Source organism: Leifsonia sp. Leaf336 (assembly GCF_001423695.1).
GTDB lineage: Bacteria > Actinomycetota > Actinomycetes > Actinomycetales > Microbacteriaceae > Leifsonia.
In genome coordinates this window covers 1462505-1576651 of sequence record NZ_LMOZ01000001.1, presented here as the reverse complement: position 1 = coordinate 1576651, position 114147 = coordinate 1462505, and the positions used below count along the sequence as shown (strand labels likewise).

107 protein-coding genes and 1 tRNA gene (2 of these 108 only partly in view) are annotated in these 114147 nt (G+C 69.8%); 33 read left to right on the top strand and 75 right to left on the bottom strand.

The window, feature by feature from the left end; all coding sequences use genetic code 11:
* Positions 1 to 1353, bottom strand: partial view of a gamma-aminobutyraldehyde dehydrogenase gene (locus tag ASF88_RS07610; protein ID WP_055916050.1) — the 5' portion only. The gene continues 105 nt to the left of window position 1, outside the view; the window shows 1353 of its 1458 coding nt (coding positions 1-1353); it begins with the start codon at positions 1351 to 1353; the stop codon falls past the left edge of the window.
* 89 nt (positions 1354 to 1442) lie between these two features.
* Between ASF88_RS07610 and ASF88_RS07605 the strand changes: the two genes are divergently transcribed.
* The 3 genes from ASF88_RS07605 to ASF88_RS07595 all read left to right on the top strand — a co-directional run bounded on the left by ASF88_RS07605 (position 1443) and on the right by ASF88_RS07595 (position 4847).
* Positions 1443 to 1925 carry an Lrp/AsnC family transcriptional regulator gene (locus tag ASF88_RS07605; RefSeq protein ID WP_055916049.1) on the top strand — a complete coding sequence of 161 codons (483 nt, stop codon included), beginning with the start codon at positions 1443 to 1445 and terminating at the stop codon, positions 1923 to 1925.
* 2 nt (positions 1926 to 1927) lie between these two features.
* Positions 1928 to 3343, top strand: a complete 1416-nt coding sequence (locus ASF88_RS07600) for an aspartate aminotransferase family protein (RefSeq protein ID WP_055916047.1) — start codon at positions 1928 to 1930, stop codon at positions 3341 to 3343.
* A gap of 115 nt (positions 3344 to 3458) precedes the next feature.
* The gene (locus tag ASF88_RS07595) at positions 3459 to 4847 is read left to right on the top strand and encodes an NAD(P)/FAD-dependent oxidoreductase (RefSeq protein ID WP_055916045.1); all 1389 of its coding nucleotides are present in this window, start codon (positions 3459 to 3461) and stop codon (positions 4845 to 4847) included.
* A gap of 24 nt (positions 4848 to 4871) precedes the next feature.
* Here the strand turns inward: ASF88_RS07595 and ASF88_RS07590 are convergent, their stop codons facing one another.
* The 3 genes from ASF88_RS07590 to ASF88_RS07580 all read right to left on the bottom strand — a co-directional run bounded on the left by ASF88_RS07590 (position 4872) and on the right by ASF88_RS07580 (position 8231).
* The gene (locus tag ASF88_RS07590; RefSeq protein WP_055916043.1) at positions 4872 to 5651 is read right to left on the bottom strand and encodes an AMP nucleosidase; all 780 of its coding nucleotides are present in this window, start codon (positions 5649 to 5651) and stop codon (positions 4872 to 4874) included.
* Positions 5652 to 5695: 44 nt separating this feature from the next.
* Positions 5696 to 6418: a VIT1/CCC1 transporter family protein gene (locus ASF88_RS07585; RefSeq protein ID WP_055916041.1), complete on the bottom strand. Its 723-nt coding sequence runs from the start codon at positions 6416 to 6418 to the stop codon at positions 5696 to 5698.
* A 67-nt stretch (positions 6419 to 6485) separates the two neighbouring features.
* Entirely contained in the window at positions 6486 to 8231 is a 1746-nt protein-coding gene (locus ASF88_RS07580) for a DEAD/DEAH box helicase (protein ID WP_055916872.1), read from the bottom strand.
* A gap of 194 nt (positions 8232 to 8425) precedes the next feature.
* Between ASF88_RS07580 and ASF88_RS07575 the strand changes: the two genes are divergently transcribed.
* Entirely contained in the window at positions 8426 to 9220 is a 795-nt protein-coding gene (locus ASF88_RS07575) for an SGNH/GDSL hydrolase family protein (RefSeq protein WP_055916039.1), read from the top strand.
* A gap of 9 nt (positions 9221 to 9229) precedes the next feature.
* Here ASF88_RS07575 and ASF88_RS07570 read toward each other — a convergent pair whose 3' ends face one another.
* Positions 9230 to 11350: an acyltransferase family protein gene (locus tag ASF88_RS07570; RefSeq protein ID WP_055916037.1), complete on the bottom strand. Its 2121-nt coding sequence runs from the start codon at positions 11348 to 11350 to the stop codon at positions 9230 to 9232.
* A 288-nt stretch (positions 11351 to 11638) separates the two neighbouring features.
* Positions 11639 to 12898 carry a D-alanyl-D-alanine carboxypeptidase family protein gene (locus ASF88_RS07565; protein ID WP_235493327.1) on the bottom strand — a complete coding sequence of 420 codons (1260 nt, stop codon included), beginning with the start codon at positions 12896 to 12898 and terminating at the stop codon, positions 11639 to 11641.
* 189 nt (positions 12899 to 13087) lie between these two features.
* Here ASF88_RS07565 and ASF88_RS20320 point away from each other — a divergent pair, with 189 nt between their 5' ends.
* Positions 13088 to 13483 carry a hypothetical protein gene (locus ASF88_RS20320; RefSeq protein ID WP_157498252.1) on the top strand — a complete coding sequence of 132 codons (396 nt, stop codon included), beginning with the start codon at positions 13088 to 13090 and terminating at the stop codon, positions 13481 to 13483.
* A 99-nt stretch (positions 13484 to 13582) separates the two neighbouring features.
* On the opposite strand, the gene ASF88_RS07560 is transcribed toward ASF88_RS20320, so the two are convergent.
* Positions 13583 to 14386 (bottom strand): TrmH family RNA methyltransferase, encoded by an 804-nt coding sequence (locus ASF88_RS07560; RefSeq protein ID WP_055916035.1) that lies wholly within the window; start codon positions 14384 to 14386, stop codon positions 13583 to 13585.
* A 108-nt stretch (positions 14387 to 14494) separates the two neighbouring features.
* Here ASF88_RS07560 and ASF88_RS07555 point away from each other — a divergent pair, with 108 nt between their 5' ends.
* Both ASF88_RS07555 and ASF88_RS07550 read left to right on the top strand, forming a co-directional pair.
* Positions 14495 to 15331: a Sir2 family NAD-dependent protein deacetylase gene (locus ASF88_RS07555; protein WP_055916865.1), complete on the top strand. Its 837-nt coding sequence runs from the start codon at positions 14495 to 14497 to the stop codon at positions 15329 to 15331.
* A 32-nt stretch (positions 15332 to 15363) separates the two neighbouring features.
* A complete protein-coding gene (locus tag ASF88_RS07550; RefSeq protein ID WP_055916034.1) occupies positions 15364 to 15963 on the top strand; it encodes a histidine phosphatase family protein in 600 nt (199 codons plus the stop codon).
* A gap of 47 nt (positions 15964 to 16010) precedes the next feature.
* Here the strand turns inward: ASF88_RS07550 and ASF88_RS07545 are convergent, their stop codons facing one another.
* Together ASF88_RS07545 and ASF88_RS07540 are read right to left on the bottom strand one after the other, a co-directional pair.
* The gene (locus tag ASF88_RS07545) at positions 16011 to 17105 is read right to left on the bottom strand and encodes a glycosyltransferase family 4 protein (RefSeq protein ID WP_055916032.1); all 1095 of its coding nucleotides are present in this window, start codon (positions 17103 to 17105) and stop codon (positions 16011 to 16013) included.
* Positions 17102 to 18055: an alpha/beta fold hydrolase gene (locus ASF88_RS07540; RefSeq protein ID WP_055916029.1), complete on the bottom strand. Its 954-nt coding sequence runs from the start codon at positions 18053 to 18055 to the stop codon at positions 17102 to 17104. The genes ASF88_RS07545 and ASF88_RS07540 overlap by 4 nt, the downstream gene beginning before the upstream one ends.
* Before the next feature lie 154 nt (positions 18056 to 18209).
* On the opposite strand from ASF88_RS07540, the gene treS reads away from it, so the two are divergent.
* The 3 genes from treS to ASF88_RS07525 all read left to right on the top strand — a co-directional run bounded on the left by treS (position 18210) and on the right by ASF88_RS07525 (position 21052).
* Positions 18210 to 19919 (top strand): maltose alpha-D-glucosyltransferase, encoded by a 1710-nt coding sequence (treS, locus tag ASF88_RS07535; protein WP_055916027.1) that lies wholly within the window; start codon positions 18210 to 18212, stop codon positions 19917 to 19919.
* A 64-nt stretch (positions 19920 to 19983) separates the two neighbouring features.
* Positions 19984 to 20670 carry a 3'-5' exonuclease gene (locus ASF88_RS07530; RefSeq protein WP_055916026.1) on the top strand — a complete coding sequence of 229 codons (687 nt, stop codon included), beginning with the start codon at positions 19984 to 19986 and terminating at the stop codon, positions 20668 to 20670.
* Positions 20671 to 20725: 55 nt separating this feature from the next.
* Entirely contained in the window at positions 20726 to 21052 is a 327-nt protein-coding gene (locus tag ASF88_RS07525; RefSeq protein WP_055916024.1) for a DUF4190 domain-containing protein, read from the top strand.
* A gap of 118 nt (positions 21053 to 21170) precedes the next feature.
* Here ASF88_RS07525 and ASF88_RS07520 read toward each other — a convergent pair whose 3' ends face one another.
* From ASF88_RS07520 to glgA, 3 genes are all read right to left on the bottom strand, one after another.
* Positions 21171 to 21422, bottom strand: coding sequence for a type B 50S ribosomal protein L31 (locus ASF88_RS07520; RefSeq protein ID WP_055916022.1), 252 nt, complete (start codon positions 21420 to 21422; stop codon positions 21171 to 21173).
* Between the two features lie 136 nt (positions 21423 to 21558).
* Positions 21559 to 22359 (bottom strand): ABC transporter ATP-binding protein, encoded by an 801-nt coding sequence (locus ASF88_RS07515; protein ID WP_055916021.1) that lies wholly within the window; start codon positions 22357 to 22359, stop codon positions 21559 to 21561.
* 19 nt (positions 22360 to 22378) lie between these two features.
* Entirely contained in the window at positions 22379 to 23566 is a 1188-nt protein-coding gene (glgA, locus tag ASF88_RS07510) for a glycogen synthase (RefSeq protein ID WP_055916019.1), read from the bottom strand.
* A gap of 47 nt (positions 23567 to 23613) precedes the next feature.
* On the opposite strand from glgA, the gene ASF88_RS07505 reads away from it, so the two are divergent.
* The gene (locus ASF88_RS07505) at positions 23614 to 24858 is read left to right on the top strand and encodes a glucose-1-phosphate adenylyltransferase (RefSeq protein WP_055916017.1); all 1245 of its coding nucleotides are present in this window, start codon (positions 23614 to 23616) and stop codon (positions 24856 to 24858) included.
* Complete coding sequence (gene serB, locus ASF88_RS07500; protein WP_055916015.1) at positions 24855 to 25538, top strand: phosphoserine phosphatase SerB; 684 nt, start codon at positions 24855 to 24857, stop codon at positions 25536 to 25538. Before ASF88_RS07505 ends, serB begins: the two co-directional genes overlap by 4 nt.
* Positions 25539 to 25552: 14 nt before the next feature.
* On the opposite strand, the gene fabG is transcribed toward serB, so the two are convergent.
* Positions 25553 to 26263, bottom strand: a complete 711-nt coding sequence (fabG, locus tag ASF88_RS07495) for a 3-oxoacyl-ACP reductase FabG (RefSeq protein WP_055916013.1) — start codon at positions 26261 to 26263, stop codon at positions 25553 to 25555.
* 76 nt (positions 26264 to 26339) lie between these two features.
* On the opposite strand from fabG, the gene ASF88_RS07490 reads away from it, so the two are divergent.
* The 3 genes from ASF88_RS07490 to ASF88_RS07480 are packed head-to-tail and all read left to right on the top strand — an operon-like array spanning position 26340 to position 27798.
* Complete coding sequence (locus tag ASF88_RS07490; RefSeq protein WP_082518793.1) at positions 26340 to 26645, top strand: DUF3099 domain-containing protein; 306 nt, start codon at positions 26340 to 26342, stop codon at positions 26643 to 26645.
* Positions 26642 to 26875 carry a hypothetical protein gene (locus ASF88_RS07485; protein ID WP_055916012.1) on the top strand — a complete coding sequence of 78 codons (234 nt, stop codon included), beginning with the start codon at positions 26642 to 26644 and terminating at the stop codon, positions 26873 to 26875. Before ASF88_RS07490 ends, ASF88_RS07485 begins: the two co-directional genes overlap by 4 nt.
* Entirely contained in the window at positions 26872 to 27798 is a 927-nt protein-coding gene (locus tag ASF88_RS07480; RefSeq protein ID WP_082518792.1) for an SURF1 family cytochrome oxidase biogenesis protein, read from the top strand. The genes ASF88_RS07485 and ASF88_RS07480 overlap by 4 nt, the downstream gene beginning before the upstream one ends.
* 14 nt (positions 27799 to 27812) lie before the next feature.
* On the opposite strand, the gene ASF88_RS07475 is transcribed toward ASF88_RS07480, so the two are convergent.
* The 6 genes from ASF88_RS07475 to sufB form a co-directional block, all read right to left on the bottom strand.
* Positions 27813 to 29411, bottom strand: coding sequence for an ABC-F family ATP-binding cassette domain-containing protein (locus tag ASF88_RS07475; RefSeq protein WP_055916010.1), 1599 nt, complete (start codon positions 29409 to 29411; stop codon positions 27813 to 27815).
* A 98-nt stretch (positions 29412 to 29509) separates the two neighbouring features.
* Positions 29510 to 29839, bottom strand: a complete 330-nt coding sequence (locus tag ASF88_RS07470; protein WP_055916008.1) for a metal-sulfur cluster assembly factor — start codon at positions 29837 to 29839, stop codon at positions 29510 to 29512.
* Between the two features lie 9 nt (positions 29840 to 29848).
* On the bottom strand, positions 29849 to 30643 hold the full coding sequence (gene sufC, locus ASF88_RS07465) for a Fe-S cluster assembly ATPase SufC (protein ID WP_055916007.1): 795 nt from the start codon (positions 30641 to 30643) through the stop codon (positions 29849 to 29851).
* A gap of 4 nt (positions 30644 to 30647) precedes the next feature.
* Positions 30648 to 30977 (bottom strand): non-heme iron oxygenase ferredoxin subunit, encoded by a 330-nt coding sequence (locus tag ASF88_RS07460; RefSeq protein ID WP_055916006.1) that lies wholly within the window; start codon positions 30975 to 30977, stop codon positions 30648 to 30650.
* The gene (gene sufD, locus ASF88_RS07455; protein WP_055916004.1) at positions 30977 to 32173 is read right to left on the bottom strand and encodes a Fe-S cluster assembly protein SufD; all 1197 of its coding nucleotides are present in this window, start codon (positions 32171 to 32173) and stop codon (positions 30977 to 30979) included. The genes ASF88_RS07460 and sufD overlap by 1 nt, the downstream gene beginning before the upstream one ends.
* Before the next feature lies 1 nt (position 32174).
* On the bottom strand, positions 32175 to 33593 hold the full coding sequence (sufB, locus tag ASF88_RS07450) for a Fe-S cluster assembly protein SufB (protein WP_055916002.1): 1419 nt from the start codon (positions 33591 to 33593) through the stop codon (positions 32175 to 32177).
* 277 nt (positions 33594 to 33870) lie between these two features.
* Here sufB and ASF88_RS07445 point away from each other — a divergent pair, with 277 nt between their 5' ends.
* Positions 33871 to 34812: a COX15/CtaA family protein gene (locus ASF88_RS07445; protein WP_055916000.1), complete on the top strand. Its 942-nt coding sequence runs from the start codon at positions 33871 to 33873 to the stop codon at positions 34810 to 34812.
* On the opposite strand, the gene ASF88_RS07440 is transcribed toward ASF88_RS07445, so the two are convergent.
* Both ASF88_RS07440 and ASF88_RS07435 read right to left on the bottom strand, forming a co-directional pair.
* Entirely contained in the window at positions 34786 to 35328 is a 543-nt protein-coding gene (locus ASF88_RS07440; protein ID WP_235493326.1) for a GNAT family N-acetyltransferase, read from the bottom strand. The two genes, ASF88_RS07445 and ASF88_RS07440, sit on opposite strands and share 27 nt — an antisense overlap.
* 2 nt (positions 35329 to 35330) lie before the next feature.
* Positions 35331 to 36254, bottom strand: coding sequence for a heme o synthase (locus ASF88_RS07435; protein WP_055915998.1), 924 nt, complete (start codon positions 36252 to 36254; stop codon positions 35331 to 35333).
* A gap of 367 nt (positions 36255 to 36621) precedes the next feature.
* Here ASF88_RS07435 and tkt point away from each other — a divergent pair, with 367 nt between their 5' ends.
* Genes tkt through pgl form a run of 6 tightly spaced genes read left to right on the top strand, consistent with a single transcriptional unit; the run spans position 36622 to position 44760 of the window.
* Complete coding sequence (tkt, locus tag ASF88_RS07430) at positions 36622 to 38715, top strand: transketolase (protein ID WP_055915996.1); 2094 nt, start codon at positions 36622 to 36624, stop codon at positions 38713 to 38715.
* A gap of 34 nt (positions 38716 to 38749) precedes the next feature.
* Positions 38750 to 39877: a transaldolase gene (tal, locus tag ASF88_RS07425; protein WP_055915994.1), complete on the top strand. Its 1128-nt coding sequence runs from the start codon at positions 38750 to 38752 to the stop codon at positions 39875 to 39877.
* Complete coding sequence (locus ASF88_RS07420) at positions 39874 to 41484, top strand: glucose-6-phosphate isomerase (RefSeq protein WP_055915992.1); 1611 nt, start codon at positions 39874 to 39876, stop codon at positions 41482 to 41484. The genes tal and ASF88_RS07420 overlap by 4 nt, the downstream gene beginning before the upstream one ends.
* Before the next feature lie 8 nt (positions 41485 to 41492).
* Positions 41493 to 43034, top strand: a complete 1542-nt coding sequence (gene zwf / locus ASF88_RS07415) for a glucose-6-phosphate dehydrogenase (RefSeq protein ID WP_055915990.1) — start codon at positions 41493 to 41495, stop codon at positions 43032 to 43034.
* Positions 43031 to 43993 carry a glucose-6-phosphate dehydrogenase assembly protein OpcA gene (locus ASF88_RS07410; RefSeq protein WP_055915988.1) on the top strand — a complete coding sequence of 321 codons (963 nt, stop codon included), beginning with the start codon at positions 43031 to 43033 and terminating at the stop codon, positions 43991 to 43993. The genes zwf and ASF88_RS07410 overlap by 4 nt, the downstream gene beginning before the upstream one ends.
* Entirely contained in the window at positions 43990 to 44760 is a 771-nt protein-coding gene (gene pgl, locus ASF88_RS07405) for a 6-phosphogluconolactonase (RefSeq protein ID WP_055915986.1), read from the top strand. The genes ASF88_RS07410 and pgl overlap by 4 nt, the downstream gene beginning before the upstream one ends.
* A 69-nt stretch (positions 44761 to 44829) precedes the next feature.
* Here the strand turns inward: pgl and ASF88_RS07400 are convergent, their stop codons facing one another.
* From ASF88_RS07400 to polA, 27 genes are all read right to left on the bottom strand, one after another.
* Complete coding sequence (locus ASF88_RS07400) at positions 44830 to 45195, bottom strand: RNA polymerase-binding protein RbpA (RefSeq protein ID WP_055915984.1); 366 nt, start codon at positions 45193 to 45195, stop codon at positions 44830 to 44832.
* A 24-nt stretch (positions 45196 to 45219) separates the two neighbouring features.
* Positions 45220 to 45465: a preprotein translocase subunit SecG gene (gene secG / locus ASF88_RS07395; protein ID WP_055915982.1), complete on the bottom strand. Its 246-nt coding sequence runs from the start codon at positions 45463 to 45465 to the stop codon at positions 45220 to 45222.
* A gap of 92 nt (positions 45466 to 45557) precedes the next feature.
* Complete coding sequence (tpiA, locus tag ASF88_RS07390) at positions 45558 to 46361, bottom strand: triose-phosphate isomerase (protein ID WP_055915979.1); 804 nt, start codon at positions 46359 to 46361, stop codon at positions 45558 to 45560.
* On the bottom strand, positions 46349 to 47566 hold the full coding sequence (locus ASF88_RS07385; protein ID WP_055915977.1) for a phosphoglycerate kinase: 1218 nt from the start codon (positions 47564 to 47566) through the stop codon (positions 46349 to 46351). Before ASF88_RS07385 ends, tpiA begins: the two co-directional genes overlap by 13 nt.
* 15 nt (positions 47567 to 47581) lie before the next feature.
* Positions 47582 to 48586: a type I glyceraldehyde-3-phosphate dehydrogenase gene (gap, locus tag ASF88_RS07380; protein WP_055915975.1), complete on the bottom strand. Its 1005-nt coding sequence runs from the start codon at positions 48584 to 48586 to the stop codon at positions 47582 to 47584.
* A gap of 103 nt (positions 48587 to 48689) precedes the next feature.
* Complete coding sequence (locus ASF88_RS07375) at positions 48690 to 49316, bottom strand: superoxide dismutase (RefSeq protein WP_055915973.1); 627 nt, start codon at positions 49314 to 49316, stop codon at positions 48690 to 48692.
* A 115-nt stretch (positions 49317 to 49431) separates the two neighbouring features.
* Positions 49432 to 50412, bottom strand: coding sequence for a DNA-binding protein WhiA (gene whiA, locus ASF88_RS07370; RefSeq protein ID WP_055915971.1), 981 nt, complete (start codon positions 50410 to 50412; stop codon positions 49432 to 49434).
* 57 nt (positions 50413 to 50469) lie between these two features.
* Entirely contained in the window at positions 50470 to 51357 is an 888-nt protein-coding gene (gene rapZ, locus ASF88_RS07365) for an RNase adapter RapZ (protein ID WP_055915970.1), read from the bottom strand.
* A gap of 33 nt (positions 51358 to 51390) precedes the next feature.
* Positions 51391 to 52695, bottom strand: a complete 1305-nt coding sequence (locus ASF88_RS07360) for an acyltransferase family protein (protein ID WP_082518790.1) — start codon at positions 52693 to 52695, stop codon at positions 51391 to 51393.
* Between the two features lie 124 nt (positions 52696 to 52819).
* A complete protein-coding gene (locus ASF88_RS07355) occupies positions 52820 to 53491 on the bottom strand; it encodes a response regulator (protein WP_055915968.1) in 672 nt (223 codons plus the stop codon).
* Between the two features lie 4 nt (positions 53492 to 53495).
* On the bottom strand, positions 53496 to 54704 hold the full coding sequence (locus tag ASF88_RS07350; RefSeq protein WP_055915967.1) for a sensor histidine kinase: 1209 nt from the start codon (positions 54702 to 54704) through the stop codon (positions 53496 to 53498).
* Positions 54701 to 55387 (bottom strand): DedA family protein, encoded by a 687-nt coding sequence (locus tag ASF88_RS07345; protein WP_055915965.1) that lies wholly within the window; start codon positions 55385 to 55387, stop codon positions 54701 to 54703. Before ASF88_RS07345 ends, ASF88_RS07350 begins: the two co-directional genes overlap by 4 nt.
* Positions 55388 to 55477: 90 nt before the next feature.
* The gene (uvrC, locus tag ASF88_RS07340; protein ID WP_055916851.1) at positions 55478 to 57520 is read right to left on the bottom strand and encodes an excinuclease ABC subunit UvrC; all 2043 of its coding nucleotides are present in this window, start codon (positions 57518 to 57520) and stop codon (positions 55478 to 55480) included.
* A 1-nt stretch (position 57521) separates the two neighbouring features.
* Positions 57522 to 60488, bottom strand: coding sequence for an excinuclease ABC subunit UvrA (uvrA, locus tag ASF88_RS07335; RefSeq protein ID WP_442915021.1), 2967 nt, complete (start codon positions 60486 to 60488; stop codon positions 57522 to 57524).
* 204 nt (positions 60489 to 60692) lie between these two features.
* On the bottom strand, positions 60693 to 61232 hold the full coding sequence (locus tag ASF88_RS07330; RefSeq protein ID WP_055915963.1) for a hypothetical protein: 540 nt from the start codon (positions 61230 to 61232) through the stop codon (positions 60693 to 60695).
* Complete coding sequence (locus tag ASF88_RS07325; RefSeq protein ID WP_055916844.1) at positions 61229 to 62533, bottom strand: DUF58 domain-containing protein; 1305 nt, start codon at positions 62531 to 62533, stop codon at positions 61229 to 61231. The genes ASF88_RS07330 and ASF88_RS07325 overlap by 4 nt, the downstream gene beginning before the upstream one ends.
* A gap of 23 nt (positions 62534 to 62556) precedes the next feature.
* Positions 62557 to 63594 carry an AAA family ATPase gene (locus ASF88_RS07320; protein ID WP_055915961.1) on the bottom strand — a complete coding sequence of 346 codons (1038 nt, stop codon included), beginning with the start codon at positions 63592 to 63594 and terminating at the stop codon, positions 62557 to 62559.
* Positions 63591 to 64124, bottom strand: coding sequence for a hypothetical protein (locus ASF88_RS07315; protein WP_055915959.1), 534 nt, complete (start codon positions 64122 to 64124; stop codon positions 63591 to 63593). Before ASF88_RS07315 ends, ASF88_RS07320 begins: the two co-directional genes overlap by 4 nt.
* Positions 64121 to 64885: a DUF4129 domain-containing protein gene (locus ASF88_RS07310; RefSeq protein WP_235493322.1), complete on the bottom strand. Its 765-nt coding sequence runs from the start codon at positions 64883 to 64885 to the stop codon at positions 64121 to 64123. The genes ASF88_RS07315 and ASF88_RS07310 overlap by 4 nt, the downstream gene beginning before the upstream one ends.
* 71 nt (positions 64886 to 64956) lie before the next feature.
* Positions 64957 to 67023 (bottom strand): excinuclease ABC subunit UvrB, encoded by a 2067-nt coding sequence (gene uvrB, locus ASF88_RS07305; protein ID WP_055915957.1) that lies wholly within the window; start codon positions 67021 to 67023, stop codon positions 64957 to 64959.
* A 71-nt stretch (positions 67024 to 67094) separates the two neighbouring features.
* Positions 67095 to 67691, bottom strand: a complete 597-nt coding sequence (gene coaE / locus ASF88_RS07300) for a dephospho-CoA kinase (RefSeq protein ID WP_055915955.1) — start codon at positions 67689 to 67691, stop codon at positions 67095 to 67097.
* Between the two features lie 115 nt (positions 67692 to 67806).
* Positions 67807 to 69249, bottom strand: coding sequence for a 30S ribosomal protein S1 (gene rpsA, locus ASF88_RS07295; RefSeq protein ID WP_055915954.1), 1443 nt, complete (start codon positions 69247 to 69249; stop codon positions 67807 to 67809).
* 119 nt (positions 69250 to 69368) lie between these two features.
* Positions 69369 to 70337, bottom strand: a complete 969-nt coding sequence (locus ASF88_RS07290) for an epimerase (protein ID WP_055915952.1) — start codon at positions 70335 to 70337, stop codon at positions 69369 to 69371.
* Entirely contained in the window at positions 70334 to 70954 is a 621-nt protein-coding gene (locus tag ASF88_RS07285) for a DUF4166 domain-containing protein (RefSeq protein ID WP_055915950.1), read from the bottom strand. Before ASF88_RS07285 ends, ASF88_RS07290 begins: the two co-directional genes overlap by 4 nt.
* Positions 70955 to 70986: 32 nt before the next feature.
* The gene (locus tag ASF88_RS07280) at positions 70987 to 72660 is read right to left on the bottom strand and encodes a DUF885 domain-containing protein (protein WP_055915949.1); all 1674 of its coding nucleotides are present in this window, start codon (positions 72658 to 72660) and stop codon (positions 70987 to 70989) included.
* Between the two features lie 99 nt (positions 72661 to 72759).
* Positions 72760 to 73152 (bottom strand): hypothetical protein, encoded by a 393-nt coding sequence (locus ASF88_RS07275; protein ID WP_055915947.1) that lies wholly within the window; start codon positions 73150 to 73152, stop codon positions 72760 to 72762.
* A 32-nt stretch (positions 73153 to 73184) separates the two neighbouring features.
* Positions 73185 to 75857, bottom strand: a complete 2673-nt coding sequence (gene polA, locus ASF88_RS07270; RefSeq protein WP_055915944.1) for a DNA polymerase I — start codon at positions 75855 to 75857, stop codon at positions 73185 to 73187.
* Positions 75858 to 75935: 78 nt separating this feature from the next.
* Between polA and ASF88_RS07265 the strand changes: the two genes are divergently transcribed.
* A complete protein-coding gene (locus tag ASF88_RS07265) occupies positions 75936 to 76340 on the top strand; it encodes a PaaI family thioesterase (protein WP_055915941.1) in 405 nt (134 codons plus the stop codon).
* Positions 76341 to 76358: 18 nt separating this feature from the next.
* Here ASF88_RS07265 and ASF88_RS07260 read toward each other — a convergent pair whose 3' ends face one another.
* Positions 76359 to 76964: an ANTAR domain-containing response regulator gene (locus ASF88_RS07260; protein WP_055915939.1), complete on the bottom strand. Its 606-nt coding sequence runs from the start codon at positions 76962 to 76964 to the stop codon at positions 76359 to 76361.
* Between the two features lie 38 nt (positions 76965 to 77002).
* Between ASF88_RS07260 and ASF88_RS07255 the strand changes: the two genes are divergently transcribed.
* A tRNA-Leu gene (locus ASF88_RS07255) sits at positions 77003 to 77085 on the top strand.
* Between the two features lie 62 nt (positions 77086 to 77147).
* Here ASF88_RS07255 and ASF88_RS07250 read toward each other — a convergent pair.
* Positions 77148 to 77648: an FBP domain-containing protein gene (locus tag ASF88_RS07250; protein WP_055915938.1), complete on the bottom strand. Its 501-nt coding sequence runs from the start codon at positions 77646 to 77648 to the stop codon at positions 77148 to 77150.
* 85 nt (positions 77649 to 77733) lie between these two features.
* Here ASF88_RS07250 and ASF88_RS07245 point away from each other — a divergent pair, with 85 nt between their 5' ends.
* Positions 77734 to 78060 (top strand): thioredoxin family protein, encoded by a 327-nt coding sequence (locus tag ASF88_RS07245; protein WP_055915936.1) that lies wholly within the window; start codon positions 77734 to 77736, stop codon positions 78058 to 78060.
* A 6-nt stretch (positions 78061 to 78066) separates the two neighbouring features.
* Here ASF88_RS07245 and ASF88_RS07240 read toward each other — a convergent pair whose 3' ends face one another.
* Positions 78067 to 78891 carry a hydrolase gene (locus ASF88_RS07240; RefSeq protein WP_235493320.1) on the bottom strand — a complete coding sequence of 275 codons (825 nt, stop codon included), beginning with the start codon at positions 78889 to 78891 and terminating at the stop codon, positions 78067 to 78069.
* Positions 78892 to 78968: 77 nt separating this feature from the next.
* Between ASF88_RS07240 and ASF88_RS07235 the strand changes: the two genes are divergently transcribed.
* The 3 genes from ASF88_RS07235 (at position 78969) to ASF88_RS07225 (ending at position 81922) form a co-directional block, all read left to right on the top strand.
* Entirely contained in the window at positions 78969 to 79769 is an 801-nt protein-coding gene (locus ASF88_RS07235; RefSeq protein WP_055915934.1) for an alpha/beta hydrolase, read from the top strand.
* Positions 79770 to 79824: 55 nt separating this feature from the next.
* The gene (locus ASF88_RS07230) at positions 79825 to 80850 is read left to right on the top strand and encodes an LLM class flavin-dependent oxidoreductase (RefSeq protein ID WP_055915932.1); all 1026 of its coding nucleotides are present in this window, start codon (positions 79825 to 79827) and stop codon (positions 80848 to 80850) included.
* 154 nt (positions 80851 to 81004) lie between these two features.
* Complete coding sequence (locus ASF88_RS07225) at positions 81005 to 81922, top strand: hypothetical protein (protein WP_235493318.1); 918 nt, start codon at positions 81005 to 81007, stop codon at positions 81920 to 81922.
* A 34-nt stretch (positions 81923 to 81956) separates the two neighbouring features.
* On the opposite strand, the gene ASF88_RS07220 is transcribed toward ASF88_RS07225, so the two are convergent.
* A complete protein-coding gene (locus ASF88_RS07220) occupies positions 81957 to 82421 on the bottom strand; it encodes a VOC family protein (protein WP_055915929.1) in 465 nt (154 codons plus the stop codon).
* A gap of 36 nt (positions 82422 to 82457) precedes the next feature.
* Here ASF88_RS07220 and ASF88_RS07215 point away from each other — a divergent pair, with 36 nt between their 5' ends.
* A complete protein-coding gene (locus ASF88_RS07215) occupies positions 82458 to 83237 on the top strand; it encodes an SGNH/GDSL hydrolase family protein (protein ID WP_055915927.1) in 780 nt (259 codons plus the stop codon).
* Positions 83238 to 83252: 15 nt separating this feature from the next.
* Here ASF88_RS07215 and ASF88_RS07210 read toward each other — a convergent pair whose 3' ends face one another.
* Positions 83253 to 85694: a phosphoketolase family protein gene (locus tag ASF88_RS07210; RefSeq protein ID WP_055915925.1), complete on the bottom strand. Its 2442-nt coding sequence runs from the start codon at positions 85692 to 85694 to the stop codon at positions 83253 to 83255.
* Positions 85695 to 85732: 38 nt separating this feature from the next.
* Between ASF88_RS07210 and ASF88_RS07205 the strand changes: the two genes are divergently transcribed.
* Genes ASF88_RS07205 through ASF88_RS07195 form a run of 3 tightly spaced genes read left to right on the top strand, consistent with a single transcriptional unit; the run spans position 85733 to position 88109 of the window.
* Positions 85733 to 86578 carry an alpha/beta fold hydrolase gene (locus ASF88_RS07205; protein WP_055915923.1) on the top strand — a complete coding sequence of 282 codons (846 nt, stop codon included), beginning with the start codon at positions 85733 to 85735 and terminating at the stop codon, positions 86576 to 86578.
* A 10-nt stretch (positions 86579 to 86588) separates the two neighbouring features.
* The gene (locus ASF88_RS07200) at positions 86589 to 87161 is read left to right on the top strand and encodes a GNAT family N-acetyltransferase (protein ID WP_055915921.1); all 573 of its coding nucleotides are present in this window, start codon (positions 86589 to 86591) and stop codon (positions 87159 to 87161) included.
* 60 nt (positions 87162 to 87221) lie between these two features.
* The gene (locus ASF88_RS07195; protein ID WP_055915919.1) at positions 87222 to 88109 is read left to right on the top strand and encodes an EamA family transporter; all 888 of its coding nucleotides are present in this window, start codon (positions 87222 to 87224) and stop codon (positions 88107 to 88109) included.
* Between the two features lie 4 nt (positions 88110 to 88113).
* On the opposite strand, the gene ASF88_RS07190 is transcribed toward ASF88_RS07195, so the two are convergent.
* From ASF88_RS07190 to ASF88_RS07110, 17 genes are all read right to left on the bottom strand, one after another.
* On the bottom strand, positions 88114 to 89007 hold the full coding sequence (locus tag ASF88_RS07190) for an ABC transporter permease (RefSeq protein WP_082518789.1): 894 nt from the start codon (positions 89005 to 89007) through the stop codon (positions 88114 to 88116).
* Positions 88994 to 89929 (bottom strand): ABC transporter ATP-binding protein, encoded by a 936-nt coding sequence (locus ASF88_RS07185; RefSeq protein ID WP_055915917.1) that lies wholly within the window; start codon positions 89927 to 89929, stop codon positions 88994 to 88996. Before ASF88_RS07185 ends, ASF88_RS07190 begins: the two co-directional genes overlap by 14 nt.
* A gap of 10 nt (positions 89930 to 89939) precedes the next feature.
* Positions 89940 to 90992: a LolA family protein gene (locus ASF88_RS07180; protein ID WP_055915915.1), complete on the bottom strand. Its 1053-nt coding sequence runs from the start codon at positions 90990 to 90992 to the stop codon at positions 89940 to 89942.
* A gap of 147 nt (positions 90993 to 91139) precedes the next feature.
* Complete coding sequence (gene pyk / locus ASF88_RS07175) at positions 91140 to 92555, bottom strand: pyruvate kinase (protein ID WP_055915913.1); 1416 nt, start codon at positions 92553 to 92555, stop codon at positions 91140 to 91142.
* A gap of 61 nt (positions 92556 to 92616) precedes the next feature.
* Complete coding sequence (locus tag ASF88_RS07170; RefSeq protein ID WP_055915911.1) at positions 92617 to 94074, bottom strand: glutamate synthase subunit beta; 1458 nt, start codon at positions 94072 to 94074, stop codon at positions 92617 to 92619.
* Positions 94067 to 98662 carry a glutamate synthase large subunit gene (gltB, locus tag ASF88_RS07165; protein WP_055915910.1) on the bottom strand — a complete coding sequence of 1532 codons (4596 nt, stop codon included), beginning with the start codon at positions 98660 to 98662 and terminating at the stop codon, positions 94067 to 94069. The genes ASF88_RS07170 and gltB overlap by 8 nt, the downstream gene beginning before the upstream one ends.
* A gap of 194 nt (positions 98663 to 98856) precedes the next feature.
* Positions 98857 to 99846: a prolipoprotein diacylglyceryl transferase gene (lgt, locus tag ASF88_RS07160; RefSeq protein WP_055916832.1), complete on the bottom strand. Its 990-nt coding sequence runs from the start codon at positions 99844 to 99846 to the stop codon at positions 98857 to 98859.
* A 121-nt stretch (positions 99847 to 99967) separates the two neighbouring features.
* Positions 99968 to 100765, bottom strand: coding sequence for a tryptophan synthase subunit alpha (trpA, locus tag ASF88_RS07155; RefSeq protein ID WP_055915908.1), 798 nt, complete (start codon positions 100763 to 100765; stop codon positions 99968 to 99970).
* The gene (gene trpB / locus ASF88_RS07150; protein ID WP_055915906.1) at positions 100762 to 101973 is read right to left on the bottom strand and encodes a tryptophan synthase subunit beta; all 1212 of its coding nucleotides are present in this window, start codon (positions 101971 to 101973) and stop codon (positions 100762 to 100764) included. The genes trpA and trpB overlap by 4 nt, the downstream gene beginning before the upstream one ends.
* Positions 101973 to 102743 (bottom strand): indole-3-glycerol phosphate synthase TrpC, encoded by a 771-nt coding sequence (gene trpC / locus ASF88_RS07145; protein ID WP_055915904.1) that lies wholly within the window; start codon positions 102741 to 102743, stop codon positions 101973 to 101975. Before trpC ends, trpB begins: the two co-directional genes overlap by 1 nt.
* A 3-nt stretch (positions 102744 to 102746) precedes the next feature.
* Positions 102747 to 102977 carry a DUF6704 family protein gene (locus ASF88_RS07140; protein ID WP_055915902.1) on the bottom strand — a complete coding sequence of 77 codons (231 nt, stop codon included), beginning with the start codon at positions 102975 to 102977 and terminating at the stop codon, positions 102747 to 102749.
* 86 nt (positions 102978 to 103063) lie between these two features.
* Positions 103064 to 103786 carry a Trp biosynthesis-associated membrane protein gene (locus tag ASF88_RS07135; protein WP_055915900.1) on the bottom strand — a complete coding sequence of 241 codons (723 nt, stop codon included), beginning with the start codon at positions 103784 to 103786 and terminating at the stop codon, positions 103064 to 103066.
* Positions 103776 to 105317 carry an anthranilate synthase component I gene (locus ASF88_RS07130; protein WP_055915899.1) on the bottom strand — a complete coding sequence of 514 codons (1542 nt, stop codon included), beginning with the start codon at positions 105315 to 105317 and terminating at the stop codon, positions 103776 to 103778. Before ASF88_RS07130 ends, ASF88_RS07135 begins: the two co-directional genes overlap by 11 nt.
* Entirely contained in the window at positions 105314 to 105706 is a 393-nt protein-coding gene (gene hisI, locus ASF88_RS07125) for a phosphoribosyl-AMP cyclohydrolase (protein WP_055915896.1), read from the bottom strand. The genes ASF88_RS07130 and hisI overlap by 4 nt, the downstream gene beginning before the upstream one ends.
* On the bottom strand, positions 105703 to 106467 hold the full coding sequence (gene hisF, locus ASF88_RS07120; protein ID WP_055915894.1) for an imidazole glycerol phosphate synthase subunit HisF: 765 nt from the start codon (positions 106465 to 106467) through the stop codon (positions 105703 to 105705). Before hisF ends, hisI begins: the two co-directional genes overlap by 4 nt.
* On the bottom strand, positions 106467 to 107306 hold the full coding sequence (gene hisG / locus ASF88_RS07115) for an ATP phosphoribosyltransferase (protein ID WP_055915892.1): 840 nt from the start codon (positions 107304 to 107306) through the stop codon (positions 106467 to 106469). Before hisG ends, hisF begins: the two co-directional genes overlap by 1 nt.
* A 61-nt stretch (positions 107307 to 107367) precedes the next feature.
* Entirely contained in the window at positions 107368 to 107631 is a 264-nt protein-coding gene (locus ASF88_RS07110; RefSeq protein WP_055915890.1) for a phosphoribosyl-ATP diphosphatase, read from the bottom strand.
* 129 nt (positions 107632 to 107760) lie between these two features.
* Between ASF88_RS07110 and ASF88_RS07105 the strand changes: the two genes are divergently transcribed.
* On the top strand, positions 107761 to 108966 hold the full coding sequence (locus ASF88_RS07105; protein WP_055915889.1) for an MFS transporter: 1206 nt from the start codon (positions 107761 to 107763) through the stop codon (positions 108964 to 108966).
* Positions 108967 to 108974: 8 nt separating this feature from the next.
* Here the strand turns inward: ASF88_RS07105 and rpe are convergent, their stop codons facing one another.
* The 5 genes from rpe to metK all read right to left on the bottom strand — a co-directional run.
* Positions 108975 to 109634 (bottom strand): ribulose-phosphate 3-epimerase, encoded by a 660-nt coding sequence (rpe, locus tag ASF88_RS07100; RefSeq protein ID WP_055915888.1) that lies wholly within the window; start codon positions 109632 to 109634, stop codon positions 108975 to 108977.
* Between the two features lie 52 nt (positions 109635 to 109686).
* Positions 109687 to 111063, bottom strand: coding sequence for an RsmB/NOP family class I SAM-dependent RNA methyltransferase (locus ASF88_RS07095; RefSeq protein WP_055916829.1), 1377 nt, complete (start codon positions 111061 to 111063; stop codon positions 109687 to 109689).
* On the bottom strand, positions 111060 to 111968 hold the full coding sequence (gene fmt / locus ASF88_RS07090; protein ID WP_055915887.1) for a methionyl-tRNA formyltransferase: 909 nt from the start codon (positions 111966 to 111968) through the stop codon (positions 111060 to 111062). Before fmt ends, ASF88_RS07095 begins: the two co-directional genes overlap by 4 nt.
* A gap of 79 nt (positions 111969 to 112047) precedes the next feature.
* A complete protein-coding gene (locus ASF88_RS07085; RefSeq protein WP_055915886.1) occupies positions 112048 to 114051 on the bottom strand; it encodes a hypothetical protein in 2004 nt (667 codons plus the stop codon).
* 1 nt (position 114052) lies between these two features.
* Positions 114053 to 114147, bottom strand: the 3' end of a protein-coding gene (gene metK, locus ASF88_RS07080; protein WP_055915884.1) for a methionine adenosyltransferase. The gene runs 1099 nt beyond the window's last position; 95 of the gene's 1194 nt are visible here — the last part of the coding sequence; its start codon lies beyond the right edge, outside the window; the stop codon is at positions 114053 to 114055.

Here is a 114147-nt window from a genome sequence, read left to right as displayed (position 1 = left end):
CATCTCCGCCACGATCGGGATGTGCGTGTTGATCCACACGCAGCCGAAGTCGAGACCCTTCGCGAAACGCATCGCGCGACCGTGGTCCTTCGTCCAGACGGACGACGCGAGGCCGTACTGCACGCCGTTCGCCCAGCGCAGCGCCTCCGCCTCGTCGCTGAACTTCTGGACGGTCTGCACCGGGCCGAAGATCTCGTTCTGCACCGCTTCGTCGTCTTGCCGGAGGCCCGAGACGATCGTCGCCTCCCAGAAATAACCGCGGTCGCCCTGGCGGCGGCCGCCCAGCTCGACGTTCGCGTGATCGGGCAGCCGGTCGACGAAACCGCTCACCTGAGCCAGCTGGTTCGCGTTGTTGAGCGCGCCGTAGAGGATGCCCTCCTCGCGCGGTGCGCCCGTGCGGGCGTTCTCGCGGGCGTACTGCGCGAGTGCCGCGACGAACTCGTCGTGCACGCCCTCCTGCACCAGGAGGCGGGTGGCGGCGGTGCAGTCCTGGCCGGCGTTGAAGTAGCCGGCGGCCACGATGCCCTCGACCGCCTTCTGGATGTCGGCGTCGTCGAAGACGATCACGGGTGCCTTGCCGCCGAGCTCGAGGTGCACGCGCTTGAGGTCGAAGGAGGCCGCGCGGGCGACCTCCATGCCCGCCCGCACCGACCCCGTGATCGACACGAGCTGCGGGGTGGGATGGTCTATAATCGCCGCACCGGTCGTCCGGTCGCCGAGCACGACGTTCAGCACGCCGGCCGGAAGGAACTCGCTCGCGACCTCCGCCAGCAGGAGCGTCGAGAGCGGGGTGGTGTCCGACGGCTTCAGCACGGTCGTGTTGCCGGCGGCCAGCGCAGGGGCGAACTTCCACACCGCCATGTTCAGCGGGTAGTTCCACGGAGTCACCTGGCCGACCACGCCGATCGGCTCGCGGCGGATGAACGAGGTGTGATCGGGCATGTACTCCCCGGCCGACCGACCCTCCAGGTTGCGGGCCGCGCCGGCGAAGAAGCGGATCTGGTCGACCGACAACAGGATCTCGTCCTCCACGAGCGTGCCTCGCGGTTTGCCGGTGTCCTGCGACTCGGCGTCCGCGAACTCCTCCGCGCGCTCCTCCATCGCATCGGCGATGCGGAACAGCGCCAGCTGCCGTTCGGCCGGCGTGGTGCGGCCCCAGACCTCGAACGCGTCCTGCGCCGCCCGGTACGCGTCCGCGACGTCCTCGGCGGTGGACACCGGCGCCGTGGCGTAGACGTCCTCCGTCGCCGGGTCTATCAGGGCGATGCTCTCGCTTCCGCGGGCGTCGGTGCGCGCGCCGTTCACGAAATTGGTCAGTTCGGGGGTCGTCGGTGTGTTCGGCTGTGAACTCATGCCCGGCAGTCTACTGATTTCGTCAGTTTATCGGGCAGGAATGTGCGGATTCGCTTGCTAGACAGCCCCTCCACTGACAGAATCGCTCCATGAGTACCCCTCGGGCAACGAACGGCACGAAGGCCTCGGTCATCGACGACGTCTCCAAAGCGATCATCGAGCAACTGCAGGTCGACGGTCGCAAGTCGTACGCGGAGATCGGCAAAGCCGTCGGTCTCAGCGAGGCGGCGGTGCGTCAGCGCGTCCAGAAGCTGACCGAGTCGGGTGTGATGCAGATCGTGGCCGTGACCGACCCGATGCAGCTGGGCTTCTACCGTCAGGCGATGATCGGCGTGCGGGTCACCGGCGACACCCTGGTGATCGCCGACAAGCTGGCGGCCATGCCCGCGGTGGACTACGTCGTCCTCACGGCGGGGACGTACGACATCCTCGCCGAGGTGGTGTGCGAGAACGACCTCGACCTCATCACGATGCTCAACTCCGAGATCCGGACGCTCGAGGGAGTGCTCTCCACCGAGACGTTCGTGTACCTCAAACTCCACAAACAGTTCTACAACTGGGGAACGCGATAACCATGACGACAACCGTTGAAACGTTCGGCGAGCCCATCACACCCGATGAGGCAGACCTGCAGGCGAAGGCACGCGACCACCTCTGGATGCACTTCGCACGCCAGTCGGTGATGGAGGAGGGCCACGGCGTCCCCATCATCACGCGGGGCGAGGGCCACCACATCTGGGACGATCACGGCAAGCGCTACATCGACGGCCTCTCCGGGCTGTTCGTGGTGAACGCCGGCCACGGCCGCAAGCGCCTCGCGGAGGCCGCGGCGAAGCAGGCGGAGCAGCTCGCCTTCTTCCCGATCTGGTCGTACGCCCACCCGAACGCGATCGAGCTCGCCGACCGTCTCGCGCACTACGCCCCGGGCGACCTCAACCGCGTCTTCTTCTCCACCGGTGGCGGCGAGGCGGTCGAGACCGCGTTCAAGCTCGCCAAGTACTACTGGAAGCTGCAGGGCCGCCCGACCAAGCACAAGGTGCTCTCGCGCTCTGTCGCTTACCACGGCACCCCGCAGGGCGCGCTCGCGATCACGGGCATCCCGGCCATGAAGGAGATGTTCGAGCCGCTGACGCCGGGAGGCTTCCGCGTGCCGAACACGAACTTCTACCGCGCGGCCGAGATGGGCGCTCCCGCCGACGACATCGAGGCCTTCGGCGTCTGGGCGGCCAACCGCATCGAGGAGATGATCCAGTTCGAGGGTCCCGAGACCGTCGCCGCGATCTTCCTCGAGCCGGTGCAGAACTCCGGCGGCTGCTTCCCGCCACCTCCCGGGTACTTCCAGCGTGTGCGCGAGATCTGCGACAAGTACGACGTGCTGATGGTCAGCGACGAGGTCATCTGCGCCTTCGGACGCATCGGCCACATGTTCGCCTGCGACCAGTACGGCTACGTGCCCGACATGATCACCTGCGCCAAGGCGATGACCTCCGGGTACTCCCCCATCGGCGCGACGATCATCAGCGACAAGATCTACGAGCCCTTCAAGCACGGCAACACGTCGTTCTACCACGGCTACACCTTCGGCGGTCACCCGGTGTCGGCGGCCGTGGCCATGGAGAACCTCGACATCTTCGAGGAGGAGGGCCTCAACGAGCGCGTCCGCGAGAACTCGCCGCTCTTCCGCGCCGAGCTCGAGAAGCTGCTCGACCTCCCGATCGTCGGCGACGTCCGCGGCGACGGCTACTTCTTCGGCATCGAGCTGGTGAAGGACAAGTCGACCAAGGAGACCTTCGACGACGACGAGTCGGAGCGCCTGCTGCGCGGCTTCCTCTCCAAGGCGCTCTTCGACGCCGGCCTCTACTGCCGCGCCGACGACCGCGGCGACCCCGTCGTCCAGCTCGCGCCGCCGCTCACGATCGGCCCGGACGAGTTCGTCGAGATCCGGCAGATCCTGGAGTCGGTCCTCACCGAGGCGAGCAACCACCTGTAAGCACCATCCGGCTCGACCCGAAGGAGTCCGCGCACCGCACCACCGAGCGGAGCGCGGACTCTTTCGTTCTCCGGCCGGACAGCCCGGGCCGCACAATCTGACTCGAAGGAGCGTCGTGGACTACCGCAGTGTCGGCTTCTGGTTCGACTCGATCGCAGAGGCGGAGGACGGCTTCCGGCCCCGGCCGGCCCTGGCGGACGACGCGACGGTCGACGTCGCGATCGTCGGCGCCGGATTGACCGGGCTCTGGACCGCCTACTACCTGCAGGAGGCCGATCCCGGACTGCGCATCCTGCTGCTCGAGCGGGAGGTCGCCGGCTTCGGTGCCTCGGGTCGCAACGGCGGCTGGTGCTCCGCACTCTTCCCGTGGTCGGCCTCCGCGCTGGCCGCCCGCTACGGACGCGACGCCGCGGTGGCACAGCGCCAGGCGATGGTCGGCACCGTCGACGAGGTCGGCCGGGTGGCCTCCGCCGAGGGCATCGACTGCGACTACCTGCGCGGCGGCACCGTGACCTTCGCCCGCGACCGCGTCCAGCTCGCGGCGGCGCGCGCGGAATACGCGGAGTCCGAGGAGTTCGGCGTCGATCGGGTGACCTTGGCCGGGACGGAGACGGTTCGCGCGCGGTACGGCGTGCCCGACGCCGTGGCCGCTACGATCACGCCGGCCTGCGCGCGCGTGCACCCGGGCAAGCTGGTGCGTGGCATGGCCCGTGCGGTCGAGCGCCGTGGCGCGGTGATCGCCGAGCAGACGGAGGTCCTCGGCTGGCGCGACGGCGTCGTCCGTGTGCGCGCGGGCGGCGTCGAGCGCACGGTCACGGCGGGCACGGTGGTCAACGCCACCGAGGGGTACGGATCGCAGCTGAACCAGGTGGGCCGACAGATCCTCCCGCTCTACTCGCTGATGATCGCGACCGAGCCGCTCTCCGACGCGGTGTGGGAGCGGATCGGCATCGAGCACGGCCAGACCTTCGCCGACTTCCGCCACCTGATCGTCTACGGCCAGCGCACGGCCGACAACCGCATCGCCTTCGGCGGTCGCGGAGCGCGCTACCACCTCGGTAGCGCCATCCACACCTCCTACGACCGCTCGCCGCGCGTGCGCGACCACCTGGTCCGCACCCTGGGCGAGCTGTTCCCCGCGGTCGCCGGCGCGCGCATCACCCACCACTGGGGCGGTCCGCTCGGCGTGCCGCGCGACTGGCATGCCGCCGTCGGCCTCGACCACGACGCACGGGAGGCCTGGGCCGGCGGCTACGTCGGCGACGGGCTCAGCACCACGAACCTCGCGGGACGCACCCTCGCCGACCTCATCGCCGGGCGCCGAACGGAGCTCACCGCGCTGCCCTGGGTCGGCCACCGCTCGCCGCGCTGGGAGCCGGAGCCGCTGCGCTTCCTCGGCGCCAACGCGGGCCTGGTCGCGATGGAGGGCGCCGACCTCGAGGAGCAAGCCACCGGCCGCTCCTCACTCATCGCCCGCGCGATGGCCCCGCTCACCGGCCACTGACGGGCACGCCGCGCCCCTCGTGCGTCAGTCGTCCTCGAAGCGGAGGTGTCGGACGCTGCGCCCGTTGCGTCGGACGAGCCTCAGGGACTCGACGCCGATCCGGATGTGGCGTTCGACGAACTGGTTTGTCACCCCGCGGTCGCTCTCGGCCGTCTTCACGCCCTCCGGGATCATCGGCTGATCCGACACCAGCAGCAGGGCCCCGCTCGGGATGTGGTTGGCGAAGCCTGCCGCGAAGACGGTCGCCGTCTCCATGTCCACCGCCATGCACCGCGTCTGCCGCAGGTACGTCTTGAACGTGTCGTCGTGCTCCCAGACCCGGCGGTTGGTCGTGTAGACGGTCCCGGTCCAGTAGTCGTGGCCGAAGTCGCGGATCGTGGTCGAGACACCGCGCTGGAGCTGGAACGCGGGCAGGGCCGGCACCTCGGGCGGCAGATAGTCGTTCGACGTGCCCTCCCCGCGGATGGCGGCGATCGGCAGCACCAGATCGCCGAGCTGGTTCTTCTTCTTGACCCCGCCGCACTTGCCGAGGAAGAGCGCGGCCTGAGGACTCACGGCGCTGAGCAGGTCCATGACCGTGGCCGCGTTCGGGCTGCCCATGCCGAAGTTGATCATGGTGATGCCGTCGGCCGTCGCGTTCGGCATCGAACGATCGATGCCGCGGACCTCCGCGCCGTACCACTCGGCGAACCGGTAGACGTAGTCGCCGAAGTTCGTGAGCAGGATGTGCTCGCCGAACTCCTCCAGGGGCGTTCCCGTATAGCGGGGCAGCCAGTTGCGGACGATCTCGATCTTTTCCTTCATGGCTACCCTTCGTCCCCGTTGCTGCTCAGCGTAGAGGTCTGCGCTCAGCCCACCGTGGTGCCGAGCAGCGCGCCGATCGCGAACGTCGCCGCGAGCGCTAGCGCACCGCCGATCACGACTCGCAGCATGGCCCGCCCGCGCGATGCCCCGCCGATCCAGGCGGCCACGTAGCCGGTGATGGCGAGGGCGATCAGCACGATCACGAAGGTCAGCGGAATGCGGATACCTGGCGGGGTCAGGATGGTGAGCATCGGCAGGATGCCGCCGATCGTGAAGGCGATGGCCGAGGCGAACGCGGCGTGCCAGGGGCTCACGACGTCGTCCTGGTCGATGCCGAGCTCGGCCGAGAGGTGCGCGGCGAGGGCGTCATGCTCGGTGAGCTCGATCGCCACCTGCCGGGCCGTCTCCGGCTTCAGCCCCTTCGCCTCGTAGAGCCCGGTCAGCTCGGCGAGCTCCTGCTCCGGCATCTCCTCGAGCTCACGCCGTTCCTTGGCGATGAGGGCGTGCTCGCTGTCGCGTTGGCTGCTGACCGAGACGTACTCGCCGAGCGCCATCGAGATCGCGCCTCCGACCAGCGCGGCGAGGCCTGCGGTGACGATCGCGGGCACTGAGCTGGTCGCGCCGGCGACACCGACGACCACCGCTGCGACCGAAACGATCCCGTCGTTGGCGCCGAGCACTCCCGCTCGAAGCCAGTTCAACCTCTGGGCCAGGCCCTCCCGGTGCGGCTCGTCGGGATGCCGTCCGTTCACGATTTCCGCGCTCATGCGCCCAGCCTAGGAACGCGCGCGCGACCATGCCAGCAAGGACAGCCGAACCTCACCGCGCGGCGCGTCAGTGCCGCCCGATCCGCTTGCGAAGCCACTCGATGCGCGCCTGCAGTTGCGAGACGCTGGCCTGCGCCACCGCCGGACCGCCGCAGACGCGGCGCAGTTCCGCGTGGATGAGCCCGTGCGGCTCCCCGGAGTTCTTCGAATACAAGCCCACGAGGCTGTTGAGAAGCTGGCGCTGTTCCTTCAGCGTGCGGTGCAGCGGAGCGGGCGGGTGCCCCTCCGCCGCGGCGGGTCGGGACGTGTGCCGGCGCGACTGCCGCTGCTGCCGCTGCATGAGGAGGTCGTGCACCTGCTCCGGTTCGAGGATTCCGGGCAGGCCGATGAAGTCGAGCTCCTCGTCAGAGCCCGGCACGGCGAATCCGCCGAACTCGCGCCCGTCGTAGACCACGCGGTCGAAGTTCGCCTCCGAGCCGAGCGCCTCGAACGCGAACTGCTCGGTCAACGCCTCGGACGCTCTCTCGTCGCGATTCGCCTCGGCCATCATCGCGTCCTCGGGATTCCAGAGGTCGCCTTCGCCGCCCTCCGCCGAGGGCCGGTCGAGGGCGTGATCGCGCTCGAGCTCGAGGGCGTTCGCCAGCGCCATCAGCGTCGGCACGTTCGGGAGGAACACCGAGGCCGTCTCACCGCGACGCCGGGCGCGCACGAAGCGTCCGATCGCCTGCGCGAAGAAGAGCGGAGTGGAGGCGCTGGTCGCGTAGACGCCGACAGCCAGGCGTGGAACGTCCACGCCCTCGGACACCATGCGCACCGCGACCATCCAGCGCGACTCCCCTGTCGAGAACTCGGCGATCCGGTCGCTCGCCTCCTTCTCGTCGGAGAGCACCACCGTCACCGGCTCCCCGCTGATCTGCTGGAGGATGTCGGCGTAGGCGCGTGCGGCATAGTGATCGGTGGCGATGACCAGGCCCCCGGCGTCCGGGATCGAGTTGCGCACCTCGGTGAGCCGCCGGTCGGCGGCGCTGAGGACAGCGGGGATCCACTCGCCGCGCGGATCGAGCGCGGTGCGCCACGCCTGCGAGGTGATGTCCTTGGTGTTGCCCTCGCCGAGCCGGGCCTCCATCTCGTCGCCGGTCTTGGTGCGCCAGCGCATGTGACCGGCGTAGATCATGAAGATCACGGGCCGCACGACACCGTCGCTCAGCGCGCGCCCGTAGCCGTAGTTGTAGTCGGTCAGCGACGTTCGGATGCCCTGCCGGTCGGGCAGGTACGTGACGAACGGGATGGGCGCGGTGTCGGATCGGAAGGGCGTGCCCGTGAGGGAGAGCCGCCGGGTCGCTCGCTCGAAGGCATCGCGGATGCCGTCGCCCCAGCTCAGCGCATCGCCGCCATGATGCACTTCGTCGAGGATGACGAGCGTGCGGTACGACTCGGTGATGTCTTTGTGGAGGCTCGGCCGCATCGCCACCTGCGCGTACGTGACCGCGACACCCTTGTAGTGCCGCGCGTAGCGGCCCTCCGCGTTGCGGAAATCGGGATCCAGCGGCAGGCCGACGCGGGCCGCGGCCTCCGCCCACTGTCGCTTGAGGTGCTCGGTGGGGGCGACGACTGTGACCCTCTCGACGATGCGGCGCGAGAGCAGCTCGGTGGCGAGCCGCAGCGCGAAGGTCGTCTTGCCCGCGCCGGGGGTGGCCGCTGCGAGGAAGTCGCGCGGCTCGGAGACGAAGTAGGCGTCGAGGGCCTCGGCCTGCCACGCTCGGAGCTTGCCTGCTGTTCCCCAGGCCGCTCGCTCGGGGAACGAGGGCGACAGGTGCTCGGCGGCGAAGCTGCCCGCGCGAGCCCCCGCACCCGATTCCGGCTCGGTGGGTACGGCGGCGCCCGGCGAGTGCTCGCCGGGCGGGGGTGCTGCTGTCGTCTCCACTTGGATCAAATCTACCCGAGGCGACTGACAGCCCGCCCGGGACGACCGCCGCGCCCGAGTCCGGCACGATGCAGAATGGAGGAATGGTCGAAGCCCATCACCCGTGGTCCCGCTATGTCGCCCTCGGCGACTCGTTCACCGAGGGGATCGGCGACCCCGAACCCCTGAGCCCCGGCGGCCACCGCGGCTGGGCCGATCGTGTCGCCGAAGTCCTCAGCGCCCAGACCGACGACTTCGCCTATGCGAACCTCGCCGTGCGCGGCAAGCTCATCAAGCAGATCCTCGACGAGCAGGTGGAGCCGGCGATCGCCCTGCGGCCCGACCTCATCACGATCTCGGCGGGCGGCAACGACGTCATCCGGCCGGGCACCGACCCCGACCAGATCGCGGCGCTCTTCGACCAAGCCGTCAGCAGGCTCAGCGCCGACGGTGCGACCGTCGTGGTCTTCACGGGCGTGGATGTCGGATTCTCCCCGGTGTTCCGCGGCATCCGCGGCAAGGTCGCGATCTACAACGAGAACGTGCGTGCCGTCGCAGCCCGCTACGACGCGATCGTCGCCGACCAATGGTCCCTCACTGAGATCCAGGACCAGCGCATGTGGGCGCCGGACCGCCTGCACCTCGCCCCGCTCGGGCACCACACGGTCGCGCGGATGGTCCTGGCCGCCTTGAACGTCGAGAACGACCTCCAGCCGCTCGACCCCGAACCGCTCCCGCCGCGCACGTGGCGTCAGGCCCGCGCTGAGGACCTGTCGTGGGCTCGTGAGTACCTCGTGCCCTGGGTGGTCCGGCGCATCCGGCACCAGTCGTCGGGCGACCACGTGCTGCCCAAGCGTCCGCAAGCCGGCCCGTTCGTCATCCGGTCGCGGGAGGAGTGAACGGCGGTTTCATCCGGCCGGCGCCTCTTCAGCCGGGTCACCAGTCAAGCGGACGCCCTCCTTCGCGAGCAACGCGACCACCCCGTTCGCGATGTGTCGCGAATACTCCTCGGTCAAGTGCAGATCGTCGAATTTGATGGGCATCCCCGCCGAGAACGCCGGGCAGCTCGCCTGGACGCAGAAGAGCGGGCGTGAGTCGATCCAAGCACCGTCGAAGTCCTTCGCGAGCGCGAGCTCCTCGCTTCCCATGGCCTTCCAGCGACCCGGCACCTTGGTGACGCACGCTTGTGGTGTGCTCCTCGGGGAATAGCACTCCTTCACGTTCTGCTGTGCCGGCGGCGGCGAGAGCAGGACGATCTTGCCCGTGTTCGGGGCGAGCCGTTCGAGGAAGGGCTTCAGACCGGCGTTGTACTCCGCGGGAGTGAACGGCTCACCGTCGCTGGTCTTCTTGAGTGAGATGTAGGTGTTCGTGATGAACACCGCATCGGGCTTGAGTTCTGCGACCTTCTCGATCGTCATCTCCTTGCGTCCCGGACAGGCCTTGTTGTAGGCGTCCCCTCCGTTTTGCGTCTCGAAATCGACGAAGGGGCAGCCGTACATTCCGAACGCCGTCACCTTGAGCTGACCGTTAGACGCGTCAGCAAGGGCGCGGAACATCGGGATGTATCCGACGGACGTCGAATCGCCGGCAACCACGATGGAGTGCGGCGCATCCGGACTCCCCCACGTGCATTTCTCGACCCCGGGGTAGTCGGGATTCGAACAGTCGTTCGTCTGGCTGTCCCGCGCATAGTTCGAGACGACACTGTCCATCGACGGTGTCAACTCGGGCCAGGTCTTCTGCGCAAGGGCATCGGTGAGTTCGCTCGTGAGTGCCGCGAGCGCCGCGTCCCCGTCAGCGCCACCGGGGTCGGCCGTCGGAACACTGGTCGTCGCGTTGTTCGACTTCTCGGCGACCGGGTTGCGCGCCGTGCCGTCAACCGCAAGAGAGACGCCCACCGCAGCCACCACCAGGATTCCCAGTGCGGCGAGTCCGACCGACCTGAAGAGTTGCGCACGCCCGGCGCTCGATCGACGTTTGCTGGGTTCGAGCCACGAGGAACGACGAATGGGTTCCTCGATGAACCGGAACGACAGCGCGGCGAGAACGAGCGACAGTGCGATGGATTCGAGGGCGGGGACGGGCGTTCCGTCACCGGGCAGACCGCGCGACAACTCGGTGACGAGGATCAACGCGGGGAAGTGCCACAGATAGAGCGAGTACGAGATGTCGCCGACGTAGCCCAGTACAGGGTTGTCCAACGGGTGGAGACGAGCTCGTACGGGCTGCCACGGGAAGGCGATGAAGGCAGCAGCGCTGAGGACCGCGACCGCGGCCCACGGAGCGGGAAAGCCATGATCGGAGGGCGTGATCGCAGCGGCGACGACCATCCCGGCGATGGCGAGCAGTGCGATGTACGGCCGCAATGCCATCGGCATTCGGGAGAACCACGGCATGCAGAGCGCCACCGTGGCACCGACCGAGAGCTCCCACAATCGGGCCGGCGTGATGAAGTAAGCCGTGCTCGTGTTCGCGTCGGTGAGCAGCACGGCGAGCAGGAACAGCCCCACCGTGATGGCCAAGGTGGTCAAGGCGGCTGCCGCGCGAGGAGCCTTCGTGCGGGCCGCGATCAGTGCGATCAGGAGGATCGCCAGCGGCCAGACCAGGTAGTACTGCTCCTCGAGGCTCAGCGACCAGTAGTGCTGGAGAGGCGACGTCTGGTCGCCTTGAGCGAAGTAGTCGGTCGCCTGAGCCGCGTAGCGCCAGTTGGCGACGAAGAACAGGGACGCGGCAGCATCCCAGAGCGTCGACATGAATCGCCCCGATGCGAAGAGCAACCAGGCGCCGACGACAGTGGCGGCGATCACGACGACCGACGCAGGGATCAGTCTGCGAATGCGTCGGCGGTAGAAGGCCGCGAACCGGATACGTCCGCTTCGCTCGTACTCGCGATGGAGCACCGAGGTCATGAGGAAGCCCGAGAGCACGAAGAAGATGTCGACACCGATGAAGCCGCCGGATGGCCACTCGAACGCGTGGTTGAGGACCACCAGACCCACCGCGAGTGCGCGAAGGCCCTGCAGATCCATACGCTTGGCGGTCGAACCGGTGGGATTGGACGACCCCCGTGCCGAGCCTGTCCGGCCACGAGCTGTGGATCTACGGCGCGCGCCTGATTCTGCGCGGGTACGGGGCTGGGTGTCTGACGTCATGTGTTCGGGCCTCGTCGAGTGCGATGAAGCACCACGCTAACGCGAGGAATCCGACGCGCGAGCGCGGTCGCCAGCCCGTTCCCGGTGGCTGTCCGGCGTCACGCGGAGACGGTCACCCCAGCCCTCACCCACGCAATCATCTGCGCGAGAAGCACTCCGGGCGTGTCACGCCCCGAGGCCGCCCGGGTGCGCCAGCCGCCAACCGAAGCCCGGATCGGGCACGTCCTTCGCCAGAGCGAGGTCGATCGTCTTCGTCGCCCCGTTGAGCGTGAACGAGATCCGCCCGACCACGTCGCCCTTGAACCCCGACTGGATCGGGCGCGTCGTGAGATCGACCTGGATGGGCGTGTCCGACCACACCACGAGGGTCTCACCGCTCGTGGCGACCAGATTCGAGGAGGCGCCCCAGGGCGTCGTGTACGAGCCGAACACCTGCCCGCTCGTCGCGGCGTCCACTTCGTGGAAGCCCGCCTGCATGCTCGTCAACAAGCCGGTCACTCCGGCCCACAGCGTGTCGTGGTCGGAGGCGCCGAGTACGACGCCGAGCACGCGCACCTTGACTTTTCCGACCGGGACCTCGGCCGAGAACAGCAGGCAGAAGCCCGCCTCGTCGGTGTTGCCGGTCTTGATGCCGTCGACGCCGTCCACGCCGAGCAACGCGTTCGTGTTGTCCTGAGCGCCCGCCCCCGGCAGCGTCGCGGACTTCTGCGACACGATCGAGGAGAGGACCGGCGAGGCGAGCACCAGTTTGCCGAGCCCGATGAGGTCTTTCGTCGTGCTGACGTTGCCGGGGTCGAGACCATCCGGTGTGACCACCTTCGTGCCCGTGAAGCCCTTGTCCTTGAGCCATTTATTCGCGGCCGAGAGGTATTCGGAAGTCGAACCGAACGCCCAGTTCGTGAGCGAGATCGCATAGTTGTTCGCCGACGGGAGCAGCATCGCCGTGAGCGCCTGCTTCTCGGTCATGGAGGTCCCCGCCTTGACGGGAGCCCACGATCCGCCGTCGGCGATCACCTGGTTCCAGATCGCGACGTCCTTCTGCGTGAACGAGATCGTCGGCCCCTCCGACGAGCCGTCCAGCGGCTTGGCGTCGAGTACGACCAGGGCGGTGATCGTCTTCGTCATGCTGGCGATCGGCATGCTCGCGTCGCTGCCGTGGTACTCGGTGGCCCCGGGATAGTCGGGCGCGGTGATCGCCGCCGATCCGTAGCCGGGCCACGCGAGCTGCGCGGCCGATTGGGTGAGCGCCTTCTCGTGCTGGGTCACCGCTGCGGTGGCGGGCACCGGTGTGATGATCGAACCCGCGAGGTAGAGCAGCGCGATGAGCAGCACGCCTCCGACGCCGAAGACGGCGATCCGGCGGCGACGGTAGACCTGCTTGCGGTTCAGACGGCGCGGCGGATCGGCGAGGACTTGCTGGGGCACGATCGGAGTCTACGGAAGATGCTCAGGCATCTCCTGAGAACGCGCCCGTCGCGACCGACTCGGCCGGCCGATGCCCGGGCGCGTGCAGGATCGGGCACATAGGCTCCGACTGCCTGAAGAAGCAGGCCGCCAACACTCGCCGCGGCCGATATCGCGAGGCCGACTGATCGACGTTGCTACAGTGACGCCATGACACCCGGCCACCTCCGCGGAGAGGCGATCACGGACGGCACTCATTTAGCCCGACCACGCACCTGGCTGAACGGATCGGCGGCGGCTGCCATCACCCTGGCCCTCGTCGCGCTGGCCGTCGCACTGACTGCGGTCGGGCTTGCATCCGTGTGCCTCTTTGCACAGTCGGGCGCGTTCTGGCCGGAAGCCATCCCTCCGTATGTGCAGTACCTCGGCGAGAGCTACCACTGCATGGACCTAGGCGCCCCGGATATGCGGGGCCTCACGTTGCAGGGGCACACGACGGGCGGCGGTCTGATCTACGCACGTCCGCCAATCGACGGCAATGCTTCAGCAGGGTTTGTGGTCGTAACTGATGGCCAACGCCGTGAGATCTGTCCTTTCGGCGGTTGAGTGAGGACTGGGCGCACGAGTGGTGGCGGGTCCGCAAGAGCGACCCGCACCGCGGCAGTTGCCGACTCGTGTCTGTGCGGCCATGCCGCCGCCAACCGCCTAAGCCCGCGTTGCCCACAGCGCGACCGCGGAGGCCGCACCGACGTTGAGCGAATCGACTCCACCCTCCATCGGGATGTAGACAACGCGGTCGGCCGAGTCGATGGTGCGAGCGGTGAGCCCATCGCCTTCCGTCCCGAGGATCAGAGCGAGACGATCGGGAAGGGAGGCCGCAAGGTCGTCGAGCGATTCCGCGCCCTCGTTCAGCGCCAGTGCGACTGTCTGAAACCCGAGGTCGTTGAGCATGTTCAAGGACTCGGGCCACGGATCGATCCGCGTCCACGGAACTTGAAAGATCGTTCCCATCGAAACGCGAACACTTCGCCTGTAAAGAGGATCCGCGCACCGCGGCGTGACCAGTACGGCATCCACGCCAAAAGCCGCACAACAACGAACTATCGCCCCGACGTTGGTGTGGTCGACGATGTCCTCGAGCACGACGACGCGCCTGGCGCCGGCGAGCAACTCGCGCGGGTCGGGAAGCTCGGGACGGTGCATCGCGGCGAGCGCGCCGCGGTGGAGGTGGTAGCCGGTCAGTTGCTCGAGCAGCGCGGACTCCCCGACGAACACCGGGACGTCGGGGAACGGTTCGAGCAACGGCGCGACGTCGTCGAGCCACTGCTCCTGCAGCAGCACGGAGCGCGGGCGGTGCCCGGCTGCCAGCGCGCGAGTGATCACTTTGGTGGATTCGGCGATGTAGAGCCCGCCCTCCGGCTCGCTCACCCGCCGCAGCGCGACGTCGGTCAGACGCGAGTAGTCGGCGAGGCCGTCGGCGGTCAGGTCGGTCACACGATGGATCTGCACCCGTCCAGATTGCCAGTCGCCGGAAACAATTCCGAAAAGCGGCCGGTTTAGACTCCAGTGAGGATCGACCGGGAGGTGACTGTGACCACGGAGGCACGCGGGGCCACGCTGACGACGGAGCTCTCCCCCGAGCTGTCCCGCGGCATCGACCAGGCCGAGTCGCTGCTCGCCGGCCGGACGTTCGCGGTGCTCACGGGAGCCGGGGTCTCCACCGACTCGGGCATCCCCGACTACCGCGGAGAGGGCGCGCCGAAGCGCACTCCGATGACGTTCCAGCAGTTCCTCGCCGACGACCGGTACCGCAAGCGCTACTGGGCAGGCAGCCACCTGGGCTACCGGCGGTTCGCCGCAGCGCATCCCAACGCCGGTCACCGTGCGCTCGCGTCGCTGGAGGCCGCAGGCGCGGCGAACGGCGTCATCACCCAGAACGTCGACGGCCTCCACAAGCAGGCGGGCAGCCGGCGGGTCGTCGACCTGCACGGCGCGATGGATCGTGTGCTCTGTCTGGTCTGCGGCCAGATCTTCGCGCGCGAGGCGATCACGGCCCGCATCGACGCCGCGAACCCGTGGCTCGACGCGGAGGGCGCTGTGGAGATCGCTCCGGACGGCGACGCGGTCGTCACCGACGTGGACTCCTTCGTCGTGCCCGACTGCACCGTGTGCGGCGGCCATCTGAAGCCCGACGTCGTCTTCTTCGGCGAGTTCATCCCCGCAGAGAAGTACCGGGAGGCCAGCGCGCTCGTGCGCGGAGCCGACGCGCTCGTCATCGCCGGGTCGTCACTGGTCGTCAACTCCGGCATCCGCCTCCTCGAAGAGGCTCGGCGCAAGCGTCTCCCGATCGTGATCGTCAACCGGGGCGAGACCAAGGGCGACAATCGGGCCACCATTAAGCTGGACGGCGGGACCACCGAGACGCTGGTCGAGCTCGCTCACCGACTCACCTAGCGCGACGCGCGTCCTTCGACGAAAGGACGTGCGTGACCTTCATCTCTCTCGTGCGGCACGGCCAGACCGACTGGAACCTGGCCAAGCGCATCCAGGGTTCCAGCGACATCCCCCTCAACGGCACCGGCCGCGCGCAGGCCGACGCGACGGGGCGCGCCCTCGCCGGCGGTCGGTTCGACGCCGTGTTCGCCAGTCCGCTCAGCCGGGCGGTGGACACGGCGCGCATCATCGCGGCGCATCTCGGGCTCGGCGAGCCGCAGCGCATCCCCGCGATCGCCGAGCGTCGCTACGGCGAGGCGGAAGGGCTCACGGGCGCGGAGATCCTCGAGCGCTGGCCGGAAGGCGCTCCCGTGCCGGGCCGCGAGACGCGTGAGCAGGTCGTGGAGCGGGCGCTGCCCGCCCTGCTCGAGCTCGGCGACGCGCATCCCGGCGAGAGCCTCATCGTCGTCAGTCACGGCGGTGTCATCGGCTCGCTCGTTCGTCACGTCACCGACCACGCCCTCCCGGGCCCGGGCGAGGTGATCCCGAACGGCTCGGTCCACCGGTTCCGCTACGACGACGGCCGGTTGACGCTCGACCGGTTCAACCTGGGTCCGGAGGACCGCGATCTGTTCACGGCCTCCGTCCTCTGAGCTCGATGCAGTGCTCTGAGTCCGCTGCAGCCTGAGGTTGCGCCCGGTCAGCGGTCGCTGCGCCGTTTCGCGCGCGCCGCGGTCGCGGTGAGGACGGTGAGCAAGCGCTCCGCGGACGTCGCCCACGTGTACCGGGCGGCCTCCGTGCGCGCGGCGGCCGAGCGCTCGGCCCAGACTCCCGGCTCCTCGAGGTGCCGGACGCGGGCCACGAGCGCGTCGGCGTCGTCGGCCGGGAAGTACAGGGCCGAACGGCCGCCGATCTCGCGGAAGATCGGGATGTCGCTCACGACGACCGGGGTGCCGAGGGTCATCGACTCGACGAGCGGGATGCCGAAGCCTTCGTCGTGGGAGGCCGTGACGAGGGCCGTCGCACGCGCCAGGGTCTCCGCGTAGTCCTCGTCGGTCGCTCCGTCATGGAAGACCAGCTGGGCACCGGGTGCGAGGGCGGAGAGCCGATCGCGCTCGGCGGGAGTCACCCGGCTCATCAGGTGGAGGCGGTAGTCGGGCAGCTGTGCCGCAGCGCGTACGAGGGTGTCCACGTTCTTGTACGGCATGAACGAGCCCATGTAGACGAGGCTCTTGGACTCGGCCCGAGAGCGCGCCGCGCGCTCCTCCGGGATCGGCGGCATGTCGGCCGCGTTCGGAACCACGGAGACCGGCCGCCGGGTCAACCTGTGCTCGGCGATCAGCCCCTTGGTGGTCTCCGACACGGTGACGACGGCGTCCGACCGGTTGAGCAGCAACCGCTGCGGCCACCAAGCCAGGTGGTACAGCCTCCAGAGCACCCGCACGAAGGCCGGCAGATCGCGCGGCGGCGTGGGGTGCCGGTAGTAGATGAGGTCGTGGACGGTCAGCACCAGCCGGTAGCGCCGGCCGAAGCCGCCCATCGTCTGCATGGGGGTGAACACGATGTCGGGCTTCAGCTTGTTGACCGTACGGGCGATCCACGGCTCGCCGACGGCTGTCGGCGAGGCGATCAGCTCCCACGGGAGGTCGGGCAGCAGCTCGAGCTGACGATGGTCGCTGATCAGCATGGTCACGGGGTGCCGCTCGGCCAGCGCGGCCACAAGACCGGCCGTGAACCGGCTGATCCCGTCGTGGCGCCCGATGCGGGTGTAGCGGCAGTCGAAGAGGATCCTCACGCGGTGCCCTCCGCGCGAGCGGGCGAGACGGGCCCCTGCCCCTGCTCGGTGAGGAAGGTTTCGATGGCGCGCGCGGCCTCCGCCGGCTTCTCGTAGTGGATGAGGTGCCCGACGTCGGGGATCTCGACGAGCCGGGCGTCCGGGAAGAGCCCGCGGAGCCGCCGTTCCGCGGCGATCGGGGTGATGTCGTCGTCGACGGCGGCGACCAGGAGCGTCGGCTCCGGAATGCGTGCCGCATATTCGCTGACGTCGTGGGCGACGGAGGCGCGGAAGGCCTGCAGCACCACCCTCCGGTCGCTGAAGGCCGAGAAGTAGCTGTCGTGCTGGCCGTGGATCCAGGCGCGGAGGCCGCGGTCGCGGGTCTTGGCCATCGCCTCGCTCATCACCCGCACGATCAAACGGTTGCGCAGCAGGGCGAAGCCGAGACGCTCCGGAAGAGCGGCGGCGAGCCAGTAGTAGAAGATCGCGAGTCGTGTCAGCACGCCGCGCGGACCGGCGAGCGCCGGCTGACCGATCGGGTTGACGAGCACGACGGAGCTCGGGCGTGGGCCGCCCGCATCGGCCAGGGCGGCCGAGACGACGATCGAGCCGAACGAGTGGCCGAGCAGGACGACACGGCCGTCGAGCTGGAGGGCCGCGACGAACGCGCGCAGCCACTGCGAGTAGCCGCGGATGTCGTGGTCGTGCTCGGTCATCGGGGTGGACTCGCCGAAGCCGGGGAGGTCGGGCGAGATCAGCCGCAGGCCGCTCAGCTGCGCCACGACGGGCTCGAGCCCGTGGTGGTCGCCGCGGAAGCCGTGCACCAGCACGAGTGTCGTGGGCGCGTCCGCGTCTCCGTAATCCCAGTACCGCGTCATCCCGCCGAGCAGCGCGAGCTCGCCGCGACGGACGGGGATGCGGCCCAGCGCCTCGGCGTACGGAGAGGCGGCGTACCGTGTCGTGGAGGTCATCGCCGTACAGTCTAGGCGGCGCCTCACTGAGCACCGTGAATGCGCGCGCAGGACTGGACAGCGCAGGGCGCGGAGGTCCTAGACTTCACTGGATGTAATCGCTTGCATGCCCCACGTGCACGACCCCCGGGCCCCGCGCTCGAGAAGGAGAATCGTGAGCTTCACCGCTCCCATCACGCTGCCCGGGCTGGCGCTCGATCCCCAGTGGTACCGCAAAGCGGTGTTCTACGAGGTCATGGTCCGGTCGTTCGTCGACAGCAACGGCGACGGCTCCGGCGACATCGCAGGCCTCACCTCCAAGCTCGACTATCTGCAGTGGCTCGGCATCGACGCACTGTGGCTGCCGCCGTTCTTCCAGTCCCCGCTGCGCGACGGCGGCTACGACGTCTCGGACTTCAAGTCGATCCTGCCGGAGTTCGGAACGATCGACGAGTTCCGCGACCTGGTCACGAAGGCCCACGAGCGCAATATGCGCATCATCATCGACCTCCCGATGAACCACACCTCCGACCAGCACGAGTGGTTCCAGCAGTCGCGCAGCGATCCGGAGGGACCGTACGGCGAGTTCTACGTCTGGAACGACACCGACGACAAGTGGCCAGACATCCGGATCATCTTCGTCGACACCGAGGACTCCAACTGGGCGTTCGACGAGGCGCGGCGGCAGTTCTACTTCCACCGCTTCTTCTCGCACCAGCCCGACCTCAACTTCGAGAACCCTGCGGTGCACGACGCGATGTTCGACGTCGTCCGGTTCTGGCTCGACCTCGGCGTCGACGGGTTCCGGCTGGACGCCATCCCGTACCTCTACGAGTCCGACGAGGGCAACGGCGAGGGCGAGCCTCCCACGCACGAGTTCATCAAGAAGCTGCGGATCATGGTCGACCGCGAGTACCCCGGCCGCATGATGATCGCGGAGGCCAACCAGTGGCCGCGCGAGGTCGCCGCGTTCTTCGGCACCCAGGACGAGCCGGAGTGCCACATGGCGTTCGACTTCCCCGTCATGCCGCGCATCTTCTACGCACTGCGCAGCCAGCAGGCCAACGAGCTCATCCGGGTGCTGTCCGAGACCACCGACGTGCCGGACGGCTCCGCGTGGGGCGTGTTCCTGCGCAACCACGACGAGCTCACTCTCGAGATGGTCAGCGAGGAGTACCGGCAGGCGATGTACGGCTGGTACGCCTACGACCCGCGGATGCGCGCGAACATCGGCATCCGGCGCCGATTGGCTCCGCTGCTCGACAACTCGCGTGCGGAGCTCGAGCTGGCCCACGCCCTGCTGTTCTCGCTCGCCGGCAGCCCGTTCCTCTACTACGGAGACGAGATCGGGATGGGCGACAATATCTGGCTGCCCGACCGCGACAGCTCGCGCACCCCGATGCAGTGGACCCCCGACCGCAATGCCGGGTTCTCCACCGCCGACCCGGGCAAGCTGTTCCTCCCGATCGTCCAGTCGCTCGTGTTCCACTACAACCAGGTCAACGTGGAGGCCCAGCTCGCGCAGTCCCGCTCCCTGCTGCACTGGATCCGCAACGTCATCCACGTGCGCAAGGCGCACCCGGTCTTCGGCGTCGGCGACATGCGGGTGCTCCCCACCGACCACGAGTCGGTGCTGGCCTTCGTGCGCAGCTACGAGGGCAGCGGCACCCACTTCGGCGACCAGCCGGAAGACGTGCTCTGCGTGTTCTCGTTCGCGCACAACCCGGTCTCCGTGACCTTGGAGGCCCCGGAGTTCGCCGGCGGCGTGTTGTACGACCTCTTCGGCGGAGCGGAGTTCCCGACCGTCGCCGAGGACGGCCGTTTCACGCTGACGCTCGGCACTCAGAGCTTCTACTGGCTGCACATCGAGCCGCGCCGGGCTTAGCCGTTTCTGCGGCACGCCTGCGGCGCTACGAGGGAGTGACGGCGGTCGTTCCTACGCTGGCTGCATGAGCAACTGGCATCACGAACTCGGCGTCTTCGATCTCGAGACCACGGGCGTGGATGTCGAATCGGCGCGGATCGTGACCGCCCACGTCGGGCTGCTCGGCGCTGACGGCGAGGTGAAGCACGGCCGCTACTGGCTGCTCGACCCCCAGGTCGACATCCCGGCGGAGGCGACAGCCGTGCACGGGATCAGCACCGAGCTCGCGCGCGAGAAAGGGATGGACGCGGGCGCGGGCGTCGAGGCGATCGTCGACCAACTGCGCCGGTTGTTCGAACGCGCCATCCCGGTTGTGGCCTACAACGCCCCGTACGACTTCACGCTGCTCGACCGCGAAGCGCGCCGGCACGGCATCGAGCCGCTCGTCTCCCCCGGCCCGATCATCGACCCGCTCGTCATCGACCGCGCTGTGGACCGCTTCCGGCCAGGCAAACGAACGCTGACCGTCACCGCCACCCATTACGGTGTCGAACTCATCGCCGCGCACGACGCCGGCGCCGACGCGATCGCGGCGGGTCGGCTGGCGCAGGCTATGGCGCGAGAGCACGGCGAGGTGCTGTCGATCGCGGCCGCCGAGCTGCACACCAAGCAGATCGATTGGTGCCGCGAGCAGGCCGCCGACTTCCAGGAGTACATGCGCCGTGCGCGCGACCCCGAGTTCACGGCATCGGGGCTCTGGCCGATCCGCTGACACCCCGGTTTCTGGGGCCTAGCTGCGCGTCTCCTGCGCCGCTACCCTCGGTGCCATGAGTGATCCGAATCTGAACCCGCAGCCTCTGCCTCCGCAGCAGCCCCAGCAGCCTCAATACGGCGCATACCAGCAGCCGCAGCCGGTCGGTTACAACACCATGTCGATCGTCGCGTTCATCCTCGCGTTCTTCGTCAGCATCGTCGGCATCATCCTGGGCTTCGTCGCCCTCTCCCAGATCAAGCGCACCGGCGAGCAGGGCCGAGGCCTCGCCCTCGCCGCTGTCATCATCGGGTTCGTGGAGGTCGCCATCGGCATCGTCGTGTTCATCTTCGTGCTGATCGCGCTCGGCATCGCGGCCTCCCAGGGCAACTCGACCTACTGAGGCTCGCAGAGCCCGCGAGACGACGCCCCTGCCGTGCCCGGCGGGGGCGTTGCGCCTCCGCAACGCAGAACGACCCCGCCCGTGTGGGCGAGGCCGTTCTGTCGCGGAGCTCTGCGGCTTACTTGCCGAAGTTCTTGTAGCGCGTGTTGAACTTCTCGACGCGGCCGGCGGAGTCGAGGATGCGCTGCTTGCCCGTGTAGAACGGGTGCGACTCGGACGAGATCTCGACGTCGATGACGGGGTACGTGTTGCCGTCCTCCCACTCGATCGTCTTCTCGCTGGTCACGGTGGAGCGGGTCAGGAACGTCGCACCCGAGGCCAGGTCGCGGAAAACCACGGGGGCGTAGTCGGGGTGGATGCCAGTCTTCATGAGGACTTCCTTGTTGCGTAGTGTTCGGTCGGTCGTGTCTGCGCGCGAAAGCGCGTCGACGGGAAGCTTTTCGGTTCTCACCTGCCGCGGAGCGGACACGATGAAGGAGAACCAGCTAGCAAGTTTAGCAGATGTGTCAGTCCGCTGACGCCTGACGCGCCCGGGCGGTGAACCGGCCTGCGGTCTCGGTGAGTTCGACGTCGATTCCGAACGTCTCGCTGAGGGCCCCGCTGGTCAAGACCTCCTCGATCGGGCCCTGAGCAGTGATACGGCCGTCCTTGAGCAGCAGCGCGCGGTTGAAGCCGACCGGGATCTCCTCGACGTGGTGGGTGACCATCACGATCGCCGGGGACTTCGGATCGCTCGCGTAGCCGCCGAGCAGCTGTACGAGCTCTTCGCGGCCGCCGAGGTCGAGGCTGGCGGCAGGCTCGTCGAGCAGCAGGATCTCCGGGTCGGTCATGACCGAGCGGGCGATCTGCACGCGCTTCTGCTCGCCGTCGCTCAGGCTGCCGAAGGTGCGCTCGGACAGGTGCTCGAGGTGCCACTCCGCGAGCACACGGCGGGCACGTCGCTCGTCGATCTCCTCGTAGAGCTCGTTCCAGCGGCCGGTCACGGCGTACGCCGCGGTCATCACGACGTCGAGCACGCGCTCGGTGCGCGGGATGCGACGGGCGAGCGCCGTGGAGGCGAACCCGAGCAGCGGGCGCAATTCGGCCAGGTCGCTGTGGCCGACGGTCTCGCCGAGCACCACGGCCTCACCTGACGACGGGTGGAGGGCGGCCGCCGCGATCTGCAGCATCGTGGTCTTGCCCGCGCCGTTGGGGCCGAGGATCACCCAGCGTTCGTCCGGCTCCACCGTCCAGTCGACGTCTTGGAGGACGGCATTGCCGTCCCGGACAACGGACACGTCGTGGAGTCGGAGAACACTGCCTGCCATGCCGTCTAGCCTACCGGCGTCAGGAGGACGTCAACGACCGGTAGATGGCGCGGGTCTGCTCGGCGATCGCCGTCCAGCTGAACTCGCTCTCCGCCCGATCGCGACCGGCCGCGCCCATGCGCGCCGCGCGCTCGGGATCGCTCACGACCTCCGTGAGCGCCGCCGCCAGATCGCGGACGAACGCGTCCGGATCGATGGGGGTGCCGGTGCCGTCCTGCAGCTGCTCGATCGGGACCAGGCGCCCGGTCACGCCGTCGACGATGACCTCGGGGATGCCCCCGGTGGCCGTCCCGACGACCGGGAGACCACACGCCATCGCCTCCAGGTTCACGATCCCGAGCGGTTCGTAGATCGACGGGCACACGAAGACGGTGGAGGCCGTCAGTGCGGCCCGCAGCTCGTCGTTCGGCAGCAGGCGGTCGATCCACACGACGCCGTCGCGTTCCGTCTTCAGTCCGTCGACCAGCGCGGTCACCTCGGCGAGGATCTCGGGCGTGTCCGGAGCGCCGGCGCAGAGGATCACCTGCACCTCTGGCGGCAGCAGCCGCGCGGCCCGCAGCAGGTACGGCAGGCCCTTCTGGCGGGTGATGCGGCCGACGAAGATGACCGAGGGGCGGCCGGGGTCGATGCCGAGCGCGCGCGCCTTGTCGCCGTCGTGCAACGGCGTCCATCGCTCCAGGTCGATGCCGTTATAGACCACGGTGACCTTCTGCGGGTCGAGGGACGGATACGAGGCGAGGATGTCGCGGCGCATTCCATCGGAAACGGCGATCACCGTGTCCGCCGCCTCGAACGCGGTCTTCTCGATCCAGCTGGAGACGCGGTAGCCGCCCCCGAGCTGCTCGGCCTTCCACGGCCGCAGCGGCTCGAGGCTGTGCGCGGTGACCACGTGCGGGACTCCGTGCAGGAGCTTCGCGAGATGGCCTCCCGCGTTGGCGTACCAGGTGTGCGAGTGCACGACGTCGGCGCCGCCGCAGTCCTGCGCCATCTGGAGGTCCACGCCCAGGGTGGTGATCGACCCGTTCGCCGCGGCGAGCTCTGCCGGCACCCTGTACGCGAAGGTGTCCGGCTCATCGCGAGGCTCGCCGAAGCAGCGTACGCGCACTTCAGTATCCGTTCTGAGGGCACGGACCAGTTCGGTCACGTGCACCCCGGCACCGCCGTAGATGTCCGGCGGGTACTCCTTGGTCAGAAGATCAACGCGCATGTCGAGAACGCTAGTACAGCCCCCCGGTTGCCTCTACTGTGGTGCCTATGGCAGCAGGCAAGAAGATCTTCGGCATCGTCCTCGCAGGTGGAGAGGGCAAGCGGCTGATGCCGTTGACCGCAGACCGCGCCAAGCCGGCTGTGCCGTTCGGCGGGCAGTACCGCCTCATCGACTTCGCGCTGTCGAACCTGATCAACTCACAGCTGCGCCAGATCGTCGTGCTCACCCAGTACAAGTCGCACAGCCTCGACCGCCACGTGTCGCAGACCTGGCGCCTCGACGGGATGCTGAACTCCTACATCGCGTCGGTGCCCGCGCAGCAGCGGCTCGGCAAGCGCTGGTTCAGCGGGTCGGCCGACGCCATCCTGCAGAGCCTCAACCTGCTGCGCGACGAACGCCCCGACATCGTCGTCGTCGTCGGCGCCGACCACGTCTACCGCATGGACTTCGGCCAGATGCTGCAGGCGCACATCGACTCGGGCGCCGCGGCGACCGTCGCCGCGATTCGCCAGCCCATCTCGCTCGCCGACCAGTTCGGGGTGATCGAGGTCGACGCTGAGGACACGTCGCGGATCGCCGCGTTCCGCGAGAAGCCCACAGACCCGGTGGGGCTGCCCGACTCCCCCGACGAGGTGCTCGCCTCGATGGGCAACTACGTCTTCGACGCCGACGCCCTCATCGACGCAGTGGTGCGCGACGGCGACCGGCCCGACTCCAACCACGACATGGGCGGCGACATCATCCCCGACTTCGTGTCGCGCGGGGAGGCCGGCGTCTACGACTTCAACAACAACGACGTGCCAGGGTCGACAGATCGCGACCGCTACTACTGGCGCGACGTGGGGACGATCGACTCGTTCTTCGAGGCCCACCAGGACCTCATCTCGACCCTCCCGATCTTCAACCTCTACAACCGCGAGTGGCCGATCTTCAGCCAGGTGCTCAACTCGCCCCCGGCGAAGATCGTGCGCGACGGCCGCGGAGCGCTCGGCACCACCATCGACTCGATCGTCTCGCTCGGCTCCGTGATCTCGGGCGCCCACCTGGAGCGCAGCGTGCTCGGACCGTGGGCCATCGTCGACTCGGGTGCCAAGGTGGTGGACTCCGTCGTGTTCGAACGCGCCGTCATCGAGCCGAACGCGTTCGTCGGCCGGGCGATCCTCGACAAGGACGTCGTCGTGGCGGAGGGCGCCCGTATCGGCGTCGATCCCGACCGCGACCGCGCACGCGGGTTCACCGTCACCGAGTCCGGCATCACGGTCGTCGGCAAGGGTGTGCACGTCGTCCCATGAGCACCGGCTATCCCCACGACGGCTCCCGCCCCTCCGAGCGGGCCGCCCGGTTCCTCGTCGTCCTCGACGCGGACTCCACCCTCATCCATGACGAGGTCATCGAGCTGCTGGCCGAGGAGGCCGGCAGCCGGACCGAGGTCGCCGACATCACCGAGCGCGCCATGCGGGGCGAACTGGACTTCGAGGAGAGCCTCCGCGAGCGCGTGGGCACCCTCGCCGGTCTGCCGGTCGACGTCTTCGAGCGCGTCGGCGAGCGCATCCGGGTCACCGACGGCGTCCCCGAGCTGATCGCGGGCGTGCAGGCCGCCGGCGGCGAGGTCGGAGTGGTTTCGGGAGGCTTCCACGAACTGCTCGACCCGCTCGCCGAGCGGCTCGGACTCGATCACTGGCGCGCCAACCGGCTCTCCGTGAGCGATGGCGTGCTGACCGGCGAGGTCGACGGCCCCGTGGTCGACGCCGCCGCGAAGGCGCAAGCGCTGCTGTTCTGGGCGGCGGAGTGCGGCGTGCACCTGCGGCAGACGGTCGCGATCGGCGACGGCGCGAACGACCTCCGCATGATGGCGGAGGCCGGACTGGCGGTGGCGTTCAACGCGAAGCCGCGCGTGCGCGCCGAGGCCGACCTGGTGATCGACCGGCAGGACCTGGCGCAGGTCCTCCCCCTGCTCGGCCTCCGCGGCTGAACGCCCGAGTGGCCCTAGTGACCCATCCCGAGACCGCCGTCGACCGGGATCACCGCGCCCGACACGTAGCCGGCGTCGTCGCCCGCCACCCAGGTGACGACACGAGCCACCTCGTTCGGCGACGCGAAGCGGCCGGCGGGGATGTTCTTCTTGTACTCGGCCTGCTGTGCTTCGGGGAGCGCGGCGGTCATGTCGGTCTCGATGAACCCGGGGGCGACCACGTTGGCGGTGATGCCACGGGCGCCGAGCTCGCGGGTGATCGAGCGCGCCATTCCGACGAGGCCGGCCTTGCTGGCCGCGTAGTTCACCTGACCGGCCGAACCGTAGAGGCCGACCACGCTCGAGATGAGCACGATGCGGCCCCAGCGGGCCTTCAGCATGCCCTTGGAGGCGCGCTTGACGACCCGGAACGCCCCGCCGAGGTTCGTCTCGACGACCGTGTCGAACTCCTCGTCGCTCATGCGCATGAGCAGGGTGTCCTTGGTGATGCCCGCGTTCGCGACGACGACCTCGACCGGGCCCAGCTCGGCCTCCACCTGGCTGAACGCCGCGTCGACCGACGCCGCGTCGGTGACATCCGCGCGCACGGTGAGGGCGCCGGCCGGCCCCTCGCCGGAGCGGGCCGTGACGGCCACGCGATGCCCCTGCGCCACGAACTCCTCGGCGATGGCGTAGCCGATGCCTCGGTTGCCTCCGGTGACGAGAACGGTGCGTGGCGTGGTCATGGAGGCGGTCCTTTCGACGATTCGACCCCGTGCGGGCCGGGTACCAGTTTATGGACGTACGCTTGAGACAACGCACATGAAGCAGCCACGCCCGTCCATCACGAATCTTCCGCTCTCGCCGGACGAAGAGCGCAAGCGCCGGATGATCAAATACTCCGTCGCCATGGGGGTTCGCATCGTCTGCGTCATCTCCGCGCTCTTCATCGCCTGGCCGTGGGCCGCCATCCCGCTGGTCGGCGCGATCTTCCTGCCGTACTTCGCGGTCGTCATCGCCAACGTCGGAGCAGACCCGCGTCAAGGAGAAGCACAGCGTCCGGGCAATATCCTTCCGATGGCGCCTCCTCCGCCGGGAGAGCACGGCGACCGACAGGAGGACGAGTGATCGGACTGGGCGAACCGGCCCCGCTCACGTGCTCGCGCGCCGGCTGCCGCGACACCGCGTCCTGGCGCATCGAGTGGCGCAATCCGCGTATCCACTCGGCCGATCGCGTCAAGGTGTGGCTGGCGTGCGACGAGCATGTGGACTTCCTCCGCGAGTTCCTGGCCGCGCGCGAGTTCCCTGTGGCGGTCGTCGCCGTGGCGGACGATCACGGCGAGAGGACCAGCGCGTGACCGCCACCGAGCGTCCGCAGCAGCACGGCGCCGACCTCCCGGAGCAGCCAGACGCGGAGGGCGGCCCGAAATCCGCCGGCGGCTGGGGCTTCGCGTTCTCGCGGCGCTGGCTGGGCTACCTCGCGTTCGCCATCGTCTTCGCCATCGCCTGCGGCTTCCTCTCCAACTGGCAGCTCGCCCGCAGCAAGGAGGCCGCGGCCGCCAACGCCCTCATCTCGCAGAATTTCTACTCGCACCCCGTTCCGCTCACCGATGAGCTGCCGTCGCTCGGGGCGTATTCGCCCACGCAGGAGTGGACCCGCGTCACGGTGACCGGCACCTACGAGAAGGGTAAGGAACTGCTGGCGCGCAACCGCCCCTTCAACGGGAGCCCCGGCTTCGAGGTGCTCACTCCGTTGCGCACCGCCGACGGCTCGCTCTTCATCGTCGACCGCGGCTGGGTGCCGACCGGCAACAACACCGACGCGCCCGACCACGTCCCGGCCGCGCCGTCCGGCACGGTCACGGTCGTCGCGCGGCTGAAGGCCAGCGAGCCCGCCATCCAGGGCCGCACGGGCGTCGGGATGCAGGTGGGCACCATCCAGCTGTCGGTCGTGAAGCAGAAGCTCGCCGACGCCGACGTCTACACCGGCGCGTACGGGCTGCTCGACTCGCAGAAGCCGAACCCGGCCAGCGCGCCGACGCCGACCGTCACCGACCCGCCCACGCAAGACGAAGGGCTGCACTGGTCGTACATGATCCAGTGGATCATCTTCGCGCTCATCGGGTTCTTCGGCCTCGGCTACGCGCTGCGCACCGAATACCGCAAGCGCAACGAGCACGATCCCGCCGAGAAGGCGCGCGCCGCGGAACGTGAGCGCCGACGGGCTGCGAAGCGCAGCGACGCCGACGTGGAGGACGAGCTCCTCGACGCCGGCCGCTGAGCTCGGCTCGGCCGTCAGGCCAGCGAGATCAGCTCGAGATAGTCCCTGTTCCAGTGGTCCTCGACGCCGTCGGGGAGGATGAGGACGCGCTCGGGGTTCAGCGCCTCCACAGCGCCCTCGTCGTGGCTCACCAGCACGACGGCGCCCTCATAGTGCGCCAGCGCGTCCAGGATCTCGTCGCGGCTCGCCGGGTCGAGGTTGTTGGTCGGCTCGTCGAGCAGCAGCACGTTCGCACCGGAGACGACGATCATCGCCAACGCCAGCCGGGTCTTCTCGCCGCCCGAGAGCACCCCGGCCGGCTTGTGCGCGTCGTCGCCCGTGAACAGGAACGAACCCAGCACCTTGCGGGCCTCTGTCTCGGTGAGGTTCGGCGACGACGACACCATGTTCTGCAGCACGGAGCGCTCGACATCGATCGTCTCGTGCTCCTGCGCGTAGTAGCCGATCCGGAGGCCGTGGCCCGGCTCGACCTCCCCGGTGTCGGGCTTGTCGACCCCTGCCAGCATCCGCAACAGCGTCGTCTTGCCCGCGCCGTTGAGTCCGAGCACCACGACCTTCGAACCGCGATCGATCGCGAGGTCGACGGCCGTGAAGATCTCCAGCGACCCGTAGCTCTTCGACAGGTCGGACGCCTGAAGCGGGGTCTTGCCGCACGCGGCCGGCGTCGGGAAGCGCAGCTTGGCGACGCGGTCGGCCTGACGCACCTCGTCGAGACCGGCGAGCAGCTTCTCGGCGCGCGCCACCATCTGGTGGGCCGCCGCCGCCTTGGTCGCCTTGGCGCCGAACTTCGCGGCCTGCAGCTGGAGGGCGGATGCCTTCTTCTCGGCGTTAGCGCGCTCCTTCTTGCGGCGCTCCTCGTCGGCCGCTCGCTGGCGCTGGTAGTTCTTCCAGCCCATGTTGTAGATGTCGATCATCTGGCGGTTCGCGTCGAGGTAGAAGACCCGGTTGACCGTCTCGCCCACGAGCTCCACGTCGTGCGAGATCACGATGAACCCGCCGGAGTAGCTCTTGAGGAAGTCGCGCAGCCAGACGACCGAGTCGGCGTCGAGGTGGTTCGTCGGCTCGTCGAGGATCATCGTGCGTGCGTCCGAGAAGAGGATGCGCGCCAGCTCGATGCGACGACGCTGCCCGCCCGACAGCGTCTTCAGCGGCTGGTCGAGGATGCGGTCGGGGAGGTTCAGGTTGGAGGCGATGGATGCGGCCTCCGCCTCGGCGGCGTACCCGCCGAGCAGGTGGAACCGCTCCTCCAGCCGGCCGTACGTCTTCATCGCGGCGGCGGAGACGGCGGCGTCGTCGCTGGCCATGTCGTGCGTGGCCTGCTGCATGCCGAGGACGATCGTGCCGAGGCCGCGGGCGTCCAGGATGCGCGTGCGCGCCAGGTCGTCGAGGTTGCCCGACCGCGGGTCCTGCGGCAGGTAGCCCAGCTCTCCCGAGCGATCGACCTTGCCGGCCGTCGGCAGGAGGTCGCCGGCGAGCACCTTGGTGAGCGTCGTCTTGCCCGCCCCGTTGCGGCCGACGAGCCCGATCTTGTCGCCGTCGGCCACGCGGAAGCTGACGTCCTCCATCAGCAGGCGCGCTCCGACGCGGAGTTCGAGATCGTGCACGGCGAGCACAGTGGTGTTCCTTTACGTTCGTGAATGGCAAACGAGTGGTCCCGACACGCCGTCGCTCCGGTGCCGGAGGCGGCGTGTCGGGACCATTCGATGGGTCGCTAGATAGCGAAGCCGAGGGCGCGCATCATGTCGCGGCCGTCGTCGGTGATCCGCTCGGGACCCCACGGCGGCATCCACACCCAGTTGATGCGGAAGGCTTCGACGATGCCGTCGAGGCTCTCGGCGGTCTGCTCCTCGAGCACGTCGGTGAGCGGGCAGCCGGCGCTCGTGAGCGTCATCGAGATGATGAGGGCGTTGTTCTCCTCATCCCAGGCCAGGTCGTAGATGAGACCCAGGTCGACGACATTGATCCCGAGCTCCGGGTCCATGACGTTCTTCAGCGCCTCTTCGACCTCGTCGAAGAGCGCCGGGCTCAGCGTGGCGGGCATGTCGGAATTCTACGCTTCCGCCAGGTCGACCGCGTCGGCCTTGGCAGGCTCAGGAGCGTCGACGAAGCGGTCGTAGCCCTCCTCCTCCAGGCGGTCGGCGAGCTCGGGGCCGCCCTCCTCCGCGACCCGGCCCGCGACGAAGACGTGCACGAAGTCGGGCTTGATGTAGCGGAGGATGCGCGTGTAGTGCGTGATGAGGAGGATGCCGAGCCCGGTGTTCGCCTTGGCGCGGTTGACGCCCTCCGAGACGACCTTGAGCGCGTCGACGTCGAGACCGGAGTCGGTCTCGTCGAGCACGGCGAACTTCGGCTTCAGCAGCTCGAGCTGGAGGATCTCGTTGCGCTTCTTCTCGCCGCCCGAGAAGCCCTCGTTGACGTTGCGCTCGGCGAACGAGGAGTCCATGCGCAGCTGGCCCATGGTCTCGCGGACGTCCTTCACCCAGGTGCGGATCGCCGGCGCCTGGCCGTCGATGGCGGTCTTCGCGGTGCGGAGGAAGTTGGTGTTGGTGACGCCGGGGATCTCGACCGGGTACTGCATGGCGAGGAAGAGCCCGGCGCGGGCGCGCTCGTCGACGGTCATCGCGAGGACGTCCTCGCCGTCGAGCGTGATGGTGCCCTGGGTGACCGTGTACTTGGGGTGGCCGGCGATCGTGTAGGCGAGGGTGGACTTGCCCGAGCCGTTGGGGCCCATGATGGCGTGGATCTCACCCTCGCGGATGGTCAGGTCGACACCGTTGAGGATGGGCTTGGTGCCCTGGTCCGTCTCGACGGTGACGTGCAGGTCGCGGATCTCGAGGACTGACATGTGCTTACTGAATCTCTTTCGTGGCGGTCGGGTCGATGTAGACGTCTCCGTCGATGACCTCGACCTGGAAGACGGGGACCGGCTCGTAGGCCGGGAGGTTGAGCGGCTTGCCGGTGATGAGGGAGAACTGGGAGCCGTGCGCCCAGCATTCGAGCGTCTCCCCCTCGATGAAGCCTTCGGACAGCGAGATCTCGCCGTGCGTGCAGGTGTCGCCGATGGCGTGGATGTCGCCGGCCGAGTCCTTCACGACGGCGATGGGGACGCCGTCGACGACCACACGGGTCGCCTGGTTCTCGACGAGCTCGGAGGCCGAGGCGACGCGGGTACCCGCCATCAGCTCGCCGCCGCGACGGACACGGTGAGCTCGGCCTCGATCGCGGTCTGCAGACGCTCCTGCAGAGCGGGCGAGCCGATCTGCTGCACGATCTCGAAGAGGAAGCCGCGCACGACCAGGCGGCGCGCCTCCTCCTCGGTGATGCCGCGCGACTGCAGATAGAACAGCTGCTCGTCGTCGAAGCGCCCGGTCGCGCTCGCGTGACCGGCTCCGACGATGTCGCCGGTCTCGATCTCGAGGTTCGGCACGGAGTCGGCGCGGGCGCCGTCGGTGAGCACGAGGTTGCGGTTCTGCTCGTAGGTGTCGGTGCCGACGGCCTTCGGGCCGATGAGCACGTCGCCGATCCACACGGCGCGGGCGCCCTCGCCCTGCAGCGCGCCCTTGTAGGTGACGCGGCTGCGGGTCTCGGGGCCGTCGTGGTGCACGTAGACCTGCTGCTCGAGGTGCTGCGACGCGTCGGCGAAGTAGGCGCCGAGCAGGGTCGCGTCGGCGCGAGCGCCGACGAGATGCGCGGACGGGTTGAGCCGCACCACTCCGCCGCCGAGCGTGACGGCGACGTGCTTGAGGCGCGCGCCCTCCGCGAGCTCGGCGAAGTGCGCGGACACGTGCAGCGCGTCGTCGTCCCACTCCTGCACCGACACGACCGTGAGGTCGGCACCGGCGCCGAGCAGGAACTCCACGTTCTCGGCGAGGTGAGCCGCACCGCTGTTCTGGAGGATCAGCGTCGCGTGGGCTCCCGCGGCCACATCCACGACCGTGTGCGCCGCGCGCGGCGCACCGCCGAGGGCCGCGCGCGTGAGCGTGACCTCCTTGATGTCGTCGCCCGTGATCGAGACGAGCAGGGCCTGCTCGAAGTTCGTCCAGGCGTTGGCGGACGCGCGGTCCTCCGGGATGCCGGCGGCGCCGATGCGGGCGTCGTCACGGCCGATCCACGAGGCGGTCACGCCGGGAGCGGCGGTCAGGTCGAACACGTACGGGGAGCCGTCCAGTTCGCCGGAGATCAGCTCGGTGAGGCGGGCGACGGGCGTGTGCTTCCACATCACCTCGCGGCCGGTGACCTCCGGGAAGTCGGTGACCTCGGTCGAGGTGAAGCGCTCGGAGCGGCTCTGGACCGGAACGGGGGCGCGCATGTGCGTAGGAGCCGGCGCGGTCTGCGGCAGGGTGGCAGAGGGCGTCGGGGTACTGGGGGTCGTCATTTCAGCCGACAGAGCCTTCCATGCCCATCTCGATGAGCTTGTTGAGTTCGAGTGCGTATTCCATCGGGAGCTCGCGAGCGATCGGCTCGATGAAGCCGCGGACGATCATCGCCATGGCCTCGTCCTCCGGGAGCCCCCGGGACATCAGGTAGAAGAGCTGCTCCTCGCTCACGCGCGAGACGGTCGCCTCGTGGCCGAGCTGCACGTCGTCGACGCGGATGTCGATCGACGGGTAGGTATCGGAGCGCGAAATGGTGTCGACCAGCAGCGCGTCGCAGCGCACGGTGTTGGCGGCGTGGTGCGCGTTCGCGTCGACCCGCACCTCACCGCGGTAGCCGGCACGGCCTCCACCGCGGGCGATGGACTTCGAGACGATCGACGACTGGGTGTACGGCGCCATGTGGATCATCTTCGCGCCGGCGTCCTGGTGCTGACCGGGACCGGCGAAGGCGACGGAGAGCGTCTCGCCCTTGGCGTGCTCCCCCATCAGGTAGATCGACGGGTACTTCATCGTCACCTTGGAGCCGATGTTGCCGTCGATCCACTCCATCGTCGCGCCCTCGGCGGCCGTGGCGCGCTTGGTGACGAGGTTGTAGACGTTGTTCGACCAGTTCTGGATGGTCGTGTAGCGCACGCGGGCGTTCTTCTTGACGATGATCTCGACGACCGCGGAGTGCAGCGAGTCGGACTTGTAGATCGGCGCCGTGCAGCCCTCGATGTAGTGCACGTAGCTGTCCTCGTCGGCGATGATGAGCGTGCGCTCGAACTGGCCCATGTTCTCCGTGTTGATGCGGAAGTAGGCCTGCAGCGGGATCTCGACGTGGACGCCCTTGGGCACGTACACGAACGAGCCTCCGGACCAGACGGCCGTGTTCAGCGCCGCGAACTTGTTGTCGCCGGCCGGGATGACGGTGCCGAAGTACTCCTCGAAGATCTCGGGGTGCTCGCGCAGTGCGGTGTCGGTGTCGAGGAAGATCACGCCCTGCTGCTCGAGGTCTTCGCGGATCTGGTGGTAGACCACCTCGGACTCGTACTGGGCGGCGACGCCGGCGACGAGGCGCTGGCGCTCCGCCTCCGGGATGCCGAGCTTCTCGTAGGTGTTGCGGATGTCCTCCGGCAGGTCTTCCCAGCTCTGGGCCTGCTTCTCGGTGGACCGGACGAAGTACTTGATGTTGTCGAAGTCGATCTCGGAGAGATCGGCGCCCCAGGTCGGCATCGGTTTGCGCTCGAACAGCTGGAGGGCCTTCAGGCGACGCTGCAGCATCCACTCGGGCTCGTTCTTGAGTGCGGAGATGTCTTTCACCACCTCAGGAGAGAGCCCCCGGCGCGCGGAGGAACCCGCAGCGTCGGAATCCGCCCAGCCGAACTCGTACTGCCCCAAAGAGGCGAGCTCAGGCCGATCGATCAGGATGTCTGACATATCTACCTCGTTTCCTACCATTCGTAACCGGCTATCAGTCCGGCTCATTCCACTGTCGCGCGGCGAGACCGCTCGCGGTGAGTGTCGTGATTGTGCGAATGGCGCAACTGCGTACCTAGACTGTCCGAGGAGGCGGGTCGCGCTGCGCCGCCCGTGGGCGCGCGCACCGAGGCGCGCTCCTCGAACCCACCAATTCTACAGGTGCGGCGCGGTAATAGTAGAGGCGCGCCTGCACGTTGGCCGAGTATCGAACGAGATCCGAGGAATCCAGGAACTTATGAAGCGCATCATCGCGTGGCTGCCCGACCGTGTCGAGACGCGCACGAAGGTCATCGCCTGGATCTACCTCGCGGCCCAGATCATGCTCGTGACCACCGGCGGGGCCGTCCGGCTGACCTCCAGCGGGCTCGGCTGCCCCACCTGGCCGAAGTGCACGGCCGACTCCCTGGTCAACACACCCGAGATGGGCATCCACGGATTCATCGAGTTCGGCAACCGGATGCTCGGGGGCGTGCTGGCGGTGCTGGCGATCCTCGCGTTCCTGACGGTCGTGAAGCTGCTGCGCAGTCGTCCCGACCTGTTCTGGCTCTCCTTCGTCGCGGGCCTCGGCGTGCCTTTCCAGGCCGTCCTCGGCGGCATCACCGTCTTGACGCAGCTGACCTGGTGGCTCGTCGGCCTCCACTTCATCACCTCCATGGTCCTCGTCGTGCTCACCACGATTTTCCTGGTGCGCGTCTACGCCGTCCCGGGGCCACGCGCCCGCGCCGTACCGAGCTGGTACGCCGCGACCGCCTACGTCACGAGCGTCGTCGTGGGCATCACGATCGTGTTCGGGATCATCACCACCGGATCGGGACCGCACGCGGGCGACGTCAAGACGCCCCGCAACGGGTTGAACCCGGAGATCATCGAGCACGTGCACGCGATCCCCGCGTACATCACCTTCGCGCTGACTCTCGTGCTGGTCGTGGGAGCGTGGCGGATCCGCACGACACCGGTGCGTCGCTATGCGCTCCTGCTGCTCGGCGTGGAACTCGCACAGATCGCGGTCGGCCTGATCCAGTCGAACACGGGGCTGCCCGGCGTCCTCGTGGGCATCCACATGACTTTGGCCGCGACCCTGGCCGCCACGATGACCGCGGTCGTGCTCTCGCTTACGGCCCCCGCGGCTCCCGACGAGGTCGCCGCAGGGTCAGCTGTGGAGTCCGTCGCGGCGTAGCACGCCCGTCAGCGCCTGCCGCTGCTCGCCGCGGAAGTCGACGGCGTGGGGTTCTGCGCCCGAGAAGTCGAAGCCGACGGCCTCGGCCAGCCTCCTGCTCGGCTCGTTGCCGGGCAGGTACTCCCAGCGGAGCTGTTCGAAGCCGAGCCCCGCCGGGTCGAGCGCGTGCGCGCAGACAGCGGTCAGCGCCTCGGTCATCACTCCCCTGCGGCGTGCGGAGGGCGTGAGCCAGCAGCCGAGGGACGCCGCACGCTCCGCCTCGTCGCGCCGGACCTCCACGACTCCGCGCAGCGGACCCGTCTCGCTCTCGCGGATCGCCCACACGGTGAAGCGCCCGCTCGCCAGGCCGTGCGGGCAGTAGGAGCGGACGAAGAACTCGGCGTTCTCACGCGTGTACGGCTGCGGAAGCGGGATCCAACGCAGGAGCTCCGGATCGGTGCAGGCCTCGAGGACGGCCGGGATGTCGGCCTCCCGCGGCGTGTCGAGCACGAGCCGCGCCGTCGTCAGCGCCTGCACGCTCAGAACGGTAGCAGCGGATCGATCGCGACGGCGAGGAAGATCAGGGTCAGGTAGGCGATCGAGCCGTGGAAGACGCGCATCGGGGAGACGCGCTCGTGCCGGATGGCGAGGTTGTAGAGCCGGTGCGACTCGTAGAGGAACCACCCGCCGGCGCCGATCGCGACCGCCGAGTAGAACAGGCCCATGTGGCCGACGGGGATGAGCAGCAACGAGCATGCGACCATCGCCCACGCGTACAGGATGACCTGGAGGCCGACGACGGTGCGGCCGCGCACCACGGCCAGCATGGGCACGCCCGCCTCTTTGTAGTCTTCGCGGTACTTCATCGAGAGCGGCCAGTAGTGCGGCGGCGTCCAGAGGAAGATGATGCCGAAGAGGATGACGGGCGGCCACGCGAGCGAGCCGGTGACAGCCGCCCAGCCGATCAGCACAGGCATGCAGCCGGCGACGCCTCCCCAGACGATGTTCTGGGCGGTGCGGCGCTTCAGGATCAGCGTGTAGAAGACGACATAGAGCAGGATGGCGCCCACGGACAGCGCGGCCGCCAGCCAGTTCGTGAAGAAGCCCAGCACGAGCACGGAGGCCGCTCCGAGCGCCCACGCGAACACGAGCGCCTCGCGGTCGCTCAGCTCCCCGGTGGCCAGCGGGCGATTCTTGGTGCGCCGCATCACGCGGTCGATGTCGCGGTCGATGTAGCAGTTGAACGCGCCGGCGGAGCCCGCGGACATGTAGCCGCCGACGACGGTCGCAAGCACCAGCCACAGGTTCGGGATGCCGTGCGCGGCGAGGATCATCGTCGGGACGGTCGTCACCAGTAGCAGTTCGACGACCCGGGGCTTGGTGAGGGCGATGTACGCCTTGACCTTGCGCGCGACGCCGATGCGGCTCGCCGGCTCGACACGACTCTCTACGGCGACGTCCATTGCTCCTCGGTGGTGATCGGAATCGGGTGCCCGAGCCGGATGTCAGGACCCGCGTCTCACGGAGTCCCCGGCAACGATGCGGATTGTTACAGACCGTTCCAAGTCTACGACACGGGCGCCTCTTCGCCGTCTTCCGCGCCACCACGTGGGTGGGTAGCGCACCGACCTGCAGGAACACCCCGTGTTTCGTGCGTGTTACCTATACTTGGAGGTGCTCGCCAGCCGGAACCCCTTCCGCCCGACCTCCATTTGTAGGACTGTGACGGAGAACGCGACCGGCGCCGATGACGTCCACGGCGCGCACTACCTCAACCGGTGCGGGTTCCACAGACGGCCCTCACCACTTCTACGAAGGGTCAGTTTTCACGTGGCAGCTCTGCAGTGGGATCCCATTGACAACAAGGCAGTAGACACGGTCCGCGTCCTCGCGGCCGACGCGGTGGAGAAGGTGGGCAACGGCCATCCCGGCACTGCGATGAGCCTCGCTCCCGCTGCGTATCTTCTGTTCCAGAAGGTCATGCGCCGCGACCCGCACGACCAGCACTGGCTCGGCCGCGACCGCTTCATCCTCTCGGCCGGCCACAGCTCGCTCACGCAGTACATCCAGCTCTACCTGGGCGGCTACGGCCTCGAGCTCGACGACCTCAAGGCGCTGCGCACCTGGGGCTCGCTCACCCCGGGCCACCCGGAGTACCGCCACACCGACGGCGTCGAGATCACCACCGGCCCCCTCGGTCAGGGCATCTCTTCGTCGGTCGGCTTCGCCTACGCGCAGCGCTTCGAGCGCGGCCTGTTCGACCCGGACGCCGCTCCCGGCACCAGCCCGTTCGACCACTTCGTCTACGTCATCGCCAGCGACGGCGACCTGGAGGAGGGCATCAGCTCCGAGGCCTCCAGCCTCGCGGGCCACCAGCAGCTCGGCAACCTGATCGCGATCTACGACGCCAACCAGATCTCGATCGAGGACGACACCAACATCGCCTTCACCGAGGACGTCAAGGCTCGCTACGAGGCCTACCACTGGCACGTGCAGGTCGTCGACTGGAAGAAGACCGGCGTCTACGAGGAAGACGTGCAGGAGCTGCACCAGGCCATCGTCAACGCGCAGCAGGTCACCGACAAGCCGTCGCTCATCGTCCTGAAGACGATCATCGGCTGGCCGGCACCCAAGAAGCAGAACACCGGCAAGATCCACGGCTCGGCTCTCGGCGCCGACGAGCTGCGCGCGGTCAAGGAGGTGCTCGGCTTCGACCCCGACCAGACCTTCGAGGTGGCCGAGGACGTCATCGAGCACACCCGCAAGGCCGTCGAGCGCGGCGCGCAGGAGCACGCCGAGTGGCAGAAGGGCTTCGACGCCTGGGCCGCGGCCAACCCCGAGCGCAAGCAGCTCCTCGACCGTCTGCTCTCCGGCGAGGTGCCCGAGGGCTTTGCCGACGCGCTTCCGGTCTTCGAGGCGGGCAAGGACGTCTCGACCCGCGCCGCCAGCGGCAAGGTGATCAACGCGATCGCCGGTGTCATGCCCGAGCTGTGGGGAGGCTCCGCCGACCTGGCAGAGTCGAACAACACCACCATCGAGGGCGCCGCGTCGTTCGTGCCGACGGAGCACTCCACGCACGAGTGGACCGGCAACCCGTACGGTCGGGTCCTCCACTTCGGCATCCGCGAGCACGCGATGGCCGCGATCCTCAACGGCATCGTGCTGCACGGGCCGACCCGTCCGTTCGGCGGCACGTTCCTGATCTTCAGCGACTACCAGCGCCCGGCGATCCGCCTGGCCGCTCTCATGCAGGTGCCCTCGATCTTCGTGTGGACGCACGACTCGGTCGCGCTCGGCGAGGACGGCCCGACCCACCAGCCGATCGAGCAGCTCTCGACCCTGCGCGCCATCCCGCACCTCGACGTCGTCCGCCCGGGCGACGCGAACGAGGTCGCCTACGCCTGGAAGACCATCCTCGAGCGTCGCGGCGGACCCGCGGGCATCGCGCTGACCCGTCAGAACATCCCGGTGTTCGAGCGCGGCGACGGCGAGGCCACCGGCGACACGCTCGCGTCCGCCGCGAACGTCGCCAAGGGCGCGTACATCCTGGCCGAGGCGCCGGGCGGCACGCCCGACGTGCTGTTCATCGCCACCGGCTCCGAGGTGCAGATCGCGCTGGAGGCCCGCGAGGTGCTCCGCGGCGAGGGCATCAACGCCCGCGTCGTCTCGGCTCCGTGCCTCGAGTGGTTCCACGAGCAGGACGCCGCCTACCAGGAGAAGGTGCTGCCGAAGGACCTCAAGGCCCGCGTCTCGATCGAAGCCGGCCTGGCCCTCGCCTGGGACAAGATCGTCGGCGACCACGGTCGCAGCGTCTCGATCGAGCACTTCGGCGCGTCGGCCGACTACAAGACGCTGTTCCGCGAGTTCGGCATGACCACCGAGCACGCCGTCGCCGCAGCCAAGGAATCGCTCGCGTCGCTCTGAGCGCGGGCACGGAAGAAGAGAAGAAGAAACCACGATGACCGACACCACTTCCACCACCGCCTCCCCCACGGCCGCTCTTTCGGCCGCCGGCGTCAGCATCTGGCTGGACGACCTGTCCCGCGAGCGCATTGCCACGGGCGGCCTCCAGAAGCTGATCGCCGACCGCAACGTCGTCGGCGTGACGACCAACCCGACGATCTTCGCCGCCGCCCTCTCCAAGGGCGAGGCGTACGCCGACCAGGTGAAGACCCTCGCCGCGGCCGGCACCCCGGTCGACCAAGCGATCTTCGAGATCACCACGGACGATGTCGCCGCGGCCAGCGACATCTTCCACGATGTCTACGAGGCCTCCAACGGCGTCGACGGCCGCGTCTCCATCGAGGTGGAGCCGGGCCTGGCGCACGACGCCACGGGCACGATCGAGCAGGCCAAGAAGCTCGCCGCCAAGGTGGACAAGCCCAACGTGCTCATCAAGATCCCCGCCACGGTCGAGGGCCTGGAGGCCATCACCGAGACCATCGCGGCCGGCATCAGCGTCAACGTGACCTTGATCTTCAGCCTCGAGCGCTACCGCCAGGTCATCGACGCGTACCTCACCGGCCTCGAGAAGGCCAAGGCCGCCGGCATCGACCTCTCGGGAATCCAGTCGGTCGCGTCGTTCTTCGTGTCCCGCGTGGACACCGAGGTCGACAAGCGACTGACCGCCATCGGCACCGACGAGGCGCTCGCGCTCAAGAGCAAGGCCGGCATCGCCAACGCCCGCCTCGCCTACGAGCTGTACGAGCAGGAGTTCGCGACCGACCGCGCCAAGGCCCTCGTCGCCGCCGGCGCCAACGAGCAGCGCCCGCTCTGGGCCTCCACCGGCGTCAAGGACCCGAGCCTGCCCGACACCCTCTACGTGACCGAGCTCGTCGCCCCGAACACCGTCAACACCATGCCGGAGAAGACCCTCGAGGCCACCTTCGACCACGGCGAGATCACCGGCGACACCGTCACCGGCAACTACGCCGACGCGAAGGGCGTGCTCGACGCGCTGGCCGGCCTGGGCGTCGAGTACGACGACGTGACCGCCACCCTCGAGCGCGAGGGCGTCGACAAGTTCAATGTCTCGTGGGGCGAACTCGTCCAGACCGTGACCGACGCGCTGGAGGCGGCCAAGTGACCTTCCGCATCCACGTGACCGGCGCGGCGGCCCAGGCCGTCGCGACGGTCGTGCCGCAGCTCGTGGCCGACCGGGTCGCCTCCGGCATCACGGCGCAGGACCCCGCACTCTGGGGCCCCGACGCCGAGGCGGAGGCCTCCAAGCGACTCGGCTGGACCGAGGCCGTCGCGATCTCCCGGCCGCTGGTCGCCGAGATCGTCGCGCTGCGCGAGCAGCTGCACGCCAAGGGCGTGAACCACATCGTCCTGGGTGGGATGGGCGGCTCGTCGCTCGCTCCCGAGGTCATCACGCGCACGGCCGAGGCCGAGCTCACGGTGCTCGACTCGACCGACCCCGGTCAGGTCCTGTCCGCGCTCCGCGACCGGCTCCAGGCCACGGCCGTCGTCATCTCCTCCAAGTCGGGCTCGACTCTGGAGACCGACAGCCAGCGCCGTGTGTACGAGAAGTGGTTCCGCGACGCCGGCATCGACCCGGCCGAGCGCATCGTCGTCGTCACCGACCCGGGCTCGCCGCTCGACCAGTCGGCGCGCGAGGCGGGCTACCGCGTGTTCAACGCCGACCCGAACGTGGGCGGTCGCTACTCGGCGCTCACCGCGTTCGGGCTCGTCCCTTCCGGCCTCGCCGGCGTGGACATCTCGGAGCTGCTCGACGAGGCGGAGGCGACGCTCATCGAGCTCGCCGTCGACAACGAGGCCAATCCCGGCCTCGTGCTCGGCGCCGCGATCGCCGGCACCAACCCGCTCAAGGACAAGCTGGGCATCGTCTCGGACGGCACCCACATCGTCGGGTTCGCCGACTGGGCCGAGCAGCTGATCGCGGAGTCGACCGGCAAGCAGGGCACCGGCCTCCTCCCGGTCGTGCTCGACACGCTCGCACCCGAGCTGACGTCGAAGCCGGCCGACCTCCAGGTAGTCCGGCTCGTCGCCAACGCGGAGGCCCACCACCTGTTCCCCTCCGACCGCCACGAGGGCGAGATCCTCGTCTCGGGCAGCCTCGGCGCGCAGCTGATCGTCTGGGAGTACGCGACCGCGGTCGCGGGCCGCCTGCTCGGCATCAACCCGTTCGACCAGCCCGACGTGGAGGCCGCCAAGGTCGCCGCCCGTGCGCTGCTCGACAACCGCCCCGAGCCCACACCGCCGGCGTTCACCGCCGGCGGTGTGGAGGTGCGCACCACGGGGGACTTCCTCGGCAGCGCCTCGACCCTCGACGGCGCGGTGGACGCCCTCCTCGCCCAGCTCGGGCCGGACGGGTACGTCGCGGTGCAGGCCTACGTCGACCGCCTCGCGCTCCCGCAGCTCGCGGGCATCCGCGATCTGCTCGCCGCCAAGGCCGGGCGTCCCGTCACCTTCGGCTGGGGCCCGCGCTTCCTGCACTCGACCGGTCAGTTCCACAAGGGCGGCCCTGCCGTCGGTGTGTTCCTGCAGGTCACGGCCCACGCCCCGGAGGACCTGGAGATCCCGGGCCGTCCGTTCACGTTCGGCCAGCTCATCCAGGCCCAGGCCGCCGGCGACGCGAGCGTGCTCGGCGAGCACGGCCGTCCGGTGCTGACCCTGACCCTCTCGAACCCCGAGGCGGATGTCGTCTCGCTGTTCGAGGCCGTCAACTAAGGAGTTCGATGTCACCGGTGGAGATCACCCCGGAGTTCAACCCGCTGCGGTTGCCCTCCGACCGCCGCCTCAACCGCATCGCAGGGCCGAGCAGCCTCATCATCTTCGGAGTGACGGGTGACCTGTCGCGCAAGAAGCTGATGCCGGCTGTCTACGACCTGGCGAACCGCGGCCTCCTGCCGCCCGGGTTCTCGCTCGTCGGGTTCGCGCGGCGCGACTGGGAGGACCAGGACTTCGAGAAGGTCGTCTACGACGCGGTCAAGCAGTACGCTCGCACCCCGTTCGACGACGACGTCTGGAAGCAGCTGGCTCAGGGCATCCGTTTCGTCTCGGGCGAGTTCGACGACGCCGAGGCCTTCCAACGGCTCAGGGAGACGGTCGAGAAGCTGGACGTCGAGCGCGGAACGATGGGCAACCACGCCTTCTACCTCTCGATCCCGCCGAAGGCCTTCCCGCTCGTCACCGAGCAGCTGAAGAAGTCGGGGCTCGCAGACCAGTCGGGCACCGGCTGGCGGCGCGTCGTGATCGAGAAGCCGTTCGGAAGCGACCTGAAGTCCGCGCGTGAGCTGAACCACGTCGTCGAGTCGGTCTTCCCGCCCGACTCGGTGTTCCGCATCGACCACTACCTCGGCAAAGAGACCGTCCAGAACATCCTGGCGCTGCGCTTCGCCAACGAGCTGTACGAGCCGATCTGGAACGCCAACTACGTCGATCACGTGCAGATCACCATGGCCGAAGACATCGGCGTGGGCGGCCGGGCCGGCTACTACGACGGGATCGGCGCCGCCCGCGACGTCATCCAGAACCACCTGCTGCAGCTCCTCGCCCTCACCGCGATGGAGGAGCCGATCTCGTTCGACGCCGCGGACCTCCGTGCCGAGAAGGAGAAGGTGCTCGCCGCGGTCCGGCTACCCGCCGACCTGGCGAAGTCGACCGCCCGCGGCCAGTACTCGAGCGGCTGGCAGGGCGGCGAGAAGGTCGTCGGCTTCCTGGAGGAGGACGGGATGAACCCGAAGTCCACCACGGAGACGTACGCCGCGATCAAGCTCGAGATCGGCACCCGCCGCTGGGCCGGCGTGCCGTTCTACCTGCGCGCGGGCAAGCGCCTGGGCCGTCGCGTCACCGAGATCGCCGTCGTGTTCAAGCGCGCGCCGCAGCAGCTGTTCGCGGAGTCGCAGACCAGCGCGCTCGGCCAGAACGCGCTCGTGATCCGGGTGCAGCCCGACGAGGGCGTGACGATCCGCTTCGGCTCGAAGGTCCCCGGCGCCGGCATGCAGGTGCGCGACGTCAGCATGGACTTCGGCTACGGCCACGCCTTCACCGAAGCGAGCCCCGAGGCGTACGAGCGACTCATCCTCGACGTGCTGCTCGGCGACCCGCCGCTGTTCCCCCGGCACGAGGAGGTCGAGCTCTCCTGGAAGATCCTCGACCCGATCGAGGAGTTCTGGACCACGCAGGGCCAGCCCGAACAGTACCGCCCCGGAACCTGGGGCCCGAAGTCCGCCGACGAGCTCCTCGCCCGCGACGGCCGCGTCTGGAGGCGCCCATGATCGTCGATCTGCCCGACACCACGACGAGCAACATCTCGAAGGCGCTCGTCAAGATCCGCGAGGAGGGCGGTGCCGTCGCCCTCGGTCGCGTGCTGACCCTCATCATCGCCACCCACCTCGGTCAGGAGGAGGAGGCAATCGAGGCCGCCAACGACGCCTCCCGCGAGCACCCGATGCGCGTCATCGTGGTCTCGACCGAGGAGGAGCGCAGCCACACGGACTCCGGGCGCCTCGACGCCCAGATCCGCGTCGGCGGTGACGCGGGCGCCAGCGAGGTCATCGTGCTGCGCGCCTACGGCGACACGGCCAGCGACGAGGAGGGCCTGGTCACCGGGCTCCTCCTCCCGGATGCCCCCGTGGTGGTCTGGTGGCCGGGGATCGCGCCCTCGCGGGCGTCCCACTCCCCTCTCGGCCGTATCGCCACGGTCCGTATCACGGACGCGTCGGCGCAGCCGAACCCTCAGGAGGCGCTGTTCCAGCTCTCCGAGACCTATGCGCCCGGCGATACCGACTTCGCCTGGACGCGACTGACCCTGTGGCGCGCCCAGCTCGCCGCGGTGCTCGACCAGCCTCCGTACGAGCCGATCACCTCGGTGGAGGTCGCCGGCGCCGCCGACTCGCCCTCCACCCTCCTGCTCGCCGCGTGGCTGCGACTGCAGCTGCAGGTGCCGGTGCACTACGACCTCGCCTCGCGCGCGATCGGCTCCGGCGGCATCCACGGCGTGAAGATGGAGCGGGCGTCCGGCACCATCGAGCTCGAGCGCGAGGTTCCGAACGTCGCACGGCTGTCGCAGCCGGGCCAGCCGACGCACGACCTGTCGCTGCCGCGCCGCAGCCTCCGCGACTGCCTGGCGGAGGAACTGCGTAGGCTGGACCCGGACGACCTGTACGGTGAGGTCATCACGAAGGGTCTCGCTCTACTCGAGACCTCCGACGAAGGAGCGGGCGCGACAGCATGACGAACGAACGGCGGGTGCTCGTCCACCCCGACAAGGAAGCCCTCGCCGCGTCTGTGGCGGCGCGCTTCCTCACCAAGACGATCGACATCCTCGACGACCTGGGCGCAGCGAACGTCGCGCTCACGGGCGGCACGATGGGCATCGCCGTGCTGGAGGCGGTCAACGGCTCCCCCGCGCGCGACACCATCGACTGGTCGAAGGTGCACTTCTGGTGGGGCGACGAGCGCTTCGTCGAGAAGTCGAGCGAGGAGCGCAACGAGCGCCAGGCGCGCGAGGCGCTCCTCGACCACCTCCCCGTCCCGCCGGAGAACATCCATCCGTTCCCGGCCTCCGACGAGATCGCCGATCTCGACGAGGCGGCGAGCGTCTACGCCGCGGAGCTGGCGGCGTTCGCGCCGGAGGGACAGGAGTTCCCGCGCTTCGACATCACGTTCCTCGGTGTTGGCCCTGACGGGCACATCGCCTCGCTGTTCCCCGACCGTGCCGGCATCCGCGAGACGGAGGCCACCGTGGTCGCCGTGCGCGATTCGCCCAAGCCGCCGCCCGAGCGGCTGAGCCTCACCCGGCCGGTCCTCAACGCCTCCGACCGGATCTGGCTGGTTCTTTCGGGAAGCGACAAGGCGAGCGCCCTCGGACTGGCGCTCGCGGGCGCGAGCTACACCGAGGTTCCGGTCGCCGGCGCCAAGGGCCGCAAGCGCACGGTGTTCTTCGTCGACAAAGACGCCGCCGTCGACGTGCCGGAGAACCTCATCGCTCCCACGTACTGAGACGCTGCACGAAGAAAGCCCCGCCGGTCATGACCGGCGGGGCTTCTTCGTTGTGTGTTCGCGTGAGCGTCAGTTGCTCGTGGGCTTGCCGCGACGCGCGCGCAGCTGGTTGAGGGCGTCTTCGAGCAGCTGCTCCGCCTCCTCCTCCGAGCGGCGCTCCTTCACGTAGGCGAGGTGCGTCTTGTAGGGCTCGGTCTTGGCGACCGACGGCGGGTTCTCCTTGTCGCGGCCGGCGGGGAGGCCGGTCGACGGGGAGTCGATCACGTCCGGGATCTCCTCTTCGGGCAGGTTCGCCGCGAAGTACCGAACGGTCTCATTGCCGAGGGCGTCCCAGTACGAGATGGCCACACGCTCGGCGTGGAAACCGCGGTCCTGTTCGCCCATCGGGCCCGCGCCGACGCGCGAGCCACGGATGGCGCTTCCTCCGGATGCCATGTTTCTCCTCTGGTGAAAGCGCGCCTACGCGCTGAACTTGGTGATGAGCCCGAGGACCACGATGCACGTGATCCAGATGAGCCCGAGGATGACCGTGATGCGGTTGAGGTTGCGCTCCGCGACGCCCGACGCGCCGAGGTTGGAGGTGACTCCGCCGCCGAACATGTCGGAGAGTCCGCCGCCGCGTCCCTTGTGCAACAAGATGAGGAGCGTCAGCAGGAGGCTGGTGATGCCCAGCAGAACCTGCAGGACGACCGTGAGAATCTGCACGCTAGACCTTTCAATGCGACCGGGCGGCGCCCGGCAAACCAACCACCAGTATAACGGGCCGACGCCGCGGCGGCTTGCGCCGCCGCGGAACGTCAGAGTCCGACGTGCTTCTGGTAGCGGATGATCGCCGAGAACTCGGTCACGTCGAGGCTCGCGCCTCCGACGAGCGCGCCGTCGACGTTCGGCTCGCGCATGAAGCCGGCGATGTTGCCCGACTTCACCGAGCCGCCGTAGAGGATGCGCGTCTTGGCAGCGACGTCGTCGCCGAGGAGCTCGACGATGACCGCGCGCAGAGCCGCAGCGACCTGCTCGGCCTGCTCCGGCGTGGCCGCCTGACCGGATCCGATCGCCCAGACCGGCTCGTACGCGACCACGAAGTCCGCGGCCGAGTCGACCGAGGCGAGCGCGGCGCGCAGCTGAGCGACCGGCACGGCGCTCGCGCCGTGCGTCTCCAGGTCTTCCGCCGTCTCGCCCACGCAGATGATCGGGGCGATGCCGTGCTTGATGGACTGGGCGACCTTCGCCGCGACCTGCTCATCGGTCTCGTTGTGCAGCGTGCGCCGCTCCGAGTGGCCGATGATGACGTACCGCGACTCGAGCGCAGCGAGGAACGAGGCCGCTACCTCACCCGTGTACGCGCCCGACTCGTGCTCGGACACGTCTTGACCGCCGAACGCGATCGGGAGCTTGTCCGCGGTCACGAGCGTCTGCACGCTGCGCAGGTCGGTGAAGGGCGGGAAGACCGCGACCTCGACGGCCGAGTAGTCGTGCCCGGCGTCCTTGAGCGTCCACGCCAGCTTCTGGACGGTCGCGATCGCCTGCAGGTGATCGAGGTTCATCTTCCAGTTGCCCGCGATCAGCGGGACGCGCCGCACGGAACCGTTCACTGCTGCCATCCCAGGACCTCCAGACCCGGCAGGTGCTTGCCCTCGAGGAACTCGAGGCTCGCGCCGCCACCGGTAGAAATGTGACCGAATTGATCGTCGGAGAAGCCGAGGGCGCGCACGGCCGCGGCCGAGTCCCCTCCTCCGACCACGCCCAGGCCGTCGACCTCGGTGAGCGCCTGGGCGATCGCCTTGGTGCCGGCCGCGAACGGCGCGAGTTCGAAGACGCCCATCGGGCCGTTCCAGAACACGGTGCGTGCGGCCCGGATGTACTCCGAGAACAGCTCGCCCGTCTCGGGGCCGATGTCGAGGCCGAGCCCGGCGGAACCCCAGTCGGTATCTTCGATGCCGTCGATCGGGCGCACGATGTGCTCCGCGTCGGCGCCGAACTTCGACGCCACGACGACGTCGCGCGGCAGCACGATCGAGACGCCGAGCTCGTCGGCCTTCGCCAGGTAGCCCTTGACGGTGTCGATCTGGTCGGCCTCCAGCAGGCTCGAGCCCACCTTGTGACCGAGCGCCGCGAGGAACGTGAAAAGCATCCCGCCGCCGATGAGCAGCGAGTCCACCCGCGGGAGCAGGTGCCCGATCACGCCGAGCTTGTCCGAGACCTTGGAGCCGCCGAGCACGACCGCGTACGGCCGCTCGGGGTTCTCGGTGAGTCGGTCGAGCACGTCGAGCTCGGTCGCGATGAGCGTGCCCGCGGCGCTCGGGAGCGCCTTGGCGAGCTCGTACACGCTGGCCTGCTTGCGGTGCACGACACCGAAGCCGTCTGAGACGAAGGCGTCGCCGAACGCAGCGAGCTTGGCCGCGAAGGCCTCGCGCGTCGCGTCGTCCTTGGCGGTCTCGCCCGGGTTGAAGCGCAGGTTCTCGAGCAGGGCGACATCGCCGTCGTGCAGGCCGGCGACGGCGGCCTCCGCACCGGCACCGACGGTGTCCTGTGCGAAGGTCACCGGCTTGCCCAGCAGCTCCGAGAGCCGCTGGGCAACCGGCGCCAGGCTGTACTTCGCGTCGGGCGCGCCTTCAGGGCGGCCGAGGTGTGAGATCACGACCACCTTGGCGCCCTGATTGATCAGGGCGTCGAGGGTGGGAATCGACGCTCGCACGCGACCGTCGTCCGTGATCTGGCCGTCCTTCAGGGGGACGTTGAGATCACAGCGGACGACGACGCGTTTTCCTGCGAGCGAACCGAGTGAGTCGAGGGTGCGGAGCGTCACGTCGGTTCCTCGTTGTTAGAGGCGCTCGGCCACGTACTCGGTCAGGTCGACCAGACGGTTGGAGTAGCCCCACTCGTTGTCGTACCAGCTCGAGAGCTTGACCTGGTCGCCGATGACGCGCAGCAGTCCGGAGTCGAAGATCGACGAGTGCGGGTCGGAGACGATGTCGGAGGAGACGATCTCGTCTTCGGTGTACTTGAGGATGCCCTTGAGCGGGCCCTCGGCGGCCTTCTTGTAGGCGGCCTTGACCTCGTCGATGGTGACGGGGCGCGAGGCGGTGACGGTCAGGTCGGTGATCGAGCCGGTCGGGACCGGCACGCGCAGCGCGAAGCCGTCGAGCTTGCCCTTGAGCTCAGGGAGGACCAGGCCGATCGCCTTGGCGGCGCCGGTGGAGGTCGGGACGATGTTGATCGCGGCGGCACGGGCACGACGGAGGTCGCTGTGCGGGCCGTCCTGCAGGTTCTGGTCGGCGGTGTAGGCGTGGACCGTGGTCATCAGACCGCGCTCGATGCCGAACTCGTCGTTGAAGACCTTGGCCAGCGGCGCGAGGCAGTTCGTGGTGCACGACGCGTTGGAGATGATGTTGTGGTTCTCCGGGTCGTACAGGTGCTCGTTCACGCCGATGACGAACGTGGCGTCCTCGTCGGTGGCCGGAGCGGAGATGATGACCTTCTTGGCGCCCGCCTCGATGTGCTTCTTGGCGTCGGCGGCCTTGGTGAACCGGCCGGTCGACTCGATGACGATGTCGACGCCCAGGTCGCCCCACGGGAGGTTGGCCGGGTCGCGCTCCTCGAGGACCTTGATCGGCTTGCCGTTCACGACGATGCTGTCGCCCTCGAGCTCGACGGTCGCGTCGAGGCGGCCCGTGATCGAGTCGTACTTGAGCAGGTGCGCGAGCGTCTTGTTGTCGGTGAGGTCGTTGACCGCGACGATCTCGAGGTCGCTGCCCTTGGCGAGGGCCGCGCGCAGGTAGTTGCGACCAATGCGACCGAACCCGTTGATTCCGATCTTTACGGACACAGATGTCTCCCGTTGCTTCATGTCTGCACCGAACGGCGCAATGTGGGTTGTTTTCAGGCGGACGGCGGCGTCCCGGGAGGCTCCCTCCCGGGACGCCTACCCGCTACGACAGTAGCAGCAGACCCGAGGTCTTCTCGCGTGCCTTCACGAACCGGTCGGAGACGTCGCCCCAGTTGGTGATGTTCCAGAACGCCTTGACGTAATCCGCCTTCACATTGACGTAGTCGAGGTAGAAGGCGTGCTCCCACATGTCGAGCAGCAGCAGCGGGATGGTGGCCGCCGCGAGGTTGCCCTGGTGGTCGTAGAGCTGCTCGATGATGAGCTTCTGGCCCAGCGAGTCCCACGCGAGGATCGACCAGCCGGAGCCCTGGATGCCGAGCGCCGAGGCCGTGAAGTGCGCGCGGAACTTGTCGAACGAGCCGAAGAACTCGTCGATCGCCGCGGCGAGCTCACCGGTCGGCTTGTCGCCGCCCTCGGGCGAGAGGTTGTTCCAGAAGACCGTGTGGTTGACGTGTCCGGCGAGGTTGAACGCCAGGTCTTTCTGGAGCTTGTTCACGTACGTGAGGTCGTCGGCGTCGCGCGCCTCCGCCAGCTTGGCCAGGGCGGTGTTGGCGCCGTCGACATAGGCCTTGTGGTGCTTGTCGTGGTGCAGCTCCATGATCCGACCGCTGATGTTCGGCTCGAGCGCCGAGTAGTCGTACGGAAGGTCGGCGAGCGTGTAGTCAGCCATTACTCATCTCCACAGTTGTTCTTCTTCGAGACCCGATTCGGGCGACTTCTTCAGTCTAGTGAGGGCAACTCGGCCGGCCGCGGGTTCCTTCCCGACCAGCCGCCCACTGCGGAAACTACACCTCATCCAGGTCGGCCGGGAGGTTGGCGTCGGTTCCGGGGATGTCGAGCTCGCCGGCCTTCTTGTCGGCCATCGCCAGCAGCCGGCGGATGCGGCCGGCGACCGCGTCCTTCGTCATGGGCGGGTCGGCGTGGTGGCCCAGCTCGTCGAGGCTCGCGTCGCGATGCGCCAGGCGGAGCTCACCCGCATACCGCAGGTGCTCGGGCACGTCGGGGCCGAGGATCTCCAGGGCGCGCTCGACGCGCGCGCACGCCGCGACGGCGGCCTGTGCCGACCGGCGCAGGTTGGCGTCATCGAAGTTGACCAGGCGGTTCGCTGTCGCACGCACCTCGCGTCGCTGGCGCAGCTCCTCCCAGTTGGCGACGGTCTCCGCCGCCCCCATCTGCACGAGCATGGCGCTGATCGCCTCGCCGTCGCGGATGACCACGCGGTGCACTCCGCGCACCTCGCGTGCCTTCGCGGACACCCCGAGCCGGCCAGCGGCGCCTACCAGGGCCATCGCCGCTTCGTTGCCCGGGCAGGTGACCTCCAGGGCGGCCGAGCGCCCCGGGTCGGTCAGCGAGCCGTGCGCGAGGAAGGCGCCCCGCCAGACGGCGGCGAGCTCGTCGCGCGAGCCGGTGGTGAGGCGGTTCGGGAGGCCGCGGATGGGGCGGCGACGGGCGTCGAGCAGACCGGTCTGACGCGCGAGGGTCTCGCCGCCCTCCAGGACGCGCACGAGGTACTGGCTGCTGCGTCGGACGCCAGAGGCGGAGATCACCGAGACGTCGCTGCGGACGCCGTAGAGCTCGGCGAGGTCTTTGCGCACGCGGCGGGCGAGCTCTGGCGTGTCCAGCTCGCTCTCGACCGCGATGCGCCCACCGATCAGGTGGAGGCCCCCCGAGAATCGCAGGATCGTGGCCAGCTCGGCGGCTCGCACGGTCGTCTTGCTGACTTCGACCTTCGTGAGTTCGTCTTTGACGTCGGCGGTGAGAGCCAATCGGATTCCTAACTGTGACGGACGGCGCGGGTCACGCCGTGAAGTGGGCGGCCGGCATCATTCACGGCCCAGGTCGCGGTGCTTGGTGTTGACCGCGACGCCGGGGAAGCCCCTCAACCGGGTCGCGAGCTCTTCGGCTATCGCGACGGACCGGTGCTTCCCTCCCGTGCAGCCTATCGCGATCATCGCGTGCCGCTTGTTCTCCCGCTGGTAGCCGGCGAAGATCGGGCGCATCGCAGCGACGTAGCCGGCGATGAACTCCTCCGCGCCGTCCTGCTCCAGCACGTAGTCTCTGACGACCTCGTCGAGTCCGGTGTGCGGGCGCAGGGCCGGGTTCCAGAACGGGTTGGGCAGGAAGCGCGCGTCGGCCACGAGATCCGCGTCGGGCGGAAGGCCGTACTTGAAGCCGAAGCTCATGACGGTCACCTGCACCCCGGCGGTGTCCTCCGCTGCGAAGGTCTCGGTGATGTTGGTGGCGAGCTGGTGGATGTTGAGATCGGTCGTGTCGACGATGATGTCGCTCGCCTCCCGGATCTCGCGCAGCCGGGTGCGCTCCGCGTCGATGCCGTCGAGGATCGTGCCGTTGCCCTGCAGCGGGTGCGGGCGGCGCACCTGCTCGAAGCGCCGCACGAGCACGGAATCGGACGCCTCCAGGAACAGGACGCGCACCTTCGTGCCCTCGCGGAGGCTCTGGATCATCTCGCGGAGGTCCTCGAAGAAGTTGCGCCCGCGCACGTCCACGACCGCGGCGATCCTCGGCAGCCCCGACTCGGCCCTGTTGGCGAGCTCGATCAGCGGCCGGAGCATCTGAGGAGGCAGGTTGTCGACGACGTACCAGTCGAGGTCTTCGAGGGCGTTCGCGACTGTGGAGCGGCCCGCGCCCGACATCCCGGTGACGATCAGCACTTCCTGCTGCTCGGCGTTCGTGTCGACGTCGCTCGCCACGTGCTCTCCTTCTCTGAACTGCGTGGGTCAAGCCTACCGACTGAGCGCCTCCGGGACGCGGTCGAGCCGAGGAATCCGCACCGCCGCGAAAACGAGCGCCGCGCCCGTGACCCAGCCGGCGATCGCGGAGCCGGCGAGAAGCACGATCAGCACGCCGCCCGCCCCGCACGCGACAGCGGCGGCCGCACGCGGCACGGAGACCGCGGCACGCGAGGCGGAGGGTGCGCTCCCCCGCTCCGCGCGGCCGGCGACGGCGACGAGTCCGACCACGGCCAGCGCGACGACGGCCAGCCACAGCGGGCGGGAGGCCCACCAGCCCGCGGACAGCGGCGCGGGCAGCGGCAGCCCGGACACCAGCAGCAGGCCAGCGAGCGGGATCAACGCGAGCATGTGCCAGGCGTACACGGTCATGGCGCGACGGTTGACGGCGCCCACCGCGCTAGCGAGCAGCGGCCTCGCCATGGCGGTGCGCAGTCGGGGGCGCAGCAGCACGAAGACGGCGAGTTGAGCCGTGCCCAGCAGCGCCAGAGCGGTGGCGGGCGGGTTGAGGTTCGCGTACATGTCCGCCGACCACAGCCCGAGCGCGGCGCCAGCGCCGGCGAGGACGAGCGCGGCGGCGGCGAGACCACTGAGCGCCCGCCGGGCGAGCGCATCCAGGAGTCCGGACCCCAGCCAGAAGCCGAGCTGCTGCACGAGCAGCCACACGAAGAGCAGGTTCGCGAAGCCGACGGCCGCGACACCGGTGGCCCCGCGCACCGCGTCGACGGTGAGGGCGAGCGCCGCGAGAGCGGCGATGGACGCAACCGGTCGACGGTCGTGCGCCTCCACCAGCAACGGCACGGCGGCCGTGCACAGGACGTAGACGCCGAGGAACCACAACGGCTGCGAGAGCCGGAAGCCGGCGACGGCGATCTCGCCGGCGGGCACGCCCGCGAGCGCGAGCGCCGACAGTAGCGCAGCCGCGGCGGCGATCGCGGCCAGCGCGGGCGCCAGCAGCCGGCTGAGGCGACCGGCGAGATAGTCGCCGTACCCTGCGCCCGCCTCCTTCAGCCGTTTCCACTGCCCGTACGCCGAGAATCCGCCGAGGACGAAGAACAGCGGCATCACTTGGACCAGCCAGCTCACCGCCGGGAAGAACGACCACTCCTCGAGCGCGTTCTCGAGGACCGGTCCGTGCGGCCCGACGGAGACGCCGACCATGAGCGCGTGCAGCCCGACGACGACCGTCAGACAGACCGCCCGCACGAGGTCGACGGCGCCGTCGCGCCGGACAGACGCGGGCCGCGTGGCCGGCTGCGCCGCAGACCGAACCGGGACTGATGCGATGGAGGTGGACATCGAGAGCTCCTTCCGCGGCCCGGCGGACCGACGGACCGACGGAGGAAGCGTCTCGGGAGGACGCGGAGTCCCGCGTCACACCGGGGAGCCAATCCCGACCCCTACCGGGGTACGACGGGGCGGCTCAGGGCTTGGGCTCGACCAGACCCGCATCGAAGGCGAGGATCACCGCTTGCACGCGGTCGCGCAGCCCGAGCTTCGCGAACACGCGGCTCACGTGCGTCTTCACCGTCTGCTCCGCGATGAACAGCCGGCCCGCGATCTCCGCGTTGGACGCCCCGCTGCCGATCAGGATGAGAATCTCGCGCTCGCGCTCCGTGAGATCGGCCAGACGCTGCGCCTTGTCGCTGCTGACGGGCCGCTGCGCCGCGAACCGCTCCAGCAGCCGCTTGGTCACGCGCGGCGCGAGGAGCGCCTCCCCCGCCGCGACGACCCGCACGGCATGCACCAGGTCCGCAGGCGGTGCGTCTTTGAGCAGGAAGCCGCTCGCGCCGGCCTGCAGCGCGTCGTAGACGTACTCGTCGGCGTCGAATGTCGTCAGCACCAGCACCAACGGGCGATGCGGATCGCCTCGGCTCGGCCGCACCAGCTCCCTGGTCGCGTCGATCCCGTTCATGACGGGCATCCGAACGTCCATCAGCACGACGTCCGGGCGCAACCGACGAGCGAACTCCACCGCCTGCGCGCCGTCTTCGGCCTGACCGACCACCTCGATGCCGTCCTGTGCGCCGAGGATGGCGGCGAACCCGGCGCGCACCATCGCCTGATCGTCCGCGACGAGGACGGTGACACTCATCCGGTCACCTCCCGGCCGCGGGCAGCACGGCGACGACCGCGAACCCGTCGTCGACCGGCTCCGCAGCGAGCGTCCCGTCGAGCAGGCCGGCGCGCTCGCGCATCCCGCGGATGCCGTGACCGCCGCCGATCGGCGCCGGCGCCGACGCAGGGCGGCCGGGCGCGCGGCCGTTGCGCACCTCCACGCGCACGGCGTCGCCCGCGCGCTCGATGCGGACCCGAACCGCGGCGCCGGTCGCGTGCCGCGCGACATTGCTCAGCGACTCCTGGACGATGCGGTACACGGCGAGTCCGAGCACCGGATCCCGCCGGGCCGGGTCGTCCTCCGGCAGTTCTGCATCGAGCACGACCTCCCCTCGTCGTGCCGCGTCGGCGATGAGCCCCGGCACCTCCGCGAACCCGGGCTGCGGCGCGAGCTCGGCACCGCCCTCGTGACGGAGCACGCCGAGCAATCGGCGCATCTCCCCCATCGACGCGCGCGCGGTCGCCGCAAGCTCGTCGAACTCCCGGGCGGCGTCCTCGGGGAGGTCGGGAAGACGATAGCGCGCGCTCGAAGCCTGGACCTGGATGGCGGACATGCCGTGCGCGACGACGTCGTGCAACTCGCGCGCGATGCGGGTGCGCTCCTCAGCGACCTCGCGGCGCGCGTGCTCCGATGCCGACACCTGCTGCTCGCGCACCAGCTGACGGCGCACCGCCTGCCATCTGCTCACCAGCACCGCGGCGCCGAGCACAGCGCCGGACACCGCCGCGAACACGATCAGGTCGGCCGTCACCGCCTCACCGGAGGCTGGGTGCCGATGACCGACGATCCCCACGACGGACGCACCCGCCACACCGACGACCCAGGCGATGAAGCCAGGGCGCCAATCGGAGCGGAGGACGACGAGCCCGAGCGTCAAGGCGAACGCGATCATCGTCGGAACGGCGACCGGCCAGGGGCTGCCGGTCGCGGGCGAGCCGGCGATCGCGAGGGCGATCACGGCCGCGGCCGACGTGCCTGCGGCCACGAGCGGGAGCACCAGGGCGAGCACGAGGGAGCCGGCCAGCACGAGGCCGAGCAACAATGACAGGACGACGGGAATTCCGTAGAGCGCGGCCCCCAGCGTGGAGGAGAGGACCAGGAGGGCGACGGACGCCGTGCAGGCGGCTCCCCACAGCAGAGCGAGCGAACGGTCGAGTCGCAGCGTCGGCGCGACGGCGGTGCCGGTCATCGTCCGCCCTCCATCTCGATAGCAGCGACCTCGACGGGCTCGGGCGCCCGCTCCGAGGAGAGCGGGTCGACCACTGCAGTCGTCGCTGCACGGCGTCGGGAGGTCGCTCGCAGCAGTGCGTCGACGACGAACCCGACCGCGATGCCGACGGCCACGCCCACGACCATCGCGAGGAACGCGTTGCCGTGCAACCAGTGTGCTGCGAGCACTCCCACAGTAACGGAGTACAGCGCCCAGGAGACCCCCGCGATCGCGGACAGCATCAGGAAGCGGAGCCGGGACACTCCCGCCGCGCCGGCCACCAGGTTGACGGCCACCCTGCCGACGGGCACGTACCGGGCCGAGAGCACGAGGACGCCCGCCCGCGCATGGATGCCGCGCCGGGCGCGATCGAGCGCGGCGCGCAGCCGAGGCCATCGCTCGAAACGGAACCGCTCCAGCCCCACGGTGCGCCCGACCGCGAAGGTCAGGTTGTCGCCGGCGACCGCCCCCGCCGCGGCGCAGGCGAGCAGCAGCGGCAGATTCGGGTTGCCCGTGGCGACCGCGGCAGCCGCGGCCGCGATGACCACCGTCTCGCTCGGGACGGGTGGGAAGAACGCGTCCACCAGCACGACGGCGAACACGATCAGGTACACCCAGGGCGAGGCCGCGGCGCTGGCGATGAACTCGTTGACGACATCCATGCTCCGACGCTAGGGAGGGGGCACCGTCCGCACATCACCCCGGGGTAGCCTCCTGCCGGTACCACGGAGGGATTCCTCGGTGGTACCGCGTCAGTCGTTGCCGGGGCCGTCCGCGCCGTCCCTGCCGTCCCTGCCGTCCCCGTTCAGGCGCTCGAAGACGGCGGCTGCTGTGGCGGGCCCGACGCCGCGCACCTCGGCGATCTGCTCCGGAGTCGCCTGACGCAGCTGCGCCACCGACCCGAAGTGTTTGAGGAGTTCTTTCACGCGCGACGGACCAAGCCCGGGGATCTCGCCCAGAACGGAGGTGATGTCGCGCTTGCGCCGGGCGCGCTGGTACGTGATGGCGAACCGGTGCGCCTCGTCACGGATGCGCTGCACCAGGAACAGGGCGTCGCTGTTGCGCGGCAGGATGACCGGGAAGTCGGAGTCGGGCAGCCAGATCTCCTCGAGCCGCTTGGCGATCCCGGCGAGCTGGATCCCCGTCACGCCGGATTCGTCGAGTGCGCGCTGCGCCGCGGCGACCTGCGGTTGACCGCCGTCGACGATGAGCAGGTTCGGCGGGTACGAGAACTTGCGGCGCCGACGTTCCGCGGCCTCCGCCAGCTCGGCGTCGACGTCGATCTCCGGATCGTCGCCTGCCGACGTCGTGTCGGCGACCTCGTCCGTGGAGGCCGTGGCCTCGGCGTCCTCCCTCAGATACGCGAGGCGCCGCGAGATCACCTGGTAGATGGACTCGGTGTCGTCGGTCGACTCCGGGATGCTGAACCGGCGGTACTGGTCTTTGCGGGGCAGGCCGTCTTCGAACACGACCATGGAGGCCACGATGTTGGTGCCGCTCAGGTGCGACACATCGAAGCACTCCATGCGCAGTGGAGCGTCGGCCATGCCGAGAGCGTCCTGGATGTCGTTGAGCGCCTTGGACCGCGCGACGAAGTCGGAGCTGCGCCGGGTCTTGTAGAGAATGAGCGCGTTCTTCGCGTTCATCTCGGCGGTCTGCGCCAGGGCGGCCTTTTCGCCGCGCTGGGCGACGCGGAGCTCCACCTTGCCCGTCGACTTGGGGCCGCGACGCACCGGTCCGGCTTCGTCGGCCTCCACCCGTCGTGCCATGAGCCACTGCTCGAGCTCGCTCGCGTCCTCCGGCAGCTCGGGCACGAGGATCTCGCGAGGCGGGGCGTCCGCGCCCTCGTAGGCGTTCTGCAGGACCGTCTCGACGAGCTCGCCGAGCTCGATGTCGAGCTCCTTGTCGACCACCCACGACCGCACACCGCGGATGCGCCCGCCGCGCACGATGAACTGCTGCACCGCGGCCGCCAATTCGTCGTGCGCGATGCCGAACGCGTCGAGGTCGACATTCTCGTGCAACACGACGGCGCTCTTGCCCATCGCCGCCTCGAGGGCCTGGATGGCGTCGCGGTGCCGCGCCGCCGCCTCGTAGTCGAGCGTGCTCGCGGCCTGCTTCATCTGCTCGGTGAGCGCGCGGATGTAGGTGGTGTCATTGCCCGCCATGAACGAGACGAAGTCCTCGGCGAGGCCGCGGTGATCCTCCGGGCTGATGCGTCCGACGCACGGCGCCGCGCATTTGCCGATGTCGCCCAGCAGGCACGGCCGGCCGGTCAGCTCCGCACGGCGGTACACGCCATCGGAGCAGCTGCGCACCGGGAAGGCCTTGAGCATCAGGTCGACCGTGTCGCGGATCGCCCAGACCTTCGTATACGGGCCGAAGTAGCGGGCGTCCTTGAGGTTGCGGTTGCGGGTGACCATCACCCGCGGGATGCGGTCGCCCAGCGTCACGGCCAGGTACGGGTACGACTTGTCGTCGCGGAACTGGACGTTGAAGGGCGGGTTGAACTCCTTGATCCAGGTGTACTCGAGCTGGAGGGCCTCGAACTCGGTCGCGACGACCGTCCACTCCACGCTGTTCGCCGTCGTGACCATGCGGCGCGTGCGCTCGTGGAGGCTGCGCAGCGGCTGGAAATAGTTGCTGAGTCGCGCGCGCAGGTTCTTGGCCTTGCCGACGTAGAGCACGCGCCGGTTCGCGTCACGGAACCGGTACACTCCCGGCTGGGTCGGGATCTCCCCCGCCTTGGGCCGGTAGCTGACCGTGTCTGTGCGGGTCGGACTCACAGGCGGCATCTTACGCGGCGCCGCGGACACGCTCGGAGCCGATGGCGCCCTCCCCCTGCAGGATCTCCTTCAGGAAGTAGCCGGTGTGGCTTCCCGGCGCATCGGCGACCTGTTCCGGCGTTCCCGTCGCGATGACCGTTCCGCCGCCGGCTCCGCCCTCCGGACCCATATCGATGATCCAGTCAGCCGACTTGATGACGTCGAGGTTGTGCTCGATGACGATGACCGTGTTGCCCTTGTCGAGCAGGCCGTTCAGCACGAGCAGAAGCTTGCGCACGTCTTCGAAGTGGAGGCCGGTCGTCGGCTCGTCGAGCACGTACACGCTGCGCCCGTTCGACCGGCGCTGGAGCTCGGTCGCGAGCTTGACGCGCTGCGCCTCGCCTCCCGACAGGGTCGTGGCGCTCTGGCCGAGCCGCACGTAGCCGAGCCCGACGTCGACGAGGGTCTGCAGGAAGCGGTGGATCGCAGAGATCGGCCGGAAGAACTCCGCGGCCTCGCTGATCGGCATGTCCAGCACTTCGGCGATGTTCTTGCCCTTGTAGTGCACGGTCAGGGTGTCGCGGTTGTAGCGCGCTCCCCCGCACACCTCGCACGCCACGTAGACGTCGGGCAGGAAGTTCATCTCGATCTTGATGGTGCCGTCGCCCGCGCACGCCTCGCAGCGGCCGCCCTTGACGTTGAAGCTGAACCGTCCGGGCAGATAGCCGCGGGCCTTGGCCTCCGGCGTTTCCGAGAACAGGGTGCGGATGCGGTCGAAGACGCCCGTATAGGTCGCCGGGTTGGAGCGCGGGGTGCGGCCGATCGGTGCCTGGTCGACGTGCACGACCTTGTCGAGGTTCTCGAGGCCCGTCACGCTGCGGTGCTTGCCCGGCAGCTTGCGGGCGCCGTTGAGCTTGTTGGCGAGCACCCGGTACAGGATGTCGTTGACCAGGGACGACTTTCCCGAGCCGGAGACGCCCGTGACCGCCACGAACGCGCCGAGCGGGAAGTCGACGGAGACCTTCTTGAGGTTGTTCGCCTCCGCGTCGACGACCCGGATCACGCGCTTCTTGTCGATCTTCCTGCGCTTCTCGGGGATCGCGATCTCGCGCCGGCCGGCGAGGTAGTCGCCGGTGAGCGAGTCCGTGTTCGCGAGAAGGTCGTCATAGGAGCCCGAGTGCACCACGTGTCCGCCGTTGACACCTGCTCCCGGACCGATGTCGACGATCCAGTCGGCCGTGCGGATCGTGTCTTCATCGTGCTCGACGACGATCAGCGTGTTGCCCAGATCGCGGAGCGCGACGAGCGTGTCGATCAGACGGCGGTTGTCGCGCTGGTGGAGGCCGATGCTCGGCTCGTCGAGCACGTACAGCACGCCGGTGAGCCCGGAGCCGATCTGGGTGGCCAGGCGGATGCGCTGAGCCTCGCCTCCCGACAGGGTGGCAGCGGCACGCGCGAGATCGAGGTAGCTCAGACCCACCTGGATCAGGAAGTCGAGACGGATCTTGATCTCGCGCAGCACCTGCGCACCGATCTTCTGCTCGCGCTCGGTCAGGTGCAGCTTCTCCATGAACGCCCGAGCATCGGAAAGGCTGAGCAGCGACGCATCGGCGATGGAGGCGCCGTGCACGAGGACGGCCAGGACCTCCGGCTTGAGCCGCTTGCCCTTGCAGACCGCGCAGGGAACCTCGCGCAGGTACTCGGCCCAGCGGGCGCGCTGCGTGTCGGTCTCGGCCTGGGCGTACTGGCGCTCGATGTACGGCACCACACCCTCGAACCCGGACGTGTAGGACATCTCGCGGCCGTAGCGGTTCTTCCACCGCACCTTGACCTCGAAGTTGTCGCCGTTCAGCACGGCCTCTTTCACGTTCGCGGGAAGCTTCTTCCACGGCGTGTTGAGCGAGAAGCCGAGGTCGCGCGCGAGGCCGTCGAGCAGCTTCTCGTAGTAGTTGAACAGGCCCTTGCCCTGGGTCGTCCACGGGATGATGACGCCCTCGGCGATGCTGAGCGCGTCGTCGCCGAGAAGCAGGTCTTCGTCGACCGACATGCGGGTGCCGAGGCCCGAGCACTCGGGGCAGGCGCCGAACGGCGCGTTGAACGAGAACGTGCGCGGTTCGATCTCGGTGAGCTGGATGGGGTGGCCGTTCGGGCAGGACAGCTTCTCGCTGAACGACTGCCAGGCCTCCGTGCCCTCGCGGTCGACGAAGTTGACCTGCACAAGGCCGTCGGTCAGCCGCAGTGCGGTCTCGAGCGAATCGGTGAGGCGGCTCAGGATGTCCGGGCCGGCGACGAGACGGTCGACGACGACCGCGATGTCGTGCTTGTACTGCTTCTTGAGCGTCGGCGGATCGCTCAGCTGCACCTGCTGGCCGTCGACGAGGGCGCGCGAGTATCCGCTGGCGGCGAGCTCTTTGAAGAGGTCGACGAACTCGCCCTTCTTCTGCGAGATGACCGGGCTCACCACCATGTAGCGCGTACCCGCCTCGAGCTCCATGAGCTGGTCGGCGATCTGCTGCACCGTCTGACGCTGGATCTTCTCGCCGCAGACCGGACAGTGCGGAACGCCGATGCGCGCCCAGAGGAGTCGCATGTAGTCGTAGATCTCGGTGATCGTGCCGACCGTCGACCGCGGGTTGCGGTTGGTGGACTTCTGGTCGATGGAGACCGCGGGGCTCAGGCCCTCGATGAAGTCGACATCGGGACGGTCGACCTGACCGAGGAACTGGCGAGCGTAGGCCGAAAGCGACTCCACGTAGCGCCGCTGCCCCTCGGCGAAGATCGTGTCGAACGCGAGCGACGACTTGCCCGATCCGGACAGGCCGGTGAAGACCACCATCGAGTCGCGCGGAATTTCGAGGTCGACGTTGTGCAGATTGTGCACGCGCGCGCCGCGGACGCTCAGGTGCGATCCCACGACCTTGCTCGGCTTCGCGAACGCCGACGCTCCGCCCCTGTCGTCACTGGAGTCCACGCCGTCGAAACCCGTATCCCCGCTCATTCTCAGACTGCTCACTCGTTCCATTCTCCGCTATTTCCGCCGTCGCCCCGGTGTCTGTTCGCCCACCGCGCACGCGCGCAGCGCCCCCACGGGATGGTTCGAAGCTTTGTTCGATTCTAGCGCTCCGACAACACGATTCGCGAACACGCGCGAGCGTACGCCCGACCACCGACATTCGCCGACGACAGTGGTCGACGCGCGCGCTCAGTCCCGCGGCCGGGCGAGGAGGAGCGCGGCCAGCAGCCCGACCAGCCCGATGATCGCGACCCCGGAGACGAGCGCGAGCCAGGGCGCTGCCGCGGGTCGGGCAACCAGCAGCAGCACGACCGCCGCGACCTGCACGGGCAGCTGGATCAGGACGAAGCGGCGCAGCGAGGGCAGCAGCACGGCGGGCTGGAAGCGTGCGGACGGGGGCAGGACGAGCATCCACGCCGCCAGCACGTGCAGCAGATGCACGGCAGCGATCAACGCGAGCAGGCGCGGGGTCAGGGTCCCCGGCTCCAGGAGTGTCGAGAACGCCAGCACCGCGATTAGGGCCCAGGCCACCCGCCAGCGCGGCACGACGACCGCTATTCCGGTCAGGACGACCGCGAGCGCCGGCCACGGCCCGCTCGGCGCCGTGGTCACCGCGAGGGGCACGGCGACCAGGGCGAACGCCACCCGGAGCGCCCAGGACGGGAGGGTCGGGCCGAGGTCGGGAGCCGGGTGCTCGGCCGCACGCCCCTCGGAACCCGCCGCGCTCACCGTCGCCTCCGTGGAGTTGCGAGACGCCGCAGCACCGCATCGCGGTCCGGCGACGACCACACCAGCAGCTCGGCCCCCGACGCACGCAGGCGGTCCAGCCGGAGCCGCCGCTCGAGGTCGACGACGCGGAGCGCGAGCCGCTCGCGAGCGGGCAACTCGTCCACACTGCGCGGCGGGAGCACGTCGACCACGATGACGCGGTGGCCGGCCGCTCGCCAGGTGAGCGCCAGCCGGGTCGCCTGGTCGTCGAGGAACGTCGACATTACCAAGACGACGGCGCCCTGCGCCAGCCGCGGCGCCCGCGCGCGCTCGGTCGCCGCGCCGTGCGCCGTGGTCAGCTCGACGGCGCGCAGCACCCTGCTGAGGTGGCGCACTCCCGCGCGCGGCGGGAGTGCGCGGCGCGCGTCGGAGAGATCGTCGAAACCGACGCGGTCCGACACGCCGGCGTAGGCGTCGGCGAGCGAGACCGCGGCCTCCCTGGCCAGGTCGAGGGAGGTCGCTCCCGGCCGCGGGTAGGGCGCGGCCCAGCCGGCGACGGCGCCGGGGACGTCGTCGCGTGCGTCCACGACGAGCTGGATCGCGGCATCCGAGGTCGCCGTCGTCCGCCGGACGTACAGCTCCCCCGGCCGCTGGGCCAGGCGCGCCGTGGCCTTCCAATCGATCCGGCGCAAGCGGTCACCCGGCCGGAAGCGGTCGATGTCGCGGAACTCGCCGCCGTCGCCCGGGCGCGTCGAGACGTGCCCGCCCGTCAGACCGAGAAGCCGCACGGGCAACGGGAGGCTCCGCACCATTTGCGGCTTCGGGCGAACCACCCGCTCCGCGACCGCCGGGCTGCCGGGATCGCCGACCCACGCCGCGTCCGGCCCGATCCCTCGGGCTGCGATGGACAGGATGCGCTGCGGACCGGAGTGCGAGGCCGCGACGCGGAAGTGGAGCCGCCGAGCGGATGCCGGGGTCACGAGTGCATCCTCCGGCTCCCGGTCGGAGCGTCGGATCCGGAGATGGACGCCGTCGACCCGCCCGTCCGCCTCGGCCACCGCGTCGACCCGCACACGTCCGTCCGGGTCGTCGCCGCCGATGACCACGCTCGCCCGGGTCGCCGCGGCATCCGGCCGCGACGACCAGCCGATCACCGCCGTCAACAGCAGCGGAGCCGCTACCAGGACGAGTTCGAGCCGCGACATCACGAACGCCGCGACCAGGCAGACTGCCGCGACGATGGCCGCGGCAGTGACCGCCGGGCTCAGCGACCAGCGCGAGCCGCCCTCGGCCGGCTCCGGACGCCGGCGAGGCCCGGGCATGCGCGCCCGCGACCACAGCGACATCAGGGGGCGGTCTCCCGCTCGCGTGCGCCGACCGTCGGCGGCCCCGGCACGCCGGAGACGACCTCCAGCACGACCTGAGACGCGCTCACACCGCTGGTCCACGCCTGCACGGTGAGCGTCAACCGGTGCGCGAGCACCGGGACGGCTACGCGCTTGACGTCGTCGGGGATGACGAAATCGCGTCCCGCGAGGACCGCGAGCGCCCGGGCGACCAGCAGCAGTCCCTGCGATCCGCGCGGGGAGGCTCCCACCTCCACCGAGCGGTGCCGGCGGGTGGCCGCCGCGAGGGCGACGCAGTACGCGGCGATGTCCGGATCGACATCCACGCGTTCGACACCGGCCTGCATCGCCAGGAGGGTCTGCGCGTCCATGACCGGTTCGACCGTCGCGACCTCGTGGCGGCGGGCGATGCGCGCGAGCAGCACCTGCGTCTCGCCGGCCGCATCGGGGTAGCCGACGCCGAGACGCACCATGAAGCGGTCGAGCTGGGCCTCCGGGAGCGCGTACGTGCCCTCCGATTCGATCGGGTTGGCGGTCGCGACGACGTGGAACGGCCGGGGAAGCGCGAAGCTCCGGCCTTCCACCGACACCTGCCCCTCGGCCATGGCCTCCAGCAGCGCCGACTGCGTCTTGGGCGACGTGCGGTTGATCTCGTCGGCGAGGAACAGCCCAGTGAACACCGGCCCCGGCCGGAACTCGAACTCCGCCGTCGACGGCACATAGACGAACGAGCCGGTGATGTCGGACGGGAGGAGGTCGGGGGTGCACTGCAGCCGGCGGAAGTCGAGCCCGACCGCGCTCGCGATACTGCGGGCAGCGAGGGTCTTGCCGAGGCCGGGAACGTCCTCGAACAGCACGTGACCGCCGGCGAGGACGGTGGCCAGCGCGATCTGCAGCGGCTCGTGCATCCCGACGACGACGCTCTCGACGCGCGCGAGGACCTCCGCGCCGAGGCGGGAGACCTCCTCGACGGACAGCGGAGCGAGCGTGCCGGTGATGTCGGCGTCGCTGGTGGACGTGGCGGGATCGGGGGTCATGCGGCTCCAGACGTGTCGGAGGTGAGCGAGGAGGTCGATGGGTCGACCTGCCGCGCGGTCTGCGCGAGCGCCTCCAGCCGGGACAGCGACGTGGCGAAGTCGCGCGGGCGGGGCGCGGCAGCACTGCCCTTGCGGAGCATGGCGGCGGTGTCGTCGCCGAGGAGAGCGGCGACCTCGGCAGCGGAGGCCGGGTCGTCCAGTCGCACGCCGTGCCGGTCGAGGACTTCGGCGGCGACCCCGCGGAGCCGGCGGACCGCCTCCGGTGACACCCGGCCGCCGCGCGCACCGAGCGACCAGCCCAGCTGGACGACATCGCGGCGCGCGCCCGGACGGGGCTGCGGCGACGGCACCCTCCACGTCACGTCGGCCTGGTCGCCGAGCAGCGACAGCACAGCACCGAGTGCGAAGACCACGGCTCCGAGCCCTGCCGCGTGCGGTGCATCCATCCCGAAGAACCACGCTGCGGTGCCCACGATCGCTCCGGCGAGAACGCACCCGATCGCCCGCCTGACCATGCGCGCTCGCGTCATCGGACGGAACCGCCTGTCGTGCTCGTGCCTGCGCTCGCTCCCGCGGCCTCCCCTGCTCGCCAGGACGAGCGCAACGCCTCGATCGCCGCTCGCGCGCCGTCGACATCGGCGGCGGTCACCGGGGCGTCGCTGAACCGCGCACGCAGGTAGAGGTCGAGCAGGTCGCGAGCCGCCGCCCGGTCCGATGCCACGCGAGCCATGACGCGGCCGACGAACTCCCCCGGTGTCTCGGCGGGCATGCGGTGGACGCCGCTATCGGCCGCTCCCTCCTCGAGGCCCAGCCACGCGCGCTCGATGGCGTCGCGCGGCTCCCTTCCTTCGCCGAGGAGGTCGAGCGCGCGGTCGAGGCCGCGCCGCACCCGCTCGGGCCGAGGCTGTTCGGGCGGGTCCGGAGCGATCGAGCCGTCCGCCGATCCGGCGACCTCGCCGGGCACGCCCGGGGATTCGAGCCGGAGTCGCCGGCGCAGATAACGCCAGAGCAGTGCGAGGAGGACGACTACCGCGAGCACGACGAGCGCGTAGGTCACCCAGGTGAGGTCGATCCGCGTCTCGTGGGCGATCTCCTGGGGCGCAGGCGTGCCGGTCGCCTGACGCTGCTCCCCCGGGCGCGGCTGGAGGTCCGCGGCCGGCGGTGTGAATCGCAACCCCGTGTAGGCGGGCGCGCCTTGGAACGCCAACGCGATGCCGGACAGCGCCAGCAGCGCCGCAGCGGCGACGACGATTCCCCGCCGCTGCCGCGTCCGCGTCACCTTCGAGCCCACCCTGCCACCGTAGCCCCACCGCGGTCGGCGTGCGCCGAGCACTCCTCAGCCGTGACCATCCGGACGCGGGCTCAGCCCAGGTGACCGGCCTTCTCCATCTGCCGCAGATCGCGCTTGAGGTCGGAGAGCTCGTCGCGCAACCGCGCCGCCAGCTCGAACTTCAGCTCTCCTGCCGCCGCCAGCATCTGGCCGTTGAGATCGGCGATCAGCCCCTCCAGCTCGGCCGCGCCCTGCGCCGCGATGCCGCCGTTGCGCAGGTTCGGGGTCGGACTCTTGCGACGCTGCTCGCGGCCGGCCAGAATCCGTGCCGTGTCGGCCTCCTCGCGGGCGAGCACATCCGTGATGTCGGCGATGCGCTTGCGCAGCGGCTGGGGATCGATGCCGTTCGCCCGGTTGTACTCGATCTGGAGCTCACGACGACGGTCGGTCTCTTCGATGGCGTTCTTCATCGAGTCGGTCAGGACGTCGGCATACATGTGCACCTCGCCCGAGACGTTTCGGGCGGCACGACCGATGGTCTGGATGAGGGACGTCGACGACCGCAGGAAGCCCTCCTTGTCGGCGTCGAGGATCGCGACGAGCGAGACCTCGGGGAGGTCGAGGCCCTCGCGGAGCAGGTTGATGCCCACGAGCACGTCGTAGACGCCGGCCCGCAGCTCTGTGAGGAGCTCGACGCGGCGCAGGGTGTCGACGTCGGAGTGGAGGTAGCGGACCTTCACTCCGGCCTCCGCGAGGAAGTCGGTGAGCTCCTCCGCCATCTTCTTGGTCAGCGTGGTGACGAGGATGCGCTCGTCGCGCTCGACGCGCACGCGGATCTCCTCGAGCAGGTCGTCGATCTGGCCCTTCGTCGGCTTGACCACGATCTGCGGGTCGACCAGGCCGGTCGGGCGGATGATCTGCTCGACCACGCCGTCCGCGACGCCCATCTCGTACTGCCCAGGCGTCGCCGAGAGGTACACGGTCTGGCCGACGCGGTCTTTGAACTCGTTCCAGCGCAGCGGACGGTTGTCGAGTGCGCTCGGCAGCCGGAAGCCGTGCTCGACGAGTGTGCGCTTGCGGGAGGCATCGCCTTCGTACATCGCGCCGATCTGCGGCACTGTCACGTGCGACTCGTCGATCACGACGAGGAAGTCGTCGGGGAAGTAGTCGAGCAGACAGTTGGGCGCCTCGCCCGGCTGACGCCCGTCGATGTGGCGCGAGTAGTTCTCGATGCCCGAGCAGAAGCCGATCTGCTCCATCATCTCGAGGTCGAACTGGGTGCGCATGCGCAGCCGCTGGGCCTCCAGCAGCTTGCCCTCGCGCTCCAGCTCCTGCAGGCGCTCGCGCAGCTCCTCCTGGATGGTGCCGATCGCTCGTTGCATGGTCGCCGGGCTGGCCGCGTAGTGCGTCGCAGGGAAGACCGACACCGCGTCCATCTTCTGCAGCACCTCGCCGGTCAGCGGGTGGAGCGAGTACAGCGCCTCGATCTCGTCGCCGAACAGCTCGACGCGGACGGCGTGCTCCTCGTACATCGGGATGATCTCGATCGTGTCGCCGCGCACGCGGAACTTGCCGCGCGAGAAGTCGACGTCGTTGCGCTCGTACTGCATCGCAACGAAGCGACGGATCAGCGCGTCGCGGCCGACGCTCTGGCCGACCTGGAGGGCGACCATCGCCTCCAGGTACTCCTCGGCCGCGCCGAGGCCGTAGATGCAGGAGACCGTGGAGACCACCACGACGTCGCGGCGGCTGAGCAGCGAGTTCGTGGTGGAGTGGCGCAGGCGCTCGACCTCGGCGTTGACCGAGGAGTCCTTCTCGATGAAAGTGTCCGTCTGCGGCACGTAGGCCTCGGGCTGGTAGTAGTCGTAGTACGAGACGAAGTACTCGACCGCGTTGTTGGGGAGCAGCTCCCGGAACTCGTTGGCGAGCTGCGCGGCGAGCGTCTTGTTGTGCGCGAGCACGAGCGTCGGCCGCTGCACCTGCTCGACCAGCCACGCAGTCGTCGCGGACTTTCCGGTTCCGGTCGCACCGAGCAGGACGACGTCGGTCTCGCCCGCGTTGATACGGGCGGCGAGCTCGGCGATCGCCTTGGGCTGATCGCCGTTCGGCTCGTACTCGCTGACGACCTCGAACGGGCGGACGAGACGGGTGGCTTGCATGATCCCAGTCTAGGAACGACCACCGACATCGCGGCCCGCTCTCGCTGAGAGCGGAACCGCGCCCGACGGAATCAGGAGCGCAGGCTCTCCCAGAGCTCGTCGACCTGCTCGATCGTCTGCGCCAGACTGCCGTCGGTGTCGATCACGACGTCGGCCACGGCCAGTCGCTGCTCGTCGGAGGCCTGGGAGCCGATGCGGCGCTCGGCCTCCTCGGCCGCCATCCCGCGCAGCCGCACGAGGCGGTCGGCGCGCGTCGCCGCCGAGGCGTGCGCGACGACCACGAGGTCGAACGGGTACTCGTTGGCCGATTCGACCAGGAGCGGAACGTCGTAGACGACGATCGCCGCGGGATCCGCCGCCGCGGCCGCGTCGAAACGCGCGGTGGAGGCCGCGAGCACTGCGGGATGGGTGATCCCGTTGAGCTTCTGGAGGGCCTCCGCATCGCCGAAGACGATCGCGCCGAGCGCCGGGCGGTCGAGGCTGCCGTCCGCTGCGATGACGCCGTCGCCGAACGTACGCGCGATCTCGGCGAGGGCCGGGGTGCCCGGCTCGACGACCTCGCGCGCGATGCGGTCGGCGTCGACGACGACGGCGCCGAGTTCGGCGAGACGGGAGGCGATGGTCGATTTTCCGGAGGCGATCCCGCCGGTGAGTCCGATCAGCTGCACGGCACCCAGCCTATCGGCCCGTCGAACTGCGCCGAGGAGCGCGTTGCCGTGCGGGAGCGCTTAACGCCGGAACGGCCGGCCCCGAAGGACCGGCCGCTCACGGATGAGACGTGTCTCAGTTGTTGGAGCTGAGCTTCTCGCGCAGCGCCGCGAGGGACTCGTCGTCGGCGAGGGTGCCGCCCGTGCCCGTCTCGCTGGAGTACGAAGAGGAACCGCTGTCGGAGGCCGCCTCCTCGATGCCCTTGGCGACCTGACGCTTGTGAGCCTCCCAGCGAGCCTGAGCCGCAGCGTACTGCTGCTCCCACTCGTCGCGCTGGGTCTCGAAGCCTTCCTTCCACTCGTTGGTCTCCGGGTCGAAGCCCTCGGGGTACTTGTAGTTCCCCTGGTCGTCGTACTCGGTGACCATGCCGTAGAGGGCCGGGTCGAACTCGGTGCCTTCGGGGTCGACGCCCTCGTTCGCCTGCTTGAGGCTGAGCGAGATGCGGCGGCGCTCCAGGTCGATGTCGATGACCTTGACGAAGACCTCTTCGCCGACCGACACGACCTGCTCGGCGAGCTCGACGTGCTTGCCGGAGAGCTCGGAGATGTGCACCAGGCCCTCGATGCCGTCTGCGACGCGCACGAACGCACCGAACGGAACCAGCTTCGTGACCTTGCCCGGAGCGACCTGACCGATCGCGTGGGTGCGGGCGAAGACCTGCCACGGGTCCTCCTGGGTCGCCTTGAGCGACAGCGAGACCCGCTCGCGGTCCAGGTCGACCTCGAGGATCTCGACGGTTACCTCCTGGCCGACCTCGACGACCTCGGAAGCGTGCTCGATGTGCTTCCAGGACAGCTCGGAGACGTGCACGAGGCCGTCCACGCCGCCCAGGTCGACGAACGCGCCGAAGTTGACGATCGAGGACACGACACCCTTGCGGACCTGACCCTTGTGCAGGTTGTTCAGGAACGTGGTGCGGGACTCCGACTGGGTCTGCTCCAGCAGCGCGCGACGCGACAGGACCACGTTGTTGCGGTTCTTGTCGAGCTCGAGGATCTTGGCCTCGATCTCCTGGCCCAGGTACGGGGTCAGGTCGCGGACGCGGCGCAGCTCGATGAGCGACGCCGGCAGGAAGCCGCGCAGGCCGATGTCGACGATCAGGCCGCCCTTGACGACCTCGATGACCGTACCGGTGACGACACCGTCGGCCTCCTTGATCTTCTCGACATCGCCCCAGGCGCGCTCGTACTGCGCACGCTTCTTGGACAGGATGAGGCGACCCTCTTTGTCCTCCTTCTGGAGAACGAGCGCCTCGACGGTGTCGCCGACCTCGACGACCTCGCTGGGGTCGACGTCGTGCTTGATGGAAAGCTCGCGGGAGGGGATGACACCCTCGGTCTTGTAGCCGACGTCGAGGAGGACCTCGTCGCGGTCGATCTTGACGACGGTGCCCTCGATGAGGTCTCCGTCGTTGAAGAACTTCAGCGTCTTTTCGACCGCGGCAAGAAAGTCTTCAGCAGACCCGATGTCGTTGACGGCGACCTGCTTCGGTGCCTTGTCGGTCGTTGCGGTTGTCATGTAGTGGATGCTCCGTAATGGACATAAATCAGGCCGAGCGCGAACCTCTGTGGGTGTCTTCCGCGAACGGCAGGCGGATGTGGATGTCACACAAGTGACGGTCTAGTCTACCGACTGCGTTACGGATGGAGCAACTCGCGCCGAGCGACGATGTCGCGGAGCGCCGGCTCGAGCTCCGGATACTCGAACGTGAAGCCGGCGGCGAGCAGCCGCTCGGGCACCACCCAGCGGCTCTTCAGCACCAGCTCGGTCTCTGTGCGGATCGCCGCCGACCCGAGCTCGAGCATCCACCGGGTGGCCGGCAGGCCGACGGAGACGCCGAGTACACGACGCAGCGTCGCCATCATCGTGCGGTTGTCGACCGGGTTCGGGGACGCGATGTTGACCGGGCCGTCGAGCGCCGCCGTGCGGAGGAACTCGATCGCTCCCAGGACGTCGCGGAGGTGCACCCAGCTGAACCGCTGCCGGCCGCCGCGTGCGCGGAACTCGTGGAACGTGCCCGCATTGCGGCGAGCCGTCGTCGCGAACCAGCGACCGTCGAGCTGCGGGCCGCCGAGACCGGAGCGGACGAGCCGGATGAGGGGCGCCAGCGCGGAGCCGTCGCCGAGCACGATCGCCATGCGCAGCGCGACCCGTCGCGTGCCGGGGAGCTCCCCCTCGAAGAACTCGGCCTCCCACGCCCGCGCGACGTTCACCGAGAACCCGGTGCCGAGCTCGCCCGTGGACTCGGTCATCGGCCGGTCCTCCGCGTGACGGTAGATGGTCGCCGTGGAGGCGTTGAACCAGACGGGAGGCGGTGCGTCGGAGGCGGCCACGGCCTCCCGGAGCGCCCGGGTCGTCTGCAGCCGCGAGCGGAAGATCTCGGCGCGGTTCGCGTCGCCGTAGCGGCAGTTGACGCTCTTGCCCGCGAGGTTGATCAGCACGTCGGCACCCGTGACAGCCTGCCGCAGCGCGGCGGGATCGTCCCAGCGCGCGTCGGCGCCGTCGCGCCCGACGAGCAGCACGGTCGCCCCGGCCGCGCGATAGTGTCCGGCCAGATACCGCCCGATGAAACCGGACGCACCGGCGATGACGATCCGCTCGCTCACTCGCTCCCCCGCGTGATCCCGTAGCGGAAGGCGCCCGCGTACTGGTACACCCTACCGATCAGCGGCACCCGGACGACGATGGAGACCACCTGCGCTTCCCGCGCATCGTCGTACCGCTCGGTGAGGGCGACGACCGGCGCCAGCCGACGCGGGATGGTCAGCCGGCGCCTCCCCACGCGCACCGCGACGCGGCGCGACACCAGTCGCAGCGCACCGTCGGTCACCCGGGCGGCGAACCACGCCTCCACCACGGCGGGCGATCCCAGCCGGTCGACGACCAGTGCACCCTCGACGCCGATCTCGTCGCGCATCTCGAGCGTGCGCCCGCGGAGCTCGAACCTCCGGACGGCTCGGACCGCCGGGCCTCCATCGGCAGAGACGACCGGCACGTTCTCGACGGTGAACGGAACATCGCGCTGCCACACCGGGAACATCACGTGCGCCGGCGCGAACAGCGCGAGGACCGGCCAGAGCCATCGCCGCGGCGTGCCGACGGTGTCGAACACGCCGCGGCCCCGGCCAGTCGAGCCGGACGGGATGGCGTCGAAGTAGGCGCGCAGGCGCGGATGGAGCTCGTCGAACGCCGGGCCGAGCACGGCCCGGTACGGGGAGGTCATCGCGGCTGCGCGCCCTTCTGCGGAACGGTCGCTCAGCCGAGCAGCGCCGACTGCAGCGTGTCGAGGCCGACGCCGCCGATGTCGAGCGCCCTCTTGTGGAACGTCTTGATGTCGAACGACGCCCCCTCACGGCGCGCGTACTCGTCGCGCAACTGCTCCCAGATGCGCTGGCCGATCTTGTACGACGGCGCCTGCCCCGGCCACCCGAGGTAGCGATTGACCTCGAATCGCACGAAGCCCTCGTTCATGTTGACGTTCTCGGCGAGGAAACCGAACGCGTACTCACCCGTCCACGGGCCGGACCCGTCGGGCAGCTGCTTCTCGAGGTGCACACCGATGTCGAGCACCACACGGGCGGCGCGCATCCGCTGGCCGTCGAGCATCCCGAGACGGTCGGCCGGGTCGTCGAGGTAGCCCAGCTGCTCCATCAGGCGCTCCGCGTAGAGCGCCCAGCCCTCGGCGTGACCCGAAGTGCCCGCGATCCGGCGCCACGAGTTCAGCTGCGCCTTGTTGTAGGTCGCCTGCGCGATCTGGAGGTGGTGGCCGGGAACACCCTCGTGGTAGACGGTGGTCAGCTCGCGCCAGGTGTCGAACTCGGTGACGCCCTCGGGGACGCTCCACCACATGCGGCCGGCGCGGGCGAAGTCGTCGCTCGGGCCCGTGTAGTAGATGCCGCCCTCCTGCGTGGGGGCGATCATGCACTCCAGGCGGCGGATCTCGACGGGGATGTCGAAGTGCGAGCGGCCGAGCTCCTCGATCGCGCGGTCGCTGGTCTCCTGCATCCACTTCTGGAGGGCGTCGGTGCCGTGCAGCTTGCGGGACGCGTCGCCGTCGAGGAAGGCGATCGCCTCTCGCACCGAGGCGCCCGGCTTGATCTCGTTCGCGATCGACTCCTGCTCTGCGACCATGCGTGCGAGCTCCTCGATGCCCCACTCGTACGTCTCGTCGAGATCGACGGTGGCGCCGAGGAAGTCGCGGGATGCGAGGGCGTAGAGCTCCCGGCCGACGGCATCCTTCTCGGGCGCATGGGAGGCGAGCTCGTCTTGCAGGAACGACGCCAGCTTCGCGTACGCGGCGGCGGACTCGGCCGCGCCCGATGCCAGGTCGGCCCTGAGCGACTCCGGAAGCTCCCCCTCGCCAGCCTTGGCCGACCCGGTGAACTCGAAGAAGAAGCCGCTGTCGGCGACCTGCTTGTTCGCCTGCGTCAGCACCTCCCGCACCTGGCGGATCGCCGGCACGTTGCCCGCGGCGATGCCGCTGCGGAGGGTCTCGATGTAGCCGTCCATCGCGCCCGGAAGGTTGTGGAGCCGCTTCGCGACGTTCGCCCAGTCGTCCTCCGTGTCGGTCGGGAGGAGGTCGAAGATGTCGCGCAGCTCTTGCGCGGGCGACGCGATCACGTTGAGGTCGCGTTGGTTGAAACCGGCCTCGTGCTTCTCGATCGTGAGCTCGAGCTCGCGGGAGAGGTCCATCTTGGTGACGCGGTCGATGTCGTCGACCGGCTCCGCCTGACGGATCTTCGCGAGGGTCTCGCGCACCGCGGCGACGGACTGCTCGGCTCCGCTCGGCGAATAGTCCGAGTACTCGCCCTCGCGACCGGGTCGGCCGAGCCAGACGTGGTACTCGGGGTGGAGCTCCAACTGGGTGTCGACCCACTCGTCTGCGATCGTGTCGATCGGAGTGGGTTCGCGCTTCTCTGCGTTCGTCATGATCCGACCCTATCGAGGCCCCAACCGCCTCGGCAGGGCAGGCGCGGAATTGTGGAGAAGACGCCGTGAATCCGCCCTGTGCAGAACCCTCGCAGAGCCTCAGTCGCCGCTGCCGGTGATCTCTCCCGACGAGGCGTTCCCAGGTCGCCTGGTGCGCTCACGACGGTCGAGCTCATCCTGGAGGGCGACGAAGAAGCGATCGATCTCTCCGAGGCGGCGTGTGTACAGCATCGTGTCCACGCCGCGCGCCCTGCCGACGGCGTCGAACTCGATACGCGTGTGCGTCTCGTCGACCGGCACGAACCGCAGGTGCGGCTCGAAGAGCACCCAGCCCGAGGCCAGCTGCGCGAACGGGTCCATCAGGCTCGTCCCCCTCAGCGCCTCCCGGACGAATCCGGGCGCCTCGTCGAGGGGGATCGGCACGACCTCGCTCGGAATGCGGCGCGGAACGACAGCCTTCTTCGAGCGCTTCCGCGGCTCCAACTCGCCCATGACCTGCAGGGTAGTCGCGTGGGGAGCGATCGTCAGTGGGCGGCGGCGTCCCAGTTCGCGCCGCGGCCGATCTGCACGTCGAGGGGCACACGGAGGTCGGCGGCGCCCGCCATGCGGGTGCGCACGATGCTCTCGAGCGCGTCCCACTCCCCCGCGGCGACCTCGAAGATGAGCTCGTCGTGGACTTGGAGCAGCATCCGCGACTGCAAGCCGCCGTCGATCAGGTCGCCGGCGATCCCGAGCATCGCGATCTTCATGATGTCGGCCGCCGAACCCTGGATGGGCGCGTTGAGCGCCTGACGCTCGGCGTTCTCGCGCAGCACCCGGTTGGTGCTGGTCAGGTCGGCGAACGGCCGGCGACGGCCGAAGATCGTCTCGGTGTAGCCGTCGACCCTGGCGATCTCGACGACGCTGCGCAGGTAGTCGCGCACCGCGCCGAAACGCTCGAAGTACCCGGCCATCAGGTCACGGGCCTCCTTCGTCTCGATGCGCAGTTGCTTGGAGAGGCCGAACGGGCTGAGACCGTAGGCGAGGCCGTACGACATGGCCTTGACCTTGGTGCGCATGAGCGAGGTGACGTCCTCCGGTGCGACACCGAAAACGCGCGCGCCGACGAAACGGTGGAGGTCCTCCCCCGCGTTGAACGCCTCGATGAGGCCAGGGTCTTCGGAGAGATGCGCCATGATCCGCATCTCGATCTGCGAGTAATCCGCGGTCAGCAGCGTCTCGTACTCCTCCGCGCTGCGGAAGGCCGAACGGATCTCGCGCCCCTCCTCGGTGCGGATCGGGATGTTCTGGAGGTTGGGGTCGTTCGACGAGATGCGACCCGTGCTCGTGCCGGTCTGGTCGTACGTGGTGTGGATTCGGTCGTCGGAGGTGACGGAACGCTCCAGCGTCTCCACGATCTGCTTGAGCTTTGTCGCGTCGCGGTGCTGCAGCAGCAGGTCGAGGAACGGGTGCGGGTTGCTCTCCTGGAGGTCGGCGAGGGACTGCGCGTCGGTCGAGTAGCCCGTCTTGGTGGAACGGGTCTTCGGCATCCCGAGCTCGTCGAAGAGCACCTGCTGCAGCTGCTTGGGCGATCCCAGGTTGAGCTCGTGGCCGACCTCGGCGTACGCGCGGGCGGCATAGTCGTTCGCCTTGTCGGTGAGCTCGCCGCGCAGACGCCTCAGTACGGCCGTGTCGATCGACACGCCGGTCAGCTCCATCTCTGCCAGCACCGCGACCAGCGGAAGCTCGATGTCGTCGAGCACACGGCGTGTGCCCTCGTCGAGCGCGATCATCTGGCCCTCGGCGACACGGCGGATGTACCAGGCCTCGGTCGCGGGGCTCACCGCGTCGTTGATGGGCACCAGCTGGTTGGGGTCGGAGACCGGCAGGGTCTCACCGAGCACCTCGTACACCTGCTCGGCCAACGACTGGGGCGCGGCGCCCGGCTTGACGAGCCAGGAGGCGATGCGGGTGTCGAACGCGAGGCCGTCTACCACAAAGCCCGCGCGGCTCAGCGCCTTGAATTGCGGCTTCGCGTGGAAGAAGTACTTGGGAGCGCTGCTCGCGATCCACTCCTCCAGAGCCTCGTAGTCGCGGCGGCCGGCGGCCCACGGCACGTAGACGGTGTCGTCGGCGGCAGCGAGGCCGAAGCCGGTGATACCCGCGGGGCCGGTCTCCAGCTGCACAGCGACGGCCTGCCCGTCGGCGGAGGCCTTGGACAGCCAGTTGGCCAGCTCTTCGTCGACCAGGGTGCGCACGACGGGAGCGCTCACCGCGCCGACGTCACCGTGTTCGAGGTTGCTCGCGGCGCCGTCGAGCAGACCCTCCTCTGCGGCGGCCTTCATGAGCCGGTCGAGCAGCGTCTTGAACTGAAGGCGGGCGAAGATGTCGCGCACGGCGTTCTCGTTGAGCGGCTTGCGCTCGAGGTCGGCCGGGGTGACGTCGAGCTGCACGTCGTCGAGGAGCTTGTTGAGCCGGCGGTTGCGGAGCGCGTTCTCTTTCTGGTCGCGCAGGTTCTGCCCCACGACACCCTTGATCTCGTCGGCGTGCTCGACGATGTTCTCGACGGTGCCGTACTGCTGCACCCACTTGACGGCGGTCTTCTCGCCGACCTTGTCGATGCCGATGAGGTTGTCGCTGGTCTCGCCGACCAGAGCCGCGATCTCGGGGTACTGGTGCGGCTCGACGCCGTAGCGCTCGCGCACCGCGGCCGGGTCGTAGACCTTGAGCTCGGAGACGCCGCGCACGTTCGGATAGAGCAGCGTCACGTCGTCGTTGACGAGCTGAAGAGTGTCGCGGTCACCGGAGACCAGCAGGACGTGGTAGCCCTGCTCCTTGCCCTGCCGGGCGAGCGTCGCGAGGACGTCGTCGGCCTCGTAGTCCTCTTTGGCGATGGTGGTGATGTTCATCGCGTGGAGGGCCTCCTGCAGGAGCGGGATCTGGCCGACGAACTCGGACGGCGTCTCGCTGCGGGTTCCCTTGTACTCCGGGTATTCGCGCGTGCGGAACGAGTAGCGCGAGATGTCGAAGGCCACGGCGATGTGCGTCGGACGCTGCTGCTGGAGCAGGTTGATCAGCATCGCGATGAAGCCGTGGATGCCGTTCGTGTGCTGACCCTCGCGGTTGACGAAGCTGTCGACGGGCAGAGCGTAGAAGGCCCGGAATGCCAGCGAATGGCCGTCGATGACGAGAAGGGTAGGCTTTTCGGAGTCTGACACCAGGCAAGCCTACAAGGGGCGGGTGACACTCTCAGACGACCGCCCACCACCACACCGACGACCCGGGAGGGGCTGCAGATGACCGAGGACGCGCTGGCGTACGTGAAGCAGCGGGGGCTCGGCGCCCTGGCCGACAAGATGGGCATCGAGATCGTCGAGTTCAGCGTCGAGCGCGCGGTCGCGCGCATGCCCGTGCTCGGCAACACGCAGCCCGCCGACCTCCTGCACGGAGGTGCTTACGTGGTGCTCGGCGAGTCGCTCGGATCGATGTCGGCGAACCTCCACGCCGGCGAAGGCCGCCTCGCGGTCGGCATCGAGATCAACGCCTCCCACACGCGTTCGGCGACCAGCGGCTACGTGACCGGCGTCTGCACGCCCATCCACCTCGGTCGCACGCTCACGACGCACGAGATCACCGTCACCGACGATCGCGGCCGCCGCTGCTCGACCATCCGCATCACGAACCTGATCAAAGACCTGTAGCGCCCGGCGGGCCCCGAGTTACTTCTTGGGGGCGAGCTGCTCGATGATCGCCTGGGCGACGTCGTGCATGGTGAGGCGGCGGTCCATCGACGCCTTCTGGATCCAGCGGAACGCGTCGGGCTCGCTGAGTCCCATCTTCTCGTTGAGGAGGCCCTTGGCGCGGTCGACCAGCTTGCGGGTCTCGAAACGCTGCACCATGTCGGAGACCTCGGCCTCCAGCGCGATGATCTGCTGGTAACGCGCGAGGGCGATCTCGATCGCCGGCAGGAGGTCGTTGGGGGTGAACGGCTTGACGACGTAGGCCAGTGCACCGGCCTCGGTCGCGCGCTCCACGAGCTCCTTCTGGCTGAACGCGGTCAGCAGAACGACCGGCGCGATGTGGTTCTTGGAGAGCCGCTCAGCCGCGGAGATGCCGTCGAGCTGGGGCATCTTGACGTCCATGACGACCAGGTCGGGGCGCAGCTCGGTCGCGAGCGCGACCGCGGTCTCGCCGTCTCCGGCCTCGCCGACGACCTCGAAACCGTTGTCGCGCAGTGTCTCGACGATGTCGAGCCGGATGAGCGACTCGTCCTCCGCGACGACGACTCGGCGGGGTGCGGTGGTGGTGGTCTCCTGGTCAGTCACGGGTAAAAGCCTACGGTATTGTTCAGGTGTTGTTGTGCGCCGCTGTGGCGGAATGGCAGACGCGGAGCACTCAAAATGCTTTGTCCGGAAGGGCGTGTGGGTTCGAGTCCCACCAGCGGCACAACGGATTCAGACGTTCCGGCGCAGGCGCAGGGCCGGGACCGTGACCAGGAGAGGCGCACGTCAGATGCGGGCGCCGACCACAGCCTGCGCGAAGCGGCGGACGCGCTCGCCGAGGCCGGCGATCTGATCCTCGACCACCCGCTCGGCGTCGAAACCGACGTAATGCGGCGGAGGGGTCCGGCGCACGTTCTCCGTGCACTCGAACGACCCGCAGACGTGCGCGCCGACGGTGTCGCCCTTGCGGCCGGCGTCGCCGGCTCGCCGGGCCGACCAGAAGTAGACGTCGCGGACCAGGTGGATGTCTTGGCACCACCCGCACATCGTCGGGGTGTGCGAACGCATGGACGCCTCGGAGGCGCGCAGGACGATGCCCACGGCGCCGTTGTCGGTCGGGATGACCACGTAGCCGCGCTGCGGCAGGCGCGGGTCGCGCCAGCCGAGGTACTCCCGGCGCGCCCAGTCGACCTCGTGCAGCCCCGGCGGCAGCGGAAGCTCGGCGGCGTCGGCGCGCGAGCAGTTCACGAACGACTCGCGGATCTCCTCCGGGGTCAGGCTCTCCATGGGCACCTCCTGCGTTCCATGCTCGCACAGGTGCGGTCGACCGCCGCTTGACCTTGACCCCCGGGGCACGGCTTAACCTCGCCGCATGAGCACACTCCCCAGCGTCACCGACGCCTCCTTCGCCTCCGACGTCCTCGACGCGGAGGGCACCACCCTCGTCGAGTTCTGGGCGCCCTGGTGCGGGCCCTGCCGCGCCGTCACGCCCATCTTGGAGCGCATCGCCGAGGAGCACCCCGACGGCATCCGCATCCTGCGTATCAACGCGGACGAGAACCCGCGGTCGTCCGCCCAATATCACGCGCTGTCGCTGCCGATGATGAAGGTCTTCCAGAACGGGGAGGTCGTGAAGACCATCGTCGGAGCCAAGCCGAAGCCAGCGATGGAGTTCGAGCTGGCGGGCCTCCTGGACTGACGCGGATCAGGTGAGGTGGTCGAACGCGCCGCTCACCCACCCGATGTAGCGCTCGGCCGAACGCAGGACGGCCTCCCGGGCGTCGACCGGCACGACGTTGCCGAGGTTGCCGTACATACGGTCGAAGGGCCGGTCGCACACCAGGTCGGCGACACGCCGCACCACGGCGGCCGAGAGCGGGATGTCGTTCGGGAAGCTGCGCTGGAAGGTCACCCACTTCTGCGACGGCCCGGGGAAGACGGTGTCGCCGCTGAGGACGACGCCGCGATCCCAGTGCACGACAGCGCTGCCAGGGAAGTGTCCGCCGATCGTGCGCAGCAGCACGCCGGGGAGCACCTCCTCCTCGCCGCTCCACTCCTGGATGGCCGGGTCCTCCCGCTGCACCCAGTGCCGGTCGGCGGCGTTGACGAGCACCGGCACGCCGCCGAGCATGCGCGACCATGATGTCTGCGCTCCGAACATGTGCGGATGGCTGCTGGCGATCAGGGCCGCACCGCCGAGATCCTGCACCGCCGTGGCCGCCGCTTCGTCGACGTAGCCCGTGGGATCCCAGAGCAGGTTGCCGTCGGGCGTGCACAGCAGCAGGGCCCGCTGACCGATTCCCACTCTCGGCTCACTGCTCAGCCCGTACAGGTCGGGTTCGAGCTGGGTCACCGTGACCCGTTCGCCCTCCCGTTGGAGCCGTTGGAGGGTGGTCCAGCGCTGCCCTGTCGGAGGGACGTACTGCCGTTCGTCCTCGCAGATCGGGCAGGAGGGCGGCGGCTCCTCCCCCGCCTCCGTCACGATCGGTGTCGTCTCCACGGCGCACGTCGCGCACAACCAGTCGGCCATGCGCGCCACGCTACCCGCGTCGAACGTGCGGACGCACGCGTCTAGCCGAACGGTCCTGCGCCCATTAGCGTGTGCGCATGGCGAATCAACCCGTGCTCTTCATCCACGGCCTCTGGCTGCACGCCAGCAGCTGGCAGCCCTGGATCGACCTCTTCACGGCGGAGGGCTACGCTCCCGTCGCTCCCCTGTGGCCCGGCGAGAAGGACACCGTGGCCGACACCCGCGCCCATCCAGACGACGTCGCGAACTACGGCATCGACGAGGTGACCGCGCACTTCGCGCAGATCATCGAAGCGATGGACACGCCTCCGGTGATCATCGGGCACTCGTTCGGCGGCCTCGTCACCGAGAAGCTGATCGGGCAGGGCTACGGCAACGCCGGGGTCGCGATCGATCCGGCGCAGATCAAGGGCGTGCTGCCTCTGCCCTTCCGGCAGCTCAAGGCGTCGTTCCCGGTTCTCGGGAACCCGGCCAACATCCACAAGCCGATCGCGCTCACGGAGGAGCAGTTCACATTCGGCTTCGCCAACCAGCTGACCGACGACGAGGCGAAGGAGCTGTTCGACCGCTGGACGGTCCCCTCCACCGTGCGCCCGATCTTCCAGGCGGCGGCAGCCAACTTCAGCCTGCACTCGCAGGCCGCCGTCGAGACGAAGAACGAGGACCGCGGCCCGCTGCTGCTCATCGCGGGCGGCGAGGACAACACCGTTCCGGAGGTGACGACGGACGCGACGCTGAAGCTGTACCGCGACTCCAACGCCGTGACGGAGCTGATCACATTCAAGGATCGCGGCCACTCGCTCGTGATCGACCACGGCTGGCGCGACGTCGCGACCGAGATCCTCGTGTGGCTGGGCCAGCAGGGGCTCGAGGACTGACCTGGGGCGCCGGGGCCGCCGCTCACGGAATACGGGCCGGCTCCGACGCCTTGGCATCATCGTGAAACGCATCGGCTTCCTCAGCTTCGGCCACTACCAGGCCGTCCCCGGCTCCGTCGTCCGCACGGCCGGCGACGCCCTCCTGCAGACGGTGGAGCTCGCCGTCGCCGCCGAGGAGGTGGGCGCCGACGGCGCCTACGTGCGCGTGCACCACTTCGCTCCGCAGCTGGCCTCGCCATTCCCGCTCCTGGCGGCGATCGGAGCACGCACGTCGCGGATCGAGATCGGCACCGGCGTCATCGACATGCGGTATCAGAATCCCCTCTATACGGCCGAGGAGGCCGCGGCGGCGGACCTCATCAGCGGCGAGCGCCTCCAGCTCGGCGTCAGCCGTGGCTCACCCGAGACCGCGCTCGCCGGCTACGAGTCGTTCGGCTACGTCCCGGGCGAGGGCGAGTCGGACGCCGACCTGGCCCGTCGGCACACGGCGATCTTCCGTGCGGCGATCGCCGGCGAGGCGATGGCGAACGCCGACCCGCGAATGACCGGCACCTCCGGCGGCCTGTCGATCCAGCCGCTGTCGCCGACGCTGCCCGACCGCATCTGGTGGGGCGCCGGCACGCGGGCGACCGCGGAGTGGACGGCCGAGCAGGGCATGAACCTGATGTCGTCGACCCTGCTCACCGAAGACACCGGCGTCCCGTTCGACCAGTTGCAGGCTGAGCAGATCCAGCGCTTCCGCGATACCTGGGCCGAGATGGGCTGGGAGCGCGAGCCGCGGGTGAGCGTGAGCCGCAGCATCATCCCGATCACGGATGAGGCGTCGTACCGCTACTTCGGCGCCAGGGCACAGGTGGAGGGACGCGACCAGGTGGGCAACCTCGACGGCGGGCTGGCCCGCTTCGGCCGCTCCTACATCGGCGAGCCGGAGAAGCTCGTCGAGGAGCTGGCCGCGGACGAAGCCGTCCGGATGGCGGACACCGTGCTCGTCACGGTGCCGAACCAGCTCGGCGTCGACTTCAATGCGCGGCTCTTGGAGGGCGTAGTAGCGGTCGGGCGCGAGCTCGGCTGGCGCGACTGAGCCGACCGCAGTCTGTACCCCGAACGCGGCCCTGTCCCCCGGCGATGGATATGAGAATATTAGTTCGCGGTACACCCGAATTCCGCAGCACAGGCCGTGACGGAACCGTCCGGTCCCATGGAAGGGGTGTGCTTTGCGAACTCGACGATCGGGTGTGGGGATTCTTGCGGCGGGACTGGCGCTACTGGCGGGTGTCGCCGGTTTCGGGGCGACCGCCGCGCCGGCGGGCGCAGTGACTCTCTCCGGCGCCTCCACCCCCTCGGCCATCACCGGGATGTGGGCCTGGGGCAACCCGATCGATCCGGCCGTGGATCCGCGCGGAGACGGTGAGCCCGCCTTCGAGCCGAAGGCCCTGGCCGCGTTCGCCGCGGCGCACAAGCTGCGCACGGTGTACCTCTCGGTGCCGTGGGCAGCCGACGAGGGTCCGTTCTCGGCCTGGCTGCGCTCGGCGGTCACCTCCCTCCACGGCGCCGGTGTCACCACGGTGGCGGCGCTGGGAGGCGACCCCGCGTGGGCGCAGCAGCCCGACCTCGCCGCCACGTGGACGAAGGCCGCCCTGAAGGCCGCGCCGTTCGACGCGATCCAGTTCGACGTCGAGCCGTGGGTCGGCGCGACCGACGATCAGCTGCCGGGGATCGTCGCCCAGCTCGCCACCATGTACGACACCGCCGCAGCCGCCGCACGCACGGTGCCGGTCGGCGCCGACCTCCCGTGGTGGCTGGCCGCGAAGCCCACCGACACCGGCTCGACGCTCTTCGCTCAGCTCCTGCCCCACCTGCGCTCGGTCGCGATCGTCGCGTTCTCCGACCACGCTCCGGGAGACGACGGCATCATCGCTCTCGCCCGACCCGCGGCGACGGCGGCAGCTTCAACGCGGATCCCGTTCAGCATCGGCGTGGAGACCGACGACCCCGAGGTCGCCGGCGGCCCCGCGGCCACCTTCGGCGACGACACCGCGGCCGTGCTGGAGGCGCAGACGGCGCTGGTCCGCTCGGCCTTCGGCGGCACCCGCGGCTACACGGGCGTCACGGTCGAGCACCTGCTGTCGTGGCAGGCGCTCATCGCGCGCTGACGCGCTGACCGCTGAGACGCTGACGGGATCGCCGTCAGTCGGTGCCGTCCGCCGCCGCGTAGAGAGCGGCGATGTCGAGCTTGCCCATTTTCATCATGGCGGCGTTCGCCCGGCCCGCGCGTGCGGGATCGGGATCCTGCTGCAGCTCGAGCAGGGCGCGCGGCACGACCTGCCAGCTGAGCCCCCAGCGGTCCTTGCACCACCCGCACGGCCCCGGCTCCCCACCTCCCGAGATGAGGCCGTCCCAGAGCCGGTCGACCTCCGCCTGGTCCTCGCAGAGCACCATGATGGAGGCCGCCTCTGTGAAGCTGTAGAGCGGGCCGCCGTCGAGAGCGAGATACTCGATGCCGCCGAGTTCGAAGGTGACGAGCACAGTGGCGCCGTCCTCTCCGAGCCGGGCGACGTCGACGATGCGGGAGTCGGGCACCAGCGAGACGTAGTGGTTCGCCGCCGCTTCGGCCTGACCGTCGTACCAGAGGAACGTCCTGACCTTCTGCATGCCGGTCATGGTACGCGGCGGCGGTAGCGTAGCGGGATGGTGTTCTCGAGTTTCATCGCGATCGGCGACAGCTTCACCGAGGGCGTCGGCGACGACCTCCCCGACGGGAGGCAGCGCGGCTGGGCCGACTTCGTCGCCCTCGGGCTGGCGCAGGCGGCCCCCGGGCCCGTCCGGTACGCGAACCTCGCCATCCGCGGGCGCAAGTTGGGGCCGATCCTCGCCGAGCAGCTGGAGCCGGCGATCGCGCAGCACCCGCAGCTGGTCAGCCTGAACGGTGGCGGCAACGACATCATGCGTCCGCGCGTCACCATCGAGTCGGTCGCGACGCAGCTGGTCGACGCCGCCGACCGGGTCGCGGCCTCCGGGAGCACCATGCTGCTGCTGAGCGGCGCGAACCCCAGCAGGCACCTCCCGCTCGGCGGGCTGCTGCGCAAGCGCGGCGACGAGCTCGCGGTGGCCGTGCGCGCGTTCCTGCCACGGCACGGAGTGCTGTTCGTCGACAACTGGGCCGACGAATCGCTGGAGGACATCCGCTACTGGTCCGCCGATCGCCTGCACCTCAACGCCCTCGGTCACGCGCGGGTCGCGAGCAACGTGCTGACCGCGCTCGACGTTCCGGTGCCGCCCGAGTGGGGCGTCGCCGAGGTGGAGGCGGCCCCCGCCGGTGAGCGCTCGCGGCGCACCGCGGACTACTACCGGCGCTACGTGCTGCCGTGGATCGGCCGCCGGCTCACCGGGCGCTCGTCCGGCGACGGCCGCACGGCCAAGATCGCGGAACTCACCGTCGTCGACCCTGCCTCCGCCCACCCGCTCTGACGCCGAAGGCCCGCGTCAGTCGTTGTCGCCGCCGGTGGTGTCGATGCGGGTGGTGCGCGTGCCTCCGCCCCAGCGCCACTCGGCGACCTCGGGGATGTCCTCGCCGTGCTCGCGCGTGTACTGCCGCGCACGCAGGCGGGCGTCCACCATCTCCTGACGGAAGACGGCCTCCCGTGCCGCCAGCCCTGGCACCCGGTCGAGCACGTCGATCACCAAGTGGTAGCGGTCGAGATCGTTGAGCATGACCATGTCGAACGGGGTCGTGGTCGTGCCCTCCTCCTTGTATCCGCGCACGTGGAGGTTGTCGTGCCCCGCCCGGCGGTACGTCAGCCGGTGGATGAGCCAGGGATAGCCGTGATAGGCGAAGATCACCGGCTTGTCGACCGTGAACAACGCGTCGTACTCGCGATCGCTCAGCCCGTGCGGGTGCTCCCCCTCGCTCTGCAGCCGCATCAGGTCGACGACGTTCACCACGCGCACCGCGAGGCCGGGCAACCGCCGGCGGAGGATGTCGGCGGCCGCGAGCACCTCGAGCGTCGGGATGTCCCCTGCGCAGCCGAGCACGACGTCGGGCTCCTCGCCTTCGTGCTCCGTGCCCGCCCACTCGAAGATCCCGATGCCGCGGGTGCAGTGCGCGATCGCGTCCGGCATGCTCAGCCAGTTGGGCGCCGGCTGCTTGCCGGCGACCACGACGTTCACGTAGTCGACGGAGCGCAGGCAGTGGTCGTAGGTCGACAGCAGCGTGTTGGCGTCGAAAGGGAGGTAGACGCGCACCACGTCCGCCTTCTTGTTGACGACATGGTCGATGAAGCCGGGATCCTGGTGCGACGCCCCGTTGTGGTCCTGCCGCCAGACGTGCGAGCTGAGCAGGTAGTTCAGCGAGGCGACCGGCCGGCGCCACGGGATGGCACGTGAGCTCTTCAGCCACTTGGCGTGCTGGTTGAACATCGAGTCGACGATGTGGATGAACGCCTCGTACGAGGTGAGCACCCCGTGCCGGCCGGTCAGCAGGTAGCCTTCGAGCCAGCCCTGGCACTGGTGTTCGCTCAGCACCTCCATCACTCGGCCGCTGGGCGCCAGATGGTTGTCGGAGTCGATCGGCCAGAACTCCGCGTTCCACTGCTTGCCGGTGACCTCGTAGACGTCCTGCAGGCGGTTGGAGGCGGTCTCGTCGGGCGCGAACAGCCGGAAGTCGTCGGGGTTCTCCGCCATCACGTCCCTCAGCCAGCCGCCGAGCACGCGCGTCGCCTCCGCCACGGTCTCTCCCGGCGCCGGCACATCGACGGCGTAGTCACGGAAGTCGGGCAGGCGCAGGTCGCGGCGCAGCAACCCGCCGTTCGCAGCCGGGTTCGCGCTCATCCGGCGGGCGCCCTCCGGCGCGAGCGAGGTGACGAGAGGTACGGGTGCGCCCGAATCGTCGAACAGCTCCTCCGGCCGGTACGACAGCAGCCAGCTCTCCAGGAGGCGGGTGTGCGCCTCGGTGTCGCGTGCGTCGGCGAGCGGCACCTGATGGGACCGCCAGTTGTTCTCGGCGGGATGCCCGTCGATCTCCGGCGGGCAGGTCCAGCCCTTGGGCGTGCGGAGGATGAGCATCGGCCAGGCCGGGCGATCGATCAGATCCCCCGCGGCGGCCGCGGTCTTGATCTCGGCGATCCGGTCGAGGATCTCGTCGAGCGTCGCCGCCATCCGCTTGTGCACGTCGCGCGGATCCTCGCCGTCGAAGCCTCCCGAGACCAGATACGGCGTATAGCCGTAGCCGCGCATCAGCTCGAACAGCTCGCTCTCGGGGATGCGCGCGAGCACGGTCGGGTTGGCGATCTTGTACCCGTTCAGGTGCAGGATCGGCAGCACCGCACCGTCGGTCTTCGGGTTCAGGAACTTGTTCGAATGCCAGGCGGTCGCGAGCGGCCCCGTCTCGGCCTCGCCGTCGCCGACCACGGCCGCGACGAGCAGCTCCGGGTTGTCGAAGGCCGCGCCGTAGGCGTGCGACAGCGCGTAGCCGAGCTCGCCGCCCTCGTGGATGCTTCCCGGCGTCTCGGGAGCGGCGTGCGACGGGATTCCGCCCGGGAACGAGAACTGCCGGAACAGCCGGCGCAGGCCGTCGTCACTGCGATCGATCGCGCTGTAGACCTCGCTGTACGTGCCGTCGAGGTAGGCGCCGGCGACGACGCCCGGGCCTCCGTGACCGGGTCCTGCGACGAACAGCGTGTCGAGATCCCGCTGTCGGATCGCGCGGTTGAGATGCGCGTAGATGAAGTTGAGGCCCGGGGTCGTGCCCCAGTGCCCGAGCAATCGCGGCTTGATGTCGTCGCGCGAGAGCGGCCGCCGCAGCAGCGGGTTGTCGAGGAGGTAGATCTGCCCGACGGAGAGGTAGTTGGCGGCGCGCCACCACGCGTCCAGTTGATCGAGTTCGGAGGTGGAGAGGGCGGATTCGGAGACGTTCGTGGAGTCGCTCACGCGGAGATCCTATGAGCGGTCCGCTCCGAATAACAGGTGTGGAAACCTCCCTGATCGAGACCGCGCTCGGCGCGGTGGCCGTCCGGCACACCCGTGTGGCCTCGCGGACGGCGACCATCCTGCTGCACGGCGCCGCCGGCTCGTGGACCACGTGGCTGCCGGCGATCGAGGCCGCAGGTGGTCCGGAGGCGGCGGACGACCTGGTCGTGCCGGATCTACCCGGCTGGGGTGACTCCCCCGCAGACCCACGCCTGCTGGATCCGGAGTCGCTCGCCCGCACGGTGGCCGCGGTCGCGCGTGCGCTCGGCTACCGACGCTGGCGTGTGGTCGGGCACTCGATGGGAGGCTTCGTGGCACTCGAGCTCGCGGTGCTGGAGCCGGTGGCGACCGTCTCACTGGTGCTCATGTCGGCGACGACGCTGGGCGGACGCGGTGACCGGCTGGGGCCGATCGGGTTCGTCCGTTCGGCGCCGTCGCTCGCGCTCATGGACGCCGGGATGCGGCTGCTGGCGGCCGGCGGCGCGGCAGCCGCGCCGTTCGTGCGCTGGCTGGACCGCCGCCGGCTGCTCGGACTGCTGCTCGCGCCGCTGTTCGACGGGCCGCAGCCGTCGGTCGTCCGGGAGCTCGCCCGTGACCTGAGGCCGGCAGGGTTCGTGCGGGCGGTCGCGTGCGCCCGACGATATCCGGCGTCCGAGCGGTGGCGGAGGATCGTCTGTCCCGTCGTCGCCCTGCACGGCGACCACGACGCGTTCGCGCCCGCGAGCGACGACGCGCGCCTCGCCCGCATCATTCCACGCTATTCGGCGCTCGTCCTCCCGTCGACCGGACACTTCGGCCATGTCGAGCGGCCGGGTGTCCTCGCCGGTGTCCTCCGGTCGCGATAGGTTCGAGGGCATGACGGACGAGGTGGTCACGGAATCGGTCGACGCATCGACCTGGAACGAACTGCAGACGGTATTCGGCACGAAGGGCGACGCCTCCAGCTGCTGGTGCCAGTGGTTCAAGCTGAGCCGCGCCGACTGGGACGCCGCCACCCGCGAGCAGACCCGGGCCCTATTGCACGAGCAGGTGCAGGAGGGCTCCCCCGGGGTCATCGCCCGCATCGACGGCGAGCCCGTCGGCTGGGCCGCGGTCGAGCCGTTCTCCGCGTACTCGGCGCTCGGCCGCTCGCCGATCACGCGGCGCACCGAGGCCGACCCCGACGACGTCTGGGCGGTGACGTGCTTCGTCGTGAGACTCGAATACCGCAAGCGCGGCGTCGCCCGCGCGCTGCTCGCCGGCGCACTCGAACACGCACGCGAGCGGGGCGCCACCGTGATCGAGGGCTACCCCGTCGACCCGGAGGTGAGGCCCTCGCTGTCCGCCGCGGAGCGGTACCACGGTACGGTCTCGCTCTTCCGCGACGGCGGCTTCGAGGTCGTGCGCCGGCCGAGCGCGACCCGGGCGGTCATGCGGCGGGAGCTGTAAGGCCGGGCAAGCCCGTGGCGGACGGAGGGCGTGGCCGACGGAGGGCCTAAGCTCGATCGGGTGAGTTCGCAGCGCAATCGGGTCGTCGTCGGTGCCGGCACCCAGGTCGCCACCGAGGTCAGTATCAACTTCGGCTCGTCCGTGGCCGGCCTGCTCATCCCGATCGTCGGCTCTCTCGTCGTGGTCGCGGTCCGCCAGCTCGTGACGGCCGTCTGCATCCTGCCGTTCTACCGTCCCAAGCGGGCGGAACTGACCTGGCGCCGACTCTGGCCCGCCCTGGCGCTCGGAGTCGTGCTCGCCGCCATGAACCTGAGCTTCTACGAGGCGGTGGGACGGCTGGGGCTGGGGATCGCCGCCACGATCGAGTTCCTCGGTCCGTTCGTGCTCGCCCTGGTGGGGTCGCGCCGGCTCCTCGACGCGGGCTGCGCCGTCGCTGCGGCGGGCGGGGTGCTGCTGCTCACCGCGACCGAGGGCGCGATCGACCCGATCGGCGTCGTGCTCGCACTCACCGCCGCGGCCTCCTGGGCGGCCTACATCCTGCTGACGCGGAGGGTCGCGACGCGGCTGCCGGGCCTCGAAGGGCTGAGCATCGCGAGCGTCGTCGCAACGGTGCTCACCGTGCCGCTCGCGCTGATCGTCGTCGACTACTCCCGCATCGACTGGCGCGTCGCGGGCCTCCTGCTCACGGCCGGCATCCTGTCCTCCGCCGTGCCGTACAGCCTGGACACCTTCATCCTGCGCCGGATCACGCCGCGGCTCTACGCGATCATCACGTCGTTCGGGCCGGTGATCGCGACGCTGTTCGGCGTGCTCGTGCTCGGCGAGCACTTCGTGTTCGTGCAGCTCGTCGGCATCGTCGTGGTCTGTCTCGCCGCGGGCGTCAGCATCACCACCCAGCGCGAGCGTCCGCGCTCCGACCTCGAGGCGACGGCCGAGACGATCCCCTAGGCCCTCAGGACAGGATGTCCTTGCTGAGGAACCGTCCGACCGCGAGCGCGCCGAACACGGCGATGTAGCCGAGCTGCAGCCAGGCGTTGGACACCAACGAGTCCCACACCAGCGGCGCACGGAGGAAGTCGGCGAAGCCCAGCCAGTAGTGACTGAACAGCCACGGGTGGAGGGCGTCGAGCTGCGGCAACTGGTCGAGCACCTGCGAGACGACGGCCAGGACGGCGGTCGCCGCCATGGCTCCCACCGGCACGTCGGTGAGCGTCGACAGGAACAGCCCGATCGCGCACATCCCGAGAAGTGACACGACGATGTACAGGGCGATCAGCAGCAGCCGCACCATCGCGTCCCCGACACTCACCACTGCGCCCGAGAGCAGGGTGACCGGGCCGATCGGGAACAGGATCGCACCGATCACCGCTCCCGCGATGGCCACCGTCAGCGCGGCTGCGACGCAGAACGCCGCGCACCCGGCGTACTTCACCGCGAGCAGCCGCAGCCGCCCGGCCGGCGCGATCACCAGGTACCGCAGCGTGCCGTGACTCGCCTCCCCGGCGATCGTGTCACCGGCGACGACCCCGATCGTGAGCGGGAGGAACAGCGGAACGCACACGACCAGCGCGGTGAACGCGACGAACAGCCCGTTGCTGGTGATCTGATCGAGGAAGGCCGGACCCCGGCCGCGGCCGGTCAGCCGCACCGCGACGGCGATCAGGATGGGCACGGCCGCCAGCGCGGCGAGCATCGCCCAGGTGCGCCAGCGCCGGAACAGCACCGAGAGCTCCGACCCGAGCAGCGCCCACCCGGCCGAAGGCCGCTCGCGCCGCGCCGCCAGGGAGCTGTGCGCGGCCGGCGCCGCCGGCGACGCCTCGATCGGAACAGCCTCACTGCTCGACATCGAAGCCCTCCCCCGTCAGGTCGACGAACCGCTCCTCCAGGCTCGACGCGCGCACGGCGAATCCGCGCAGCCGCACCCCCGAGCCCACCAGCGCCGCGGCGAGGTCCTCTGCGAGCGGCGCGCCGTCGCCGAGCGCGGCCTCCACCTCGTCGCCCACGGCGGCCGGGGCGAGCCCCAGCCGGGCCAGCACCTCCGTCGCGGCGCCGAGGTCCGGGGTCGTCACGATCACCCGAGGTCCGGACGCGCTGCGGAGCTCGTCGAGCGAGCCCTGCGCCACGAGCCGGCCCGCCCGCATGATCGCGGCGTGCGAGCAGATCTGCTCGATCTCGGCCAGCAGGTGGCTCGAGACGAACACCGTCGTTCCCTCGCCCGCGAGCGAGCGCACGAGGTTGCGCACCTCCCTGGTGCCCTGCGGGTCGAGCCCGTTCGTCGGCTCGTCGAGCACCAGGAGGTCGCGATCGGTGAGCAGGGCGCCCGCGATCCCGAGCCGCTGCTTCATGCCGAGCGAGTAGGCGCGCACGTGCTTGCCCGCGGCGTGCGACAGGCCGACGCGCTCCAGGGCGGCCTCCACACGCGCGGACCGCGTGCCGCCCGGGGCGTAGCGGTCGGCGGTGTCGCGACGCACCAGATTCGCCGTGCCCGAGAGATACGGGGCGAACGACGGCCCCTCCACCAGCGCGCCGACGCGCGGCAGCACCGAGGCGCCGCGATCCGGCATCGCCTCGCCCAGCACCGAGATCTGCCCCGCCGACGGGGAGATCAGGCCCAGCAGCATCCGGATCGTCGTGGTCTTGCCCGACCCGTTCGGGCCGAGGAATCCGAACACGGACCCGCGCGGTACGGACAGGCTGAGGTCGTCGACCACTGCACGCCCGCGGAAACGCTTGGTGAGCCCGCTGGTCGCGATCGCGGCGTCGCTCACTGGCCGTCGCTCACTGGGCGGCGGACTGCAGCGCGGAGACGGGGACGGCGCCGGCGAGGACGCGGCCGTCGGCGGTGACGAGCACCGACACCAGGGTGGTCGAGAGGGCCCGGCCTCCGTCGACCGCCTGCGTCAGCTCGCCGACCAGCGGGTCGTCGAGTGCCTGCGCCGGCACGGTGCCCGCCGGGAGGCTGACGATCGTCGCCCAGCCGGTGCCGGTCACCGTGGGCTTCGGGTGCGAGGCGCCGGAGGGCCGCTCGCCCGACTTGGCCGACTGCTCGCTCACGGTCGCGCCCTTCGGCGGAGTGAACGAGAAGACGCTCGCATCGGGAGCGCCCGGGCTGAAGGACGTGAACCCCGCCTCGAACGCCGGCGAGGAGGCCCCACGCGCCAGCACCTGGACGCGCAGCGGGAGGCCGGTCTGGCCGTCGACCGCAATGGCGACCGACCCCACCAGGGTGGCGTCGGTGCGCGGCGTCAGCACCAGGTCGTACGCGTCACGCCCGGCGACCTTCGTGTTCGCGCCGAGGGTGACTTTCGTCGTCGGGTCCACCGCGGCCAGGAATCGCTCCGCGAGCGCCTGCGGCGTGGTCGCGGTCGCGTCGGGGGCGGGCGTCGGCTCGGTCGACGCGGCGTGCGCCGGAAGCGTGAGGTGGGTCACCGACTCGTCCGACGACTGGTACAGCCACACATCCGAGCCGTTGCGGATCGCATCGCGCTCGGCCAGCTGGTCGAGCACCTGGACGCGCACCTTCGTCGGACCGTCCACGTACACCTTGGCCGTGTGGTCGCCCATGAGCAGCTCGAGCGTGTTCGCGACGGAGCTGTCCGTGCTGGAGCCTCCGCCCGTCTTCGGCAGGCTCGGCAGCCCCAGGTCGGAGCTCTGCTCGACCGTGCCGGAGAACGCCTTGGTGTCGCTCGACGCGACCAGCCGGAGGACGTCCTGCGGCGACTTCACGGGAAGGTCGGCGGCCCCCGCGGCGATCGGGATGGCGATCGCTCCCGCGGCGATGGCGACGGGGACGACGATGGCGGGCAGCCAGCGGACCAGGCGGTGCTTCATAGTGCCGAGGATACGCTCGCGACCCCCGCGCCGACCCTCCGGGTTCCATGGGAGAACCGGAAATCATCCCCTGGTATGACCTCGGCTGGGAGCCTCCCGGACGCACGCAGAAGGCCCCGCCGGAGCGGGGCCTTCCTTCATCCGTCACTACAGGACGTCGCCGACCTTGTGGACGCGGATGTCGTTCGTGGTTCCGGGGATCCCGGGAGGGGAACCGGAGATGATGATCACCTTGTCGCCGTCGACGGCGCGACCGGTGGACTTGAGCGCCTCGTCGACCTGCGCGACCATCTGGTCGGTGTGCGTGACGCGACCGACCACGAAGGACTCGACGCCCCAGAACAACGACATGCGCCGGCGCACCGACTCCTCCGGCGTGAAGGCCAGGATCGGGATCTTGTTGCGCAGGCGGGCCATGCGGCGGGCCGACTCGCCCGACTCGGTGAAGACGCAGAGGAACTTCGCCTCGACGAAGTCGGCGACCTCGACGGCGGCCAGCGTGATCGCACCCGACTGGGTGCGCGGCCGGGTGCCGAGCGGCTGGATGCGGTCGAGCCCGTGCTCCTCGGTGGAGGTCACGATGCGCGCCATGGTCGCGACGGTGATCGCCGGGTACTCGCCGACGCTGGTCTCGCCCGAGAGCATGACCGCGTCCGCGCCGTCGAGGACGGCGTTGGCGACGTCGGAGGTCTCGGCGCGGGTCGGGACCGGGCTGGAGATCATCGACTCGAGCATCTGCGTCGCGACGATGACCGGCTTGGCCGCGCGACGGGCGAGCTCGACGGCACGCTTCTGCACGATGGGCACGGCCTCCAGCGGCAGCTCCACACCGAGATCGCCGCGGGCGACCATGATGGCGTCGAACGCCTCGATGATCTCCTCCAGCGCCTCCACGGCCTGCGGCTTCTCGATCTTGGCGACCACGGGGACCTTGCGGCCCTCCTCCGCCATGATCTCGTGCACACGCTCGATGTCCTTGGCGTTGCGCACGAACGAGAGCGCGATGATGTCCGCGCCGAGCTTGAGGCCCCAGCGCAGGTCGGCCTCGTCCTTCTCGGACAGCGCGGGCACGTTGACCGCGACGCCCGGGAGGTTGATGCCCTTGTTGTTCGAGACCGGGCCGGCGACGACGACCTCGGTGGTCACGACGTTGCCCTCGACCTCGACGACGCGCACGCGCACCTTGCCGTCGTCGATCAGCAGGTAGTCGCCCGGCTTCACGTCGTTGGGCAGGCCCTTGAACGTGGTCGAGGAGATCTCCTTGGTGCCGATGATGTCGTCGGTGGTGATCTTGAAGATGTCGCCCTGGGCGAGATCGTAGGGGCCGGCCTCGAACTTGCCGAGTCGGATCTTGGGGCCCTGGAGGTCGACCAGGACGGCGACCGGCTTGCCCGCGTCCTCGGCGGCCTTGCGCACGTTGGCGTAGACCCCCTCGTGCACTTCGTAGCTGCCGTGGCTCAGATTCATCCTCGCGACGTCAACGCCCGCGTCGATGATCGCGCGGATGTTGTCGTAGCTGGAGGTCGCCGGACCGAGGGTCGCGACGATTTTAGCCCTTCTCATGGGTTTTTCAGTGCTCCGTGATTCTCGCGCCCCTGACGGCGCGTTCTCGTGGTGGAGGGGATCAGACGAGGATGCCCCGGTCGGTGGGACGGACCGGCGACGGCAACTGCGTCTCCCCTTCAAGATACCGGTCGACGGCGGCTGCCGCTGCCCGGCCCTCTGCGATGGCCCAGACGATGAGCGACTGACCGCGGCCCGCGTCGCCGGCGACGAACACGCCGGCCTCGCTGGTCTGGTAGTCGCCGTCGCGGGCCACGTTACCGCGGTCGTCGAACGGGAGGCCGAGCTGACCGCCCAGGCCCTCCTGCTCCGGACCGGTGAAACCGAGGGCGAGGAGGACGAGGTCCGCGGGGATCTCGCGCTCCGTGCCGGCCTTCGGCACCCGGCGGCCGTCGAGGTACTCGGACTCCGCGACGCGGAGGGCACGGACCTCGCCGAACTCGTTCGAGAGGAACTCGACGGTCGACGCGAGGTACTCGCGCGCTCCGCCCTCCTCGTGGGCGCTCTGCACCTCGAACAGCGTCGGGGTCATCGGCCACGGCTGGTGCGAGGGGCGCTCCGACGGCGGCTGCTTGCCGATGGCCAGGTTGGTCACGCTCGCGGCGCCCTGACGGTGAGCGGTGCCGATGCAGTCCGCACCGGTGTCGCCGCCTCCGAGCACGATGACGTGCTTGCCGTCCGCCGTGAGCTGGTCGGCGATCTGGTCGCCGGCTCCCGCCTTGTTCTGCTGGACGAGGTACTCCATCGCGAAGTGCACGCCCGCGAGGTCGCGGCCCGGGATCGGGAGGTCGCGCGGCACCATGGCGCCGGTCGCGACGACGACCGCGTCGTAGCGGGCCCGGAGGTCGTCCCAGGCGATGTCGACGCCGATGTTCACGCCGGCGCGGAACCGGGTGCCCTCGGCCATCATCTGGTTGAGACGCGCCTCGAGGTGCTTCTTCTCCATCTTGAAGTCGGGGATGCCGTAGCGCAGGAGGCCGCCGATGCGGTCGTCGCGCTCGTACACGGCGACCGTGTGGCCGGCGCGGGTCAGCTGCTGCGCGGCGGCGAGACCGGCGGGGCCGGAGCCGACGACGGCGACGGTCTTGCCGGTGAGACGCTCCGGCGGGTGCGGCTGCACCCAGCCGTTCTGCCACGCCTGGTCGATGATCGACACCTCGACCTGCTTGATCGTCACGGCCGGCTGGTTGATGCCGAGCACGCACGACGACTCGCACGGAGCCGGGCAGAGGCGGCCGGTGAACTCCGGGAAGTTGTTTGTCGCGTGCAGGCGCTCGATGGCCTGGCGGCCCTCCCCGCGCCACATCAGGTCGTTCCACTCCGGGATCAGGTTGCCCAGCGGGCAGCCCTGGTGGCAGAACGGCACACCGCAGTCCATGCAGCGGCCGGCCTGACGGCGCAGCTGCGCCGGGTCGCCCGCCTCGTAGACCTCTTTCCAGTCCATGAGCCGTACAGAGACGGGCCGGCGCTTCGGCAGCTCCCGCTCGGTCGTCTTCAAGAAACCCTTCGGGTCAGCCACCGGTCACCTCCAAGATCCGATTCCACACAATGTCGCCGTCGGGGTCGAGTCCCTCGTCGACGGCCTCCTGCCGCATCTGCAGCACAGCGGCGTAGTCGCGCGGCAGCACCTTCACGAACTTCGCCACGGTTGCGTCGAAGTCCGCGAGCATCCGCTCGGCCAGAGCCGAACCGGTCTCGGCGCGGTGCCGCTCCAGCAGGTCGCGCACGATCTCGATGTCGGCGCTGCCCAGTGGGAGGAGCTCGAGCTCTCCTGTGGCGAGCGCGTCGCGGTTGACGCGCTCGGTCTTCAGGTCGTACACGTACGCCGTGCCGCCGGACATGCCGGCGCCCAGGTTGCGCCCGGTGCCGCCCAGGATGACCGCGAGGCCACCCGTCATGTACTCCAGCGCGTGGTCGCCCACACCCTCCACGACGGCCGTCGCGCCGGAGTTGCGGACCAGGAAGCGCTCGCCCACGATGCCGCGGATGAACATGCTGCCCTGCGTGGCGCCGTACCCGATCACGTTGCCCGCGATCACGTTGCGCTCCGCCGGGAAGACCGTGCCCTGCGGAGGCCGCACGATGATCTGGCCGCCGGAGAGCCCCTTGCCGACGTAGTCGTTGGAGTCGCCCTCCAGCCGCAGCGTGATGCCCGCCGGCAGGAACGCACCGAGCGACTGGCCGGCCGAACCCGTGAGCGTGATGTCGATGGTGCCGGTCGGGAGGCCGTTCTCGCCGTGGCGGACGGTCACCTCGTGGCCGAGCATCGTGCCGACGGCGCGCTCGGTGTTCCGGATCGGCAGGGCGAGCGACAGCGTCGCGCCCTCGGCTCCGGGGTGCTCTGACGCGAGCACGTCGTGCGCGGCCTGGATGAGCTGGTTGTCGAAGTGCTCGTCGAGCTCGTGGTCCTGCGCCCGGCCGTTCTTGCGCGGCGCGTCCTCCGGGAACTCCGGGCCGCGCAGGATGGGCGTCAGGTCCATGCCCGACGCCTTCCAGTGGTCGATGGCGCGGTCGGCGTCGAGCAGCTCGGCGTGGCCGATGGCCTCCTCGAGGCTGCGGAAGCCGAGCTCGGCGAGGTACTCGCGCACCTCCTGGGCGATGAACTCGAAGAAGTTCACGACGAACTCGGGCTTGCCCGAGAACCGGGAGCGCAGCTCCGGGTTCTGCGTGGCGACGCCGACCGGGCAGGTGTCCAGGTGGCAGACGCGCATCATGATGCAGCCGGAGACGACGAGCGGAGCGGTCGCGAAACCGAACTCCTCCGCACCGAGCAGGGCGCCGACGATGACGTCGCGGCCGGTCTTGAGCTGGCCGTCGACCTGCACCACCACGCGCTCGCGCATGCCGTTGAGCATCAGCGTCTGCTGGGTCTCGGCGAGACCGAGCTCCCACGGCGTGCCCGCGTGCTTGAGCGAGTTGACCGGGGAGGCGCCGGTGCCGCCGTCGTGGCCGGAGACCAGGATGACGTCGGCCAGGGCCTTCGCTGTTCCCGCCGCGACCGCGCCGATGCCGGACTCGCTGACCAGCTTGACGTGCACCCGCGCCTGCGGGTTCGCGCGCTTCAGGTCGAAGATCAGCTGCTTGAGGTCCTCGATCGAGTAGATGTCGTGGTGCGGAGGCGGCGAGATCAGCCCGACGCCGGCCGTCGCGTGCCGCGTGCGCGCCACCCACGGGTAGACCTTCGTCGGAGGCAGCTGACCGCCCTCGCCGGGCTTGGCGCCCTGGGCGAGCTTGATCTGGATGTCGTCGGCGTGCGTCAGGTACATCGACGTGACGCCGAACCGTCCGGAGGCGACCTGCTTGATCGCGCTGCGGCGCTCCGGGTCGAGCAGACGGTCGAGGTCTTCGCCGCCCTCGCCGGTGTTGGACTTGGCGCCCAGCCGGTTCATCGCGATCGCGAGGGTCTCGTGCGCCTCCTTCGAGATGGAGCCGTAGCTCATCGCGCCGGTGGAGAACCGCTTGACGATCGACTCGACCGGCTCGACCTCGTCGAGCGGGACCGCGGGGCGGGAACCGGTCTTGAGTGCGAACATGCCGCGCAGCGTCATCAACGACTCGGCCTGGTCGTCGACGAGCTTGGTGTACTCGCGGAAGATGTCGTACCGGCGGGTCCGCGTCGAGTGCTGCAGCCGGAACACCGTCTCCGGATTGAACAGGTGCGGCGCGCCGTCGCGGCGCCACTGGTACTCGCCGCCGGTCGCCAGGCGCTCGTGGGCGAGGATGGCTCCCTCCGACGGGTACGCGCCGGTGTGCCGCGACAGGTTCTCGGCCGCGATCACGTCGATGCCGATGCCGCCGAGCTTGCTCGTGGTTCCGGTGAAGTACTCGTCGACGAACTCCTGGCTGAGGCCGACGGCCTCGAACGCCTGGGCGCCGGCGTATGACGACACGGTCGAGATGCCCATCTTCGACATGATCTTGAGCACGCCCTTGCCGAGCGCCTTGATCACGTTCTTGACGGCCTTCTCGGGCGAGACGGTGGTGATCATCCCGCTGCGGACCAGCTCCTCGCAGGTCTCCATCGCCAGGTACGGGTTAATGGCCGACGCCCCGTAGCCGATGAGCAGCGCGACGTGGTGCACCTCGCGCACGTCGCCGGCTTCGACGATGATGCCCACCTTCATGCGGTTCTCCGCACGGATCAAGTGGTGGTGCACCGCGGCGAGCATCAGCAGCGACGGGATCGGCGCCAGGTCTTTGGTGGAGTCGCGGTCGCTCAGCACGATGAACTGGGCGCCGGCCTCGATGGCCTCGTCGACCTCCTCGCACATCTCGGCCAGACGGCGCTTCATAGCGTCGGGACCGGCGTCGGACCGGTAGAGGCCGCGGACGGTCGTCGTGAGCCGGCTGCCCGGCCGCGGGTCGATGTGCTGGATCTTCGCAAGCTCGTCGTTGTCGATGACCGGGAAGTCGAGGACGACCTGACGCGCGTGCTCCGGACCCGCCGTCAGCAGGTTGCGCTCCGGGCCGAGACCCAGCTTCATGGTCGTGACGACCTCTTCGCGGATCGAGTCCAGCGGCGGGTTCGTGACCTGCGCGAACTGCTGCGTGAAGTAGTCGAACAGCAGGCGCGGGCGCTCGGACAGCACCGCGACCGGGGTGTCCGATCCCATCGCGCCGAGCGGCTCCGCACCGGTCGTCGCCATCGGCTTGAGGAGGATGCGGACCTCCTCCTCGGTGTAGCCGAACGTGCGCTGGCGGCGTGTGATCGACGCGGGCGTGTGCACGATGTGCTCGCGCTCCGGGAGGTCCTTGAGGTTGATGCGACCCTCGCCGAGCCACTCGCCGTACGGCGCACCGGCAGCGAGCTCGGACTTGATCTCGTCGTCCTCGATCAGGCGTCCGGCGACCGTGTCGACGAGGAACATCCGGCCCGGGCGCAGACGGCCCTTGCGCACGATGCGGCTGGGCTCGATGTCGAGCACGCCGATCTCGGAGGCGAGCACCACGAGGCCGTCGTTCGTCACGACGTACCGGCCCGGACGCAGGCCGTTGCGGTCGAGCGTGGCGCCGACGACCGAGCCGTCGGTGAAGACGATCGCCGCCGGGCCGTCCCACGGCTCCATGAGCATCGAGTGGTACTCGTAGAAGTCGCGACGCACCGGGTCGATCTCGGTCTGGTTCTCCCACGCCTCCGGGACCATCATCATCACCGCGTGCGGCAGCGAACGGCCGGTCAGCGAGATGAGCTCCACGACCTCGTCGAAGGAGGCCGAGTCGGACGCGCCGGGCGTGACGATCGGGAGGACCGGCGCCAGGTCGCCGAGCAGCTCGCTCTCGAGCTGCGACTGCCGGGCGCGCATCCAGTTGCGGTTGCCCTGCACCGTGTTGATCTCGCCGTTGTGCGCGATCATCCGGAACGGCTGCGCGAGCGGCCACGACGGGAACGTGTTGGTCGAGTAGCGCGAGTGCACCAGCGCGAGCTTGGAGGCGAACCGCTGGTCGGAGAGGTCGGGGTAGAACGGCTCCAGCTGAAGGGTCGTCACCATGCCCTTGTAGACCAGGGTGCGGCTCGACAGCGACGAGAAGTACAGGTCGAGCTCGCGCTCCGCGCGCTTGCGCAGGAAGAACGTGAGGCGGTCGAGGGCGATGCCGCCGACCGGCTCACCGCGCTCGCCCGTGCGTGTGCTCGACACGAAGAGCTGCTCGATGACCGGCATCGCCGCGCGCGCCAGGTTGCCGAGCTCCTCCGGCCGGACGGGCACCGGACGCCAGCCCAGGACGGTCAGGTCGTGCTCGGCCGCGATCTCGGCGACCGCGGTCTTGATCCGCTCGCGCTCGTCGGCCCCGGAGGGCAGGAAAGCGTTGCCTACGGCGAACCGGCCGGCCCCCGGCAGCTCGAAGCCGGAGACGGCGCGCAGGAACGCGTCGGGCACCTGCGTGATGATGCCGGCGCCGTCGCCCGTTCCGGCGTCGGAGCCGACCGCGCCGCGGTGCTCGAGGTGGCGCAGCGCCTCGAGCGCCGCGTCGATGATGTCGTGCCCCGCGGTTCCGCGCAGGGTCGCGACCATGGCGAGACCGCAGGCGTCCTTCTCGGCGGCGGGGTCGTAGAGACCCTGCTTGCCGGGGATCATGCTGAACCGGGTATGGGGAGGCGTGAGCGCCATATGTCGACCGTCCTCACAGTGTCGTGGATGTGGGGATTGGAGTGCGGGGACGCCTTCGGCCCGTTGCTGGGAGGGTTCCGCCGCTGTTGCGCCGGGCTTGTGTGCGGCCCGGGACGTCCGTGCGGTCAGAAGATGGTTACGGGATCGCCTCGACGGGTGTGTGATGTAGCCGTTTTGTCATGAGCCGACGGAGATCATCCGTTCGATGGGCTTGTGGCCTTGGCTCCTGCGGACGCGGTGGGCTCCCCGTCGCCATCGACGAAGTCCTCGTCATCCGAGTCCGTGTCGTCAGAGTCTACCTCAGCATCGGGGCGAACCCATTCACGACCCGGTCGGTAGACGCTCGGCTCCAGTCCGGTGTGCCGGCGGGACTGCACGATGAAGATCACGATTCCGAGCACGACGGCGAGGAACGCGGCCCAGACGTTGCTCGGGATGCCGAGCAACGAGAACTCGCTCGGGTCGATGCGGATGGACTCCAGGTAGGACCGGCCGAGGCCGTACCAGATGAGGTAGACGGCCAGCGTCTTGCCCCACTGGAGGCGGAACTTGCGCTCCAGGAACAGGATGACGACCACGCCGATGACGTTCCAGATGATCTCGTAGAGGAACAGCGGCTGGAACAGCGTGTTGTCGGGCAGGCCGACCGGGATCGCCTTGTTGCCCGCGTCGATCTGGAGGCCCCACGGCAGGTTGGTCGGCAGGCCGAAGAGCTCCTGGTTGAAGTAGTTGCCGAGCCGGCCGATGGCCTGCGCGAGCAGCAGTGCGGGCGCGAGGGCGTCGGCGACGCTCCAGAACCGCAGGCCGCTGATGCGGCAGGCGATCCAGATGCCGATGGCGCCGCCGATCAGCGAGCCGAAGATGGCGTTGCCGCCCTCCCAGATCGCGAACACGTTCCAGGGGTTCGCGCCGGCGTAGAAGTAGTCGGACGGGTGCGTGAACACGTGGTAGAGGCGGGCACCGATGATGCCGAGCACGACGGCCCACAGCAGGATGTCGAGGATCACGCCGGGCTCGGCGCCGCGCTTGGTGAGGCGGCGGGAGGTCCAGAGGGCCGCGACCACGATGCCGATCAGGATCATGATCGCGTAGGTCTGGATACGCCAGTGCAGCCCGAAGATGTCGATCGGGATTTGCTGCCATTCGGGCCCCGGGCTCGGGATGCTGGTGACCCAGCTGCTCATCGTCGCGACCACGCGATGACTACCTTTCGTGTCCTATGGAGTCCGGCGCCGAACGGCGCACGGCCTCCAGTCTAAGTGCAGGTCTGTGCTGTGACCGACTCGCGGGGAGACGGCGGAGGCCTCAGGCCGACGCGCCCTGCCGCGCGGTGCCCGTGGCGAGCTCGGCCGCGACGCGGCCGGCCCCGGCGACGCCGCCGTCGGCGAGAGCCTTGACGAGAGCGGACCCGACGATCGCGCCGTCGGCGTACTCGAGGACCTCCGCCACCTGAGCGGAGGTCGAGATGCCGAGGCCGACGCAGGTGCTCGTCGCGCCGGCGTCGCGCAGACGGGAGACGAGTGCGCGCGCCGCGGAGTCGACGTCGCTGCGGGCGCCGGTGATGCCCATGGTGGAGACGGCGTAGACGAACCCGCGGCTGCTCTCGACGGTCGTGTGCAGGCGGGCGTCGGTCGACGAAGGAGCGGCCAGGAACACCCGGTCGAGGCCGGTGCGGTCGGAGGCGGCCAGCCAATCGGCGCCCTCGTCGGGGATGAGGTCGGGCGTGATGAGCCCCGCCCCTCCCGCCGCGACCAGGTCGTCGGCGAAGCGGTCGACGCCGTACTGGAGCACGGGGTTCCAGTACGTCATGACGAGCACCGGGATGTCGATGCGCTGCGTGATCTCGCGCACGGCCGTGAAGCCGTCGCGCAGACGGAAGCCGTTCGAGAGGGCCTGCTGCGTCGCCGCCTGGATCACCGCGCCGTCCATGACCGGGTCGGAGTACGGCAGGCCGAGCTCGATGACATCGACGCCGTTCTCGGCGAGGGCCACGGCCGCGTCGATGCTCGTCTGCAGGTCGGGGAAGCCCGCCGGCAGGTAGCCGACCAGGGCGCCGCCCGCGTCCGCGTTGCGCTGCGCGATGGTGTCTGCCACACGGCTCACGACTGCACGGCTCCTTCGTCGATCAGGCCGAAGTAGCGTCCGGCGGTCTCCATGTCTTTGTCGCCGCGGCCGCTGAGGTTCACGAGCACGATGCCGTCGGGACCCACCTGCTTGCCGAGCTCGAGGGCGCCTGCGAGGGCGTGCGCCGACTCGATCGCCGGGATGATGCCCTCGGTGCGGCTGAGCAGGCGAAGGGCCTCCATCGCCTCGGCGTCGGACACCGGGCGGTACTCCGCGCGGCCGATCTTCGCGAGCCAGGCGTGCTCGGGGCCGACGCCTGGATAGTCGAGACCCGCCGAGATCGAGTGCGACTCGATCGTCTGGCCGTCTTCGTCTTGCAGCAGCATGCTGCGGGCGCCGTGCAGGACGCCGGGTCGGCCCTTGGTGATGGTCGCCGCGTGGCGCAGGGTCTCGGCGCCCTCTCCCCCGGCCTCGAAGCCGACGAGACGCACGTCTTCGTCGTCGAGGAACGCGTGGAAGATGCCCATGGCGTTGGAGCCGCCGCCGACGCAGGCCGCGACCGCGTCGGGAAGGCGCCCGGTGAGTGCCAGGACCTGCTCGCGGGCCTCCTCGCCGATGATCTTCTGGAGGTCGCGCACCATTTCGGGGAACGGGTGCGGACCCGCGACCGTGCCGAAGATGTAGTTGGTGTTCTCGACGTTGGTGACCCAGTCGCGCATCGCGTCGTTGATGGCGTCTTTCAGGGTGCGCGAGCCGGTCTTGACCGCGACGACCTCCGCACCGAGCAGCCGCATCCTGGCGACGTTCAGCGCCTGGCGCTCGGTGTCGACCTCGCCCATGTAGATGGTGCACTCGAGTCCGAACAGAGCGGCCGCGGTCGCCGTGGCGACGCCGTGCTGGCCGGCGCCCGTCTCGGCGATCACGCGCGTCTTGCCGATGCGCTTGGTGAGGATCGCCTGGCCGAGCACGTTGTTGATCTTGTGCGAGCCGGTGTGGTTGAGGTCTTCGCGCTTGAGGATGACGCGGGCGCCTCCGGCGTGCTGCGCGAACCGTGGCACCTCCGTGATGATGCTCGGGCGGCCGGTGTAGCTGCGGTGCAGCTCGTCGAGCTCGGCGTGGTATGCGGGATCGGCTTTGGCCTCCTCCCACGCGATCGTCAGCTCGTCGAGGGCGGCGACGAGGGATTCGGGCACGAATCGCCCGCCGAACTCGCCGAAGTAGGGTCCGTGTTCAGAACGAAGGGACATCAGGCTCCCAGGAACTCGCCGAGCGTGGCGACGGGGTCGCTCGTGACGAGCGCCTCGCCGACGAGCACGACATCCGCGCCCGCCGCCCGGTAGTGCGCGACATCGGCGGCCGACTTCACGGCCGACTCCGCCACGCGGATGACGCCGGACGGGTAGCGGTCGGCCAGCCGGCCGAACAGGTCCCGATCCAGCTCGAACGTGGAGAGGTTGCGCGCGTTCACGCCCACCAGCTGCGCGCCGGTGTCGAACGCGCGGCTCAGCTCCTCCTCGGTGTGCGCCTCCACCAGAGCGGTCATGCCCAGGTCGGAGATCAGGCCGTGCAGCTCGACCAGACGGGGCTGGTCGAGGGCTGCGACGATCAGCAGCACCAGATCGGCGCCGGCCGCACGTGCCTCGAGCACCTGGTACGGATCGGCGACGAACTCCTTGCGCAGCACGGGCAGCGACACGGCAGCGCGCACAGCCTCGAGGTCGGCGAGCGACCCCTTGAAGCGGCGCTCCTCCGTGAGGACGCTGATGGCGCTCGCGCCACCGGTCTCGTAGAGGGAGGCCAGGGCGGCCGGGTCGGGGATCGCGGCGAGGTCGCCGCGCGAGGGGCTCGCACGCTTGACCTCGGCGATGATCTTCACACGATCGGCCGGAGCCAGCGCGGCTAGCGCGTCGATGGCGGGCTCTCGGGCGGCCGCAGCCGCTTCGACCACGGCGAGCGGGCGCTCAGAGCGTCGCCGCTCCGCATCCTCCAGCGCGCCGGCGACGAGGTCGGCGAGCACGGGTTAGTGGCCCTTCGGCTGGTACTTGGAGCCGCCCACTCCGTAGCCCGCGCGCTTCATGATCCAGCCCACGATCAGTCCGATCACGGCGAGACCAGCAGACAGCCACACGATGATCGGAGCGTCGAAGAAGAACGCGACGGCTCCGATGGTGAAGGCGATCAGCATGATGATCACGGCCGTCCACGCCGCCGGCGAATGACCGTGGCCTGGCTCGACTGACTCGGTGCTCATGGGACTCCTGCACGTCGGGTGCGCCTGCGCCCGCTCATCAGGCAGGGGCGGCGCACGGTTGGTGGATCGGGAACCAGTCTAGTGGCTCACCGCGTGGGATCGTCGCCGCGGCTCAGCTCGTCCCAGCTGTCGATCGCCGTGTCCCTGTCGAGCGCGGTGGGGGTGTCGGGCGTGTCGGCCTCGGCCGCCTCGCGCGCCTCCTGATCGTCGTCGGCGATGCCGCCGGCCGCCTCGTCGTCGCCCTCGGAGAGCCCGGCGACGGCCTCCTCGGCCGAGCGGCCGTCCTCGCCGGCGAACCGCGCCTGGTACCTCCGCGACGGGCCGGGCCACGCGCGCACGAAGACGATGGCCAGGATGCCCGCGAGAGCGACGAGCACCCCGCCGACCACTGCGAGCCACGGCCAGAACTCGGTCGTCGTGCTCTCCACGAGCTTGCGCAGGGATGCCTCCCCCGCGACCCCCGTCGCCGAGGTGATCGCCCCGCCTGCGGCTCGCAGCGGGTCGCCCACGACCGAGACGGCCGAGAACACGATCGAGACGCCGAGCAGGATGCCGAGGATCGACAGCACGACGCGGAAGGCCGGACCGGCGATGGCGAGCGCCGCCGTCAGCGCGAGCCCGGCCAGCGAGAGGGCGGTGAGGGCGGGAGCCGCGGCCGATCCGGCGACGGTGACGGTGCCCGCGTGGTTCGCGACGTCCTTCACGTCGATGACGAACCAGGTCTGGGTGGCCGAGAGCAGCCCGAGACCGCTCCCCACGACCAGTGCGAGGAGCGTCAGGTACTTGACGCGGCGGTTCTCAGCGCGCACCCTGCACCCGTCTCATGCCGTTGGCGACGGCGACCGCCCGCAGCGGCGCCGCCGCCTTGTTCTGCGACTCCTGGAACTCCAGGATCGGCACCGAGTCGGCGACCAGGCCGCCTCCGGCCTGCACCCGGGCCACGCCGTCCATGATCGTGGCCGTGCGGATCGCGATGGCGAGGTCGGCGTCTCCGGCGAAGTCGAAGTAGCCGATCACCCCGCCGTACACGCCGCGCTGCGCCGGCTCGAGCTCGTCGATGATCCGCAGGGCCATCGGCTTGGGCGCGCCCGAGAGCGTTCCGGCCGGGAAGGTCGCGCGGAAGACGTCGATCGCACCGGACTCGGGCAGGAGGTCGCCCTCCACCGACGAGACGATGTGCATGATGTGGCTGAAGCGCTCGACGCGCATGAACTCCGTCACCTCGACGCTGCCCGCCGCGCACACCTTGAGCAGGTCGTTGCGGGCGAGGTCGACGAGCATGAGGTGCTCGGCCCGCTCCTTGTCGTCGGACAGCAGCGAGGCCTCCAGCTCGAGGTCCTCCTCCGGCGTCGCACCACGCGGGCGCGAGCCGGCGATGGGGTGCGTGAACGCACGCCCCTCCTGCACCTTGACCAGCGCCTCGGGCGAGGACCCCACGATCTGGTACGGCTGACCGTCCGGGCGCTCCAGCGACAGCAGGTACATATACGGGCTCGGATTGAGCGAGCGCAGCACCCGGTAGACATCGAGAGCGGAGGCCCTGCACTCGAGCTCGAAGCGCTGCGAGATCACGACCTGGAAGATGTCCCCGTCGACGATCCGCCGCTTGGCGGTCTCGACCGACGCGAGGAAGTCCTCCTCGAGCGTGCGCGACACCGGACTGCCGACGGCGGTGAGGTCCACCTCGGCGAGCCAGGCCTCCGACGGCCGGGCGAGCTCGGTCTGCATGCGGTCGAGACGCTGCTGGGCGTCGCTCCAGAGCGCGTCGACGTCGTGCTCGCCGTCGGCCAGAGCGTTGGCGATCAGCTTGACGGTGCCGGAGCGGTGGTCGATCACGACCAGATCGGCGACGAACGCCATCGCCTGACCCGGGATGTCGTAGTCGGCCGGCGGACGCTGCGGCAGCCGCTCGAGCTGGCGGACCGCCTCCCAGCCGATGAAGCCGACCAGCCCGCCGGTCAGCGGAGGTAGGCCAGGGATCCGTGGAGTGCTCCAACGCTCGTGCAGAGCCGCGAGGGCGTCGAGCGGGGTTCCGGAGGCCTCATCGCCCAGCGCGCGCTGAGCCGAGAGCCCGTAGTCGAGCCAGCGGACCTCGTCGCCGTCCTGGGTCAGCATGCCGAACGAGGCGGCGCCCACGAACGAGAAGCGCGACCAGATGCCGCCCTGCTCGGCGGACTCGAGCAGGAAGGTGCCCGGCCGGCCCGCCGCGAGCTTGCGGTAGATGCCGACGGGCGTCTCCCCGTCGGCGAACAGCTCGCGGACCACCGGGACCACACGATGCTCGGCGGCGAGCGCCGCGAACTCCTCGCGCCCGGTCGTGCCGCCTGCAGTGGCGATCACAGGTCCGATCCCATCTCGGCGGCGAGCTGTGCGCTCTCGGCGTCGGCCACCACCGGGTCCAGCACGTCCGCGTCGAAGCACGTGCGCGTGCCGGTGTGGCACGCCGCACCGATCTGCTCGACGGTCACGAGCAGCGTGTCGCCGTCGCAGTCCAGTGCCGCGCCCTTGACGTACTGCACGTGGCCGGAGGTGTCGCCCTTGCGCCAGTACTCCCGGCGCGAGCGCGACCAGAACGTGACGCGGCCCTCGCTGAGGGTGCGGCGCACCGCCTCGGCGTCCATCCAGCCCATCATGAGCACCTCGCGAGAGTCCCACTGCTGGATCACGGCGGGGACCAGCCCCGCGTCGGTGAACCGGATCCGTCCGATCACGTCGTCGATCGCGGTCATGAACGCACCTCCAGACCTGCTCGTCGCAGCTCGTCCTTCACATCGCCGATGCTCATCTCGCCCGAGTGGAACACGCTCGCCGCCAGCACCGCGTCGGCGCCGGCATCGATCGCCGGGACGAAATCGGTGACGGCGCCCGCGCCTCCCGAGGCGATGACCGGCACCCGGCTGATCGCGCGCATCTCGCGGATGAGGTCCAGGTCGAAGCCTTCCTTCGTGCCGTCAGCGTCGATGGAGTTGACCAGCAACTCCCCTGCGCCCAGCTCGATCGCGCGCTCCGCCCACTCCAGGGCGTCGATCCCGGTCTCCGTACGGCCGCCGTGCGTCGTCACCACGAAGCCGGAGGCCGTTCCGGCCGAGCGCTTGACGTCGAGCGAGAGCACGAGCACCTGGGCGCCGAAACGCTCGGCGATCTCGCCGACCAGCTCGGGCCGCGCGATCGCCGCGGAGTTGACGCCCACCTTGTCTGCGCCGCTGCCGAGCAGCTTCGCGACGTCCTCCGTGCTGCGCACGCCGCCGCCGACGGTGAGCGGGATGAAGACCTGCTCCGCGGTGGCGCGCACCACGTCGTAGGTCGTCGAGCGGTCGTCGACCGTCGCCGTGACGTCGAGGAAGGTCAGCTCGTCTGCACCCTGCTCGAAGTACCGGCGAGCGAGCTCCACGGGATCGCCCTGGTCGCGGAGGTTCTGGAAGTTGACGCCCTTCACGACGCGTCCGGCGGCCACGTCGAGACAGGGGATGACCCGGACCGCGACGCTCATCAGATCCGCGCCGCGTGGATCGAGGTGACCAGGATCGCGCGCGCCCCCAGCTCGTAGAGCTCGTCCATGACCTGGTTGGTGCTGTCGCGCTTGATCATGACCCGCACGGCGACCCAGTCCGGCTCGCCGAGCGGCGATACCGTCGGCGACTCGACGCCCGGGGTCAGGGCGACGGCGCGGTCGAGCAGCGCGACAGGGAGGTTGTAGTCGATCAGCACGTACTGCCGCGCGACCATCACGCCCTGGAGCCGGCGCAGCAGGGTGTCGACGCCGGCTGCGGGCGACGGCGACGACACGAGCACGGCCTCCGACTCGAGGATCACCGGGCCGAAGATCTCCAGGCCCTGCTTGCGCAGTGTCGTGCCGGTTTCGACCACGTCGGCCACGGCATCGGCGACGCCGAGACGCACGGCGGACTCCACGGCGCCGTCCAGCTTGATGAGGGAGGCGTCCACGCCGTTGTCGGCGAGGAACTGACCGACGAGCCCGGGGTAGCTCGTCGCGACGCGCTTGCCCTCCAGATCGGCGAGGTCGGCGTACGACCCGGCCGGTCCCGCGAAGCGGAACGTCGACGCGGCGAAGTCGAGCGCGGCGATCTCGGCGGCGGGCGAGTTCGAGTCGAGCAGGAGGTCGCGGCCGGTGATGCCGACGTCGAGCGCGCCGGAGCCCACGTAGGTCGCGATGTCGCGCGGGCGGAGGTAGAAGAACTCCACGCCGTTGCGCGGGTCGGCGACGATGAGCTCCTTGGGATCGCGGCGACCGTGGTAGCCGGCTTCGAGGAGCATCTGCGCCGCGGTCTCGGAGAGGGATCCCTTGTTGGGGACGGCAATCTTCAGCATGCGTTGTGACTTTCGTGACGTGACGGACGGAGGCACGGATCCGGGGATCCGGGAGCGGTCATCACAGATGTCGGTACACGTCGGCCGGGGTGAGGCCCTTCGCAATCAGCAGCACCTGCAGGTGGTACAGCAGCTGGGAGATCTCCTCAGCGGTGGCCTCGTCGGACTCGTACTCCGCGGCCATCCAGACCTCGGCGGCCTCCTCCACGATCTTCTTTCCGATGGCGTGCACGCCCGCGCCCAGCTCGCGAACCGTCCCGGAGCCGTCCGGGCGGGCCTCGGCCTTCTCGCTGAGCTCGGCGAAGAGGTCGTCGAAGGTTTTCACCGTTACAGCGTACTAGTCACCGAGCGGAGCCCGCTCGCGCGTGACGGCCGAGCACGAGGCATGGCCGAACGGGTGTGCTAATGTCGGCGGGTCTCATCTGACATATTCCATTCGACAAGGAGGTCCGCGATGGAACCTACGCCCCGCCCCCGACCCTGGCCACTGCTGCTCTGCTGGGTGATCGTCGCCCTCGACGGCTTCGACCTGGTGGTGCTCGGCACGGTCATCCCCACGCTGCTGAGCACGCGCGAGCTCGGGTTCGACGCACCGGCCGCGACCGCTGTCGCCACGGCGGGTCTGGTCGGCGTCGGCGTCGGCGCGCTCACCGTCGGGCCGCTCGCGGACCGCTACGGGAGGCGGCTCTGCCTCCTCCTCTGCGTCACGGTCTTCTCTGTGCTCACGCTCGCGATCGTGATCGCGCCGAACATCTTCGTGTTCGCGCTCCTGCGCGTGCTCGCCGGGCTGGCGCTGGGAGCGTGCCTTCCCGTCACCATCGCGTACGTCACCGACCTGATGCCGCGCGAGCGGGCGGGGAGGGCGACGACACTGACCATGACCGGGTACCACGCTGGCGCCGTCCTGACGGCGCTCCTCGCCCTCGCCGTCATCCCCGACTGGCGCGTGCTGTTCGCGATCGGCGGCATCGCGGGCCTCGTCACCGTCCCGCTCATCCGGCTCGCGCTGCCCGAGGAGCGCCGCAGACAGCAGGACGTCGCGCGGCCGACCGTGCGGCGGCTGGTCGAGCGCCCGTACCTCCTGATCAGCATCGGGGTCTGGGTGGCGTCGTTCATGGGCCTCCTGCTGGTCTACGGCCTCAACACCTGGCTGCCGCAGCTGATGCGGGACGCCGGCTACGGCTCCACCGACTCGCTCGGCCTGCTGCTGGTGCTGAACGCGGGCGCCGTGACCGGACTGATCCTCGCCGGCATCGTCGCCGACCGCTCGGGCACCAAGCGCATCGCGATGACCTGGTTCGCGCTGTCCGGCGTGCTGCTCGCGTTCCTCAGCGTCCGGTTGGAGAACGTCACGATGCTGTACGTCGCCGTCTTCGTCACGGGCGTCTTCGTGTTCTCGGCTCAGGTGCTCGTCTACGCGTTCGTGACCCAGCTCTATCCGCCCGAGATCCGGAGCACCGCCCTCGGCTTCGCCGCCGGCATCGGCCGTCTCGGCGCCATCGTCGGCCCTGCGATCACCGGGGTCCTGGTGTCCGCAGGCCTCGCCTACCCGGGAGGCTTCTACGTGTTCGCCGCCGCCGCGATCCTCGCCGTGGGTGCGCTCGCCATCGTCCCGGTGCACGCGCGCATCGCGGCGAAGCCGGTTCCGGCGCCGGAGTAGGGGCGTCGTCAGTGCGCGTGGCCCGCGACGGCGGCCCGTAGCGCGGCGATCCGCTCGGCGGGCTCTCCCCGGAAGACGCTGGAGCCGGCGACAAACGTGTCGGCGCCGTTCTCGGCGGCCGTGAGGATCGTCTCCTCGGTGATGCCGCCGTCGACCTGCAGCCAGACGTCGAGACCGCGCGCTTCGACGGCCTCCCGGAGCGAACGCAGCTTCGGCATCGTCTCGACCATGAACGATTGACCGCCGAATCCCGGCTCCACGGTCATCACCAGCACCTGGTCGAACTCGGCGAGCAGGTCGAGGTAGCCGTCGACCGGCGTACCCGGCTTGAGCGCGATGCCCGCTCGGGCGCCGATGGCACGCAGTCGGCGGGCGAGCCCCACCGGATCGGCCGCGGCCTCCGCATGGAACGTCACCGAGAAGGCGCCCAGCTCCGCATAGCCGGGAGCCCAGCGATCCGGGTCGTCGATCATCAGGTGCACATCGAGCGGTATCGGGCTGACGTCCTGGATGCGACCGGCCATCTGCGGGCCGAACGTGAGGTTGGGAACGAAGTGGTTGTCCATGACGTCCACGTGCACGAGGTCCGCGGTGGCGATTCTCCCGAGATCGCGCTCGAGGTTCACGAAGTCGGCCGCCAGGATGCTCGGATTGATACGCGTCGCCATGCGACCAGCCTATTGGCGCTGTCCGCTCCGCTCGGCCGGACCGGCCGAGCGGTTACGAGACCGCCTTCTCGAGCACCACGATGAACATGGCATCGGTCAGATGGCGGTGCGGCCAGAGCTGGACCAGCTGGGGATCGCCCGCCAGATCGAGTCGCTCGTTCGCGACCGATTGCACGATCTCGGCGCTATCGGCCGTGCTCAGGACGCCGCGATGGCGGTCGAGGGCGTCCGCGACCACCGCGCGGGTCTCCGCGACGTGGGGCGAGCACGTCACGTAGACGAGGACGCCTCCCGGTTTGAGCGCCTCCACTGCGGCGTCGATCAGGCGCGCCTGCAGCCCGGTCAGCTCGGCGACGTCGCGGGGCGTCTTGCGCCAGCGCGCCTCCGGGCGGCGACGCAGCGCGCCGAGGCCGGTGCACGGCGCGTCGAGCAGGATGCGGTCGAAAGCGTGCGGCTCGCTCCGCCCGATGTCCACGCCGTCGCGCTCCCACACCGGGACATCGAGCGGGACGGCGGCGAGCGCCCGGCGCACCAGCTCGGCACGTGCGGGCATCACCTCGTTGGCGACCAGGCTCGCCCCGCCCGCGAACGCCTCCGCGGCGAGCAGTGCCGCCTTGCCACCCGGTCCGGCGCAGAGATCGAGCCAACGCTCGCCCTCCACGATGGGCCGCGCGCGGGTGAGGGCGAGCGCCGCGAGCTGCGAGCCCTCGTCCTGCACGCGCAGGCGGCCTTCCGCCTCGGTCACCAGCCCTTGCGGGTCTCCCCCGCCCGCCGTGAAGCCGACGGGCGAGAAGCGGTCCGGCCGCGCTCCGCTGGGAGGCTCGGCGAGACCGGGCAGCGCGACCAGGTTGACGCGCGGTGCGGTGTTGTCGGCCTCCAGCAGAGCCTCCAGCTCCGTCTCGCGGCCCTCCGCTTCGAGGGAACGACGGAACGCCCTCACGATCCAGGCGGGGTGGGAGGTGAGCGCCGCGAGCCGCTCGTCCTCGTTCGTCACGCCCGCAAGCACCCGCTCGCGCCACTCGTCGGGCGTCGAGCGGCCGATCTCACGCAGCACACCGTTGACGAAGCCCGTTCCCGACCGGCTGCCGACCAGGCGCGCGAGCGCGACGGACTCGTTGACCGCCGCGTGCGACGGCACGCGGGTCGACAGCAGCTGGTGGGCTCCGAGCCGGAGCACGTCGAGCAGCGGCGGGTCGATCTTGTCGACCGTGCGACCGGCGGCTCGGGCGATGACGCGGTCGTAGTAGCCCTGCATCCGCAGGGTGCCGTAAGTCAGCTCCGTCGCGAGGGCGGCGTCGGCCGGCGACAGTCGCGCTCGCGCGATCCGGCCGGGCAGCAGAAGGTTGGCGTAGGCGTCCGACTCCCGCACGGCGGACAGCACGTCGTAGGCGACCCGGCGCGAGGGCTGGACTCTGGTGCGGTCGTTCACGAGAGCACCGCCGATCCGCCGGCGCCGCGCCACCAGTCGGCGGCCGCCATCGCGCGTTTGCCCGCCGGCTGCACGGTGACGAGCTCGAGCGGTGTGGTGCCGGTGCCGACCTCGATGCGTCCGTCGACGTCGGCGACCACGCCGGGCGGCAACGACAGGCCCTCGGTGGGGCGCGCCGCGTGCACCTTGAACCGCTCGCCGTCGAGCAGCACCCAGGCGCCCGGTTCCGGGGTGACGCCGCGCAGCCGCGCGTACACCTCGTCGACCGGGAGGGTCAGGTCGAGTCGAGCGTCGTCGATCGTGAGCTTGGGCGCGAGCACGGCCTCGCCGCTCTGCGGCACCGCGACGGCCGAGCCGTCGGCGATCGCCGACACTGTGTCGGCGAGCAGCACGGCCCCGTCCTGCGCCAGGGAGTCGAGCAGCTCTCCCGCCGTCGCGTCGGCCGGGATCGGCCGCTGCAGCTGCCCGAAGACGTCGCCGGCGTCGAGCGCGGCGACCAGCTGGAAGACGGCAGCGCCGGTCTCTGTGTCGCCGGCCATCACGGCCCGCTGGACCGGCGCGGCCCCCCGCCAGCGCGGAAGCAGCGAGAAATGCAGATTGACCCATCCGAGCCGCGGAGTGGAGAGCAGCGGCTCGCGCACCAGACCGCCGTACGCGACGATGACGCCGAGGTCGGCACGCAGGTCGGCGACCTGCTCGGTGACGCCGTCCCCCAGCCGGTTGGCCTTGATGACAGGGAGGTCGAGCTCGGCTGCCGCCTCCGCGACAGGCGACGGGGTCAGCACGCGCTTGCGGCCGAGCGGGGCGTCCTCGCGCGTGATGACGGCGGCGAGCTCGAAACGCTCGGCGAGGACGGTGAGTGAGGGGACGGCGACGGCGGGCGTGCCGGCGAAGACGAGGCGCATGGCAAGGTTCTTTCGGTGGGGTCAGCGAACGAGTCTACCCGCGCTCGCCGTCCTCGCGCCCGGCGAGGGACACGCGCGCTCAGAGGATCTCGGGGTCGTCGAAGCGGACGCGGAGGGTCGGCGCCGGCCGGTAGCCGGGACGGCCTCCCGGAGCCTTGCGCCGCTGGGTCGCGTTGCGCACGACGGCCGCACGCACGGTAGCGGCGACCTCCGCCCCTCGCGCATACTCGAAGCGGAGGATGGCGCGGACCGTCTTCTCGTCGACCTCCGCAGGCCCGAGCACATCGATCAGGAGACCGGGATCGACGGCGTCGAGCACCCCGCTGACCGCGCTCTCCGCCCCCGTGACCGACGCGAGCCGCACTGCGGGCGGGAACCGCAACTGGCGACGGTCGGTCAACTCCTCGCGCGCGAAGTCGACGAGTCGATCGGTCGCGAAGTCCCTGGCGAGATCGCCTGAGACCCCCACGAGCAGCGTCGGAGCCCCGGGTGAGGCCAGGACCGACGCGCTCGTCCACCAGCGCAGACAGTCCTCCGCGACGTGGAGGGTCTCCCTCGCCAGCATCCTTTCGCCGTCGAGCAGCAGCACGGCCTGGTAGCCGCCGTCGGCGATCGGCTCGGCGCCACGGGTGGCGACGACCAGCGCGGGAGCCGACCCGACGCGAAGCACCGGGTGGTCGCCGTCGGCGAGGACGACCCGGGTGCCGGGGAACGCCCGTCCCAGCTCCTCCGCCGTGCGCCCGGAGCCAGGCGTGACCATCCGCAGCTTGGTGTGCTCGCAGCGGGTGCAGCTCCACTCGGTCGCCAGCGCACCGCACCACCCGCACGAGGGCGTCGCGCCCGCGCGGCGCACGCCGAGCGGGCCCGAGCACTTCGCGCAGCGCGCGGCCTGGCCGCAGTGCGCGCACGACAGCACCGGCAGGTAGCCCGGTCGCGCGACCTGCACCAGCACCGGCCCCCGCTCGCGGCCGCTCTCGCCGCTGAGTGCCTCGCGCGCCGCCCGCCACGCCGACGACGGGATGCGCGCAGCGCGTGCCGCCGGCTCGGAGGCGCTCTGATTGGCGGTCAGCACGACCTTCGGCGAGTAGGCGCGCTCCGGACCGACATCGCGCAGCCAGCCGAGCTCGACCAGTCGTTGCGCTTCGACACTGCGCACCAGGCCGCTCAGGACGAGCGCACAACCTTCCAGCTCCTGCCGCACCAGCGCGGCGTCCCTGGCGTGCACGTACGGGCTCAGCGGCTCGGCCAGCAGTGGGTCGCTGTCCTCCCAGACCACGACGAGACCGAGCTCGGCGGCGGGCGCGTAGACCACCGAACGGTTGCCGATGACGATCCGCGGACCGGAGAGCGCCGCGAGGAAGCCTTTGTAGCGGTCGGGGTTCGACTGGGAGGCGTCGGCGCGCACCACGGCGTCCCCCGGGGCGATCGCTGCCAGCGCCGCCGCCAGCTGTTCGAGGTCGCGGTGATCGGGCACGGCGAGGATCGCGGTGGCTCCCCTCCGCCAGGTCGCGGTGGCGATGGACGCGAGCGTGATCGCCCACTCGCCGACCCAGGTGCCGTCCGGGAGGCGGCTCAGCCGGCGGATCGGCCGAAGTGCGAGACGTTCCCCCGCCGCGACAGCGGCCTCCAGCGCGCCGGCGGTGTAGCCGCGCACGGGGAACGCAGCCGGCTCGCCCGCGTCGTCACGCGGTACCGGGGCCGTGTCGGCGGCCTGCGACAGCCACGCCTTCTCGACGCGCACCATCCGCGGCGGCACCGCGAGCCTCAGGATGTCGCTCGCCGTGCCCGCGCTCCGGTCGGCGAGCCGGCGGGCGAGCCGCCACACCGCGTCCGTCAGCACGGGGACCGGTGAGACGACGGCTTCGATCGGACTCAGCGAGCCCGAGAACGCGGCGTCCGGCTCGGCGAGCTCCACGACGTACCCGTCGGCGACCCGGCCTGCGGAACGCAACGGGACGCGCACCCGCACGCCCGGCAGCACCTGCCCCGCGAGCTCGTCGGGAACGCTGTAGTCGAACAGGTGGTCGAGCTGCGGCAGCGGCGAGTCCAGAACGACACGGGCGACCGTCATGGCCGCCTCCACGCTAGAGCCCTGCGGCGGAGCGCAGGTCGTCGACGCGGTCCAGCCGCTCCCAGGTGAAGTCGGGGAGTTCGCGGCCGAAGTGGCCGTAGGTCGCCG

What these genes read in the sequence shown, in the direction of transcription:
- ASF88_RS07600 (WP_055916047.1), top strand. Translation starts at nt 1,928, where the DNA reads ATGACGACAACCGTTGAAACGTTCGGCGAGCCCATCACACCCGATGAG.
- ASF88_RS07360 (WP_082518790.1), bottom strand. Translation starts at nt 52,695, where the DNA reads ATGTCCACCTCCATCGCATCAGTCCCGGTTCGGTCTGCGGCGCAGCCG.
- ASF88_RS07215 (WP_055915927.1), top strand. Translation starts at nt 82,458, where the DNA reads ATGGTGTTCTCGAGTTTCATCGCGATCGGCGACAGCTTCACCGAGGGC.
- rpsA (WP_055915954.1), bottom strand. Translation starts at nt 69,249, where the DNA reads ATGACAACCGCAACGACCGACAAGGCACCGAAGCAGGTCGCCGTCAAC.
- zwf (WP_055915990.1), top strand. Translation starts at nt 41,493, where the DNA reads ATGTCACCGGTGGAGATCACCCCGGAGTTCAACCCGCTGCGGTTGCCC.
- rpe (WP_055915888.1), bottom strand. Translation starts at nt 109,634, where the DNA reads ATGGCGACGCGTATCAATCCGAGCATCCTGGCGGCCGACTTCGTGAAC.
- ASF88_RS20320 (WP_157498252.1), top strand. Translation starts at nt 13,088, where the DNA reads ATGACACCCGGCCACCTCCGCGGAGAGGCGATCACGGACGGCACTCAT.
- ASF88_RS07525 (WP_055916024.1), top strand. Translation starts at nt 20,726, where the DNA reads ATGAGTGATCCGAATCTGAACCCGCAGCCTCTGCCTCCGCAGCAGCCC.
- ASF88_RS07140 (WP_055915902.1), bottom strand. Translation starts at nt 102,977, where the DNA reads ATGAGCACCGAGTCAGTCGAGCCAGGCCACGGTCATTCGCCGGCGGCG.
- ASF88_RS07190 (WP_082518789.1), bottom strand. Translation starts at nt 89,007, where the DNA reads ATGTCGAGCAGTGAGGCTGTTCCGATCGAGGCGTCGCCGGCGGCGCCG.
- uvrB (WP_055915957.1), bottom strand. Translation starts at nt 67,023, where the DNA reads ATGCAAGCCACCCGTCTCGTCCGCCCGTTCGAGGTCGTCAGCGAGTAC.
- ASF88_RS07570 (WP_055916037.1), bottom strand. Translation starts at nt 11,350, where the DNA reads ATGGATCTGCAGGGCCTTCGCGCACTCGCGGTGGGTCTGGTGGTCCTC.
- ASF88_RS07105 (WP_055915889.1), top strand. Translation starts at nt 107,761, where the DNA reads ATGGAACCTACGCCCCGCCCCCGACCCTGGCCACTGCTGCTCTGCTGG.
- ASF88_RS07245 (WP_055915936.1), top strand. Translation starts at nt 77,734, where the DNA reads ATGAGCACACTCCCCAGCGTCACCGACGCCTCCTTCGCCTCCGACGTC.
- ASF88_RS07180 (WP_055915915.1), bottom strand. Translation starts at nt 90,992, where the DNA reads ATGAAGCACCGCCTGGTCCGCTGGCTGCCCGCCATCGTCGTCCCCGTC.
- pyk (WP_055915913.1), bottom strand. Translation starts at nt 92,555, where the DNA reads ATGAGAAGGGCTAAAATCGTCGCGACCCTCGGTCCGGCGACCTCCAGC.
- uvrC (WP_055916851.1), bottom strand. Translation starts at nt 57,520, where the DNA reads ATGCCGCCTGTGAGTCCGACCCGCACAGACACGGTCAGCTACCGGCCC.
- serB (WP_055916015.1), top strand. Translation starts at nt 24,855, where the DNA reads ATGAGCACCGGCTATCCCCACGACGGCTCCCGCCCCTCCGAGCGGGCC.
- ASF88_RS07460 (WP_055916006.1), bottom strand. Translation starts at nt 30,977, where the DNA reads ATGGCGGGTACCCGCGTCGCCTCGGCCTCCGAGCTCGTCGAGAACCAG.
- ASF88_RS07200 (WP_055915921.1), top strand. Translation starts at nt 86,589, where the DNA reads ATGACGGACGAGGTGGTCACGGAATCGGTCGACGCATCGACCTGGAAC.
- ASF88_RS07325 (WP_055916844.1), bottom strand. Translation starts at nt 62,533, where the DNA reads ATGCCCGGGCCTCGCCGGCGTCCGGAGCCGGCCGAGGGCGGCTCGCGC.
- ASF88_RS07320 (WP_055915961.1), bottom strand. Translation starts at nt 63,594, where the DNA reads ATGACCCCCGATCCCGCCACGTCCACCAGCGACGCCGACATCACCGGC.
- tal (WP_055915994.1), top strand. Translation starts at nt 38,750, where the DNA reads ATGACCGACACCACTTCCACCACCGCCTCCCCCACGGCCGCTCTTTCG.
- ASF88_RS07285 (WP_055915950.1), bottom strand. Translation starts at nt 70,954, where the DNA reads ATGACCTCCCCGTACCGGGCCGTGCTCGGCCCGGCGTTCGACGAGCTC.
- ASF88_RS07265 (WP_055915941.1), top strand. Translation starts at nt 75,936, where the DNA reads ATGACCGAGGACGCGCTGGCGTACGTGAAGCAGCGGGGGCTCGGCGCC.
- ASF88_RS07505 (WP_055916017.1), top strand. Translation starts at nt 23,614, where the DNA reads ATGGCAGCAGGCAAGAAGATCTTCGGCATCGTCCTCGCAGGTGGAGAG.
- ASF88_RS07490 (WP_082518793.1), top strand. Translation starts at nt 26,340, where the DNA reads ATGAAGCAGCCACGCCCGTCCATCACGAATCTTCCGCTCTCGCCGGAC.
- tpiA (WP_055915979.1), bottom strand. Translation starts at nt 46,361, where the DNA reads ATGGCAGCAGTGAACGGTTCCGTGCGGCGCGTCCCGCTGATCGCGGGC.
- ASF88_RS07400 (WP_055915984.1), bottom strand. Translation starts at nt 45,195, where the DNA reads ATGGCATCCGGAGGAAGCGCCATCCGTGGCTCGCGCGTCGGCGCGGGC.
- ASF88_RS07220 (WP_055915929.1), bottom strand. Translation starts at nt 82,421, where the DNA reads ATGCAGAAGGTCAGGACGTTCCTCTGGTACGACGGTCAGGCCGAAGCG.
- ASF88_RS07590 (WP_055916043.1), bottom strand. Translation starts at nt 5,651, where the DNA reads ATGAAGGAAAAGATCGAGATCGTCCGCAACTGGCTGCCCCGCTATACG.
- ASF88_RS07275 (WP_055915947.1), bottom strand. Translation starts at nt 73,152, where the DNA reads ATGGGCGAGTTGGAGCCGCGGAAGCGCTCGAAGAAGGCTGTCGTTCCG.
- ASF88_RS07240 (WP_235493320.1), bottom strand. Translation starts at nt 78,891, where the DNA reads ATGGCCGACTGGTTGTGCGCGACGTGCGCCGTGGAGACGACACCGATC.
- ASF88_RS07575 (WP_055916039.1), top strand. Translation starts at nt 8,426, where the DNA reads ATGGTCGAAGCCCATCACCCGTGGTCCCGCTATGTCGCCCTCGGCGAC.
- ASF88_RS07250 (WP_055915938.1), bottom strand. Translation starts at nt 77,648, where the DNA reads ATGGAGAGCCTGACCCCGGAGGAGATCCGCGAGTCGTTCGTGAACTGC.
- sufB (WP_055916002.1), bottom strand. Translation starts at nt 33,593, where the DNA reads ATGTCAGACATCCTGATCGATCGGCCTGAGCTCGCCTCTTTGGGGCAG.
- ASF88_RS07410 (WP_055915988.1), top strand. Translation starts at nt 43,031, where the DNA reads ATGATCGTCGATCTGCCCGACACCACGACGAGCAACATCTCGAAGGCG.
- ASF88_RS07530 (WP_055916026.1), top strand. Translation starts at nt 19,984, where the DNA reads ATGAGCAACTGGCATCACGAACTCGGCGTCTTCGATCTCGAGACCACG.
- uvrA (WP_442915021.1), bottom strand. Translation starts at nt 60,488, where the DNA reads ATGAGCGGGGATACGGGTTTCGACGGCGTGGACTCCAGTGACGACAGG.
- hisG (WP_055915892.1), bottom strand. Translation starts at nt 107,306, where the DNA reads ATGCTGAAGATTGCCGTCCCCAACAAGGGATCCCTCTCCGAGACCGCG.
- ASF88_RS07585 (WP_055916041.1), bottom strand. Translation starts at nt 6,418, where the DNA reads ATGAGCGCGGAAATCGTGAACGGACGGCATCCCGACGAGCCGCACCGG.
- sufD (WP_055916004.1), bottom strand. Translation starts at nt 32,173, where the DNA reads ATGACGACCCCCAGTACCCCGACGCCCTCTGCCACCCTGCCGCAGACC.
- ASF88_RS07470 (WP_055916008.1), bottom strand. Translation starts at nt 29,839, where the DNA reads ATGCCCGCCACGCTGAGCCCGGCGCTCTTCGACGAGGTCGAAGAGGCG.
- fmt (WP_055915887.1), bottom strand. Translation starts at nt 111,968, where the DNA reads ATGCGCCTCGTCTTCGCCGGCACGCCCGCCGTCGCCGTCCCCTCACTC.
- ASF88_RS07280 (WP_055915949.1), bottom strand. Translation starts at nt 72,660, where the DNA reads ATGACGAACGCAGAGAAGCGCGAACCCACTCCGATCGACACGATCGCA.
- fabG (WP_055916013.1), bottom strand. Translation starts at nt 26,263, where the DNA reads ATGACCACGCCACGCACCGTTCTCGTCACCGGAGGCAACCGAGGCATC.
- hisI (WP_055915896.1), bottom strand. Translation starts at nt 105,706, where the DNA reads ATGACCGCGATCGACGACGTGATCGGACGGATCCGGTTCACCGACGCG.
- ASF88_RS07375 (WP_055915973.1), bottom strand. Translation starts at nt 49,316, where the DNA reads ATGGCTGACTACACGCTCGCCGACCTTCCGTACGACTACTCGGCGCTC.
- lgt (WP_055916832.1), bottom strand. Translation starts at nt 99,846, where the DNA reads ATGAGCAGCTGGGTCACCAGCATCCCGAGCCCGGGGCCCGAATGGCAG.
- ASF88_RS07520 (WP_055916022.1), bottom strand. Translation starts at nt 21,422, where the DNA reads ATGAAGACTGGCATCCACCCCGACTACGCCCCCGTGGTTTTCCGCGAC.
- pgl (WP_055915986.1), top strand. Translation starts at nt 43,990, where the DNA reads ATGACGAACGAACGGCGGGTGCTCGTCCACCCCGACAAGGAAGCCCTC.
- ASF88_RS07350 (WP_055915967.1), bottom strand. Translation starts at nt 54,704, where the DNA reads ATGACCGGCACCGCCGTCGCGCCGACGCTGCGACTCGACCGTTCGCTC.
- ASF88_RS07605 (WP_055916049.1), top strand. Translation starts at nt 1,443, where the DNA reads ATGAGTACCCCTCGGGCAACGAACGGCACGAAGGCCTCGGTCATCGAC.
- ASF88_RS07445 (WP_055916000.1), top strand. Translation starts at nt 33,871, where the DNA reads ATGAAGCGCATCATCGCGTGGCTGCCCGACCGTGTCGAGACGCGCACG.
- ASF88_RS07435 (WP_055915998.1), bottom strand. Translation starts at nt 36,254, where the DNA reads ATGGACGTCGCCGTAGAGAGTCGTGTCGAGCCGGCGAGCCGCATCGGC.
- gltB (WP_055915910.1), bottom strand. Translation starts at nt 98,662, where the DNA reads ATGGCGCTCACGCCTCCCCATACCCGGTTCAGCATGATCCCCGGCAAG.
- sufC (WP_055916007.1), bottom strand. Translation starts at nt 30,643, where the DNA reads ATGTCAGTCCTCGAGATCCGCGACCTGCACGTCACCGTCGAGACGGAC.
- ASF88_RS07345 (WP_055915965.1), bottom strand. Translation starts at nt 55,387, where the DNA reads ATGGATGTCGTCAACGAGTTCATCGCCAGCGCCGCGGCCTCGCCCTGG.
- glgA (WP_055916019.1), bottom strand. Translation starts at nt 23,566, where the DNA reads ATGCGCGTTGATCTTCTGACCAAGGAGTACCCGCCGGACATCTACGGC.
- ASF88_RS07235 (WP_055915934.1), top strand. Translation starts at nt 78,969, where the DNA reads ATGGCGAATCAACCCGTGCTCTTCATCCACGGCCTCTGGCTGCACGCC.
- hisF (WP_055915894.1), bottom strand. Translation starts at nt 106,467, where the DNA reads ATGAGCGTCGCGGTCCGGGTCATCCCCTGTCTCGACGTGGCCGCCGGA.
- ASF88_RS07515 (WP_055916021.1), bottom strand. Translation starts at nt 22,359, where the DNA reads ATGGCAGGCAGTGTTCTCCGACTCCACGACGTGTCCGTTGTCCGGGAC.
- trpB (WP_055915906.1), bottom strand. Translation starts at nt 101,973, where the DNA reads ATGTCCCTTCGTTCTGAACACGGACCCTACTTCGGCGAGTTCGGCGGG.
- ASF88_RS07315 (WP_055915959.1), bottom strand. Translation starts at nt 64,124, where the DNA reads ATGACGCGAGCGCGCATGGTCAGGCGGGCGATCGGGTGCGTTCTCGCC.
- ASF88_RS07540 (WP_055916029.1), bottom strand. Translation starts at nt 18,055, where the DNA reads ATGACCTCCACGACACGGTACGCCGCCTCTCCGTACGCCGAGGCGCTG.
- ASF88_RS07355 (WP_055915968.1), bottom strand. Translation starts at nt 53,491, where the DNA reads ATGAGTGTCACCGTCCTCGTCGCGGACGATCAGGCGATGGTGCGCGCC.